Annotated in this window: 92 protein-coding genes, 3 tRNA genes and 3 pseudogenes (1 of these 98 only partly in view); 53 read left to right on the top strand and 45 right to left on the bottom strand. The window is 73.0% G+C overall.

The genetic code is table 11. The annotated features are described in order from the left end of the window. From cydB to ACFVFQ_RS14915, 3 genes are all read left to right on the top strand, one after another. Positions 1–401, top strand: the end of a protein-coding gene (cydB, locus tag ACFVFQ_RS14925) for a cytochrome d ubiquinol oxidase subunit II (protein ID WP_383414666.1). Its footprint begins 601 nt before the window's first position; only the last 401 of its 1,002 coding nucleotides appear in the window; its start codon lies off the left edge, out of view; its stop codon occupies positions 399–401. Positions 402–450: 49 nt separating this feature from the next. Further along, a complete protein-coding gene (cydD, locus tag ACFVFQ_RS14920; protein WP_383414663.1) occupies positions 451–4,080 on the top strand; it encodes a thiol reductant ABC exporter subunit CydD in 3,630 nt (1,209 codons plus the stop codon). Positions 4,081–4,263: 183 nt separating this feature from the next. After that, on the top strand, positions 4,264–5,940 hold the full coding sequence (locus ACFVFQ_RS14915; RefSeq protein ID WP_383415031.1) for a GAF domain-containing protein: 1,677 nt from the start codon (positions 4,264–4,266) through the stop codon (positions 5,938–5,940). A 210-nt stretch (positions 5,941–6,150) separates the two neighbouring features. Here the strand turns inward: ACFVFQ_RS14915 and ACFVFQ_RS14910 are convergent, their stop codons facing one another. Beyond that, complete coding sequence (locus ACFVFQ_RS14910; protein ID WP_383414658.1) at positions 6,151–7,086, bottom strand: HAD-IIB family hydrolase; 936 nt, start codon at positions 7,084–7,086, stop codon at positions 6,151–6,153. Positions 7,087–7,197: 111 nt separating this feature from the next. Between ACFVFQ_RS14910 and ACFVFQ_RS14905 the strand changes: the two genes are divergently transcribed. The 3 genes from ACFVFQ_RS14905 to ACFVFQ_RS14895 all read left to right on the top strand — a co-directional run bounded on the left by ACFVFQ_RS14905 (position 7,198) and on the right by ACFVFQ_RS14895 (position 9,848). Then, a complete protein-coding gene (locus ACFVFQ_RS14905; protein WP_383414653.1) occupies positions 7,198–8,094 on the top strand; it encodes an LLM class flavin-dependent oxidoreductase in 897 nt (298 codons plus the stop codon). A 188-nt stretch (positions 8,095–8,282) separates the two neighbouring features. Then, the gene (gene htpX, locus ACFVFQ_RS14900; protein WP_274914585.1) at positions 8,283–9,182 is read left to right on the top strand and encodes a zinc metalloprotease HtpX; all 900 of its coding nucleotides are present in this window, start codon (positions 8,283–8,285) and stop codon (positions 9,180–9,182) included. A 102-nt stretch (positions 9,183–9,284) separates the two neighbouring features. Then, a complete protein-coding gene (locus ACFVFQ_RS14895; RefSeq protein WP_383414649.1) occupies positions 9,285–9,848 on the top strand; it encodes a hypothetical protein in 564 nt (187 codons plus the stop codon). A 224-nt stretch (positions 9,849–10,072) separates the two neighbouring features. Here ACFVFQ_RS14895 and ACFVFQ_RS14890 read toward each other — a convergent pair whose 3' ends face one another. Further along, the gene (locus tag ACFVFQ_RS14890) at positions 10,073–10,687 is read right to left on the bottom strand and encodes a PadR family transcriptional regulator (RefSeq protein WP_383414646.1); all 615 of its coding nucleotides are present in this window, start codon (positions 10,685–10,687) and stop codon (positions 10,073–10,075) included. Positions 10,688–10,873: 186 nt separating this feature from the next. On the opposite strand from ACFVFQ_RS14890, the gene ACFVFQ_RS14885 reads away from it, so the two are divergent. Together ACFVFQ_RS14885 and ACFVFQ_RS14880 are read left to right on the top strand one after the other, a co-directional pair. Continuing rightward, positions 10,874–11,464, top strand: coding sequence for a hypothetical protein (locus ACFVFQ_RS14885; protein ID WP_383414643.1), 591 nt, complete (start codon positions 10,874–10,876; stop codon positions 11,462–11,464). Continuing rightward, positions 11,461–12,804, top strand: a complete 1,344-nt coding sequence (locus tag ACFVFQ_RS14880) for a carotenoid oxygenase family protein (RefSeq protein WP_383414640.1) — start codon at positions 11,461–11,463, stop codon at positions 12,802–12,804. Before ACFVFQ_RS14885 ends, ACFVFQ_RS14880 begins: the two co-directional genes overlap by 4 nt. A 145-nt stretch (positions 12,805–12,949) precedes the next feature. On the opposite strand, the gene ACFVFQ_RS14875 is transcribed toward ACFVFQ_RS14880, so the two are convergent. The 4 genes from ACFVFQ_RS14875 to ACFVFQ_RS14860 form a co-directional block, all read right to left on the bottom strand. Next, the gene (locus ACFVFQ_RS14875) at positions 12,950–14,146 is read right to left on the bottom strand and encodes a MerR family transcriptional regulator (RefSeq protein WP_383414637.1); all 1,197 of its coding nucleotides are present in this window, start codon (positions 14,144–14,146) and stop codon (positions 12,950–12,952) included. Between the two features lie 387 nt (positions 14,147–14,533). After that, complete coding sequence (locus ACFVFQ_RS14870; protein ID WP_383414634.1) at positions 14,534–15,451, bottom strand: metal-dependent hydrolase; 918 nt, start codon at positions 15,449–15,451, stop codon at positions 14,534–14,536. A gap of 119 nt (positions 15,452–15,570) precedes the next feature. After that, the gene (locus tag ACFVFQ_RS14865; RefSeq protein ID WP_383415028.1) at positions 15,571–17,301 is read right to left on the bottom strand and encodes an SDR family oxidoreductase; all 1,731 of its coding nucleotides are present in this window, start codon (positions 17,299–17,301) and stop codon (positions 15,571–15,573) included. A 95-nt stretch (positions 17,302–17,396) separates the two neighbouring features. Then, the gene (locus tag ACFVFQ_RS14860; RefSeq protein ID WP_383414631.1) at positions 17,397–18,263 is read right to left on the bottom strand and encodes a M24 family metallopeptidase; all 867 of its coding nucleotides are present in this window, start codon (positions 18,261–18,263) and stop codon (positions 17,397–17,399) included. A gap of 220 nt (positions 18,264–18,483) precedes the next feature. Here ACFVFQ_RS14860 and ACFVFQ_RS14855 point away from each other — a divergent pair, with 220 nt between their 5' ends. The 4 genes from ACFVFQ_RS14855 (at position 18,484) to ACFVFQ_RS14840 (ending at position 22,284) form a co-directional block, all read left to right on the top strand. Next, complete coding sequence (locus ACFVFQ_RS14855; RefSeq protein WP_383415025.1) at positions 18,484–19,569, top strand: ABC transporter ATP-binding protein; 1,086 nt, start codon at positions 18,484–18,486, stop codon at positions 19,567–19,569. Then, on the top strand, positions 19,566–20,459 hold the full coding sequence (locus ACFVFQ_RS14850) for an ABC transporter permease subunit (protein WP_383414626.1): 894 nt from the start codon (positions 19,566–19,568) through the stop codon (positions 20,457–20,459). The genes ACFVFQ_RS14855 and ACFVFQ_RS14850 overlap by 4 nt, the downstream gene beginning before the upstream one ends. A gap of 112 nt (positions 20,460–20,571) precedes the next feature. Then, the gene (locus ACFVFQ_RS14845; protein ID WP_383414623.1) at positions 20,572–21,483 is read left to right on the top strand and encodes an ABC transporter ATP-binding protein; all 912 of its coding nucleotides are present in this window, start codon (positions 20,572–20,574) and stop codon (positions 21,481–21,483) included. A gap of 24 nt (positions 21,484–21,507) precedes the next feature. Continuing rightward, positions 21,508–22,284, top strand: a complete 777-nt coding sequence (locus ACFVFQ_RS14840; protein WP_383414620.1) for an ABC transporter permease — start codon at positions 21,508–21,510, stop codon at positions 22,282–22,284. A gap of 94 nt (positions 22,285–22,378) precedes the next feature. Here ACFVFQ_RS14840 and mltG read toward each other — a convergent pair whose 3' ends face one another. The 3 genes from mltG to ACFVFQ_RS14825 form a co-directional block, all read right to left on the bottom strand. Then, positions 22,379–23,215: an endolytic transglycosylase MltG gene (gene mltG, locus ACFVFQ_RS14835; protein WP_383414614.1), complete on the bottom strand. Its 837-nt coding sequence runs from the start codon at positions 23,213–23,215 to the stop codon at positions 22,379–22,381. A 621-nt stretch (positions 23,216–23,836) separates the two neighbouring features. Continuing rightward, positions 23,837–25,123 (bottom strand): CynX/NimT family MFS transporter, encoded by a 1,287-nt coding sequence (locus ACFVFQ_RS14830; RefSeq protein ID WP_383414612.1) that lies wholly within the window; start codon positions 25,121–25,123, stop codon positions 23,837–23,839. 132 nt (positions 25,124–25,255) lie between these two features. Further along, a complete protein-coding gene (locus ACFVFQ_RS14825; RefSeq protein WP_383414609.1) occupies positions 25,256–25,972 on the bottom strand; it encodes a FadR/GntR family transcriptional regulator in 717 nt (238 codons plus the stop codon). A gap of 401 nt (positions 25,973–26,373) precedes the next feature. Here ACFVFQ_RS14825 and ACFVFQ_RS14820 point away from each other — a divergent pair, with 401 nt between their 5' ends. Further along, on the top strand, positions 26,374–26,871 hold the full coding sequence (locus tag ACFVFQ_RS14820; RefSeq protein ID WP_383414606.1) for a VOC family protein: 498 nt from the start codon (positions 26,374–26,376) through the stop codon (positions 26,869–26,871). A 163-nt stretch (positions 26,872–27,034) separates the two neighbouring features. On the opposite strand, the gene lysA is transcribed toward ACFVFQ_RS14820, so the two are convergent. From lysA to ACFVFQ_RS14800, 4 genes are all read right to left on the bottom strand, one after another. Next, positions 27,035–28,423, bottom strand: coding sequence for a diaminopimelate decarboxylase (lysA, locus tag ACFVFQ_RS14815; protein WP_383414603.1), 1,389 nt, complete (start codon positions 28,421–28,423; stop codon positions 27,035–27,037). 18 nt (positions 28,424–28,441) lie between these two features. Next, on the bottom strand, positions 28,442–28,879 hold the full coding sequence (locus ACFVFQ_RS14810; RefSeq protein ID WP_383414600.1) for an SAV_915 family protein: 438 nt from the start codon (positions 28,877–28,879) through the stop codon (positions 28,442–28,444). Between the two features lie 364 nt (positions 28,880–29,243). Beyond that, positions 29,244–30,194, bottom strand: coding sequence for a LysR family transcriptional regulator (locus ACFVFQ_RS14805; RefSeq protein WP_383414597.1), 951 nt, complete (start codon positions 30,192–30,194; stop codon positions 29,244–29,246). 271 nt (positions 30,195–30,465) lie between these two features. Further along, positions 30,466–32,004 carry an MFS transporter gene (locus ACFVFQ_RS14800; protein WP_383415021.1) on the bottom strand — a complete coding sequence of 513 codons (1,539 nt, stop codon included), beginning with the start codon at positions 32,002–32,004 and terminating at the stop codon, positions 30,466–30,468. 139 nt (positions 32,005–32,143) lie between these two features. Here ACFVFQ_RS14800 and ACFVFQ_RS14795 point away from each other — a divergent pair, with 139 nt between their 5' ends. Together ACFVFQ_RS14795 and ACFVFQ_RS14790 are read left to right on the top strand one after the other, a co-directional pair. Then, complete coding sequence (locus ACFVFQ_RS14795; RefSeq protein WP_383414594.1) at positions 32,144–33,160, top strand: Lrp/AsnC family transcriptional regulator; 1,017 nt, start codon at positions 32,144–32,146, stop codon at positions 33,158–33,160. Then, complete coding sequence (locus ACFVFQ_RS14790) at positions 33,157–33,891, top strand: rhomboid-like protein (RefSeq protein WP_383414591.1); 735 nt, start codon at positions 33,157–33,159, stop codon at positions 33,889–33,891. Before ACFVFQ_RS14795 ends, ACFVFQ_RS14790 begins: the two co-directional genes overlap by 4 nt. Here the strand turns inward: ACFVFQ_RS14790 and ACFVFQ_RS14785 are convergent. From ACFVFQ_RS14785 to ACFVFQ_RS14745, 9 genes are all read right to left on the bottom strand, one after another. Continuing rightward, entirely contained in the window at positions 33,882–34,706 is an 825-nt protein-coding gene (locus ACFVFQ_RS14785; RefSeq protein ID WP_383414588.1) for an HAD family hydrolase, read from the bottom strand. The two genes, ACFVFQ_RS14790 and ACFVFQ_RS14785, sit on opposite strands and share 10 nt — an antisense overlap. After that, positions 34,703–35,992 (bottom strand): serine--tRNA ligase, encoded by a 1,290-nt coding sequence (serS, locus tag ACFVFQ_RS14780; protein WP_383414583.1) that lies wholly within the window; start codon positions 35,990–35,992, stop codon positions 34,703–34,705. Before serS ends, ACFVFQ_RS14785 begins: the two co-directional genes overlap by 4 nt. Positions 35,993–36,728: 736 nt before the next feature. After that, positions 36,729–37,655 carry a prephenate dehydratase gene (pheA, locus tag ACFVFQ_RS14775; RefSeq protein WP_383414576.1) on the bottom strand — a complete coding sequence of 309 codons (927 nt, stop codon included), beginning with the start codon at positions 37,653–37,655 and terminating at the stop codon, positions 36,729–36,731. Positions 37,656–37,804: 149 nt separating this feature from the next. Next, complete coding sequence (gene efeB, locus ACFVFQ_RS14770; protein WP_383414573.1) at positions 37,805–39,127, bottom strand: iron uptake transporter deferrochelatase/peroxidase subunit; 1,323 nt, start codon at positions 39,125–39,127, stop codon at positions 37,805–37,807. Continuing rightward, positions 39,127–41,127, bottom strand: a complete 2,001-nt coding sequence (locus ACFVFQ_RS14765) for a copper resistance protein CopC (RefSeq protein ID WP_383415018.1) — start codon at positions 41,125–41,127, stop codon at positions 39,127–39,129. The genes efeB and ACFVFQ_RS14765 overlap by 1 nt, the downstream gene beginning before the upstream one ends. Before the next feature lie 100 nt (positions 41,128–41,227). Continuing rightward, the gene (locus tag ACFVFQ_RS14760) at positions 41,228–41,707 is read right to left on the bottom strand and encodes a copper chaperone PCu(A)C (RefSeq protein WP_383414570.1); all 480 of its coding nucleotides are present in this window, start codon (positions 41,705–41,707) and stop codon (positions 41,228–41,230) included. Then, a complete protein-coding gene (locus tag ACFVFQ_RS14755; RefSeq protein ID WP_383414568.1) occupies positions 41,704–42,357 on the bottom strand; it encodes an SCO family protein in 654 nt (217 codons plus the stop codon). The genes ACFVFQ_RS14760 and ACFVFQ_RS14755 overlap by 4 nt, the downstream gene beginning before the upstream one ends. A gap of 138 nt (positions 42,358–42,495) precedes the next feature. Further along, complete coding sequence (locus tag ACFVFQ_RS14750) at positions 42,496–43,251, bottom strand: YcnI family protein (RefSeq protein ID WP_383414566.1); 756 nt, start codon at positions 43,249–43,251, stop codon at positions 42,496–42,498. A gap of 162 nt (positions 43,252–43,413) precedes the next feature. Next, on the bottom strand, positions 43,414–44,253 hold the full coding sequence (locus ACFVFQ_RS14745; RefSeq protein WP_383414564.1) for a hypothetical protein: 840 nt from the start codon (positions 44,251–44,253) through the stop codon (positions 43,414–43,416). A 269-nt stretch (positions 44,254–44,522) separates the two neighbouring features. Between ACFVFQ_RS14745 and ACFVFQ_RS14740 the strand changes: the two genes are divergently transcribed. After that, positions 44,523–45,008 carry an ATP-binding protein gene (locus ACFVFQ_RS14740; protein ID WP_383414562.1) on the top strand — a complete coding sequence of 162 codons (486 nt, stop codon included), beginning with the start codon at positions 44,523–44,525 and terminating at the stop codon, positions 45,006–45,008. Positions 45,009–45,079: 71 nt separating this feature from the next. Here ACFVFQ_RS14740 and ACFVFQ_RS14735 read toward each other — a convergent pair whose 3' ends face one another. After that, a complete protein-coding gene (locus ACFVFQ_RS14735; RefSeq protein ID WP_383414559.1) occupies positions 45,080–45,949 on the bottom strand; it encodes a helix-turn-helix transcriptional regulator in 870 nt (289 codons plus the stop codon). Between the two features lie 185 nt (positions 45,950–46,134). Here ACFVFQ_RS14735 and ACFVFQ_RS14730 point away from each other — a divergent pair, with 185 nt between their 5' ends. Next, the gene (locus ACFVFQ_RS14730; RefSeq protein ID WP_383414556.1) at positions 46,135–47,190 is read left to right on the top strand and encodes an aldo/keto reductase; all 1,056 of its coding nucleotides are present in this window, start codon (positions 46,135–46,137) and stop codon (positions 47,188–47,190) included. 49 nt (positions 47,191–47,239) lie between these two features. Continuing rightward, positions 47,240–47,536, top strand: a complete 297-nt coding sequence (locus tag ACFVFQ_RS14725) for a putative quinol monooxygenase (RefSeq protein WP_383414553.1) — start codon at positions 47,240–47,242, stop codon at positions 47,534–47,536. A gap of 52 nt (positions 47,537–47,588) precedes the next feature. On the opposite strand, the gene ACFVFQ_RS14720 is transcribed toward ACFVFQ_RS14725, so the two are convergent. Together ACFVFQ_RS14720 and ACFVFQ_RS14715 are read right to left on the bottom strand one after the other, a co-directional pair. Then, positions 47,589–48,821, bottom strand: coding sequence for a hypothetical protein (locus ACFVFQ_RS14720; protein WP_383414550.1), 1,233 nt, complete (start codon positions 48,819–48,821; stop codon positions 47,589–47,591). Positions 48,822–48,844: 23 nt separating this feature from the next. Further along, positions 48,845–49,984, bottom strand: coding sequence for an SPFH domain-containing protein (locus ACFVFQ_RS14715; protein WP_383414547.1), 1,140 nt, complete (start codon positions 49,982–49,984; stop codon positions 48,845–48,847). Between the two features lie 279 nt (positions 49,985–50,263). Between ACFVFQ_RS14715 and ACFVFQ_RS14710 the strand changes: the two genes are divergently transcribed. The 3 genes from ACFVFQ_RS14710 to ACFVFQ_RS14700 all read left to right on the top strand — a co-directional run bounded on the left by ACFVFQ_RS14710 (position 50,264) and on the right by ACFVFQ_RS14700 (position 53,826). Then, a complete protein-coding gene (locus ACFVFQ_RS14710) occupies positions 50,264–51,925 on the top strand; it encodes an FAD-binding dehydrogenase (protein WP_383414542.1) in 1,662 nt (553 codons plus the stop codon). Further along, positions 51,922–52,743 (top strand): SDR family oxidoreductase, encoded by an 822-nt coding sequence (locus ACFVFQ_RS14705; protein WP_383414535.1) that lies wholly within the window; start codon positions 51,922–51,924, stop codon positions 52,741–52,743. Before ACFVFQ_RS14710 ends, ACFVFQ_RS14705 begins: the two co-directional genes overlap by 4 nt. A gap of 351 nt (positions 52,744–53,094) precedes the next feature. Next, positions 53,095–53,826 (top strand): TetR/AcrR family transcriptional regulator, encoded by a 732-nt coding sequence (locus ACFVFQ_RS14700; protein WP_383414531.1) that lies wholly within the window; start codon positions 53,095–53,097, stop codon positions 53,824–53,826. A gap of 40 nt (positions 53,827–53,866) precedes the next feature. On the opposite strand, the gene ACFVFQ_RS14695 is transcribed toward ACFVFQ_RS14700, so the two are convergent. Beyond that, positions 53,867–55,336, bottom strand: a complete 1,470-nt coding sequence (locus tag ACFVFQ_RS14695; RefSeq protein WP_383415015.1) for an aminopeptidase P family protein — start codon at positions 55,334–55,336, stop codon at positions 53,867–53,869. Positions 55,337–55,492: 156 nt separating this feature from the next. Next, positions 55,493–57,052 carry a PP2C family protein-serine/threonine phosphatase gene (locus tag ACFVFQ_RS14690; RefSeq protein ID WP_383414528.1) on the bottom strand — a complete coding sequence of 520 codons (1,560 nt, stop codon included), beginning with the start codon at positions 57,050–57,052 and terminating at the stop codon, positions 55,493–55,495. Positions 57,053–57,786: 734 nt separating this feature from the next. Here ACFVFQ_RS14690 and ACFVFQ_RS14685 point away from each other — a divergent pair. Beyond that, a complete protein-coding gene (locus ACFVFQ_RS14685) occupies positions 57,787–58,497 on the top strand; it encodes a bifunctional DNA primase/polymerase (RefSeq protein ID WP_383414526.1) in 711 nt (236 codons plus the stop codon). 1,002 nt (positions 58,498–59,499) lie between these two features. On the opposite strand, the gene ACFVFQ_RS14680 is transcribed toward ACFVFQ_RS14685, so the two are convergent. Both ACFVFQ_RS14680 and ACFVFQ_RS14675 read right to left on the bottom strand, forming a co-directional pair. Beyond that, positions 59,500–60,468 carry a DUF5926 family protein gene (locus tag ACFVFQ_RS14680; RefSeq protein ID WP_383414523.1) on the bottom strand — a complete coding sequence of 323 codons (969 nt, stop codon included), beginning with the start codon at positions 60,466–60,468 and terminating at the stop codon, positions 59,500–59,502. A 171-nt stretch (positions 60,469–60,639) separates the two neighbouring features. Continuing rightward, the gene (locus tag ACFVFQ_RS14675; protein ID WP_383414520.1) at positions 60,640–61,341 is read right to left on the bottom strand and encodes an ATP-binding protein; all 702 of its coding nucleotides are present in this window, start codon (positions 61,339–61,341) and stop codon (positions 60,640–60,642) included. Here ACFVFQ_RS14675 and ACFVFQ_RS14670 point away from each other — a divergent pair. Continuing rightward, positions 61,298–61,423 (top strand): hypothetical protein, encoded by a 126-nt coding sequence (locus tag ACFVFQ_RS14670; protein WP_274919408.1) that lies wholly within the window; start codon positions 61,298–61,300, stop codon positions 61,421–61,423. The genes ACFVFQ_RS14675 and ACFVFQ_RS14670 overlap by 44 nt on opposite strands. 58 nt (positions 61,424–61,481) lie before the next feature. Here ACFVFQ_RS14670 and ACFVFQ_RS14665 read toward each other — a convergent pair whose 3' ends face one another. Continuing rightward, positions 61,482–62,375 (bottom strand): glycerophosphodiester phosphodiesterase family protein, encoded by an 894-nt coding sequence (locus ACFVFQ_RS14665; protein ID WP_383414517.1) that lies wholly within the window; start codon positions 62,373–62,375, stop codon positions 61,482–61,484. A 379-nt stretch (positions 62,376–62,754) separates the two neighbouring features. On the opposite strand from ACFVFQ_RS14665, the gene ACFVFQ_RS14660 reads away from it, so the two are divergent. Together ACFVFQ_RS14660 and ACFVFQ_RS14655 are read left to right on the top strand one after the other, a co-directional pair. Continuing rightward, complete coding sequence (locus ACFVFQ_RS14660) at positions 62,755–64,251, top strand: S1C family serine protease (RefSeq protein WP_383414514.1); 1,497 nt, start codon at positions 62,755–62,757, stop codon at positions 64,249–64,251. A 43-nt stretch (positions 64,252–64,294) separates the two neighbouring features. Beyond that, positions 64,295–64,381, top strand: a tRNA-Ser gene (locus tag ACFVFQ_RS14655). 68 nt (positions 64,382–64,449) lie between these two features. Here ACFVFQ_RS14655 and ACFVFQ_RS14650 read toward each other — a convergent pair. The 4 genes and pseudogenes from ACFVFQ_RS14650 to ACFVFQ_RS14635 all read right to left on the bottom strand — a co-directional run bounded on the left by ACFVFQ_RS14650 (position 64,450) and on the right by ACFVFQ_RS14635 (position 66,543). Further along, a complete protein-coding gene (locus ACFVFQ_RS14650) occupies positions 64,450–65,025 on the bottom strand; it encodes a class I SAM-dependent methyltransferase (RefSeq protein WP_383414511.1) in 576 nt (191 codons plus the stop codon). Positions 65,026–65,147: 122 nt separating this feature from the next. After that, positions 65,148–65,471, bottom strand: a pseudogene (locus tag ACFVFQ_RS14645) (class I SAM-dependent methyltransferase); the annotation flags it as partial. Positions 65,472–65,528: 57 nt separating this feature from the next. Further along, positions 65,529–65,903: a hypothetical protein gene (locus ACFVFQ_RS14640; RefSeq protein WP_383414508.1), complete on the bottom strand. Its 375-nt coding sequence runs from the start codon at positions 65,901–65,903 to the stop codon at positions 65,529–65,531. 61 nt (positions 65,904–65,964) lie between these two features. Continuing rightward, positions 65,965–66,543: a MarR family winged helix-turn-helix transcriptional regulator gene (locus tag ACFVFQ_RS14635; protein ID WP_383414505.1), complete on the bottom strand. Its 579-nt coding sequence runs from the start codon at positions 66,541–66,543 to the stop codon at positions 65,965–65,967. Between the two features lie 48 nt (positions 66,544–66,591). On the opposite strand from ACFVFQ_RS14635, the gene ACFVFQ_RS14630 reads away from it, so the two are divergent. Beyond that, positions 66,592–67,539, top strand: a complete 948-nt coding sequence (locus ACFVFQ_RS14630) for a DMT family transporter (RefSeq protein ID WP_383415012.1) — start codon at positions 66,592–66,594, stop codon at positions 67,537–67,539. 11 nt (positions 67,540–67,550) lie between these two features. Continuing rightward, positions 67,551–68,315: a methyltransferase domain-containing protein gene (locus tag ACFVFQ_RS14625; RefSeq protein ID WP_383414501.1), complete on the top strand. Its 765-nt coding sequence runs from the start codon at positions 67,551–67,553 to the stop codon at positions 68,313–68,315. 119 nt (positions 68,316–68,434) lie between these two features. On the opposite strand, the gene ACFVFQ_RS14620 is transcribed toward ACFVFQ_RS14625, so the two are convergent. Then, on the bottom strand, positions 68,435–69,478 hold the full coding sequence (locus tag ACFVFQ_RS14620; RefSeq protein WP_383414498.1) for a bifunctional DNA primase/polymerase: 1,044 nt from the start codon (positions 69,476–69,478) through the stop codon (positions 68,435–68,437). A gap of 478 nt (positions 69,479–69,956) precedes the next feature. Between ACFVFQ_RS14620 and ACFVFQ_RS14615 the strand changes: the two genes are divergently transcribed. From ACFVFQ_RS14615 to ACFVFQ_RS14590, 6 genes and pseudogenes are all read left to right on the top strand, one after another. Beyond that, positions 69,957–70,262: a hypothetical protein gene (locus tag ACFVFQ_RS14615; protein ID WP_383414496.1), complete on the top strand. Its 306-nt coding sequence runs from the start codon at positions 69,957–69,959 to the stop codon at positions 70,260–70,262. 185 nt (positions 70,263–70,447) lie between these two features. Then, positions 70,448–70,702: pseudogene (locus ACFVFQ_RS14610) on the top strand (acyl-CoA dehydrogenase family protein); the annotation flags it as partial. A 71-nt stretch (positions 70,703–70,773) separates the two neighbouring features. Continuing rightward, the gene (locus tag ACFVFQ_RS14605) at positions 70,774–71,790 is read left to right on the top strand and encodes a bifunctional MaoC family dehydratase N-terminal/OB-fold nucleic acid binding domain-containing protein (RefSeq protein WP_383414493.1); all 1,017 of its coding nucleotides are present in this window, start codon (positions 70,774–70,776) and stop codon (positions 71,788–71,790) included. A gap of 1 nt (position 71,791) precedes the next feature. Further along, entirely contained in the window at positions 71,792–72,880 is a 1,089-nt protein-coding gene (locus ACFVFQ_RS14600) for an acyl-CoA dehydrogenase family protein (RefSeq protein ID WP_383414490.1), read from the top strand. Continuing rightward, entirely contained in the window at positions 72,877–73,317 is a 441-nt protein-coding gene (locus ACFVFQ_RS14595) for a MaoC family dehydratase (RefSeq protein WP_383414487.1), read from the top strand. The genes ACFVFQ_RS14600 and ACFVFQ_RS14595 overlap by 4 nt, the downstream gene beginning before the upstream one ends. Then, a complete protein-coding gene (locus ACFVFQ_RS14590; protein ID WP_383414484.1) occupies positions 73,314–74,480 on the top strand; it encodes a lipid-transfer protein in 1,167 nt (388 codons plus the stop codon). The genes ACFVFQ_RS14595 and ACFVFQ_RS14590 overlap by 4 nt, the downstream gene beginning before the upstream one ends. Positions 74,481–74,525: 45 nt before the next feature. Here ACFVFQ_RS14590 and ACFVFQ_RS14585 read toward each other — a convergent pair whose 3' ends face one another. After that, entirely contained in the window at positions 74,526–75,488 is a 963-nt protein-coding gene (locus ACFVFQ_RS14585; protein WP_383414481.1) for a GlxA family transcriptional regulator, read from the bottom strand. Positions 75,489–75,559: 71 nt separating this feature from the next. Here ACFVFQ_RS14585 and ACFVFQ_RS14580 point away from each other — a divergent pair, with 71 nt between their 5' ends. From ACFVFQ_RS14580 to ACFVFQ_RS14570, 3 genes are all read left to right on the top strand, one after another. Continuing rightward, the gene (locus ACFVFQ_RS14580) at positions 75,560–76,234 is read left to right on the top strand and encodes an HD domain-containing protein (RefSeq protein WP_383414478.1); all 675 of its coding nucleotides are present in this window, start codon (positions 75,560–75,562) and stop codon (positions 76,232–76,234) included. A gap of 66 nt (positions 76,235–76,300) precedes the next feature. Then, complete coding sequence (locus ACFVFQ_RS14575; RefSeq protein ID WP_383414475.1) at positions 76,301–76,720, top strand: RidA family protein; 420 nt, start codon at positions 76,301–76,303, stop codon at positions 76,718–76,720. Positions 76,721–76,886: 166 nt separating this feature from the next. Next, complete coding sequence (locus tag ACFVFQ_RS14570) at positions 76,887–77,438, top strand: SigE family RNA polymerase sigma factor (RefSeq protein ID WP_383414472.1); 552 nt, start codon at positions 76,887–76,889, stop codon at positions 77,436–77,438. Positions 77,439–77,462: 24 nt separating this feature from the next. Here ACFVFQ_RS14570 and ACFVFQ_RS14565 read toward each other — a convergent pair whose 3' ends face one another. Together ACFVFQ_RS14565 and ACFVFQ_RS14560 are read right to left on the bottom strand one after the other, a co-directional pair. Continuing rightward, positions 77,463–78,152 (bottom strand): two-component system response regulator, encoded by a 690-nt coding sequence (locus tag ACFVFQ_RS14565; protein WP_383414469.1) that lies wholly within the window; start codon positions 78,150–78,152, stop codon positions 77,463–77,465. After that, positions 78,149–82,405 (bottom strand): HAMP domain-containing protein, encoded by a 4,257-nt coding sequence (locus ACFVFQ_RS14560; RefSeq protein ID WP_383414466.1) that lies wholly within the window; start codon positions 82,403–82,405, stop codon positions 78,149–78,151. The genes ACFVFQ_RS14565 and ACFVFQ_RS14560 overlap by 4 nt, the downstream gene beginning before the upstream one ends. Positions 82,406–82,629: 224 nt before the next feature. Here ACFVFQ_RS14560 and ACFVFQ_RS14555 point away from each other — a divergent pair, with 224 nt between their 5' ends. Next, positions 82,630–84,477: a SpoIIE family protein phosphatase gene (locus ACFVFQ_RS14555; protein ID WP_383414464.1), complete on the top strand. Its 1,848-nt coding sequence runs from the start codon at positions 82,630–82,632 to the stop codon at positions 84,475–84,477. 27 nt (positions 84,478–84,504) lie between these two features. Here the strand turns inward: ACFVFQ_RS14555 and ACFVFQ_RS14550 are convergent, their stop codons facing one another. Continuing rightward, positions 84,505–84,756 carry a hypothetical protein gene (locus ACFVFQ_RS14550; RefSeq protein WP_383414461.1) on the bottom strand — a complete coding sequence of 84 codons (252 nt, stop codon included), beginning with the start codon at positions 84,754–84,756 and terminating at the stop codon, positions 84,505–84,507. Between the two features lie 262 nt (positions 84,757–85,018). Here ACFVFQ_RS14550 and ACFVFQ_RS14545 point away from each other — a divergent pair, with 262 nt between their 5' ends. Beyond that, the gene (locus tag ACFVFQ_RS14545) at positions 85,019–86,671 is read left to right on the top strand and encodes a long-chain fatty acid--CoA ligase (protein WP_383414458.1); all 1,653 of its coding nucleotides are present in this window, start codon (positions 85,019–85,021) and stop codon (positions 86,669–86,671) included. A 30-nt stretch (positions 86,672–86,701) separates the two neighbouring features. On the opposite strand, the gene ACFVFQ_RS14540 is transcribed toward ACFVFQ_RS14545, so the two are convergent. Both ACFVFQ_RS14540 and ACFVFQ_RS14535 read right to left on the bottom strand, forming a co-directional pair. Beyond that, complete coding sequence (locus ACFVFQ_RS14540) at positions 86,702–90,622, bottom strand: PAS domain-containing protein (RefSeq protein WP_383414455.1); 3,921 nt, start codon at positions 90,620–90,622, stop codon at positions 86,702–86,704. Between the two features lie 192 nt (positions 90,623–90,814). Then, positions 90,815–91,321, bottom strand: a complete 507-nt coding sequence (locus ACFVFQ_RS14535; RefSeq protein ID WP_383414452.1) for an SSI family serine proteinase inhibitor — start codon at positions 91,319–91,321, stop codon at positions 90,815–90,817. Positions 91,322–91,598: 277 nt separating this feature from the next. Here ACFVFQ_RS14535 and ACFVFQ_RS14530 point away from each other — a divergent pair. From ACFVFQ_RS14530 to ACFVFQ_RS14515, 4 genes are all read left to right on the top strand, one after another. Beyond that, a tRNA-Ser gene (locus ACFVFQ_RS14530) sits at positions 91,599–91,689 on the top strand. Between the two features lie 126 nt (positions 91,690–91,815). Beyond that, complete coding sequence (locus ACFVFQ_RS14525) at positions 91,816–92,832, top strand: GlxA family transcriptional regulator (RefSeq protein WP_383414449.1); 1,017 nt, start codon at positions 91,816–91,818, stop codon at positions 92,830–92,832. A gap of 82 nt (positions 92,833–92,914) precedes the next feature. Then, a complete protein-coding gene (locus ACFVFQ_RS14520; protein WP_383414446.1) occupies positions 92,915–93,634 on the top strand; it encodes an HD domain-containing protein in 720 nt (239 codons plus the stop codon). 151 nt (positions 93,635–93,785) lie between these two features. Next, positions 93,786–93,858, top strand: a tRNA-Arg gene (locus ACFVFQ_RS14515). Positions 93,859–93,882: 24 nt separating this feature from the next. Here the strand turns inward: ACFVFQ_RS14515 and ACFVFQ_RS14510 are convergent. Next, positions 93,883–94,626: pseudogene (locus tag ACFVFQ_RS14510) on the bottom strand (site-specific integrase); the annotation flags it as partial. Here ACFVFQ_RS14510 and ACFVFQ_RS14505 point away from each other — a divergent pair. Further along, positions 94,576–94,788, top strand: coding sequence for a hypothetical protein (locus tag ACFVFQ_RS14505; protein ID WP_383415044.1), 213 nt, complete (start codon positions 94,576–94,578; stop codon positions 94,786–94,788). The pseudogene ACFVFQ_RS14510 and the gene ACFVFQ_RS14505 sit on opposite strands and share 51 nt — an antisense overlap. A 538-nt stretch (positions 94,789–95,326) precedes the next feature. Next, positions 95,327–95,758, top strand: a complete 432-nt coding sequence (locus tag ACFVFQ_RS14500) for a hypothetical protein (RefSeq protein ID WP_383414443.1) — start codon at positions 95,327–95,329, stop codon at positions 95,756–95,758. A 2,126-nt stretch (positions 95,759–97,884) separates the two neighbouring features. Here the strand turns inward: ACFVFQ_RS14500 and ACFVFQ_RS14495 are convergent. Together ACFVFQ_RS14495 and ACFVFQ_RS14490 are read right to left on the bottom strand one after the other, a co-directional pair. Beyond that, entirely contained in the window at positions 97,885–98,586 is a 702-nt protein-coding gene (locus ACFVFQ_RS14495; RefSeq protein ID WP_383414440.1) for a hypothetical protein, read from the bottom strand. Positions 98,587–98,614: 28 nt separating this feature from the next. Then, complete coding sequence (locus ACFVFQ_RS14490) at positions 98,615–99,409, bottom strand: NAD(P)H-dependent oxidoreductase (RefSeq protein WP_383414437.1); 795 nt, start codon at positions 99,407–99,409, stop codon at positions 98,615–98,617. A 43-nt stretch (positions 99,410–99,452) separates the two neighbouring features. Here ACFVFQ_RS14490 and ACFVFQ_RS14485 point away from each other — a divergent pair, with 43 nt between their 5' ends. Then, entirely contained in the window at positions 99,453–100,514 is a 1,062-nt protein-coding gene (locus ACFVFQ_RS14485; protein ID WP_383414434.1) for a GlxA family transcriptional regulator, read from the top strand. A gap of 168 nt (positions 100,515–100,682) precedes the next feature. Then, complete coding sequence (locus tag ACFVFQ_RS14480) at positions 100,683–101,534, top strand: DUF2797 domain-containing protein (protein ID WP_383415009.1); 852 nt, start codon at positions 100,683–100,685, stop codon at positions 101,532–101,534. 21 nt (positions 101,535–101,555) lie between these two features. On the opposite strand, the gene ACFVFQ_RS14475 is transcribed toward ACFVFQ_RS14480, so the two are convergent. Then, positions 101,556–102,260: an NADPH-dependent FMN reductase gene (locus ACFVFQ_RS14475; protein ID WP_383414431.1), complete on the bottom strand. Its 705-nt coding sequence runs from the start codon at positions 102,258–102,260 to the stop codon at positions 101,556–101,558. Positions 102,261–102,825: 565 nt separating this feature from the next. Between ACFVFQ_RS14475 and ACFVFQ_RS14470 the strand changes: the two genes are divergently transcribed. The 7 genes from ACFVFQ_RS14470 to ACFVFQ_RS14440 all read left to right on the top strand — a co-directional run bounded on the left by ACFVFQ_RS14470 (position 102,826) and on the right by ACFVFQ_RS14440 (position 113,173). Then, a complete protein-coding gene (locus tag ACFVFQ_RS14470; RefSeq protein ID WP_383415006.1) occupies positions 102,826–103,527 on the top strand; it encodes a response regulator transcription factor in 702 nt (233 codons plus the stop codon). A gap of 140 nt (positions 103,528–103,667) precedes the next feature. Further along, on the top strand, positions 103,668–105,314 hold the full coding sequence (locus ACFVFQ_RS14465; protein ID WP_383414428.1) for a sensor histidine kinase: 1,647 nt from the start codon (positions 103,668–103,670) through the stop codon (positions 105,312–105,314). Then, a complete protein-coding gene (locus ACFVFQ_RS14460; RefSeq protein WP_383414425.1) occupies positions 105,262–106,620 on the top strand; it encodes a glycosyltransferase in 1,359 nt (452 codons plus the stop codon). Before ACFVFQ_RS14465 ends, ACFVFQ_RS14460 begins: the two co-directional genes overlap by 53 nt. 35 nt (positions 106,621–106,655) lie before the next feature. Then, positions 106,656–108,887 carry an ArnT family glycosyltransferase gene (locus tag ACFVFQ_RS14455; RefSeq protein ID WP_383414422.1) on the top strand — a complete coding sequence of 744 codons (2,232 nt, stop codon included), beginning with the start codon at positions 106,656–106,658 and terminating at the stop codon, positions 108,885–108,887. Between the two features lie 127 nt (positions 108,888–109,014). Further along, complete coding sequence (locus ACFVFQ_RS14450; RefSeq protein WP_383414419.1) at positions 109,015–110,610, top strand: MFS transporter; 1,596 nt, start codon at positions 109,015–109,017, stop codon at positions 110,608–110,610. 109 nt (positions 110,611–110,719) lie between these two features. Further along, on the top strand, positions 110,720–111,505 hold the full coding sequence (locus ACFVFQ_RS14445) for a TetR/AcrR family transcriptional regulator (protein WP_383414416.1): 786 nt from the start codon (positions 110,720–110,722) through the stop codon (positions 111,503–111,505). Between the two features lie 267 nt (positions 111,506–111,772). Then, a complete protein-coding gene (locus ACFVFQ_RS14440) occupies positions 111,773–113,173 on the top strand; it encodes a M14 family zinc carboxypeptidase (RefSeq protein ID WP_383414413.1) in 1,401 nt (466 codons plus the stop codon). Positions 113,174–113,316: the final 143 nt, after the last annotated feature.

Here is a 113,316-nt window from a genome sequence, read left to right as displayed (position 1 = left end):
TGATCACCGCCGTGCTCGCGGTCGGATTCCTGGGCTGGACCCAGGCCGACAAGGGCGACGGCACCAGCCTGATCGCCATGATCGTCGCGGTGGTGGCGCTGGTCGCCGCGCTCGGGGCCAACCGGCTCGGGCGCGAGGGCTGGGCGTTCGCCTTCTCCGGGATCACCATCGTGGCCGCCGTCGCCATGCTGTTCCTGACGCTCTTCCCGAACGTCATGCCGTCGACGCTGAACGAGAGTTGGAGCCTCACGGTCGCCAACGCCTCGTCCACGCCCTACACCCTGAAGATCATGACGTGGTGCGCCGGCATCGCCGCGCCGCTCGTGATGCTCTACCAGGGGTGGACCTATTGGGTGTTCCGCAAGCGGATCGGCACCCAGCACATCGCCGAAGCCCACTAGTCGCGTCCCGCCCCGCCAGGGCGGGACCGGGAGAGAGGGAAGGTTTCACGTGAAACCGATCGACCCGCGCCTGCTCCGATACGCCCGCGCCACCCGTGGATTCCTCGTCGCGGTGGTGGTGCTCGGGCTTGCCGGAGCGGGCCTGGTCATCGGACAGGCCATGCTCATCGCGGAGATCGTGGTCGGGGCCTTCCAACACGGCCGTCCGCTCGGCGCGTTGGCCACGCCGGTGGCGCTGCTCGCCGCGGTTTCCGTGGGTCGGGGGCTGGTCTCCTGGCTCACGGAGCTGGCCGCGCACCGCGCCAGCGCCTCGGTCAAGTCCGAGCTGCGGATGCGACTGCTCGCGCGGGCCGCGGAGTTGGGCCCGGGGGTGGCGGTCCGCCGTGCCGAGGGCACCGCGGACGCCGTCAACCTGGAGCTGCGGACCGGGGAGTTGACGACCCTGGCCACCCGTGGCATCGACGCCCTGGACGACTACTTCGCCCGCTATCTCCCGCAGTTGGGGCTGGCGGTCGTGGTGCCGGTCGCGGTGTTGGCCCGGATCGTCACGGGCGACTGGATCTCCGCGCTGACCATCGTCATCACCCTGCCGCTGATCCCGCTGTTCATGGTCCTGATCGGCTGGGCCACCCAGTCGCGGATGGATCGCCAATGGCGGCTGCTGTCCCGGTTGTCCGGGCACTTCCTCGACGTGGTCGAGGGGCTGCCGACGCTGAAGGTCTTCGGCCGGGCCAAGGCCCAGGCCGCCGCCATCCGCGCGATCACCAGCCAGTACCGTCGGGCGACGTTGCGCACCCTGCGGATCGCCTTCCTCTCGTCCTTCGCCCTCGAACTCCTCGCCACGCTCTCCGTGGCCCTGGTCGCGGTCGGCATCGGCATGCGCCTGGTGTACGGCGAACTCGACCTCTACACGGGGCTGCTGGTGCTGGTGCTGGCGCCCGAGGCGTATCTGCCGCTGCGGCAGGTGGGGGCGCAGTACCACGCCGCGGCCGAGGGGCTCTCGGCGGCGGAGGAGATCTTCGCCGTGCTGGAGACCCGGCCGCGGACGCCCGGCACCGCGCCCGCGCCCGAGGGCACCGGGCTGACCGTTGAGGGGCTGGTGGTCCGTCACCCCGGCCGCACCGCCGCCTCGTTGCCCGCGACCTCCTTCGAGGTCCGGCCCGGCGAGACCGTCGCCCTGGTCGGGCCCTCCGGCGCCGGCAAGTCCACGCTGCTGAGCGTGGTGCTCGGCTTCACCGAGCCGTCCGAGGGGCGGGTCACCGTCGACGGGCGGGACCTCGCCGACCTCTCCCCCGACGACTGGCGCCGCCGGATCGCCTGGGTGCCGCAGCATCCGCACCTCTTCGCCGGCTCCATCGCCGAGAACGTCCGACTGGCGCGGCCGGACGCCGATGACGCGGCGGTCCGCGCCGCCCTGGACGAGGCCGGGGCGCTGGACTTCGTCGACGCCCTGCCCGACGGCGCAAACGCCCGGCTCGGGGAGTCCGGCGCCGGGCTCTCCGCCGGCCAGCGGCAGCGCATCGCGCTCGCCCGGGCCTTCCTCGCCGACCGCCCGATCGTGCTGCTGGACGAGCCCACCGCCAATCTGGACGGCGAGACCGAGCAGGCACTGGTCGAGGCCGTCGGCCGACTCGCGGTCGGGCGGACGGTGTTGCTGGTGGTCCACCGGCCGGCGCTGCTGGCGGTGGCCGACCGGACGGTGCGGCTGGTGGCGCCGGAGGAGGGCGTCGGGGCGGCGGAACCGGTGACCGCTGAGGCGCCGGCGGCCGTTGCCCCGGCGGCTTCGAGCGAGCCCGGCCCGACGGTGGACTCCGGGTCGGTGCCGGCCGGCGACGCCGCGCCCGTATCCGCGCCGGTTTCCGCCCCGCGCTCCGCGTTGCGGCGGCTGCGCGGCCTGGCCCGGGCCCGGCGGGCGCGCTTCGGGCTGGCGCTGCTGCTCGGCAGCCTGGCGCTGGGCAGCGCGGTCGGGCTGATGGCGACCTCCGGCTGGCTGATCTCGCGGGCCTCGCAGGAACCGCCGGTGCTGTATCTGATGGTGGCGGTGACCGCGACCAGGGCGTTTGGCATCGGCCGGGCGGTGTTCCGGTACGCGGAGCGGCTGGTGGCGCACGATGCGGTGTTCCGGATGCTGGCCGATGTCCGGGTCGCCGTCTTCCGGCGGCTGGAGCACCTGGCGCCGGCCGGACTCAAGGAGCGCCGCCGCGGCGATCTGCTGTCGCGTTTGGTGGCCGACGTCGACGCGGTGCAGGACTACTTCCTGCGCTGGCTGCTGCCCGTCGGGGCGGCGGTGGTGGTCGGCGCGGGCACCGTCGCCTTCACCGGCTGGCTGCTGCCGGAGGCCGGTGCGATCCTCGCCGTCGGGCTGCTGCTCGCCGGTGCCGCGGTGCCGGCGCTTTCGAGCGCGCTGGCGTGGCGCGCGGAGCGCCGGCTGGCGCCGGCCCGCGGGACGCTCGCCACCCGCGTCGTCGATCTCCTCACCGGGACCGCAGAGTTGACGGTCGCCGGTGCCCTCGGGGCCCGCACGGAGGCGGTGCGCCGCGCCGACCGGGACCTGACCCGGATCGCGTCCCGTTCGGCCGCCGCGGCCGGTGCTGGCGCCGGGCTGTCGGCGCTGCTGTGTGGGCTGACCGTGGCCGCCGCCGCGGTGGTGGGCATCCAGGGGGTGCACGCGGGCCGGCTGGCGGGCGTGGAGCTGGCCGTCATCGTGCTGGTCCCGCTCGCCGCGTTCGAGGCGGTGGCCGGTCTGCCGTTGGCCGCGCAGTACCGCCGGCGCACCCGGCACGCCGCCGAGCGGGTCTTCGAGGTGCTGGACGCCCCGGCACCGGTCCGCGAGCCGGACGCTCCCGCTCCCGCGCCCGCGGCACCGTTCCCGCTGGTGCTGAACGGACTGACCGCACGTCACCCCGGCCAGGAGGCCCCGGCGTTGGACGGCGTCGACCTCACGCTCGCCCCGGGCCGCCGGCTCGCCGTCGTCGGGCCGTCCGGCTCCGGCAAGACCACGCTCGCGCAGGTGCTGCTGCGCTTCCTGGACCGGGAGTCGGGGGCGTACACGCTGGCCGGGACGGACGCCGAGGAACTGGCCGGCGACGCGGTCCGGCAGTTGGTCGGGCTGTGCGCGCAGGACGCGCACCTCTTCGACAGCTCGCTGCGGGAGAACCTCCGGCTGGCCCGCCGGGACCGTAGCGGCGGCCCAAGCACCGCGGACGACCAGGACCTCTGGGAGGCGCTCGGCCGGGCGCGGCTGGCGGACTGGGTGCGCGGGCTGCCCGACGGGCTGGACACCATGGTCGGGGAGCACGGCGCGCGGCTCTCCGGCGGCCAGCGGCAGCGGTTGGCACTGGCCCGCGCGCTGCTCGCGGACTTCCCGGTGCTGGTGCTGGACGAGCCCGCGGAACACCTCGACCTGGCCACCGCCGACGCGCTGACCGCCGATCTGCTGGCCGCCACCGAGGGCCGGACGACGCTGCTGATCACGCATCGGCTCGCCGGTCTGGACGCGGTCGACGAGGTGCTCGTCCTGGACCGGGGGCGGGTGGCACAGCGCGGCACCTACGCGGAACTGGCCGCGGCCGACGGCCCGTTCCGGCGGATGTGGGAGCGCGAGCGGGCGGTCGATGCGGCGTACCCGCGGATGGTCTCCGCGGGCGACCGGGAGCCCGCCGGGGTGCCCGCGTCATGAGGCAGGGGCGGCGGCATCGGCACCCGCCGCCTCGCCCGCCGCACGACCGGGCGATGTCGCATAACTGAACTTTCCCCGGAAATGAGCCCTTATTAGGCTCAAGGCATGGCAGCCACGGCAGGATCGCCTCCAGACCCCGCGGATCCCGCGGACCCCGCGCTCACCGGCGAGCGCCCGGACCCCATGGACGCCGCCACCGAGGCCACCCGCAGCCTCCAGGGACTGTCGTCCAAGCTGACCGCGCGGGTGCCGCGGCTGCTGGAGGCGATGCGCACCATCGGCGCGGGGTTGGACCTGCACATCACGCTGGACCGGATCGTGGAGACCGCCGCCGAGCTCGCCAATGCGCGGTACGCGGCGATCGGGATCATCGACGACGCCCGGGAGGGCCTGTCGGACTTCGTGACCTACGGCGTGACCGGGGAGCAGCACGAGCGGATCGGTGCGCTGCCCGACGGGCACAAGGGCCTGCTCGGCGCGCTGATCCACGATCCGAAGCCGGTGCGGCTGGCCGATCTCGCCAAGGACCCCCGCTCGGCCGGGTTCCCGCCGGGCCACCCGCCGATGCGCTCGTTCCTGGGTGTGCCGATCCGCGTCCGGGGCGAGATCTTCGGCAACCTCTATCTGACCGAGAAGCGCGGCGGGGAGTTCAGCGAAGAGGATCTGCACATGGTGCGGGTGCTGGCGACCGAGGCCGGTATCGCGATCGGCAACGCCCGGCTGTACGCGGCGGCTCGGCACCGGGAGCGGTGGATCGACGGCTCAGTGGCAGTGACCACCGAGCTCCTCGCCGGCAGCGACGTCGACGACGCGCTCGCGGTGGTCGCCGAACAGGCCCGGAAGCTGGCGGACTCGGCGGCCGGCATCGTGCTGCTGCCCGACGAGGACGGCGGGTTGGAGATCGTCGCGGTGTCGGCCGACGACCCGACCGGGATCATCGGCACCCAGATCCCGCGCGACAGCCCGGTGACTGAGCAACTCCTCGCCGGGGAACCGGTGTTCGTGGACGACTCGGCCAGTGATCCGCGGATGGTCACCGACCTCGCGCCGCGCTACGGGCCGAGCATGATGCTGCCGCTCAAGAGCGGGGGACGGGTGCTGGGAACCCTCGCCACGCCACGGGCCCGCGGCGCCCGTCCGTTCTCCGCCGCTGAGCGGACCCTGGCCACGCAGTTCGCCGCGCAGGCCGCGCTGGCGCTGGTGCTGGCCGATGCCCAGCGCGACCGGGAGCGGCTGGCGGTCTTCGAGGACCGCGACCGGATCGCCCGCGACCTGCACGACCTCGTGATCCAGCGGCTGTTCGCGACGGGGATGGTGCTGGAGAGCGCCCAGCGCAGAACAGCGGTGCCGGAGGTGGCGCGCCGCGTTGGCAAGGCCATCGACGAGCTCGACATCACCATCCAGGAGATCAGGACCGCGATCTTCGCCCTTCAACAGAGCCCCGCCGAGGCGCCGTCGGGGCTGCGGACCCGGGTCCTGCGGGAGATCGGCACCGCCGCCGTGCCGCTCGGTTTCCAGCCCTCGGCGAAGTTCCTCGGTCCGGTCGATGCCAAGGTCAGCGAACTGGCCGGGAAGAACCTGATCGCCGCGCTGCGCGAGGCACTGTCGAACGCCTTCCGGCACGCCGGGGCGACCCGGATCGAGGTGGTGGTCGACGCGACGATCAGCTTGCCGGACGGCACCCCCGGAGTCCGGTTGACCGTCGCGGACGACGGGGTGGGGATCACGGAGGGCGGTCGTCGCAGCGGTCTGAAGAACCTCGCCAAGCGGGCGGAGTCGCTGGGCGGTTCGAGCACCTACGGGCCCGGGCTGGGCGAGGACGGCGGCGGGACGACGGTGATGTGGGAGGCGCCGCGGTGAGGGAGCGGTACGCGGACCGGCCCGGCGCGGTTTCACGTGAAACCCTCGCCCTTTTCCGGGAGTTGACGCGTTTCACGTGAAACAAGGCCGTCGGAGAACAACGCACCGTTTCACGTGAAACAGCCCAACTCGCCTTATCCAACCGTGGTTTCACGTGAAACCGCGACTGTCGTCTCTCCCGGCGAACCCCCGGTCGTTTCCGGCGGCGCCTCAACGACCCTGAAGAATCAGCTCGATGGCGAGGGCCACGCCGTCGTCGTTGTTGGACTCCGTGCGGTGGGTGGTGACCGCCAGCACGTCGGGGTGGGCGTTGGCCATGGCGTACGAGGTGCCGGCCCAGGTGAGCATCTCGATGTCGTTCGGCATGTCTCCGAAGGCGACGACCTCGTCCGGCGCGATCCCGCGCTCCGCGCAACAGCGGGCGAGGGTGCCGGCCTTGCTGACGCCCAGGCCGCTGATCTCCAGGAGGGCGGTGGGGCTGGACCGGGTGAAGGACGCCAGGTGGCCCGCGGCGGCCCGGGCCAGCGTGAGGAAGGCGTCGGGGTCGAGGTCGGGGTGGTGCGCCAGCAGTTTGAGCACGGGCTGCTCGGCGCCGTCGGCCGCCGCGTCCGATCCGGTTGCCCCGGTGTCGGCCGAGAAGGGGCCGTCCGTGCCGGCGCCGTCCTCCGGAGCGGGGCACGACGGCGCGGTGAAGCTCTCGGAGAGCAGCTTCTCGGCCGGTGCTATCACCGCGGCCGGGTCGAGGAGGAAGGGCGGGTACTGCGGCTCGTAGTGGATGCCGCCGGTGCGCTCGACGGCGAAGGTGGAGCCGGGGGCCGCCGCGCGCAGGGCGTGGACGACGTCGAGCGCCACCTTGTCGTCGAGCGGGCTGACCTCCACGATCCGGTTGCCCCGGTGCAGATCGACGACGGCGGCGCCGTTCGCGCAGATCGCCAGGCCGTGGCCGTGCACATGGTCGCTGACCACGTCCATCCAGCGGGCCGGTCGCCCGGTGACGAAGAACACCTCGATGCCCGCCTCCTCCGCGGCGGCCAGCGCGGCGATGGTCCGGTCGGAGACCCTCTTGTCGTCGTGCAGCAGCGTGCCGTCGAGGTCGGTGGCGATCAGCCGGATGGGCCGGGGCGGCGTGGCAGAGGCATCAGTCACGGGGTCATCCTCGCGTACCGGTGCGTAGGGGCATGCGGTGGGTGGCCCGCACGAGCCCGGCGGAGAGGCGGCCGGACGGGGTTCTTGTGGGAGCCCCGTACGCTCGGGGACATGCGACTGAGCACTGTGATCCTGCCCGTCCGCCGTTGGTCCGAGGGTGGGAAGGAGGCGTGGCAGCGCGCCGAGGAACTGGGTTTCCACGCTGCGTACACCTACGACCACCTGTCCTGGCGGAGCTTTCGCGACCTCACGTGGTTCGGCGCCCTCCCGACGCTGACCGCGGCCGCCGCCGCGACCTCCCGGATACGCCTGGGCACCCTCGTCACCTCGCCGAACTTCCGGCACCCGGTCACCCTCGCCAAGGAACTGATCTCGCTGGACGACATCAGCCAGGGCCGGGTCACGCTGGGCATCGGCGCCGGCGGCAACGGCTTCGACGCCACGGCGCTCGGCCAGGAGCCCTGGTCGCCGCGTGAACGGGCCGACCGCTTCGCCGAGTTCACCGCCCTGCTGGACCGGTTGCTGACCGAGGACGCCGTCACGCACGAGGGCACGCACTACTCCGCCGACGAGGCGCGCAACATCCCCGGCTGTGTGCAGCGGCCGCGGCTGCCGTTCGCGGTGGCGGCCACCGGCCCCCGCGGGCTGAAGCTGGCGGCCCGCCACGGCCAGGCGTGGGTGACGACCGGCGACCCCAAGGTCTCGAACGCGGGCGGCACGTCGGACGAGTCCCGCGACGCCGTCCGCCGGCAGATCGAGGGGCTGGCGAAGGCGTGCGCCGACCAGGGCCGGGACCCCGGCGAACTGCGGAAGATCATGCTGACCGGCTTCACCCCGGACCGGCCGTTGGAGTCCCTGGACGCCTTCGTGGACTTCGCCGGCCGGCACGCCGAGTTGGGCATCGACGAGCTGGTGATCCACTGGCCGATCGCCGATTCGGTCTTCGCCGCCGACCCGGCGGTCTTCGAGCGGATCGCCACCGAGGGGCTGGCGCAGCTCGGCGCCTAGCGGTACACCCACGACACCTGTCCGTGCGCCCTGGTTCACCTCGGTATCCGGCCGAGGCTTTACCCGGTATATAGCCATCAAGAGGGAGAATTGGGGCAGCGGCGCAGTGTGTGGGGCCCGGGGCGCGTGAGGACGGCGTGTGACCGGGCCGGGGCACTGCGCAAAGTGCGGTGCGTTGTGGAGGAGCCATGGCACAGACCCGATTCGCCCCGGACCGCGGGCTGACCTCGCGCATGGTCATGACGATGTTCTTCATCGGACTGCTCTACGTCGTGGTCGTCAGCGCGCTGGTGGTGCTGCTCAAGGGCGCCTGGGTGGTGGTGCTGTTGATCGCGGGGGCCATGTTCATCGCGCAGTTCTGGTACAGCGACCGGATCGCGGCCTTCAGCATGGGCGCGCGCGAGGTCACGCCGGAGCAGGCGCCCGAACTGCACGGCGCGGTGGACCGGCTGTGCGCGCTGGCCGACATGCCCAAGCCGCGGGTGGCGATCGCCGAGTCGGACGTGCCGAACGCCTTCGCCACCGGCCGCAACCAGAAGAACTCCATGGTCTGCGCCACGACCGGGCTGCTCAGGCGGCTGGAGCCGGAGGAGCTGGAGGGCGTGCTGGCCCATGAGCTCTCCCATGTCGCCCACCGCGACGTTGCGGTGATGACCATCGCCTCGTTCCTCGGCGTCCTGGCCGGCATCATCACCCGCGCTGCCCTGTGGAGCGGCGTGGGCCGCAACAACCGGGACCAGAACGCCGCCATCGCCGTGCTGGTCGTCACCGCCGTCAGCGTCGTCGTCTACGCCATCAGCTTCCTGCTCACCAGGCTGCTCTCGCGCTATCGCGAGCTGTCCGCGGACCGGGCCGCCGCGCTGCTGACCGGCCGCCCCTCGGCGCTGGCCTCCGCTTTGACGAAGGTCACCGGTCAGATCGCACGGATTCCGACCGAGGACCTTCGCAAGGCGCAGCCGTTCAACGCCTTCTACTTCGCCCCGGCGTTCAACAAGGAGAGCTTCAACCAACTGCTGTCCTCCCACCCCACGTTGGAGCAGCGGCTCGATCAGCTCGGCCGGATAGCGGCGGAGTTGGGGCGGCCGTGAGCGGCAGCGCCCGGCGGGACGGCGGAGGCCGGCGCGTGGCGATGTTTCCCGTGAAACATCCCAACGCGTCATCGCAGCAAGGGATCAAGGAGTAAGCCGCGCATGGGATTTCTGGACACCATCCTTGGACGCAGCAAGCCGGTACGCCCCGATCTGGACCAGCTCTTCGCGCTGCCGTCGGCCGCGGTCACCCTCCAGGCCGCCGCCGCATTCACCCCCACCGGTCTCGGGTCGGTCTGCTTCGCGAGCGTGGAGGGCGGCGCCTTCTCGCGGATCCAGGAGGAGGCGCGTGCGCTCCTGGACGGTGCGGTGGAGTTCACGCAGGACGCCTACGGCTATACGTGGCTGCTGGTGCGGCACGCGCCGGAGGACGTGGCGGGCGTCGTCAACGACCTCCACGCGGTCAACACCTCCCTGGAAGAGGCGGGGTTCGGGCCGCAGTTGCTGTGCTCGCTGCTCGGCTTCCGCGATGCGCGGCAGCGGTCGCTGGCGCTGGTCTACCTCTACAAGCGCGGCACGTTCTACCCGTTCGCGCCCCGGCCCGGTGGTGACGAGAAGCGCGACAACCCGCTCGAACTCCAGGTGCGGGCGATGCTCGGGAACGATCTGACCGTCGAGCAGGACCTCGCCCGGTGGTTCCCCGTGTGGGGGGCGCCGGGGCTCTGACCCGCTTGTCGTTGTCGGCGACCGTTTCCGCCAACCCCGCCAACCCCGCCAACCCCGCCAACCCCGCCAACCCCGCCAACCCCGCCAACTCCGCCAACTCCGCCAGGGAGAAGGGGAATCCGCGCCGTGCGGACGCTTCGAGCAGCCCGGCCACCGGCACCGGCACCGTGCGTCGCGGGTGAGGCCGATCCGTTCCGGCGCGTGGCGGCGCGCGTCCGCGGGCCTCACTGGGTGGAGGACTGCTCCGCCTCCGGCTTGCCGTCCCGCTCCCGCCGTCCCTCGCCGTGCCGTGCGCGGGCCAGCTCGCTGGCCTTCTCGGCCTTGGCGCTGGTCACCTCGTCGGCGGCCCAGCGGGCCCACTCCTCCATCGTCGCGGTCATCCGCAGGCCGTATTCGAGCGCGATCCGCCCGTAGACGGAGATCATCTCGTCGTCCCACTGCGCGGTGCGGTCGATCTCCTCGTACGCGGCGCGCGCCCGGGCGGCGTTCTCGGCCTGCGTGAGCAGATACGTCTGGGCCTCCAACGGCGTGAGGATGCCGAGGAAGAACACCCGCAAGAGGCCGTCGTGGCGCTGGACGCCGGTGGGGGTGACGTCGGTGAGCCAGTGGCGCAGCTCGGCCAGGCCGTCGTCGGTGATCGCGTATTCCTTGCGGCCGCGCGGGCCGTGGGCGGTGACCTCCACCAGGCCGGCGGTCGTCAGCTTGTTGAGCTCGCCGTACACCTGGCTCTGGGTTGCCGGCCAGACGCTGCTGAGCGAGGCGTTGAACAGCTTCATCAAGTCGTAGCCGCTCGCCGGGGATTCGGAGAGCAGACCCAGCACCGCGTGTCTCAGACTCATGATGCGCACACTACCTTCCACAAGTGACACGTCAAAGCTGGACTTTCCAATCTCGACATGTCACAGTTGGAATGTCGCTGGGTGGGGAGGTTCAAGCCCGGGGCTCGCGTTGCGGTCGCGTTCGCGGTCCGGCGCATCGATGAACGGCCGTCGACCGTGGCCGGTCGCGAGAAAAAGGGGGGAATCATGAACTACCTGCGGGGCTTTGTGCCGTGGCTGGTCCTGGCGGGAGCGTCCACGATCGGCTGGCAATGGGGAGCGCTCGCCGGGCTGTTGACCTGTGTGGTGCTGCTGATAGCGGACCGCGCCGTGGGGTTCTCGCTGGAAGCCCGGCTGCTGGAGTACGGCACGCTCCTCTACTTCGCCGGCCTCTCCGTCCTGGCCTTCACCCATCCCGATAGCGCCCTCAAGGCATACAGCGGCGCGCTCTCGATGGGCTGGCTGGCGCTCGTCTCCTGGGTGTCGATCGCCGCCCGGCTCCCCTTCACCGTGGCGATAGCCCGCCGCATGGCCCCGCCCGAGGTCTGGCACACCCCACTGTTCCGCCGCGTCAACGTCGTGATCACCGCGGTCTGGTCGCTGTCCTTCACCCTGTCCGCGATCGCCCAGGCGGTCATAGTCGCCGATGGCCTGGGTTCCGTCTTCTCGATCCTCGTGCAGCTCGCCGGGTTCGCCCTTCCGGCCCGCTTCACCGCCGCATACCCGGAGCGCGCCCGGGCCCGCTTTCTTCAACGGACCGGCGCGCGGCTCGACGTCCGGGGAGGTATCGCAGCATGACCACCACACCCGCCGCTCCCGAACGCCCCACCCCACCACCGCACTTGGCCGGCAACTTCGCCCCGGTCACCGACGAACTGACCGCCCACGACCTCCCGGTCACCGGTGCCATCCCGCCGGAGCTCACGGGGTGGTACCTGCGCAACGGCCCCAACCCGCGGGACGCCGCCAGCCCCCACTGGTTCTTCGGGGACGGCATGGTCCACGGCGTGCGCCTGGAGGCCGGCCGGGCCCTCTCCTACCGCAACCGCTGGGTCCGCACCTCGACGTTCACTGATGGCATCCGCCTCGTCGACGCCCAGGGACACCGCAATCTGGCGGCCGGCGTGGCCAACACCCATGTCGTCCGGCACGCCGGGCGCACCCTGGCGCTGGTCGAGTCGTCCTTCCCCTACGAAATCGACTGCCGGCCGGGGCACGAGCTGGAGACCCTCGGTCCCCACGATTTCGGCGGCCGGCTCACCACCGCCATGACCGCCCACCCCAAGACCTGCCCCGCCACCGGTGAGCTGCACTTCTTCGGCTACGGCAGTGGCGCGCCCCCCTATCTGACCTATCACCGGGCGGACGCCGCGGGGGAGTTGACGGTCAGCCGCCCCATCGAGGTGCCCGCCGCCACGATGATGCATGACTTCCATCTGACGGCCCGCCATGTCGTCTTCATGGACCTGCCGATGGTCCATGACCGCGGCCACCCCGGCATGCCGTACGCCTGGGATCCCGAGTACGGGGCCCGTCTGGGGGTGTTGCGCCGGGACGACCCCTACGGCGAGGTCCGCTGGCTGGCCATCGACCCCTGCTATGTCTTCCACTCGCTGAACGCCCATGACGACGGCGACCAGCGGATCGTCCTCTACGTATCCCGGTACGCCACGCTTGCCGCCCCGGCGCCGCCCTGCCTGTGGCGCTGGACGATCGATCTCGCGGCCGGCACCGTGACCGAGGATCAAATCGACGACCAGGTGGGCGAGTTCCCCCGGATAGATGACCGGCTCGCGGGCCTGCCCGCTCGCTTCGGCCACGTCACGGCCGCCGAGGCACCGGGAACCGGCGCGATACCCGGGGCCCTGATCCGCTACGACCTGAGGACCGGCGCGATGGCCCGCCATGACTTCGGCCCGGGCCGCACCCCGGGCGAGGCGGCGTTCGCCCCGGCCGACGACCGGCCGGGCGGACCGGGTTGGTTGATCACCTACGTCTATGACGCGACCACCGACACCAGCGATCTGGTGATCCTCGACGCGGAGGACCTCACCGCCGGCCCGGTCGCCACGGTGTCCCTTCCCCGCCGGGTGCCTTACGGATTCCACGGCAACTGGCTCCCGGACCCGGTCGCTTGAGAGAACCCGTCGGGGTGGCCGGGCGGGCGCGGCGTCCGGCTCGATCCTTGACAACTGGAGAGGGAAGCACGCGAGGCACGGCTGGCGGCCGTGGACGGAGGCGTGGCCGGGTGCCGGCGGTTGGCGGTGGGCCGCCTGGGGCGGCTCAGCGTCCCGGGGCGTCCTCCGCCGAGGCGCCGGGGCGGCCCGCTTCGGTGGCCAGGGCGTCCATGGCGCGGGCGTGTACCTCGCGCTGTGCGGCGGCGGCGATGAAGGCGGCGGCGTTCTCCGGGCCCACCAGAGCGCGTACTGCCCGAACCGCCTCGACGGGTAGCAGCACGGCCTCCGAGCCGGTCGCGGGACGGGGGTCCGCGACCGGACCGGAGGCCACGGCCTCCACGGGGCGGGCCGCCGGGAGGGGGCTGCCCGCTGCCTCGGCCGCCCAGGAGGTGCGCGCGGCCTCGGTCCGCCTACCGGACCGTGCGCCGTCGCCCGGCTCGGGCGGCGCCGGCTCGTGGGACGTCGGCGCGGCGGGGCATCGGGCGTTCGTGGTGACGCGGTCGTCATCCGCTTCGTTCGACGCGGTGGCGAGCGGATCCTGTTGGTCGGTGGGCAGGGCCTCCGTCAGGTGGTGGCGGATGTACCGGCTGGCCAGTGTGCGCATGGCGCGGGCGAGTTCGGCGTCGACGGTCTGCTGGGCCAGCGGGCGTAGCCGTCGCACCAGCGTGGTGGCCTCGGCCGCCTCGGCCTCGGTGGGTGGGTGGTCCAGGAACGTCTGGAAGACGTGCTTGGTGGTGAAGTCCAGGAAACGGGAGGCGATGTGCTCGACCTGGCCGCGCAGCTCTCGCAGATGCCCGGAGATCGCCAACAGCGGGACGCCCGCCGAGTACAACTCGACGGCGACGGCGAGCTCCTGTGGGCTGGGAACCAGGAACTCGTCGTCCCGCCCGGGCACGGGTACGAGAACGCTCAACTCGACGGCCTCGGCGACCGCCTGTTCGTTCGGGGCGCCACCGAAGGCGGCGTCCAGGTCGGTTCGGCTGATGCGGGTCGGTTTCTCGTCCGTCCACGGCCCGTCGATCTCGGCGACCAGGCCCAGGACCCCGTCGAGTCCGCGCCCGGCGTCCCAGGCTTCGAGGAGCTCCTTGATGCTGGCGAGGGTGTAACCGCGGTCGAGCAGGTCGGCGATCTGGCGCAGCCGGGCCAGATGGGCGTCGCCGTAGACGTTGGCGCGGCCGCGCCGTTCGGGGCGGGGCAGCAGCCCCCGGTCCTGGTAGGCGCGGATGGTGCGGACCGTGGCGCCGCTGAGATGGGCCAGGTCCTCGATGCGGTACTCGGCCGTCGGCGGCGGCTCGGTCGTCACTGCGGTGCTCCTTACGGGGCGGCCACCTCGTCGAGGCGGCCGTGGGCCGGTCAGCCATCCCCGGGTGGTGGCGGCAGGGCGGCTGCCTACGGGGTGGCCGCGCCGAGGGACGAATGGGTCACGGGCGGTGGGCCCGCCATGGGCGGCCTCGGCATGGGCCGGGTCTGGCGGTGCCACGATACGGCCGCCAGGGGACCCGGGCGGGGGTGGCCGTGGCTGCCTTGCCGGTGGCCGGCCACGGTGTAACCCCGCCCGCCACGGCCCGGCCTGCCCGTCACGGCTCCGGTCCACCCGCCGTAGCCCCGCCCCGGCGAGCCCACCCTCCCCGTCCGCCCACGCCCCGGTCCGGCCCGGCAGGCCGCCGTATCGGACCGGAGCGTGCACGCATCACGGCAGAGTCGCGCGTCCCACCGCGCCCGCTGCGGTGCGGGCGGCCGGGGAGGAGGCCAGGTAGGCGACGGCGGCTCGGAGCGAGCCTTCCTGGGAGGGGTGGTAGGAGCGACGCAGGTAGCGGGGGATCGCCGCGCCCAGTTCCCGCCAGGTGGGCAGCAGGCCCTTGCGGACGGCGCGGTTGTGCTGGCGCAGTGAGTAGCGGGCGGGGGCGGCCAGTTGGGGATCGTGGCGCAGGAGGTAGGCCGCGCCCCAGGCCCAGAGGTAGAGCAGGACCGGCGCCGTCACGGCCATCGCCAGGGCCCGGCGGGCGTAGCGGGCGGGTTCCTCGCCGCCGGTGTGCTGGTACATGTCGAAGGCGACCGCCCGGTGTTCGACCTCCTCGGCGCCGTGCCAGCGGAGCAGGTCGAGCATCACCGGGTCGGGGTCGGCGCGGTCCAGGCCGTCGGCGGCCAGTACCCAGTTGCCCAGCACGGCGGTGAACTGCTCGATGGCGGCGATCAGGGCGAGCCGGAAGCGCAGCCACTCCCGCTCGGGCACCGGGGTGCCGAAGGGAGGCCGCTCCCCCAGGAGGTACTCGAAGAGGAAGTCGACGTGCCGGGTGTAGGGGGCGGTGTCGAGGCCCTGGTGGGCCAGGTGGTCCAGGACGTAGGAGTGCTGGACGCTGTGGGTGGCCTCCTGGCCCATGAACCCCTTGACGTCCTTGAGGAGTTGCTCGTCCCGGACCAGGGGGAGGGCCTCCTTGAAGACCTTGACGAACCACCGTTCTCCGGCGGGGAGCAGCAGGTGCAGCACATTGATCACATGGGTGGCGGTGGGTTCGTCCGGTATCCAGTGCAGCGGCGTCTCGCGCCAGTCGAAGGCGACCCGGCGGGGCGCGATGGGGTGGTGCTCCTGGGGGCGGGGCGTGCTCATCAGCGGCTCCTGACGTGCGGGTTCTCCTGATCGTGGGGCGCGGGGTGTGCGGCGGGCGTTCGGTTCGTGGTGGCCCAAACGCCCGCCTGGTGTGGGCTGTTGGCCGGGGCGCGGGCCGGCTACATGGGCGGTTCGATGCGGGCGAGGGCCCGTAGCGCCCGAGGCGTGAAGCGGGACAGCAGTCGGGCGCCGTGCGCCTCGGGCGTGACCGGGACCACCGCCTGGTTGCGGACGACCGCGCGCAGGATGGCGTCGGCGACCTTCTCCGGCGGGTAGTTGCGCTTCCCGTACATCCGCGCGGCTTTGTCCTGGCGGCGCTTCTCCTCCTGGGCGGAGACGCCGGTGAAGCGGGCGGTGCCGGTGATGCCGGTGTTGACCAGCCCGGGGCAGATGGCGGTGACGCCGATGCCTCGCCCGGCGAGTTCGGCGCGCAGGCACTCGCTGAGCATCAGGACCGCCGCCTTGGAGGTGCTGTAGGCGGGCAGGATCCGGGACGGCTGGTAGGCGGCGGCGGAGGCGGTGTTGACGATGTGGCCGCCCTGGCCGCGGTCCGCCATCCGACCGCCGAAGATCCGGCAGCCGTGGATGACGCCCCACAGGTTGACGTCCAGGACCTTCTTCCAGTCCTCGGTCGTGGTGTCCAGGAAGGAGCCGGACAGGCCGATGCCGGCGTTGTTGACCAGCACGTCCACGGGGCCGTACTCGGCGTCGACCTTGTCGGCCAGCTTCTCCATCGCCGCCTCGTCGGAGACGTCGACGGCCTCGCCCCACGCCTCCGGGGCGCCGATCAGCCGCGCCAGGTCGGCGGTCCGGGACGCCCCCTCCGCGTCCCGGTCGACGGCGATGACCCGCGCGCCGGCCTCCGCGAAAGCGAACGCGGTGGCCCGTCCGATTCCGCTGGCCGCGCCGGTCACCAACACCAGCTGCCCGCCGAAGCGATCGGCGTACGGGCCGGTGGCCACGACGTCCCTCGCCGGATCGCCCTCCTCCCTGGCGGTGATGAACTCGCCGATCCAGGAGACGAGTTGGTCGGGGCGGGTGCGGGGCACCCAGTGCTTGGCCGGGAGGGTGCGGCGCACCAACTGGGGCGCCCACTGGTCGAGATCGTCGTAGAGCCGCTGGGAGAGGAACGCGTCGCCGGTCGGAACGATGAGCTGGACCGGGCAGTGGGCGTAGGCGTCGGCGCGGGGGCGGCGCAGCCGGGCGCGGACGTTGTCGCGGTACAGCCAGGCGCCGTGCGCCGCGTCGGTGGGCAGCGACGCGGTGGGGTAGTCGCCGTCGGGCACCTTCTCCACCCGCTGGAGGATGCCCGACCAGCGCTTGCCGAGCGGGCCCTTCCAGGCAAGTTCGGGGAGCGCGGGCGTGTGCAGCAGGTAGACGTACCAGGACTTGGCGCCCTGGCCCAGGAGTTGGGCCGCCCGCCCGGGGGTGGGACGGGCCATCCGCTTCTTGATCCAGTGGCCGAAGTGGTCGAGGGACGGCCCGGACATCGAGGTGAAGGAGGCGATCCGACCCTCCGTGCGCCGCACGGTGGCGAACTCCCAGGACTGGACGGAGCCCCAGTCGTGGCCCACGAGGTGGACCGGCCGCTCGGGGCTGACCGCGTCCGCCACGGCCAGGAAGTCGTCGGTCAGCTTCTCCAGGGTGAAGCCCCCGCGCAGCGGCCGCGGTGCGGTGGACCGGCCGCAGCCCCGGACGTCGTAGAGCACCACGTGGAAGCGTTCGGCCAGGCCGCGGGCGACCTCGGACCACACCTCCTTGCTGTCTGGATAGCCGTGCACCAGCACCACGGTGGGCCGGTCCGGATCGCCGAGTTCGGCGACGCACAGTTCGATCCCGCCGGTGCGCACCCGGCGCTCCCGGGCCTCCGGGAGCGCGGCGGTCGCCGCCGGCCCCCCGCCCGCCCGTTCGCGGCCCTGCTGCGCGCCCCGTCCACGTCCCGTCTTCACGCGGCCTTCTCCTCCTGCCAGCGCCGCACGTGCGGCAGATCGTCGTCCAGCCAAAAGGCGCTCTCCTGCGGGTCCTTGGAGTCCGTCACGACCAGGATCTCCTCGAACTTCGCCCCGGTGCCCCGGAAGCCGAGGTGGGGTTCGACCGCCCACAGGCCGGGCCGCGGCGGGTGGTCGGAGAAGCGGTACGGGCTCCACAGCGGGGACCAGCCCTCCCGGTGGCCGTGCAGCGCGTCCGAGGCGAGGCCCTTGAGGGACTGGGAGCCGAACCCGAAGAGGGTGGGGGACCAACGGCGTTGCCGGACCCGGTCGACCTTGTGCGCGATGACGCCGAAGGGGTAGGCGCGGTGGCGGTTGGCGTACCCCTGCCGGATCATCAACCGGTCGACGTCCTGGTAGATCTCGCGCAGCGGGCGCCGTTCGCGCACCTCGCGCAGGATCAGTTCGCGGTGGGCCTCCAGGTCGGCGAGGAGCCGGTCGTGCAGGGGGTTGAGGCCCAGGCAGCCGGAGTAGCCGATGTCGGCGGTGAAGCCGTTGTGCACCGGCGCCATGTCGAGGATGAACGGCATCCCCGGTTCCAGTTGCCGGTTGGTCGGGAAGAACTGAAGCGGCACGCGGAAGTTGACGAACGCGGTGCGGTCGCCGAACCACGCGAACGGCAGGTGGAACCAGTCCTGCACTCCGCGCTCGCGCAGCCACTCGCGCTGCATCCGTGCCGCGGCGCGCTCGGTGATCCCGGGCTTGAGCTGGGCGGCCACCGCTTCCGCGCAGGCGTAGGCGAGCCGTTGGACCTCCCGGAATCCCCTGAGCTCGGTGGTGAGTCCTCCCGTTGCTGCTGCGGTCGCTGAGGTGACTGAGGCCATCGCCTACCGTCCGTCCGTGAGCGGTCCATTGCGGTACGTGCCCGTAACTTGCCACTGATGAATGTGACAATGACCGGCGGCTGCGTCAAGAGGTGTGCGCCGACGAGGGCCGATGGCACGGCGCGCCCCTGAGCCCGACTGCCGCTGAAGCATGAGAACCCCTACGGGTTCGTCGTACCGGAGGGGTAGGCGAAGACCATCGCTGGGGTTGACGACGGGTGTGGCGGGCGCCACTACCTTCGAACATGTGACTGTGATCGTGACCGAAAGCCTGACCAAGCGGTACCCGAGGGTGACCGCACTGGACCGGCTCTCCGTGGACATCGCCCCCGGCGTGACGGGCCTGGTGGGTGCCAACGGTGCCGGCAAGTCGACCCTGATCAAGATCCTGCTCGGTCTGGCCCCGGCCACCGAAGGGACCGCCCGCGTCCTCGGATTGGACGTGACCAAGGACGGCAGCACCATCCGTGAGCGGGTCGGCTATATGCCCGAGCACGACTGCCTGCCGCCGGACGTCTCGGCCACCGAGTTCGTGGTGCACATGGCGCGGATGTCCGGCCTGCCGCCGACCGCCGCCCGGGAGCGCACCGCCGACACCCTGCGCCACGTCGGCCTCTACGAGGAGCGGTACCGCCCCATCGGCGGCTACTCCACGGGCATGAAGCAGCGGGTGAAGCTGGCCCAAGCGCTGGTGCACGACCCGCAGTTGGTGTTCCTGGACGAGCCGACCAACGGCCTGGACCCGGTGGGTCGGGACGAGATGCTCGGCCTCATCCGGCGGGTCCACACCGACTTCGGGATCTCGGTCCTGGTCACCTCCCACCTCCTGGGCGAGCTGGAGCGCACCTGCGATCACGTCGTCGTGGTCGATGGCGGCAAGCTGTTGCGCTCCTCCTCCACCACGGAGTTCACCAAGGTCACCACCTCGCTGGCGGTGGAGGTCACGGACACCGACGCCCACCCGGACGGCACCGGCGCGCTGCGCGCGGCGCTGACCGCGGCCGGCGCCGCGGTGACCACCGGCGCCCCCGGGGCGGAGGGGCTCGCCTCCCCCGGGCACGTCCTCTTCGTCGAGGCGTCCGGCGACGGGACGTACGACCTGGTGCGGGACACCGTCGCCGGGCTCGGGCTGGGCCTGGTGCGGATGGAGCAGCGCCGGCACCAGATCGCCGAGGTGTTCCGCGACGCGGACGCCCAGGCGGCGGCAGGGGCGCGGGCGCAGGCCGGTGCCGCGCAGGAGAGCAACGCGACGGCGGGGCGGGGCACCGATCGCCCCACCACCGTGGGCGGAGGGAACGCAGGATGAGTACGGAAACCACGCCGGGCGGCGCCTACATCCACAACATCGGCTACCGGCACTACGACGGCCCCCGGTTGGGCCGCGGTTACGCCCGGCGGTCGCTGTTCTCGCAGAGCCTGCGCGGCGCCTACGGCATCGGGCGGTCGGCGAAGAGCAAGGTGCTGCCGATGCTGCTCTTCGCGGTGATGTGCCTGCCGGCCGGCATCCTGGTCGCGGTGACGATGTTCACCAAGGCCCGCAGCCTGCCGCTGGGTTACGGCGAATACGCCGTCTACCTCCAGGCCGTCATCGGCCTCTACCTGGCGTCCCAGGCCCCCCAGTCCGTCTCCCGCGACCTGCGCTTCAAGACCACACCGCTCTACTTCTCCCGGCCGATCGAGCGGGCCGACTACGTCATGGCGAAGTTCGCGGCGATGGCGAGCGCGCTGTTCCTGCTCACCGCCACGCCGCTGGTGATCCTCTATGTGGGGGCGCTGCTGGGGAAGTTGGACTTCCTCGACCAGACCAAGGGGTTCGGGCAGGGGCTGGTCAGCGTGGCGCTGCTGTCGCTGCTGTTCGCCGGCATAGGGCTGGTCGTCTCGGCGCTCACGCCCCGGCGCGGGTTCGGTGTCGTCGCCGTGATCGCCGTGCTCACCATCCCGTACGGCGCGGTCAGCGCGATCCAGGGGATCGCCACCCTCCAGGGCAGCGACGCCGCCGTCGGCTTGCTGGGGCTGTTCTCGCCCATCACCCTCGTCGACGGCGTGCAGGCCACGTTCCTGGGCGGCAGCAGCTCCTTCCCCAACGGGCTGACGCCGTCCACCGCCGCCGGGTTCGTCTATCTCCTCGTCTCGCTGCTCGTCATAGCCGGCTGCTACGGCCTGCTGATGCGCCGCTACCGGAAGGCCGGACTGTGACCGCCCGCCCTGCCCGCCCGTCACCCGCCACCACCCCGGCACGAAGCGCTTCGCGCTGCCCCGTTTTGTCGCCGTCGCCCGACCGCCACCCCTCAAGGAATGGGCTGCGCCCATGAGTTCTCTCAGCATCGACCACGTCTCGCGCTGGTTCGGCAACGTCGTTGCCGTCAACGACATCACGATGACGATCGCCCCCGGCGTCACCGGCCTGCTCGGCCCCAACGGCGCTGGCAAGTCCACCCTCATCAACATGATGGGCGGCTTCCTCGCTCCCTCCAGCGGCACCGTCACCCTCGACGGCACGACGGTCTGGCGCAATGCCGCCAGCTACCGCCACATCGGCCTCGTCCCGGAGCGGGAGGCGATGTACGACTTCCTCACCGGCCGCGAATTCGTCCTCGCCAACGCCGAGTTGCACGGCCTCGGCCGGGCCGCGGCGGCCCGGGCGCTGGCCACGGTCGAGATGGAGCACGCCCAGGACCGCAAGATCTCCACGTACAGCAAGGGCATGCGGCAGCGGGTGAAGATGGCCTCCGCGCTGGTCCACGACCCGTCGGTGCTGCTGCTCGACGAGCCGTTCAACGGCATGGACCCGCGGCAGCGGATGCAACTGATGGAGCTGCTGCGGCGGATGGGCGACGAGGGCCGCACGGTCCTGTTCTCCTCGCACATCCTCGAAGAGGTCGAGCAACTGGCCTCGCACATCGAGGTGGTGGTGGCCGGCCGGCATGCCGCCTCCGGCGACTTCCGCAAGATCCGCCGGCTGATGACCGACCGCCCGCACCGCTACCTCGTCCGGTCCGACAACGACCGGGCGCTGGCCGGAGCCCTGATAGCCGACCCCTCGACGGCCGGCATCGAGGTGGACGTGGTGGAGGGTGCCCTGCGCGTCCAGGCCGTCGACTTCGGCCGGTTCACCGAACTCCTGCCGAGGGTCGCCCGCGACCACGGCATCCGGTTGCTGACCGTCTCGCCCTCAGACGAGTCGCTGGAATCGGTCTTCTCCTACCTCGTAGCGGCCTGAGGCCAGAAAGGAGCCCTGAGGCACATGTCCACGACCTCTCCCGCGGCCCCGCCGGCGCCCGCCGCCGCGCCCAAGGCCGCGCTCTTCCACCCGACCGTCGCCCGGCTCACCTACCGGGCGCTGCTCGGCCGGCGCCGCGCCCTGATCCTCTTTGCGCTGCCCGCCCTCCTGGTGGCGATCGCGGTGGTCGTCCGGGCGCTGACCGGCGCCGACGACGCCACCGCCGGCGGCATCCTGGGCGGCTTCGCGCTGGGCACGATGGTCCCGCTGATCGGCGTGATCGCGGGCACGGGAGCGATCGGCCCGGAGATCGACGACGGCTCGGTGATCTACCTCCTGGCAAAGCCGCTCCGCCGCTCGACGATCATCGTGACCAAGTTGCTGGTCGCGGTCGGGGTGACCGTCGTGTTCTCGGCGATACCGGTGCTCGTCGCCGGCTTCGTGCTGAACGGCAACAGCCAGCAGATAGCCGTGGCGTACGCGGTGGCGGCGGCCATCGCCTCGGTCGCCTACAGCGCGCTGTTCCTGCTGTTCGGCACCATCACCCGGCACGCCGTGGTCTTCGGCCTGGTCTATGCCCTGGTCTGGGAGGCGTTCGTGGGCAACGTCGTGCCCGGGGCGCGGACCCTCAGCATCCAGCAGTGGGCGCTCGCGGTGGGCCAGAAGGTCGGCGCCGACGGCGCGTTGAGCTCCGCGGTCCAACTCCCGCTCGCGGTCTGCCTGCTGGTGGCCGTCACCGGCGCCGCGACCTGGTACGCGGCACGCCGGCTGAAAGCCCTGACGCTGGCCGGGGAGGAGTAGCCACCCTCGCCCCGCCCGGGCGGGTAATCGTCCGGGCGGGGGCCGGGTGTGGGCCGGGCGCGCGGCGTCGGGCGGGCCCGTGGGCGGCCGGCGGCTATTCGCCGGCGGTGGTGGCGTCGCCGGAGCCGCCGGTGGCGCCGTTCTTCTGGCCGTTGTTGAACTCCCGCACGTTCCGCAGGTGTTCCTGGTAGTTGGCGGTGAAGCGGGTGTCGCCCGGTTTGACGGTGACGAAGTAGAGCCAGTCACCGGTGGGCGGAGCGGCCGCCGCCTTCAGCGCGTCGGCCCCGGGGTTGGCGATCGGGGTCGGCGGCAGGCCCGCGAACTTGTAGGTGTTGTAGGGGCTGTTGGTGCGGGTGTCGGCGTGACTGGTGTGCAGCGTGCTGCGGCCGAGCGCGTAGTTGATCGTCGAGTCCATCTGTAGTGGCATGTTCCTCGCGAGCCGGTTGTCTATGACCCGGGCGACCTTGCCCATGTCGGCCGGCCGGTCCGCCTCGGCCTGCACGATGCTGGCGATCACCACGGTGCGGTACTGGGTGATGCCGTCGGCGGTGAGTCGCTGGCCGGCGGTCTTGACCATGTAGGAGAGCAGCGACTGCGGGGTGGTGTCCTTGCGGATCGGGTACGTCGCGGGGAAGAGGTAGCCCTCGGGGTTGCCCTTCGCCTCGGCGGGCAGGTCGAGGTGCGCGGTCTTGGCGGCCCGTGCGGTGGTGCCCTGGGGCACGTGCAGGGCCTGGTCGGCGGACGCGTAGATCTGCGAGGCCCGCTGGCCCTCCGGGACGGTGAGCTGACCGTACTGCCGCTCGCGCAGCAGTCGCGGCACGATCAGCACGGCGAGGATGACCACGACACACAGAACGGCGACGAGAAGGAGCCAGCCGGCGCGGGAGAGCCGCGGTCCGGGCCGGCGACCGGCGCGCTGAACATCGCTCATGGGGGCACGGTAGGACAGCCGGCTGTGAAGCGGGACGGTCACGTCGCGCGAGAGCGCGGCCGGCACGCCGGCCCGGCCGTCCGCCGGCCGAACCCCGGCCCGGGCTCCGCCACCACGCAGGGTCGTGCGGTGCTCACGGCCCGCCGCTAGACCGTTGGTGGGGCGGAGGGGAGAGGGGCGCCAGCGTGGGGGCGGCGGGGTCAGTGGGAACGGTGCGGGACGAGCGGGGCGGCCTCCCCTCGGGGCGCTTCGGGATCGCCCGCTCTGCCCGGTCTCCGGCGCGGGCTCGCCTCGCTGCGTTCGCCCGCGGCGGTGGTCAGCCGGCGACGCGGGTCGGGCCGGCCTGGGCCGGCCCGGACCTGGTCAGATCTGGTCAGACCGCGAGGCCGGCCCGGGGCGGCCCGCCTTACCCATCCGGACCGGCTCGCCGTCGGCACGGGGAGACGCCGGCAGGCCCCTTGGGACGGGAGCGGTCAGCTGACCTCGCCGAGTCGGTGGTCGTGGCCCCGCCCAGGCCCGCCTTCGTGAGGAGCACAAACGGCGAGCAGGGCGTGCGCGGCCGGCAGGGCGGGCTGCAAATGCCGCGGAGTCGGCCAGGCCCCGCGGCACCGCGCGCGTTGCTCAGTTCACCCCGCCGATGCGGCGGTCGCGGCCCGCGCCCAGGGCCAGGAGGGCGAGGCCGGCGCAGACGGCGAGCAGGAGGAGGAGCGGGACGGTCCAGCCGCCGGTGGCCTGGTGGACGGCGCCGAGGGCCAGAGGGCCGACGGCGGCCAGGAGATAACCGCCGGTCTGGGACATGCCGGAGAGCCGGGCGGCGGTGTGCGCGTCACCGGACCGCAGCACCATCATCGTCAGGGCCAGGCCGAGCGCGCCGCCCTGGCCGACGCCGAGGATCGCCGCCCACAGCCAGGCGCCGGCCACCGGCGCGATCAACAGCCCCGTGACACCGCAGGCCATCAGTGCGGAGACCGCCACGCCCAGCAGCCGCTGGCGGCGCATCCGGCCGGCGAGCGTCGGGACCACGAACGAACCGACCATCTGCACCAGCGTGCTGAAGGCGAAGACCAGCCCGGCCTCGCTCTTGCCCATGCCGTGGTCGGTGAAGATCGTCGGCATCCAGGCGATGATCACGTACGCGATCAGCGACTGCGAGCCCATGAAGACCGTCACCTGCCAGGCGAGCGGCGAGCGGGTCAGCTTCGGGCCGGACGCGACGGCGTGGGCGGGCGTCGCCGCGGCCTCGCCGTGGTGCGTGCCCCGGCGGGCGAGCACGGCCTGCGGGAGCCAGACGAGGGCGGCGACGGCGGCGAGCAGCGCCCAGGAGACGAGGGAACCCTGCCAACTGCCGAGCGCGTTCTCCAACGGGACGGCCGAGGCGGCCGAGACGGTCGCGCCGAGGATCATCGCGGTCGAGTAGAGCGCCGTCATGCCCGCCGCGCGGTCCGGGAAGTCCCGCTTGATCAGGCCCGGCATCAACACGTTGAGCAGGGCTATCGACGCGCCCACCACCGCGCAGCCGGCGAACAGCGCGGCGACCGGCGGCGCGATCCGCAGCACGATGCCGCCGCACAGCGCGACCAGCGCGCCGCACAGGGCCGCCTCGGCGCCCCAACGGCGCGCCACCCGCGGCGCGATGAGCGAGCCCAGGCCCATGAAGGCGAGCGGAATGGTGGTCACCAGGCTGGTGGCGGTGGCGGCCAGGTGGAAGTGCTGCGCCATCTCGTTGAGCAGTGGCGAGACGCCGGCGAGCGCCGCCCGCATGTTCACCGCGGCGAGGACGATGCCGGCGAGGAGGAGGGCGGGGTGAGCCCGCAGTCGGCGCCGGGCCGCGGCCACTTGCGGGGCCGGGATCAGGTCTTCCTCGGCGTCGATGAGATCGACCGGAGCGGTCGAGTCGGTCCCTGACATGCGTGCGTACCTAGCCAATCGTGCACTCGTAATGGGGAGGGGAAGGGAGAGAAGAGAGGGGTGGGGAGGGGGGAAGGCAGGGGGAAATAAAGGGAGTTGGGGAAGTAGAGGGGAAGGGGGAAGCGCCGCGGGTCAGTTGTCGGTGGCGGCGAGGAGGGCCTCTACGGCGCGTTTGGGCTTGTCCAGGAGGGCGCGGGTGGCGCGTTCGGCGGCGTCCGGGTCGCCGTGGGCGATCGCGTCCAGGACGGCGCGGTGGTCGCCGTGCACGATCTTCGGCATCGCCTGGTCGTCGAGGGCGGTGACCAGCGCCTCCCGAACGGAGCTGCTGAACCAGCCGTAGGTCGCCGTCAACGCGGTGTTGTGCGCGGCCTCGACGACGGCCTTGTGGAAGGCGATGTCGTGGTCGGCGTAGAGCTCCAGGCTGCCGGAGTGGGGCTGGCCCTCGGCGTCCTCCAGCTCGACCTGGGCGTCCAGGGCCGCCCGCATCCGGTCCAGGTCGGCGGGCTCGTGGCGGAGCGCGGCCAGCCGGGCGGCCTCCGCCTCCAGGGCGATGCGCAGCTCCAAGACGTCGCGGATGCCGGCCCGTTGGACGCCGCGCATGATCTCCGCCGGGTCCGCGGTGGAGACGACGAAGGTGCCCTCGCCCTGGCGCGAGCGGAGCATCCCGGCGTGGACGAGCACGCGCACCGCCTCTCGGACGGTGTTGCGGCCGACCTGGAGCTGTTCGGCGAGGGCGTGCTCGGTGGGGATGCGGGTGCCGACCTGCCACTCGCCGGCGGTGAGCTGGGAGCGGAGGGCCTCGACGACCGTGTCGACGAGGGATTGCCGTCCTGCTGCCTTGAGTGCCATCGCCTGTTCCCGTGCCTGTCCTGTGCGTAGCGTCGCGACGCGTCGTGCCACGTCACGTCTGTCGCGTCGCGTCGCGTCGTTGTCGTGTCACGTCACGTCGTGTGGTGTCTGTGAGCCCGTGACCGTTGAGTCGTGTGTGGCGTGTGGCCACAGTTGCCCAGTCATCCTACAACTGACTGTTTCATGGGCCAGCTAAATGTTCTGCGGGTGGGATGGCGGCCTGGTGTCCCGCGGGAAGCCCCACGCACCCGCGGGACCGGACGCGAGACTGCGACGGTAGACCGGACAAGCCCCAGAGAAAGAATCTGAGAAAGATCAGAGAAAGACCAGAGAAGACCAGATCGGGGACCAGGGTCCAGGGTCCAGATCCCAGGGACCAAGAACCACGAAGCGGGGAAAAGATGGCCGGCAGTTTCTATCACGTGTGCTTCGTCGTGCCCGATATGGCCGCGGCGATACGGGACTTGGGGGCGGCGGCCGGCGTCGAGTTCAGCGCCCCGCGGGCGGACCGGATCGGGGAGTGGGACTTCCGGATCGCCTTCACGCGGGGCACCCCGCCGTACATCGAGCTGATCGAGCCGGCGGCGCCGGGCGGCCCGTGGGACGTGTCCGAGGGGGCGCGCTTCGACCACCTGGGGTTCTGGACGCGGTCGATCGAGGACGGCGGACGGCGGCTGGCGGCGGCGGGGCTCCCGGAGGAGTTCAGCGGGTGCCCCTACGGGCGGCCGTTCGCGTACCACCGGGTGGGGAGCATCGGCGCCCGGGTCGAACTGGTCGATCTGGCCCGCCAGTCGGCCTTCCTGGCGGCCTGGAACCCGGGCGGGGAGCCGATGCCCCCGGTGGAGGCCGATGCCCCTGGTGGAGGCCGGGACACCTCCCGGGGACCGCTCACGCGGTGATGCCCCCGGTGGAGGGGCCTTGAACAGGCGCGCCTCCACCGGGGGGTTGGGGGTCAGGGCCGCTGCGGGTGGGCCCTGAACGCATGGCGCATGAGCCCCCGCTTCAGACTCCGCAGCGGAGCCCGCAACAGAGCCCGGAACGGAGCCCGCAACAGGGCTCGCATCAGAGCCCGATGTCCCGTTCCTGGATGTCCGCCAGGGACTCCCGGCGGACCAGGAGCCGGGCGTGGCCCGAGGTGACCGCGACGACCGGCGGGCGGCCGACGAGGTTGTAGCCGGAGGCCATCGACAGGTGGTAGGCGCCGGCCACGGGGACCGCGAGCAGGTCGCCGGGGCGGACGTCGGAGGGCAGCTGGACGTCGGAGGCGAGCACGTCGCCGGCCTCGCAGTGCCGGCCGACGACGGTGACCGGCTCGGTCGCCGCGGCCGAGTGGCGGCCGACCAGCCGGGGCGCGTAGCGGACCCCGTAGAGCGCGGGCCGCGGGTTGTCGCTCATCCCGCCGTCCACCGCGACGAAGGTGGTGGAGCCGGTGCGCTTGACGGCGAGCACCCGGTAGAGGACGACGCCCGCGGGGCCGACGATGGCCCGGCCCGGCTCGATGGCCAGCCGCGGCACCGGGAGGCCGGCCGCCGCGCAGCCGCCGGCCAGTTCGGCCCGGACCTTGGTGGCGAGGCTGGCCACGTCGAGGGTGGGCTCGCCCGGGCGGTACGCGACGCCGTGGCCGCCGCCGAGGTCTAGCTCGGGCAGGACCACGCCGTGCTGCTCGTGGACCCGGGCCAGCAGGCCGACCAGCCGGCGCACGGCCGACAGATAGGGCTTGACGGCGGTGATCTGGGAGCCCAAGTGGCAGTGCAGGCCGACGAGTTCGAGGCGCGGCTGGCCCAGGACGCGGGTGATGGCGTGCTGGGCGGAGCCGTCGGCGAGGGAGAGCCCGAACTTCTGGTCCTCGGTGCCGGTGCGGATCTTGGCGTGGCCGCCGGCGGCGATGCCCGGGACGACCCGGATCAGCACCTTCTGCCGGCTGCCCACCGGGACCGCGGCGGCCAGCCGGGCGATCTCGGAGGTGCTGTCGATGACGATCCGGCCGACGCCGAGCCGCAGCGCGGCCCGTAGGTCGGTGGGGCTCTTGGCGTTGCCGTGCAGCACGATGCGCTCGGGCGGGAAACCGGTGGTGACGGCGAGTTCCAGTTCGCCGGCGGAGCAGACGTCCAGGCCCAGGCCCTCCTCCGCGACCCAGTGCGCCATGGCGCGGCACAGGAACGCCTTGGCCGCGTAGTAGACGTCGGCGTCGGGGAAGGCGCGGAGGTAGGCGCGGCAGCGGTTGCGTACCTCGTCCTCGTCCAGGATGTAGGCGGGGGTGCCGAAGTGGTCGGCGAGTTCGGTGAGCGCGACGCCGCCGAGGGAGAGGTCCGCGTCGGCGAGGGGCACGGTGGAGGCGGGCCAGATGGCGAGCGCGTCGGCGTCCGGGGAAGCGGACGGGCGCGGGGCCGGTGTGCGCGGTGCGGGCGTTGCCGGGGTGCCGGCCGTCCGGGGCAGGGTGGTGTGGCTCATGGTGGGGGTGCCGCTTCCTCAGACGGCCCGTAGACGACTGCTACGGGGGATGCGGGGTGCCGGGGTGAGGCGGGGGGCGCGCAGGACGTCGGTGGTCAGGCGCGGGTCGCGGGCGACGTCGCGGACCGGCCGCGGGTCGCGGGCGTCGGGGAAGGCCCGGCCGTCGCGGGCGAGGTCGGGGGCGAAGCGCGGGTCGACGGTCACGGTGGTCGCGCCGACGGGCTCGGCCAGCGCACGCAGCGCGGGCTCGGAGAGCCGCACCCAGGGCTGGCCGCCGCCGAGAACCTCGGTCAGTCGCTGGAGTGAGGTGAAGCCGACGGCCGTGCGGCCGCCGAGCGGCGTACGGAACAGGCGGGCGGTGCAGCCCGCGGGTCCCGACCGGACGGGTACGAAGAGAGGCCCGGCCGGGACGCGATCAGCAGGCTCGGGGTCTTCCGCGGGGTGATGGTGGGACACGTCGTTGCTCCTCGACGGGACGGCGGCCCCGGACCGTTGGTGGACTGCGCGTATGCCGGGGCTCGGGCACTGACGCTATGCCCGCTGCGGGGGTCCTTCGGCCGCTCCATGACGCTTCGTTGACGCTTTGCGGACCGGACTTGACGCGATGCTGCCATCGCCGGCCGGAGCGTGCGGCCGGAAGTGCGCGTGCCGGTCGCTCCGTGCTGCCGGGATGCCGGCGGACGGTGACCGGACCTCGGCGTTGCGCTGCGGTTGCGCCGGCCCTGAGGGTGTGCGTGCGCCGGCCCGTACCGACCCCGTCACCGGCTATCGCTGCTCCGCGGCCGGCCAGCTCGCCCGGCTCTCAACCGCATCACCGCGCTCAAGGACCTGCGGTTCGGCCTCCGTCAGTCGAAGTCCCGCCCGTCAGCCACCGGTTCACCGTCTCGGCGAACTCCACCGCCGCCGGGCCGAGCGCCGCCCACTGCCGCACCGCCCACCCGGTCGTCAGCGGCGGCAGCGCCGGTATCGGCACCAGGCGCAGGCCCGGGTGCCCGGCGGTGGCCCGGTGGCCGGGGAGGCGGGGGACGACGGCGGGGCCGACGCCGAGCTCGGCGAGCAGCAGCGCGGTGTCCCAGTCGGCGACGCTGGTGGCGCTGGGTCCCGGCAGCTCGTCCCCGGGCGCCAACGCGCCGTCCCGGTGGCCGAGATGGCCGTCCAGGCGCATCCGGGAGGTGGAGTTCTCCGGCAGCCGGATGAGGCGGAGGCCGGCGAGCTCGTCCGGTTCGATGCGGTCGCGGGCGGCGAGCGGATCGTCGGCGGGCACCGCGAGCACCCACGGCAGGCCGATCACCGGGTGTTGCTCGATGCCCCGTACGGGCGGGCCGATGGTGATCCAGGCGAGGTCACAGTCGCCGTCCGCGACCGCCTCGAAGCAGCGGCGGCTGGAACTCTCGGTGTGGAACTCCAAGTTGACGTGCGGCTGCCGGTCCCGGAAGGCCACCACCGCGTCGGACATGAAGTGCCGGACGGTGGTGGCGCCGGTGGTGACCCGGACCGTCCCGCCGTCGCCCCGGCGCATGTCGGCGAGCCGGCGCAGCGCCAGGTCCAGCGCGCCCAGGCCGTCGAGGGCCGCGCGGTGCAGGATGCGGCCCGCGGCGGTCGGCGCCACCCCGCGCGGTCGGCGCTCCAACAGGCCGATGCCCGCCTCCCGTTCGAGGCGCTTGACGCGCTGGCTGACGGCGGACTGGGTACAGCCCAGGTCGCGGGCGACGGCGCTGAGGCTGCCCGCCTCGCAGACGGCCACGAAGGCCCGCAGATCGTCGAGGGTCACCGGGCCACGCTAGGCCCTGTCGTCAAACTCCTGTCTGCCGTCCGGCGCCCGGCCCGCCCTTCGGGCGGACGACGGGAGTTTGACGACAGGACCTAGCCCGCGGTCCGATGCCAACCCAAGCCCTGGCTAAGGGATTTGAAAGGAAACCCGAGGATTGACTTGCAAGTGGCGCCCCGGGACGATCGTTCACAGGGCCCAGGGCGGCAACCCGGAACCGCGGACGGCCGTGCGGTTCCGGGTGCCGACCCGCCCGCCCGGCCGTCCTACGGGGTCATGCCTCGGCTGGTGCCCGCTCGCCCGTGGGCGCGCCCTGCGCGCGGTGGCCGCCCGTACGGGAGCCGGGTGCGGACCCGTTGTCCGCGCGCGGCGCGCGCCGGACCACCGCGAGGACCAACAGGCCGGTGACGACCGCCACCAGGCCGGAGATCAGCGTGATGTCCCGCAGCCCGGAGAGGTAGCCGGCGGCGAGCGCGCCCCGGCCGCCCGTCGCGGCCCCGGAGTCGCTCAGCGCGTTGCCGAAGACCGTCCCCAGGACCGCGATGCCGAACGCGAACCCGAGCTGGCGGAAGGTGTTCACCGCACCGCTCGCCATCCCGGCCCGCTGCGGCGGGGCCGCGCCCAGCGCCGCCGACACCAACACCGGCATCGCCGCGCCGACGCCGAGCCCGCTCACCGCCAGGCCGGGGATCAGGGTCGCCCAGTCGGACCCGGTGCCGAGCAGCGCGGCGTGCAGCAGGCCGCCCGCGCCGATCAGCAGCACGCCGATGCCGAGCGGGAGTTGGGGCGCCAGGCGCTGCAGCCACCGGCCGCCGAAGGCGCCGACCAACAGGGACATCAGCGCCATCGGGGTCACCGCCAGCCCCGCCCCGATCGGGCTGAGGCCGAGCAGGTTCTGCGCCCACAGGCCCACGAACGTCAGGTACGGGAAGGCCGCCGCCTGCATCAGCAGCGCCGCCGCCATCAGCACCGCGAACGACGGGCGGCGCAGCAGCCGAAGGTCCAGCAGCGGGGCGGCGGTGCGCCGTTCCGCCACCACGAACACCAGCAGCGCCAGGACGGCGAGCGCCAGCGCGGCCAGCGTCCAGCTCTCCGTCCAACCGTGCTCGCCGCCGCGCATCAGCCCGTACGTCAGCGCGCCCGCGCAGAGCGTGAAGGAGAGGGCGCCCGGCCAGTCGATGCGGGCCAGGGCGGAGGGGCCGCCGGCGCCGCCGCGCGCGCGGTCGGGGTCGCCGTAGGACTCGTTCAGGTGCCGCAGGGACAGCCAGACGGCGACGGCGGTCAGCGGCAGGTTGACCAGGAAGATCGCCCGCCAGTCGGTCCACTCGGTGAGCATCCCGCCCAGCACGGGGCCGACCGCGGCCGCCGCCCCGCTGGTGCCGCCCCAGATGCCGAACGCCACGCCGCGGTCCCGGCCCTGGTAGGCGGCCATCAGCAGCGGGGTGTTGCTGGCGAACATCGCCGCCGCGCCGACGCCCTGCACGACCCGGGCCGCGACCAACAGGTCCGGGCCGGGCGCCAGTCCGCAGGCCAGCGAGGCGAGGGCGAACAGCACCAGCCCGCCGACGTAGACGCGGCGCCGCCCGAAGAGGTCGGCCGCCGAGCCCGCCACCATCAACAGCGCGGCCAGCGCCAGCGCATAGGCGTCCAGCACCCACTGGAGGGAGGTGAAGGAGGCGCCCAGGCCGTCGGCGATCTTGGGCAGCGCGGTGTTCACGATCGTCACGTCGACGAGCAGCATGAAGTTGCCGAGGGTGATGGCCACCAGGGGCCACCATTTGCCGCGCGCCCCAGGGGCGTACCGCATGATCATTTCCTCCGTTGGGTGGTGCATGTCGTTCCGACGGCCGGGCAGGGCGCCCGGCCGGTGGTCCACTCTCCGTCGGGCCCGGCCCGCTCCCCCAGCCACGGCGCTGCCGGCGGCGCAATCCGACACGGGTTAGCCTCCAACGGTGAAAACCGACGGTTCCGCCCCCCGGACTTCGCCGTTCGACGACCTCGACCGCCGGCTCATCCAGGCCCTCCAGACCGACGGCCGGGCCTCCTTCAGCCGGATCGCCGCGGTGCTGGGCGTCTCCGACCAGACCATCGCCCGGCGCTACACCCGGCACCGGAGCTCCGGCGCGTTCCGGGTGCTGGGACTGGCCGAGCCGCGGGCGCTGGGCGAGGTGGAGTGGATGGTGCGGGTGCAGTGCGCGCCGGACGCCGCGCTGCCGGTCGCCGAGGCGCTGGCCCGCCGCTCGGACACCTCCTGGGTCAGCCTGATGTCCGGCGGCACCGAGATCGCCGCGGTGTGCCGGGCGTCCAGCAGCGAGCACAGCGACGCGCTGCTGCTCCAGAAGCTGCCGCGCACCCCCAGCGTGGTCGGGGTGACCGCGCACTGCCTGCTGCACGAGTTCTACGGCGGCCCACAGAGCGCGGTCAGCAAGTCCGGCGCGCTGACCGAGGAGGAGGTCGCCCGGCTGAGCCCGCCGCCGCCCCGGCCGCCCGACGAGCCGGTGGCGCTCTCGGACGCCGACCGCCGGCTGTTCGAGGCGCTCGGCCGGGACGGTCGCGCCCCGCTCGCCGAACTGGCCGCGATCACCGGCTGGTCGCCCACCACCGTCCGCCGCCGCCTTGCGTCCCTCCGGTCGGACGGCGTCCTGTACTACGACGTCGACTACGCTCAACACGAGTACGGGTACGGGGTGATGGTCGCCCTGTGGCTGTCGGTCGCGCCCGCCGAACTCGCCGCCACCGGCGAGGCGTTGGCGGCGCATCCGGAGGTCGCGTTCGCCGGCGCCACCACCGGGCCGCACAACCTCTTCGCGTCCATCCTGTGCCGGGACACCGGCGCGCTCTACACCTACCTGACGACCCGGATCGCGGCCCTCCCCGGCGTGCGGACGATGGAGAGCGCGCCCCGCATCCGGCACCTCAAGGGACCGGGCCCCTACCTCGCCCCCGTCACGACGAGGAGCCGCCGATGAAGCCACCGCCGCCCCGGGACCTGGTGGTCCGGGCGAGGGACCTGGTGTGGGACTGGGTGCGTTCGGCGCCCGGGACCCACATCTGGCTGCTGATCATCGGGGTCACCAGCCTGGTGATCGCCTCGGCCTCCGAGGGCCTTGAGCAGTTCCTCCTGCACCGCAACAGCAGCAACATCCACGAGCTGAACGAGCACCCGGTGCCGGCCCTGCTGATCAGCGGGTTCTGGATCGAGCGGCCGGGCTCGTTCCTGCTGTACGCGGTGATGTTCGAGCTGGTGCACGCCAACGTCGAGCGCTGGATGGGGAGTTGGCGCTGGCTGCTGACGGTCGGCGCGGCGCACATCGCGGCCACCCTGGCCAGTCAGGAGCTGGTGCTGCTGGCCATCGAGGGCCACCGGCTGCCGCGCTCGATGACCCACGTCGTCGACATCGGCGTCTCCTACGGGCTGGCCGCCGCGGCCGGCGTGCTGACCTACCGGCTGCCGTCGCCCTGGCGCTACGCCTACCTCGTCGGGGTGCTGGCCTTCTTCGGGGTGCCGTTGGTGACCGGCGCGACCTTCACCGACTTCGGGCATGCCATCGCCCTGGCGATGGGCTTTGCCTGCTGGCCGCTGACCCCGGCGGCGCGGGTCGGGCCCCAGGACGAGGGTCCCTGCTCGATCGAGGGCGGGACCTCGGGGAAGGCGGGGCCGGGCGGCGGCGCACCGCCGCCCGGGGGCCGTCAGGAGTAGAGCCGCTCCAGGACCACGGCGATGCCGTCGTCCTCGTTGGAGGCGGTGATCTCGTCGGCGACGGCCTTGAGTTCGTCGTGGGCGTCGGCCATCGCCACGCCGTGCGCGGCCCAGCCGAACATCGGGACGTCGTTGGGCATGTCGCCGAAGGCGATGGTGTCCCTCGCCGTGAGGCCCAGGCGGCGGGCGGCCAGCGAGAGGCCGGTGGCCTTGGTCAGGCCCAGCGGCAGCAGTTCGACGATCCGGGGCCCGGCGACCATGATGCCGACCAGGTCGCCGGCGACCTGCCGGGCGGCGTCGGCCAGTGCGTCGTCGTCCAGCGTCGGGTGCTGGAGGTAGACCTTGTTGAGCGGCGCGGCCCACAGCTCGCCCGGGTCGTCGACCGGGAGGTGCGGCAGCGGGCCCTCCTGGACCTCGTAGCCGGGGGTGACCAGCACCTCGCCGGCCAGGCCGTCCCGGCTCGCGGCCAGGTGGAGCGGGCCGACCTCGGCCTCGATCTTGGACAGCGCGAGGCCAGCGAGCTGGCGGTCCAGGGTCACCGAGGTCAACAGCCGCTGTTCGCCGGCGTGGTAGACCTGCGCGCCCTGCCCGCACACCGCCAGGCCCCGGTAGTCCAGGGCGTCGAGGATGTGCCGGGTCCAGGGCACCGCCCGGCCGGTGACGACGATGTGCGCCGCGCCCGCCGCGGTGGCCGCGGCGAGCGCCGCACGGGTGCGCTCGGAGACGGTCTCGTCGTGACGCAGCAGCGTCCCGTCGAGGTCCGTCGCGATGAGCTTGTACGGCAGCGGCGACCCCGCCGGGGCTGAGGAATTCACTTGGCGACGGGCTCCAGGACCTCACGGCCGCCCAGGTAGGGGCGGAGCACCTCGGGGACGCGGACCGAACCGTCGGGCTGCTGGTGGTTCTCGAAGAGCGCCACGATGGTCCGCGGGACGGCGCAGAGCGTGCCGTTGAGCGTGGCCAGCGGGCGGACCTTCGGCTTGCCGTCGGCGGTCTCCCGCATCCGCACCGACAGGCGGCGGGCCTGGAACTCGTTGCAGTTGGACGCCGAGGTCAGCTCGCGGTACTTGCCCTGGGTCGGGATCCACGCCTCGCAGTCGAACTTGCGGGAGGCGGAGGCCCCCAGGTCGCCGGTGGCGACGTCGATCACCTGGAACGGCAGCTCCAGGGAGGTCAGCCACTGCTTCTCCCACTCCAGCAGCCGCCGGTGCTCGGCCTCGGCGTCCTCCGGCGCGACGTAGGAGAACATCTCCACCTTGTCGAACTGGTGGACCCGGAAGATGCCGCGGGTGTCCTTGCCGTAGGTGCCGGCCTCGCGGCGGTAGCACGGCGAGAAACCGGCGTAGCGCAGCGGCAGTTGCTCGGCCTCGACGATCTCGTCCATGTGGTACGCGGCGAGCGGGACCTCGGAGGTGCCGACGAGGTAGTAGTCGTCGCGCTCCAGGTGGTAGACGTTCTCGGCGGCCTGGCCGAGGAAGCCGGTGCCCTCCATGGCGCGCGGGCGGACCAGGGCGGGCGTCAGCATCGGCGTGAAGCCGGCCTCGGTGGCCTGTGCGATGGCGGCGTTGACCAGCGCGAGCTCCAGCAGGGCGCCGACGCCGGTGAGGTAGTAGAAGCGCGAGCCCGAGACCTTGGCGCCGCGCTCGACGTCGATGGCGCTGAGCAGTTCGCCGATCTCCAGGTGGTCCTTGGGCGTGAAGCCCTCGGCGGCGAAGTCGCGGATGGTGCCGTGCGTCTCCAGGACCGTGAAGTCCTCCTCGCCGCCCACCGGGACGTCGGGGTGGACGATGTTGCCCAGCTTCCGCAGCAGCGCCTGGGTCTCTTCCTTGGCCTCGTCCTGCTCGGCGTCGGCGGCCTTGACGGCGGCGGCGAGCTCGCCGGCCTTCTTCAGCAGCTCGGCCTTCTCCTCGCCGGCGGCCTTGGGGATGAGCTTGCCGAGCGCCTTCTGCTCGGAGCGCAGCTCGTCGAAGCGGACGCCGGACGACCTGCGCCGCTCGTCGGCGGAGAGGAGCGCGTCGACGAGCTCGACGTCCTCTCCACGGGCGCGCTGGGAGGCGCGCACACGGTCGGGGTCCTCACGGAGCAGGCGAAGGTCAATCACCCCACCAGGCTACCGGGGACGCGGACGCCCCTCGACGCGCTCTTCACCGGCGCGGCATTTTGCCCGTTTTGCGGTTATTTATTCCGTGACGGGGAAGCGAGGGGGAAGTGCGGTGGCGGCGAGGAGGAAAGGGCTCGACGGAACGTTCGCGGGCGGCGGTCGGGGCGGTTGTCGCGGCGGTTGTCCCGACGGTTGCCGTGACGCTTCGTGAGGCCCTGCGGAATTCCCGGTTCATGCCGCGAAAAGGGCATTCGCGGCATGCATTCTCTTGCGGTCGGCGCCCCGTCGCCGCGGTTGTGCCCAGGTTATCCCCCGAGTTGTCCACAGGAGGGCAGGGCTGGCGGATTCTTATCCACAGGCTGTGTGTGAGATCTGTGGAAGCCGGAATTGATCATTCTGCACCCGAAATGCTCGCTATGGATTCTTCGTCCAAACCCCGTTCACGCACTCTTTCGTGTGGGATTACCTCGCCCTAAAGGATTGATCGCGGGAATTGTGCTGACGCGCGCACCAGTGGTCCACTGTGGGTGACTGTGGACGCATCTGGGGTCACTAGGGGGATATGTCGACTCCGTCCGACCCTCATGTCGACTTACCCACAGGTCGAGAAGCGAGCCTGTGGATAACTTTGTGGACAACCGCAGGGGCGGTCGGAGGGCACCCCGGAACGGCGCCTCCGGTCCCACCGAAGGCGCAGGTCACAGCCCGTAACGCGGGCGGTAGGGGGCGGACCGGCTCAGCCTCGGCCGTCCAGGCAGCGCGCCAGCCAGTCCGACGCCTCGGTGAACGCGGTGTCGGTCACCTGCGGCCGGACGCTCGCGCTGACCTCGTCGGCCCGCGGGTACGAGCCGAGGAACCGCACCTCGCGGCAGACCCGCTTGAGGCCCATCAGCACCTCGCCCACCCGGCGGTCGGTGACGTGCCCCTCGCAGTCGACCGAGAAGCAGTAGCGGCCGATGCCCTCGCCGGTCGGCCGGGACTCGATCCGCATCATGTTCACGCCGCGGACCGCGTACTCCTGGAGCAGCTCCAGCAGCGCGCCGGGGTGGTCGGCGGCCAGCCACAGCACCACCGAGGTCTTGTCCGCGCCGGTGGGCGCCGCGGGCCGGGCCGGGCGGCCGACCAGGACGAAGCGGGTGGTGGCGTTCTGCGCGTCGTGGATGTCGGTGACCAGCGGCGTCAGCCCGTACGTCGCGGCCGCGAACTCCCCGGCGAACGCGCCGTCGTAGCGGCCCTCCTGCACCAGCCGCGCGCCGTCGGCGTTGGAGGCCGCCGACTCCCAGACCGCGTCCGGGAGTTGGGCCGCCAGCCACCTGCGGACCTGGGGCTGGGCGACCGGGTGCCCGGTCACCGTCTTCACGTCGGCCAGCTCGGTGCCCGGGCGGACCAGGAGGGCGAAGGCGATCGGCAGCAGCACCTCGCGGTAGATCATCAGCGGTTCGCCGGAGGCCAGTTCGTCGAGGGTGGTGGTCACCCCGCCCTCGACGGAGTTCTCGATCGGCACCAGGGCGGCGGCGGCCTCGCCGGCGCGCACCGCGTCCAGCGCGGCCGAGACCGACACCATCGGCACCAGTTCCCGGGTCGCCGCCTCGGGGAGGGTGCGCAGCGCCGCCTCCGTGAAGGTGCCCGCGGGACCGAGATAGGTATAGCGACTGGCCGACATGGAAGTGGACTCCCTCACGTGCCTGCGGGAGCGCCCCGCCGTCTTCCGCCCTGCCCTGTCACGATACCGAGCCGACGGGGGGCCGGCGGACGCGTCCCACCAAGCGGTCATCCGGCCCCGCGCCGGTCACCCGACGCCGGGGCCGGTGGTCAGCCCTCCAGCAGCGGCTGGGCCACGTAGTCGCCCTCCGACGGGGCCGGCGGCACCGCGTACAGGCCGCTGGCCTCGTGCCGCAGGAACGGCGAGAGGGCGTCACCGCGGTCCAGCTTCCGCTGGATCTGGGTGAAGGCGCGCAGCGGATCGGCCTGCCAGCAGACGAAGAGCAGCCCGGCGTCCGGGGCGCCGTCGTCGCGGAAGCCGTCGTGGAAGGAGAACGGGCGGCGCAGCATCGCCGAGCCCTGGTTGGCCTCGGGGGCGGCGATCCGGGCGTGCGCGTTGGCGGGGATCACCGGGAGCCCGTCGGGGCCGGTGGCGTCCAGCTTCATCGGGGTGGTCTCGGTGCCGCCGGTCAGCGGGGCGCCGTTGTCCTTGCGCCGGCCTATGACCCGCTCCTGCTCGGTGCGGGAGCGCTTCTCCCAGTCGTCCAGCAGCATCCGGATGCGGCGCACCACCGCGTACGAACCGCCGAGCATCCACTCCTGCTGGGTGTCCGCGCCGACGAAGATCCGCCGGTCGAAGTCGGGTTGGGACGGCTTGGGGTTGTTGGTGCCGTCGATCTGGCCCATGAGGTTGCGGGCCGTCATCGGGTGCGCGGTGGCGCCCGGGGTGCGGTTGAAGCCGTTCATCTGCCACCGCAGCCGGGCGGTGTCCGCCGCCTCCTTCTGGAGCGCGCGCAGCGCGTGGAAGGCGACCAGCGCGTCGTCGGCGCCGATCTGGATCCAGAGGTCGCCGTCGCTGCGCTTGGGGTCGAGGGCGTCGGCGGAGAAGCCCGGCAGCGGGTCGAGCTGGACCGGGCGGCGCCCGGCCAGTCCGGTCCGGTCGAAGAAGCTGTGGCCCAGGCCGAAGGTGACGGTCAGCGAGGACGGGCCGGCGTCCAGCGCCACATCGGTGTCGGCGGCCGGGGTGCGCCCGGCCATCAACTCCTGCGCGGTGCGCGTCCAGCGGCGCAGCAGCGCGGCCGCCTCCTTGCGGCCGGCGCCGGCCGCAAGGTCGAAGGCGACGAGATGGCCGCGGGCCTGGAGCGGGGTGGTGATGCCCGCCTGATGCTTGGCGCCCGAGGCCCGAAACGGCACCGCGGTCGCCCCGATCGAGGTCAGCGCCTGCGGGTCATCGCCCATGGCCCGCGCGGCCGAGACGCCGAGGGCGCCGCCGGCCCCGCCGAGGACCAGCCCGGTCGCGCCGGCCGCGCCGACGGTCCCCAAGAGGCGGCGGCGGGAGAGCTCCACGGTGCTGCCGTCCGCGGTGGACGGCCCGTCGGGGGTGCGGGCGGCGTCGTCCTGCGGGGTGTCCTTGACGTCCTGCTGCTTGCTCATCAGTTGATTGTCACGTTTCTGGTCTCGGTCACCTGGTCGATGTCGGAGGTCCGGACGAGCAGCGAGAGCTCCCACCGCCCGGGGACCGGGAGTTGGACGCCGCTGGCGGTCCAGTGGCCGGTCCCGCTGTGCCGGAGCGCGACCGGCAGCGGCCCCAGCTTCTTGGCGGCGAGCGTGAAGGAGACCTTCACCTCGGGGACGTCCCGGACCTTCCCCGACGGGTCGGCGATCCGCAGCCGCAGCTCGTTGCCGCCGCCGCTGCGCCCGGGGTCGAGGTCGAGGCGGGCGGTGCCCTTGCCGCCCGGGCCGCCGGTGTCGAACGGGACGGTCAGCACCCGCGGTTGGTTGGCGTCGGGGGACTGCCCGGCCTGCGCGGCCTGCACGGCCGCCTCGGTGCGGGCCGGTTCGGTGGTGGTCAGGGCGGTGGTCACGCCGAGCAGCAGCACCGCGATGCCGGCCTCGGCCAGAACGGAGCGGCGCAGCCCGTGCCGCACCGGGTCGGCGTCCCGGACCCGCTTCTTGCGGGCGGTGGCCAACGCGTCCCGTTGGCGGGCCAGTTGGGCGGCGCGTACCGGGTCGACGGCGGCGCCGTCGGAGTCCTCGGGAGCGGCGCCGCCGACGGGGACGGTGGCGGGCTCGGGCGCCGGGGCCGCGGAATCCGCCGCCTGCGCCGAGCCGTTCTCCCCCGCCGCCTCCGCCAGGCGCCCCGTCCACCGTCGGGACAGCCCGGCGACGGCCACCATGACCACCACCAGCCCCACCTTGACCAACAGCAACTGCCCGTAGGAGGTGTCGACCAGCGCGCGCCAGGTGCCGACCTGCCGCCAGGACTGGTAGAGGCCGGTGGCGACCAGGGTCAGGACGGAGCCGAAGGCGATCCGGGAGAACCGGCGGACGGCGGCCCGCTCGATCGCCGGGCCCCAGTAGAGGGACACCAACAGGGCCGCCAGCCCGCCGAGCCAGCCGGCGACCGCGAGCAGGTGCAGCACGTCGACGGGCATCGCCACGAAGGGCTGGAGCCCGGTCGAGGCGTGCTCGGCGATCGCCCAGGTGGTGGCGAGCCCGACGGCGACCACCGCCCCGCCGATACCGAGCCCCAGGGTCAGGTCCGCGCGCCGCTCGGCGCCGTCCTCGGGGCCGTCGGAGTCCTCGGAACCGCCGGGGCCGTCGGCGCCGTTGGGCGGCTCCGGCCCGTCGGCGGCCGGTGCGTGCGCCCGGGCGTAGGAGCCGAAGAGCACCGCCACGAACAGCGCCGCCGCGGCGAGCAACAGCAGCCGGCAGAGCAGTGCCGCGCCCGGCTTGGTCAGCAACGCCCCCTGGAGGCCGCCGAGGTCGAGGACGTCGGCCAGCTTCCCGGACCCGGTGTACGGGGCGCGCAGCAACAGCAGCGCCAGCGTGGCGCCGGTCAGCAGCGCCCACCCCCGGACGACCAGCCGCTGCACCGACCGCACCCGGGAGGCGGTCGGACGGCAGGCCAGCACGAACGCCGAGCCGCCGACCAGCAGCACGAAACCGGCGTAGGAGAGGTAGCGGCCGACCTGGTAGAGCGCGCCCACCAGGCCGCCGCCGACCTGCTCTTGGGGAAGGGCGGCGGCGGTCTTGGACGGCGCCCCGATGGAGAAGGTGAAGGCGCCGGAGACCGGGTGGCTGTCCCCCGAGATCGCCTGCCACGCGACGGTGTACGTCCCGTTGGGCAGCCCCGGCGGCAGCCCGGCCCCGTACTTGACGGTGCTGCCGCTACACAGGTCGCGCAGCTTGCCGCGGTCCACCCGCTTGCCCTGCGGATCCAGCACGCGCAGCGAGTCGTTGCCCATCGCCACGCCCTCGGAGAAGGTGAGCGCGACCTGCTCGGGGGCGTGTGCCACCACCGATCCCGACGCGGGGTCGCTGCCGGTCAGCGCGGCGTGCGCGCTGGCCGGGGCGACGCCCGCGACCAGCGCGCAGAGCAGCGCCGCCACGACGACCAGCAGCCGCCGCGGTCGGAAGCCGGTGAGGGCCATGGTGCGCGCTCCCCTTCCCGTTGGCATGAGTGTCCGTCTCCTTCACTGGGGCCGTCGTCCGGCCCGCTGCGTCACGGCGTCCGCGGCGGTGCCGCGGCCGTCACTTCCCCGGCCGGTAGTCGGCCGGCTTCACCGGCACCTCGACCTTCACCGGGGAGGCGGTGGCGAAGTGCAGCTCGATGGTGACCTTCTGGCCGGCGGTGGGCTTGTGCGTCAGCCCCATGAACATCACGTGGTTGCCGCCGGAGCTGAGCTTGAGCTCCCCGTTGGCGGGCACCGGCAGGGAGTTGACGTGCTCCATCTTGTTGCCGTCGGTGGTGTGGAGGCTGATGTCCTTGGCCAGGTCGCTGGTGACCGAGGTCAGCTTGTCGGCGGTGCCACCGTCGTTCTTGACGGTGAAGTAGGCGCCGGCCATCTGGTCGGTGACCGGCTGCGGCATGTACGCGCCGCTGACCGAGAGCTTCGGGGCGCTGTCCTTGCCGCCACAGCCCGCGAGGGCGAGACCGGTGGTGAGGACGAGCGCGGAGGCCATGGCTATCCGGCGGCTGACGGGGGCGAGGGGGGTGGTGCGGCGGGTCACGGGTTCTGTCCCTTAATGATCTTCGGAAGTGCGGTGGTGTAGTTGTCGGCGGTGGCCTCCTGCATGCCCATCCAGTGGACCTTGTCGTCCTTGGGCGAGCTGAGCAGGACCTGGGCGCCGTGGGTGGAGACCACGTCGCCGTTCTTCTTCTTGACCGGCGCCTCGATGCCGATGTTCACGCTGCGGGCGGCCTGCTGGATCTTGTTGAACGGGCCGGTGAGCCCGATGAAGTCCTTGTTGATGCCGCCGAGCCACTTCTTGAGCTGGGCCGGGGTGTCCCGCTCGGGGTCGGAGGTCACGAAGACCACCCGCAGGTCGTTCCGCTCGGCCTGCGGCAACTGCTTCACGGCCACCGCGATGTTGGCCATCGTCGTCGGGCAGACGTCCGGGCAGTTGGTGTAGCCGAAGTAGATCAGGGTCGGATGGCCCTTGGTCTTCTCCAGCAGGTCGTAGGACTTGCCCTCGGAGTCGGTGAGGGTGAGGTCCGGCTTCTCCATCGGGCTGTCGAGGGTGACGATCGGCTTGGCCGCCGTCCCCCCGGAAACGTCGGCGGCGGGCTTGTCGGCGTCGCCGCTGCCGCAGGCGGTCAGGGTGAGGCCGAGGGCGGCGGTCGCGCCGAGCGCGGACACCAGCAGTTTTCTTCTACGCATGACGGATATGTCCCGTTGTATCGGTTGCTTGGGGCCGGTTCGTGTCAAGAGTCTTCTCGTATCGGGCTGTTCGTACCGAAGGGTGCCGGACCGGCGCGGTGGGCACCGGTCCGGCCGCGGTGCGCGGTGCGGTGCGGGTCAGGCGTTGCGGCGCCGGCCGGCGAGCACGCCGAAGGCGACGCCGACGATGCCCACGACGATCCCGCCGACGGCCAGCACGCGGGCCGTGGTGTCGCTGGTGGGCGTCGGGGCGGCCGCGGCGGTGCCCTTGGTGCCGTTCTTGCCGTCACCCTGGTCGCCGCCCTGGGCGTCGGCCGCGGTGAGCTTGAGCACCGGAGCCGGGTTCTCCGGTTCCGGGCCGCCCGGCTTGGCCGGCTCGATCCAGCGCACGACCTCCTTGTCGGAGTACGTCTGGAGGGCCTTGAAGGCGATCTGGTCGGCGTCGGTCGGCAGTTGGCCCACGGAGAGCGGGAACTGCTGGAACTGGCCGGGCTCGATGCCCTTGCCGTCCGCGGTCCAAGTGATCTTCGAGGGCGCCTCGTTGATCTTCTCGCCCTCCATCTCGACCGGCTTGGGCAGCTTGGACTTGGTGACCTCCACCGTCCAGCCCGGCACCGGCTGCGGCATGACGGACGCCAGCGGGTGGTCGGTCGGCAGGGCGACCTCGACCTTCACGGTCGAGGCGTTGTCGCGCTCGTTGGGCACCTTGATGTCGACGGTGGCGAAGCCGCCCTTGGGGGCCGTGCCGGGCTGCACGGTGACGTGCGCGAAGGCCGGACCGGCCAACAGCAGCACGCTGCCGGCCGCGACCCCGCCGACGACGGGCAGCCGGCGGACCAGCCGCCGCGCCGAGGGCGCCGGAGCCGGCGCCGCGCTGCCCGAAAACGCTGACATACCGAACTTCTTGGCCGTGCTGAAACGCTTCATGAACGCTCCACGAGGAGAAGGAAAAACGACGGATGACGGGTGGGCGGAGCCCGGCCCGGCGCGCGACGGGAACGCCCGCGCGCACGCGTCGATCCCCGGGAGTCCTCCGGGAGCGTGGGGTGCGGGGCGTCAGGCAGCGAGGGCCAGGTGACCGTGGGCCGGCGGTCCGCGCCGTACGACGCTGTGGTGCAGCGCCGGATCCCGCGGCGCGGGCACGTCCCTGTAGGCGGAGGGGGCGCGCCGCCCCTGCTCCTGCGCTGCGCCGAGGGCCGCGAGCAGGACATGGACCAGCGCGAGCGACCGGCGCACCACGCCGATCAGCGCCCGCGTCGCAACCTCGTGCGCCGCCGGGGCGGACAGCCGCACCAGCCGCCACAGCGCGACCTCGCCCCGCCGCAACAGCCAGCCGAGGCCGAGCGCGGCGAGCAGGTGCCCGAGCACCATGGGGACCGACGGCGCCAGGCAGTGCGCCATCATCGGGGCCATCGGGGCGCCGGCACCGCTCATCGCGTGCCCACCGACCCCGGTCAGCCCGGCCTCCTTGGCCATCTCCAGCCCGCCGGGGCCGAGCAGTTGGCGCGCCGCGCCGCCGTCGAGGTCGACGCCGCCCAGCCCGCACGTCAGGTGCCGGGCCAGCGCCACCGCCGCCTCGTCGGAGAGGCCGGAGGCCCGCCCGGAAGGAACCGCCGCCGGGTGCTGGCCCAGCGCGAACAGCGAGTGCAGCGCCGTCTGTCCGAGCGCCAGCGCGGCCGCGATCCCCGGGAGCGAGCGCTCCCGGCCGGCCAACGGGGCCGCCACCGCGAACACCGCGACCGCGGCGAGCCCCAGCGTCCACAGCGGAACGGCCGCCAACGACGCGGCCATGTGCCCGGCCGCGGACAGCGTCACACAGACCGCGGTGAACACCGCGGCCCGTAGCAGCCGCAGATCGGCGGCCGCGCGCGCTGTGGGGACGGCAGGGGCTCTCATGGCGGCCGCCATCATCCCACTGCCCCGATCCGTGGCCTACGGCAGGGTTTCGCCGTGTCCCGCGTGAGCGCTTGACGGGGGCGCCCGCCAGGGGCGTCCGGGATCCCGGGCCGGGCGCGCAGTGGCGCACACCCGGCACCCCGCCTACACCCGTGCGCTCACTTTCCGCATCCGCCGAATGAGCGGTATCACGTTCCCGAGAGGCTTACGGACCTTGCGGCGAGGCAATACGTATCGGTATGTCGAGCCGTGGCCAGGAGGCAGGAGCGATGAGCATCTGGTGGTCCCTCCATCTGCGGCGTGAGCCCGCGAGCGTGCCGCTCGCCCGACGCCTGCTGCTGGGCGCGATGGAGACCGCCGGCGTCGACCCCGACATCTGTTACGACCTCTCGGTCGCCCTCTCCGAAGCCTGTGCCAACGCCGTCGAGCACGGCGGCGACGCCACCGACGACTACCGCGTCACCGCCTACCTCGACGGCGACACCTGCCGCATCGAGGTCACCGACTCCGGCCCCGGCTTCCGCCGCCCCGCCCCGCCGCATACCGCCGCGGACCGGTCGCTGCCGACGCCGACCCCCGTCCCCACCCCCGCGCAGGCCCCCGGTTACGCCGAGGACGGCCGGGGGCTCTTTCTGATCGAGGCGCTCACCGACCACGTCCAGTACCGCAACCGCACCGGCCGGCGCGGTGCGGTGGTCAGCTTCGACAAGATCCTCAAGTGGCGCGAGGGCGCGCCGCTGCCGATGGCGTCCTGAGCCGTCCGACCCGTCTGGTCCGGTCGTCACGGGTGGATGGGGACGGTGTGGTGTGACGGTGGCGCGGTCGTTCAGCCGGCCGGTGCGTGTTCGCTGGTCCAGGCGGCCAGCAGTCGCAGCGCGGTGTGGGAGGGCGAGCCCTCCTCGACGGTGTGGGCGATCAGGGCCTGGTCCGGGTCGTCCGGCAGGCGCAGGGTCTCGAAGCTGAGGTCCAGCTCGCCCACCACGGGGTGCCGGTAGAGGTAGCGGCCGTGGGTCTTGTCCTTGAGGCGGTGTTCCGCCCAGACCTCCCGGAACTCCGGGCTGGCGGCGGTGAGTTCGTCGACCAGCTCCGCGGTGTGCGGATCGTCGGGGTGGCGGGAGGCGTCGAGGCGGAGGTAGGCGGCCACGTCGCCGGCCTTGCCCCGCCAGTCCGCGTACAGGCTGCGCATCCCCTCGTCCAGGAAGACCAGACGGGCCAGGTTCCGCTGTCGGGGAGGGAGCGCGCCGAAGTCGGTGATCAGGGCCGCTGCCAGCTGGTTCCAGGCCAGGACGTCGGTGTTGCGGCCGACGATGTACGCCGGGACGTCGGGGGTCGAGTCCAGGAGCCGGCGCAGGCCCGGCCGCACCTGCTGCGGGCCGGGTGCGTCCGCGCCGTGCCCCGCTTCGGGCCGCGGTGCCGGGCGTGCCAGCCGGTACAGGTGCTCGCGCTCCGCGGTGTCCAGGCGCAGGGCGCGGGCGACGGCGTCCAGCACCTCCGCGGAGAAGTGCAGGGTGCGGCCCTGTTCCAGCCGGACGTAGTGATCCACGCTCACCCCGGCCAGTTGGGCCAGCTCCTCGCGGCGCAGTCCGGGTACCCGGCGGCGTCCCCCGTAGTCCGGCAGCCCCAGTTCCGTTGGCCGCAGCCGGGCCCGGCGGGAGCGCAGGAACTCGCCCAGTTCTGTACGTCGGTCCAGTGCCATGCGGTCAGTATTCCCGGCGCGGTGCCGTGCGTGGTGGTCGTTGCCTGGTCATGCCGTGCCCAGGCACGGGCTGGCACTGGGTGGGCCCGGCGCCCGGCGCCACAGTGGTGGACGCCGGAACGGTTCCGGCAGACCGGAGGCCCACGCGGCCCCGGTCTCCCCAACTGCACTGGGAGTTCCGCGACATGAGCGCAACCGACCTGCCGACGCTGCCGCTCGGCACCACCGGCATGGACATCACCCGCGTCGGCTTCGGGTCCTGGGCGGTGTCCGGCTCGGGATGGCTCTTCGGCTGGGGCGCCACCGACGACGAGGAGTCCGTCGCCGCCATCCGGCACGCGGTCGCCTCGGGTGTCAACTGGATCGACACCGCGGCCGTTTACGGGCTGGGGCACTCCGAGGAGCTGGTCGGCAAGGCCCTCGCCGCTCTGCCCGAGGCCGAGCGTCCCTACGTCTTCACCAAGGCCGGGCTGGTCTGGGACCCGGACAACCCGCAGGCCGCACCCCGCCGGACCATGGAGCCGGCCAGCGTCCGCCGCGAGATCGACGCCTCCCTGCGGCGCCTGGGCGTCGACCGCATCGACCTGTACCAGGTGCACTGGCCGGACACCGGCGAGTCCCTGGAGTACGCGGGAGACGGCTCCGGGCCCGTCTCCCCGAACGCCACGCCGCTGGAGGAGTACTGGCAGGTCATGGCCGACCTGAAGGCCGAGGGGAAGGTCCGCGCGATCGGGCTGTCCAACCACGCGCCCGAACTGCTCGACGCCGCCGAGCGGATCGCCCATGTCGACGTCATCCAGCCCCCGTTCTCGGCCATCAACCGCTCTGCCGCGGCCGAGGTCGCCTGGGCCCGCGCCCACGACACCGGCGTGATCGTCTACTCCCCGCTCCAGTCCGGCCTGCTCACCGGCACCTTCTCCGCCGCACGCGTCGCCGGCCTGCCCGCCGACGATTGGCGCACCGGCCATCACGACTTCACCACCGGGCTGACCGCCAACCTCCGCCTGGCCGAAGGGCTGCGGCCGGTCGCCGAGCGGCACGGCGCCTCGGTCGCCGAGGTCGCCATCGCCTGGGCCCTGGCCTGGCCGGGCATCACCGGCGCCATCGTCGGCGCCCGCACGCCCCGTCAGGTCGACGGCTGGATCGCGGCGGGCGCGGTGCGGTTGACCAGGGCCGACCTCGACGAGATCACCGCCGCCATCACCTCGTCCGGCGCGGGCACCGGGCCGGCTCGCCCGTGACCGCCGTGCTGCCGAAGAACCGCCGTACCCCACAAGGAGATCGCCGCCCATGACCCTCGTCGTCCTTGCCGAATGCCTGGCCGCCCCGGGCCAGGAGGACCGTCTGCGCACCGCCCTGGAGGCGATGATCGAACCCTCTCTGGAGGAACCCGGCTGTCTCGCGTACAGCCCGTACGCCGACCCCAACCGCCCGGCCCGCATGGTGGTCGTCGAGGAGTGGGCCGACCCGGAGGCGCTGCGGGGCCATTGCGCAACTGCCCATTTCCGGCACGCCAGTCAGGTCCTGGACCAGGTCCTGGCCGAGCCCATGACCCTGCGGACACTGGTGGCCGCCCCCGCCGGGTGACGGCGCTGCCGGGCGCGCTCCGGGCGGCCTCGACCCGCGCCGTCGCCCGTGGTCAGTGGTGGTGGCGGTTGAAGACGAGCACGAGGGTTGTGACCACGATGGCCAGGAGGATGACCGCGAAGGCGATCTTCCAGGGGCTGTAGGGGCGGTCGCCGGTCACCTCGCCGGTCTCGGCGTTGACCATGACCTGCCACTGCTTGCCGTTGTAGACGTACGAGGCGAACCACACGGGCAGCATCAGGAGCTTGTAGGTCACCGCCGCGTAGTCGGTGTTGATCTCGTGCACCCGCTGCCGGTCGCCACCGATGTCCCGCTTGACGTCCTTCTCGATGACCTCGGCCATCTTCTGCTGGGCGGTCTGGAAGCCGGCCTCCGGCTCGACCTCGTACCGCAGGGTCCGAAAGCCCGCCAGGTACTCCTCCTGGTACGCCACCGCCTGCTTGAGCGGCCAGGGCTCCAGGGCCTGGAGGCGCTCGGCCGGGATGTTCCCGACGCCGGGGACGAGGACGTCGTCGAAGACGCGCTGGACCGAGCCGTTGACGCGGTACCAGCGGACCTTGGTCTCCTTGTCGTCGCCGCTGCCCACGGTGTACTCCTCGCCGCGCTGCCCGCGGTACGTGGAGGAGGTCTCGGCGTCGTACGTCCAGTGCGGCACGTAGGTGCCGTGCAGGGTCTCGGCCGCGCTGACCTTCTTGAGGTTGTTCGGCGCGAACCAGCGGGAGCGGGCCCACTTGCGCAGGTTGTCGTGCACCTCCCGCTTCGCCACCCGGAACGGCACCAGGCCCTCGGGCGCGATGCGGTCCCCGGCGGCCGACGCGACCAGCGGCGTGGAGCAGAACTGGCAGCGGCCGGAGAGCGCGGTGGTCTCGTTGACCGCGCCGCAGCCGGGGCACTTCAGGGCCTGCCCGCCGGGTGACAGCGGCTTGGCCGGCAGGCTCGCCAACTCCTCCCAGGCGTGCTCCTGCACCTCGCGGTTGACGGGGGCGATGGGCTGCTCGAAGCGGCAGTTGGGGCAGCGCAGGACGCTGGTGCCGGGGGCGTACTCGGTGGTGGAGCCGCAGCTGGGGCAGGCGTAGGTCTGCGGCTGCTGCTGCCCGTCGGGCTGTTGGGGCTGGGGCGGCGCGGGAGGCTGCGGCTGCTGGTACTGCTGTTGCTGCTGCGGGGGCTGCTGTGGGTAAGGCTGCGGGGGCTGTTGCTGGTACGGCTGTTGCTGGTACGGCGGTTGGGGCGGGTACGGCTGCTGTGGTTGCTGCGGCTGCTGCGGCTGGTAAGGCTGGTAGCTCATGGGTTACGGCCTCCTGGCGGTGGTCACGCCTGCGGCGGCAGCGGGGGCGGGGTGGCACGGAAGTGCTGGGCGAGCTCCGGCACGTTCTCCACCGGCTGCCAGGAAGCCATGCCCTCCCGCCAGGCGAGCATGCCCGGCCGGATCGCGCCCGAGCCGATGTGCCCGGTGAACGTCGCGTGGTCGTAGGGGCCTTGCTGCTGCCCGTCCACGGCCACGTACCACTGGTGCTGCTGCTGACCGGGCAGCGGCGGCGGAACGGCCGCGCCACCGGGGGCCGGTGCGGCCGGCTGCGGCTGGCCCTGCGGCTGGTTCTGCTGGGGCGCGAACGCCTGCGCCATCTGCTGGCCGGCGGCCATGCCGAGGCCCAGGCCGATGCCCTCGCCGGCGCCGCCGGGGTTGTTCGCCGCGTCCCGGATCGCGTCCGCGGCCTGGAGGCGCGCGTAGTTGTCGACGTTGCCGATGATGCCCATCCGGCTGCGGGCGTCGATGGCCTGCTCGACCTCGGGCGGCAGCGAGATGTTCTCGATGATGAACTTCGGGATGGACAGGCCGTGCGAGGTGGCCAGTTCGTCGGTGAGCGCCTTGGCCAGCCGGTCGCCGAGTTCGCCCTGGCGCGCGGAGAGGTCGAGCATCGGGATGCCGGAGCCGGCCAGCAGCGTGCCCAGCCGCCCCACGATCAGCTGCCGGAGGTACTCCTCGACCTCCTCGGTGCGGAACTGCGGGTCGGTACCGGCGAGTTCCGTGATCAGCTTGGCGGGGTCGCTGACCCGCGCCGCGTAGCCGCCGAAGGCCCGCAGTCGCACCATGCCGAACTCCGGGTCCCGGACCGTGACCGGGTTCTGGGTGCCCCACTTCAGGTCCGTGAACTGCCGGGTGGTGACGAAGTAGACCTCCGCCTTGAACGGCGAGTGGAAGCCGTACTTCCAGCCCTGGAGGGTCGCCAGGATCGGCAGGTTCCCCGTCTGGAGCTCGTACATGCCCGGTGCGAAGACGTCCGCGATCCGGCCCTGGTTGACGAAGACGGCAGCCTGCGACTCGCGCACGATGAGCTTGGCGCCCATCTTGATCTCGTTCTCGTAGCGCGGGAAGCGCCAGACGATCGTGTCCCGACTGTCGTCGGTCCACTCGATGATGTCGATGAATTCGCCGCGTACGCGGTCCATGAAGCCCACGACAGGTCCCCCAGTTCGCTCCGCCCGCCCCGGCCGGGCCGGTGCCGGCGGCGACGGGGACGGAGTTCGTCCGCTCAGATGTCCCGCTCATAGTAGAAGCCGGGCCTGGGGGCGGGGGGTGGCGGCTCCCGGTGGCCGGTGCCCCGACGGTCCTTGTTGCGGCACCGGCACATCGGATACGTTCCCGTATCGGTTTGTTACGGACATGGACGCGACAAGGCTGTCGGCCGGTGCGCGGGCGGCCGGCGCGGGACCGTAGAGGAGCCCTTCATGAGTGAGGACGCCGACGTCATCGTCGTCGGGGCCGGGCTGGCCGGACTGGTTGCCACCCACGAACTCGCCCGCGCGGGACGGCGGGTGATCGTCGTCGACCAGGAGAGCGGGGCCAACCTCGGCGGCCAGGCGTTCTGGTCGCTGGGCGGGCTGTTCCTGGTGGACAGCCCCGAGCAGCGGCGGGCCGGCATCAGGGACTCGCCCGAACTGGCGCTGTCCGACTGGCTGGACTCGGCTGGCTTCGACCGCGAGCGGGAGGACCACTGGCCGCGGCAGTGGGCGCAGGCGTACGTGGACTTCGCCGCCGGCGAGAAGCGCCGCTACCTCTACGACCTGGGGCTGCGGCTGACCCCCACCGTCGGCTGGGCCGAGCGCGGCGCCGGCATGGCGACCGGACACGGCAACTCGGTGCCCCGTTTCCACCTCACCTGGGGCACCGGCCCCGAGGTCGTCCGGGTCTTCGCCGAGCCGGTGCGGGCCGCGGCCGAGCGCGGGCTGGTGGAGTTCCGACACCGGCACCGGGTCGACGAGTTGCTCGTGGAGGACGGGGCGGTGGTCGGGGTGCGCGGCAGCACGCTGGTGCCGTCAGAGCTGCCGCGCGGCGTGGCCTCCTCGCGCGAGACCGAGGGCGAGTTCACGCTCCGGGCGCAGGCGGTGGTGGTGACCTCCGGCGGCATCGGCGGCAACCACGAACTGGTCCGCAAGAACTGGCCGGTTGACCGGGTCGGCCCGGCCCCCACGTCGATGATCACCGGCGTGCCCGCCTACGTGGACGGGCGGATGCTCCAGATCACCGAGCGGGCCGGCGGCTCGCTGGTCAACCGCGACCGGATGTGGCACTACACCGAGGGCATCAGGAACTGGAACCCGATCTGGCCCGACCACGCGATCCGGATCATCCCCGGCCCGTCCTCGCTGTGGCTGGACGCCACCGGACGGCGGCTGCCCGCGCCGCTCTTCCCCGGCCACGACACCCTCGGCACCCTGCGCCACATCCTGCACACCGGCCACGACCACACCTGGTTCCTGCTCACCCGCTCCATCGTGGAGAAGGAGTTCGCCCTCTCCGGCTCCGAGCAGAACCCGGACATCACGGGAAAGGACCTCAAACTCGCCCTGGCGCGGGTGAAGAAGGGCGCACCCGGCCCGATCCAGGCGTTCCTGGACCGCGGCGAGGACTTCGTCGTCCGGCGTACCCTGCGCGAACTGGTCGCCGGGATGAACGCCCTGGAGCCGTCGACTCCCCTGGACTACGCGCAGGTTGAGCGGGAGGTGCTGGCCCGGGACCGGGCGGTGGCCCACCCCTACTCCAAGGACCTCCAGTTGATGGCGGTGCGCAACGCGCGGGAGTACTGGCCGGACAAGCTCACCCGGGTCGCCAAGCCACACCGGCTGCTCGACCCGGCGCACGGCCCGTTGATCGCGGTCCGGCTGCACGTGCTGACCCGTAAGACGCTGGGCGGGTTGGAGACCACCCTGGAGTCGCAGGTGGTCCGGCCGGACGGGGCGCCCTTCGACGGGCTCTACGCGGCCGGCGAGGCCGCCGGCTTCGGCGGCGGCGGGGTGCACGGCTACAACGCGCTGGAGGGCACCTTCCTGGGCGGCTGCATCTTCTCCGGCCGGGCGGCGGGCCGGGCGTTGGCCCGGAGGCTGGCGTGAGCGGCCGCGCGGGCGGCGAGGGGAGCGGGCGTACCGCGCTGGTGACCGGGGCGTCCTCCGGCATCGGCGCCGCGGTGGCGGCGGCGCTGGTCGCCCGCGGCCACCGCGTCCTGGGGACCAGCCGCGCCCCGGAGGCCGTCGCGGCGCCGCTGCCCGGCGTCCGCTACCTCCCGCTCGACCTCGACGACGAGGCGTCCATCGAGGCGTGTGCGGCCGCCGCCGGCCCGGTCGACGTGTTGGTCAACAACGCCGGCGAGAGCCAGAGCGGCCCCTTCGAAGAGCTCCCGATGGCCGCCGTCCGCCGGCTGTTCCAGCTCAACGTCTTCGGCGCCGTCCGCCTCAGCCAACTCCTGCTGCCCGGAATGCGGGAGCGCGGCCACGGCCGGGTGGTGATGGTCGGCTCCATGCTCGCCAGCTTCCCGCTCGCCTACCGCTCCTCCTACGTCGCCTCCAAGGCCGCGCTCAAGGGCTTCGCGGACGCCGCCCGGCGCGAACTGGCGCCCTACGGCGTGGCGTTGACCACCGTCGAACCGGGCTCGATCGCCACCGGTATCAGCGCCCGGCGCACCGACTACCTCGCCGACGGCTCGCCGTTCGGGGACGGGTACCGCACGATGCGGGCCGCCCTCGACGCCAACGAGGCGCGCGGCACCGCCCCGGAGCGCGTCGCCGCCACCGTCCTCAAGGCGATCGAGGCGCCCCGCCCCCGGCCGCACTACGCGGTCGGCAGCAACGCCCCCGCGGTCTTCCTGCTGCGGCGGCTGCTGCCCGATGCGGCGGTGGAACGGATGGTGGCCCGCCGGCACGGGCTGCGCTGAGCGCGCCACGCCAACTCCGGCGAAGCGCACCGGAGTACGCCGGACCGGGCGACTCCGGAAGGGGAGAATCCGGGAATGAGTGGGACCCGGAACGGGTAGATCCGGGAACAGGCAAGTCGGAGAACGCACAACTCCCGGGAAAATGACGGGAATTCGTCGCTGAGGAGAGGCTGCCTGCGCGGTCTCGCGGGAGGAGGACCTCCCCCGCGGCGTCCCCTGTCCCGGCGAGACCAGCGCGGCACCAGGACTAACGCGAAGTTGCTCGCGTTAATCTGTGTCGGACAATACTTGGCCAGAACCCGCACTGCAATCCGCGCTGCGATCCGTACCACGACCCGCAACGGAGCCGCCGTGACGACCACGCCTCAGGCCCCGGGCGAGAGCCGCCCCGGAGGGCGTACGGCCCGCACCCGCCGCGCCGTACTGGCCGCCGTCTCCGAGGAGTTGGCCGAGGGCGGCTTCGCCCGGCTCACCATGGAGCGGGTGGCCCAGCGCTCCGGGGTCCACCTCGCGACGCTCTACCGCCGCTGGCGCAGCGTGGACAAGCTGGTCTGCGAGCTGCTGGTCGAGGCGAGCCACGAGGTGCCGCTGCCGGACACCGGCGGCCTCCGGGGCGATCTGCGGGCGCTGGCCCGTGCGATAGGGCGGTTCTACGGGGCGTCCCGGACCCGCTGCCTGATCGAGGCGGTGGTCGCCGCGGCGGCCCGCGACCCCCAGGCGGCGGGCGCGTTGCGCAGCTTCTTCGACGAACGGCTGGGGCTGGCCGGGGCGATGGTCCGGCGCGCCATCGAGCGCGGCGAACTGCCCGCGGAGACCGACCCCAAGGCGGTGATGGCGGCGCTCGGCGCGCCCTTCTACTACCGGATCCTGATCGCCCGCACTCCGGTGGACCCGGCCCTCGCCGAGTCCACCGCCACCGCCGTCTGGGCCGCGGCCCGCGCGGGCGCGTACGCCACCGCCGGGGGTGGCGAAGGAGCCACCGGAGAAGGGGACTTGGGCGAAACCGGCCCCGACCCCGCCATCGCCACCGCCACCGCCACCGCCACCGACAACGACGACGGCGCGCCGGGGCGGACGGCCTGAGCCGCCCGCCCCGGCGCGCCGTTTCCGTCGCGCGCGGGGCTCACTTGCCGAGCAGGTCCGCCATCCACGCCTCGACCTCGTCCGACCGGCGCGGCAGCGCCGCCGACAGATTGCGGTTGCCGTCCTCGGTCACCAGGATGTCGTCCTCGATCCGGATGCCGATGCCGCGGTACTCCTCGGGCACCGTCAGGTCGTCCGCCTGGAAGTACAGGCCGGGCTCGACGGTCAGCACCATGCCCGGCTCCAGCGTGCCGTTGACGTAGCTCTCGGTGCGGGCCGCGGCGCAGTCGTGGACGTCCAGGCCGAGCATGTGGCCGGTGCCGTGCAGGGTCCAGCGGCGCTGGAGGCCCAGCTCCAGGACCCGCTCGACGGGGCCCTCCACCAGGCCCCACTCCACCAGCTTCTCGGCGAGCACCCGCTGGGACGCGTCGTGGAAGTCGCGGAACGAGGCGCCCGGCTTCACCGCCGCGATGCCGGCCTCCTGGGCCTCGTAGACCGCGTCGTAGAGCTTGCGCTGGAAGTCGGTGTAGCGGCCGTTGATCGGCAGGGTGCGGGTGACGTCCGCGGTGTAGAGGGTGGTGGTCTCCACGCCCGCGTCCAGCAGCAGCAGTTCGCCGGAGCGGACCGCGCCGTCGTTGCGGACCCAGTGCAGGGTGGTGGCGTGCGGCCCGGCGGCGCAGATGGAGCCGTAGCCGACGTCGTTGCCCTCGACCCGGGCGCGCAGGAAGAAGGTGCCCTCGATGTAGCGCTCGCTGGTCGCCTCGGCCTTGTCCAGGACCTTGACGACGTCCTCGAAGCCGCGCGCGGTGGAGTCCACGGCCTTCTGGAGCTCGCCGATCTCGAACGCGTCCTTCACCAGCCGCGCCTCGGAGAGGTACACCCGCAGCTCTTCGTCCCGCTCCGCGGTGACCTTGTCGTGCAGCGCCTGCTCCAGCGGGGCGTCGTACCCGCGCACCACGCGGACCGGGCCGGTGGCCTCCTTGAGCTGCTCGGGCAGCTCGCGGACGTCCTTGCAGGCGAGGCCGAGCAGCGCCGCGGACTCGTCGAGGCTGTGCCGGCGGCCGACCCACAGCTCGCCCATGCCGTTGAGCCAGAACTCGCCGTTCTCGCGGTCGGAGCGCGGCAGGCGGTAGAGCGTCTCCTCGTGGCCCTCGGCGCCGTCGGCGCGCGGCTCCAGGACGAGCACGCTGCCGTCGGTCTGGTCGCCGGTGAGGTAGACGTACTCGGTCGCGGCGCGGAAGGCGTACTCGGTGTCGTTGGCGCGGGTCTTGAGCAGGCCCGCGGGGATCACCAGGCGCTCGCCGGGGAAGCGCGCGGAGAGCGCGGCGCGGCGGTCGGCGGCGTGCCCGGCCTGCGCGATCGGCGCGAGGTCGCGCAGCTCGGTGTCGGCCCAGCCGCTCTTCATGTTCTCCGCGAGCTCGTCCGAGACGCCCGGGTACAGGCCGTTCTTGCGCTGCTTGATCGGCTGCTCTTCCTCGTCCGGGGTCTCCGGAGTGAGCTCGTCGGTCACCATGCCTCCTTTTAAGGCGTTTAAGACTGAACCGGATTCCATCGTAAGTGTGAGCGGAAAACGGTCCAGGGGCCGGAAGCCATGAGCTGTCCGACGCCGCGCGCACAAGGGGTGGGCGCCGCCGCGCCCACCCCTGTGACCTGCGTTTTCTCCGCTCTACTCGGCGAAATACGCCGCGAGCAGAACCACGTCCTCCTCCGAGGAGGGGTCGTTGAGCCCCTGCGGCAGCACGGCCTTGACGATGTGGTCGACCACCGCCTCCGGGTCGTGCCGGCTGGCCCGGGGGACGCCGGCGGCCGCGGAGTGCAGACGGGCGAAGGCCCGGTCCATCGGCTCGCCGGTGCGGTGCAGCAGCCCGTCGCTGTAGAGCAGCACGGTCTCGCCGGCGGCCGGTTCGATCTCCACGCTGGGCGCCTCCCAGCAGGCCAGCATGCCGAGCGGCGCGGAGAGCGAGGTCTCCACGAACTCCGCCCGCAGGTCGCCGAGGACCAGCGGTGGGCAGTGACCGGCCCCGGCCAGCACCATCTTGCGCGGCGCCGGGCCGTCGAGCCCCGCCGGCAGTACCGGCGCACCGGGCCCGCCCGCAGCCCCCGGTGGCGGCTCGGTGAAGGCGAACAGCGCGGTGGCGCTGCGGGCCGGCTCGGTCAGCCGCATCAGCAGCTCCAGGTCGGAGAGGACCGCGACCGGGTCCTCGCCCTCCATCACGGCGTACGCCCGCAGCGAGGCCCGCAGCCGCCCCATGGCCGCCACCGCGCTCGGCCCGGCCCCGGTGACCGAGCCCACCGCCAGCCCCAGCGCGCCGTCCGGCAGCGCCAGCGCGTCGTACCAATCACCGCCGCCGCGCGGCCCGGTGGAGTGCCGCACGGCGAGCCGGACGCCGGGGATCCGCGGCAGCCTGCTGGGCAGCAACTCCGCCTGCAGGGTGCGGGCGGTCTGCCGGCTGCGGTGGAGTTCGAGGAGCCGGGCGAGGTGCTCGGAGGCGTGCGCCCGGTAGAGGCCGACGAGATGGCGCCGGCGGTCGCCGGGCTCGGCGGGCTCGTCGTAGAGCCAGACCGCGGCGCCGATCCGGCCGTTGGGGTCGGCGGTCAGCGGTACGGCGTAGCTGGCGGCGTAGCCGAGGCGGGCGGCGACCTCGCGGAGCCGGGGGTCGAGGTCCTGCTCCCCGGGGATGTCCGGTTCGGCGATCTCGGTCTGGGCCTCGGGGTCGGCGTCGTCGGCCGCGCCGGGCTCGGGCAGGCCGTCCACTATCCGCGCGAACGACAGGGCGCGGCGCGGCACGGTCTCGATGTGGCCGATCTCGGCGTGGCCGAGGCCCAGGCCCACGGTGGTGCGCGGGCCGAGCCCGTCCTGCGGGTCCAGGACGACCAGTCCGCGGCGGGCGCCGACGAGGAAGGCGCCGGCCCGCAGGAGTTCGCGCAGCGCGTCCTCCAACGTCCGGGTGCGGGCGAGTCGTTCGGTGAGGTCGTGGAGGGTGCTGAGGTCGGAGATCCAGCCGGCCAACCGGTCCTGGATGGCGGCGATCCGCTCCACGGGGGAGGGTGCGGCGGGGGCGTGAGATGCGCCGGAGTGGGCGCCGTCCTGGGGAGCGTCGGTGTCGGACGGGCCGTCAGTGGAGCCGCCGGCGGAGGCAGGCGTCACATGAGGATCGGTAGTGTGCGCGGGAGAGGGGAGAGCTGGTTCGATTCCAGCCACTTTCGGAACGTGTGGGGCGCTCATGGCCGGCGACCCACGTCGCGCCCGGAAAATCCCCAGGTCAGGCCGCGATGTGGCAGGGAGTGCGGCGTTTGTTTGAGTGATGTTGTGCGGTACTGTCGCCCGCTCAATTTCCTCAATAGCATCGCAAACCCCCATGTCATGCTGCTCCGCTATCAATGCCTCCACATGTACACGCACCGGCGATGTGATGTCCAGCACTGTCCCTATGGGGTTTGTGGTGTCAACGAGGTCTGTAGATTGGCCTGAAAACAGCCCCCCGAGCGTCAATTTGCGGTCTGCTGGCGGCGATCAGCAGCGCGTCATATCCACCGTGGCGGGTACGTACTCGGATAGGTGCGGGGGCAGTTGGGGCCGCACCGGAACTCTCCGGCGGGCACCGGCGTCCTATACGGCGACACCGCGACGCACTCCACAAGTGGCGGGATGGCACACCGGAAGCGCAAGCGCCATGCGCGCGCCACCCTTCGCCACGTTCCACGCCCGGTGTACGGCGTGATGCGCTGCCTCGTACACGCGGTGACCAGAGCGCCACGTGTGGTGATCGAGCGCCAACGACCCTCGGGTCGCACAACCCGGCCGGCCGGCCGAACCGCACGACCGGGCCCAAAGCACCAGCTCGTATTGGCCCGGAGCACCACAACGGTAATTGCGAACGGCATGCACCAACGGTGTCAGCTCACCGACGTGCAGTGCGAAGGACCAGCCCTCGGCGTAACGGAAAGGAACGAGCGCTCATGCGCGAGATCCTCGGAAGGCGACGCAAGCCCCTGTTCCGGCGCGGCGGGAGGTCGGCGCTGCTCGGTGCGGCGCTCCACTGCGCCACCGAGTGGCAGTGGCCCGTCCTCCCGGGTGTCGGACTGCGGCCCGCCGGCCGGCAGCAGGCGGGCGGGCGGCTCGGCCTCGGCGAGCGGGCGCCCCGCCGCTGCAACTGCCCCGACCCCGACTGCGTGGTGCCGGGCGCGCACCCCTTCGACCCGGGGCTGTTGGCGGCCACCACCGACGCGAAGATGGTGCGGTGGTGGTGGACCAACCGCCCGGACGCGCCGATCATCCTGGCGACCGGCGGCCGGGCCCCGTGCGCGGTGAGCCTGCCCGCGGTCGCCGGGGCCCGCGCGCTGGCCGCGCTGGACCACTTCGGCGTCCGCACCGGCCCCGTGGTGGCCACCCCGACCCGTTGGTCGCTGCTCGTATCGCCTTACGGGCTACCGGAGTTGGGTGAGCTGCTGAGCTCCCAGGAGTGGGTGCCCAGCTCGCTGCGGTTCCACGGCGAGGGCGGCTATCTGGTGCTGCCGCCGTCCCCGACCGGTGCCGGCAAGGTCCGTTGGGAGCGCCCGCCGGCGGCCTCTCGGGTCGCGCCCCAGTTGCCGAAGGTCGCCACGATCGTCGACGCGCTGGTCACGGCGAGCACCGCCACCCCCGACGGCGGCAGCCGACTCGCGTACTGAAGGCCCCTTCGGTGCGACGGCGGCCGCGCCGGGGAGGTGGCCGGAAAACGCGCCTCTCCGGTTCACCCGTAAGGGTGTGAGCGGTCGTTGGGGGCCGTGGGATTCCCGGGGTTGGGCATTCGGTGCCACGCCGGTGGGCCGGTAGGTTCGGCGCACCGTCCGCCGGTCGCGGACGGCACTGCCCCCGCATCCCCGCCCCGTCGTACCTCTCGCAAGTGGGTCCCATGCAGCGTGCGCGGATTCTCCGCCTGACCGGGCTCGCCGGCCTCGCCGTGCTCGCCCTCACCGCCCCCCCTGGCCGCCGCGACGGCCGGCCCGGCGGACCGGGCTCGCCCGTCGACCGCCCGCACGGCCGTCGGCGCCCCCGCCGAGCCGCTCGCCGACCTCGTCGGCGCCCTCCTCGCGAGCGCCCGCACCGCCCACTGCGGGCCCGAACTCCCCGACCAGCACGGGCTCACGGCCCGGACCTGCCTCCTCACCGGGGGTGGCCGCACCTGGGCGCGCACCGCGTTCCGTAATTCCACGGGTGAGCCGCTGCGGGCCGCGTTGACGCTGCTGCGCCCGGACGGCCGGAACGTCCAGGCGGATTGCGCGGTTCCGGCGGGCGGGGCGCCGGGCATCTGCGAGACCCCGGGCGGCCCGACGGCGCGCGGGACGCGGGGACCCTACGGGGCGGTGGCGGAGTTCTCCGACGCGGCGGGGGAGCGGCTGCGGCTGCGCTCGGGCGCCAACTGGACGCCGGGCGGCGGGAATTCAGGGCGTTGAGGGCCCGGCCTGAGCGGGCGAGTGGTCCGTGACCGTGCGGGGCGCGGCCGGACATGGAAGCGCCCGGTCGCTGGCGACGGGGGATGCACCAGCGACCGGGCTCTTAGAACCGTAACAAGAGATCGGCGGTTCGCAAATTCGATCGTGGAATTCCGGACGCGGATTTACCGGTGGGCACGGGGGAGTTGCCGCAGTGCTGTGACCGGTTTCACGCCCACGTGCGTGCCGTCGGGCCGGTCAGCTCAGCGTGACCTGACGGTTGGTGAGCCCGCCGCGGGCCCGGCGCTCCTCGGCGGTCAGCGGCGCGTCCGTGGCGAGCGCCTTGGCCAGCCGCTCCTGGAAGGCGGCGGCCGGACCGGCGACGTCGTCGGCGCTCATCGAGGACGGCAGGTCCCACACCGGGACGACCAGGCCGTGCGCCCGGAACGAGCCGACCAGCCGGGTGCCTTCGCCGAGCGCGGAGGTGCCGGCGGCGTGCAGCCGGGCGAGCGCGTCGAGCAGTTGCTCCTCGGGGTGCTCGGTGACCCAACGCAGGTGGTTCTTCTCCGGGGCCTCGCACCAGTACGCGCCCTCCAGGCCCGGGATGCGGGCGGTGGGGATGGCCGCGGCGTTGGCCCGCTCCAGGGAGGCGGCGACCTCGCCGGTGGCGTTCTCGGCGTTCTCCACCCAGAACTCGAAGCCGGTGTGGACGGTCGGCTCAAAAGGAGCGTCCAGGTCCAACAGGTCCTGCAACCGCGGCCCGTCGGCGGGGGCCCGGCCGGCGGCGACCGGGTGGCCGGGCTCGGTGGTCAGCGCCCGCTGGAGGGTGTCGGCGAGGTCCCGGCTGATGTCGCCGGACGAGGTGTCGTTCTGGAGGCCGAGCAGCACCGCGCCGTTGTCCCGGCGCAGCGCCGGCCAGGCCATCGGCAGCACGGTGGCCAGCGTCACCGAGGGCACGCCCTCGGGCAGCCCGCCCTTGAGCGTCAACGGGGCGGTGGCGGCGGGCACCAGCTCGCGCAGCGCGACCCAGTCGCACTCGCCGGGCAGCCCCTCGAACGGGCGCCGCACCAGCTCGGTGACGGCGTGCGCGGCCTGCCGGCCGTGGCACGCCTTGTAGCGGCGGCCGGAACCGCACGGGCAGGGCTCGCGGGCGCCGACCACCGGCACCTCGCCGTCCTCGATCTGTACTGCTGCGGCCCGGGGCTGGGGGCGGCGCTTCTTGGCCATGGCGACGGTGCTCCTGGTGGTTCCTGGTCGTACGGACGCGTTGTGGCGCGAGCCTAAAGGAGAGCGGTGCCCGCGGCGCCGGCAACATCGCCGGGAGCGTCGGGAGCGCGTCGTCGCGCGGGCGGGCCGCCGCGTGCGGGGCGGCTCGTCGGTGCCCACCGGGGGCGCCCGCTAGGGGAGTTCGTCGAACTCCGCGAAGGCCAGGCCGGTCGCGCCCCGGCCGCTTCGCGACCGGCGGGACGCGCCCTCGCGCGGGGCTTTCCGCAGCGAGAGCGGCAGCCCGACGGCCATGTCGGTGGTCAGGTCGGCGGTGAGGTCCGCCCCCAGATCCACGCGCGTAGCGAACGCGCCCTGAAGCGAGAGGGCGGCCCAGACCGTGACCTCCCCCGGGGCGGAGTCGCGCACGCCCCAGTCCTTGGCGAGCGAGCGGATGATCGCCAGCCCCCGGCCGCCGCGGGCGGTGACCGACGGCGTGGCCGGAACCGGACGGGTCGGCCCGCCGCCGTCGGTCACCGCGACCACCAGCCGCCCCTGCCCGTCGATCCGCCAGGCCGCGCGGACCGAGGCGCCGGGAGCGGAAGCGGAATCCGATCTCGCCGACCTCGCATCCGACGCGGCGCCGCAGTTGTCCGCGGACACTCGCGCCGATGCGGAATCCGGTACATGGGCTTCGTGTATCGGACGCGCATGGCGACACGCATTGCTCAGCAGTTCCGAAAGGACCAGGACCGCATCATCAACGACTGTGTCCTGAACTCCACTTGCCAACAGCTCTTCTCGCATGCGCCGCCTGGCCATGCCGACACCCGCTGGACCATGGGGTACGGCCATGATCGACGACGTCGGCACCTCTTGTGCCACCACCAACGCCACCCCCGAGACCTCCTTTGCCCCACGCCACGGGATGGATGCCCCAATGGACTGGACCGGAAACCGGCCAACCGACACGCAGTGACGCACTCGACACCGTCGAATACGGGCCGAGTGCGCCGGGGCACACCCCGTAAGGGGCCCTACCCCAGGCCGAGTTGCTTACGTACCTGTTTGGGGCGGTTCGTAATGATTGCGTCCACTCCCAATTCGCGGCACATCTCCACGTCTGACGCCTCGTTGACCGTCCAGACGTGCACCTGGTGGCCCGCCCGGTGGGCCCTGGCGACGTAGTCCGGGTGCGCGCGCAGGATGCGTACGCCGGGGCCGGCGATGCGAACGCCGGGCGGCAGCCGGCCGTCCCGGTGGCGGGGGGTGAGGAACTGCATCAGATAGACGCCCGGGATGTCCGGGGCCGCGGCCCGTACGCGGTGCAGGGAGCGCGCCGAGAAGCTCATGACGCGCACCGGCGGCGCCCAGTCGGAGGTGGCCGGTTTCGTATGGCCGAAGCGCGCCAGCAGTTCGACCAGTCGCTGCTCCACCTGTCCGGCCCAGCGGGTCGGATGCTTCGTCTCGATGGCCAGCTCGACCCGCCGGTCCGCGTCCGCGACCAGCTCCAGCAGCCGCTCCAGGGTCAGTACGGAGGTCCGCTCGGCGTCCCCCTCCTGCTGCCAGTCCGGCTCCTCGTTCGCGTTCACCGGCCGCCCGGTGGCGCGCGCCAGCCGCTCCACGAGGCCCTTGTGCCCCAGCCCCTTCCAGGACCCGAAGTCCAGCGCGGCGAGATCGGCCAGCTCCAGCGCGGAGACCGCCCCGCGCCCGTTGGACGTGCGGTTCACCCGCCGGTCGTGGACGCAGACCAGATGGCCGTCGGCGGTGAGCCGGACGTCGCACTCCAGCGCGTCCGCCCCGTCCTCGATCGCCCTGCGGTACGCGGCCAGGGTGTGCTCGGGGATGTCCTCGGACGCCCCGCGGTGGGCCACGACGGCAAGGGTGGGACGGGAAGGACGGGCGTCCTTGGCGGGGCGCGGGTAGGTCACTGCGTCATCGTGCCATCCGTCGCCCCGCCCCCGCCCAGCAGAAGATCACCGGCCCTCGGCGCCCCTGTCGCCACGGGCGGCGGCTATGCACCCCTCTGGCCCGACTCGTCCGCATTAAGTCACAGGTTCGGCTTACGGTGCCCTGACGGGCCATAGGGAAAGCTGGGGAAGGCTGGGCGGTGTCCGGGGCGGTTTCCGGGACAGGGGGGCCTCGTCGACGGCCGCCGGCGGATCCCCGGGCGACCACCGGGACGGTCGGGACTCGCCCGGAGCGGCGAGATCCCGGATGCTGGAGTACCGCGGGATCCCGGATGCTGGAATACCGGGGCGGTCCCTTGGGCCGGCACCGCCGTGAAGCACGCTGACTGAGGAGAGAGCTGTGAGCACCGAGAACGAGGGAGCCGGAGTCCCGTCGGAGGCCAAGCCGCCGACCGGGCCGCAGCCGGACAGCGCCCCCGCGCCCGTCTCCGGCGACCAGACTCAGGACGCCCCGCCCGCGCCGGCCACGCCCCCCGCCGCGCCCCCGCCGCCGGACTACGCCCCCCGGGCCGCCGGCCCGGCCGACGAGGACCGCACCCAGCAGCTCCCCCCGACCCCGGCCGCCGCCCATCCGGAGCAGCCGCCCGGCCCGCCCACGGGCCCCCAGGTCCCGTACGCCGCGGCCGGGCACGGTCCGGCCGGCGGTTGGGGCGCGCCCCCGCCCGGCGGTGGCAACCCCTGGGCCGCGCCCGACCAGCACCCGGCCCCCCAGCGGCGCAACGGCGGGCTGATCGCCGCGGTGCTCGTCGCCGCGCTGGTCGCGGGCGGCGTCGGCGGCGGCATCGGCTACTGGGCCGCGGGCCGCAACGACAACGCCTCGACCACGGTCTCCGCCTCCGGCGACGCCGGCGCACTGAACCGCAAGCCCACCTCCGTCTCGGGGATAGCGCAGCGGGCGCTGCCCAGCGTCGTCACGATCGAGGCGCAGGGCGCCAGCGGCGACGGCGGCACCGGCACCGGCTTCGTCTACGACAAGCAGGGCCACATCCTCACCAACAACCACGTGGTCGCCAGCGCCGCCGACGGCGGCCGGCTCACCGCGACGTTCTCCAACGGCAAGAAGTACGACGCCGAGGTCATCGGCCACGCCCAGGGCTACGACGTCGCCGTGATCAAGCTCAAGAACGCCTCCGGCGCCACGCTCAACCCGCTCCCGCTCGGCAAGTCCGCCAACGTCCAGGTCGGCGACGCCACCATCGCCATCGGCGCCCCGTTCGGCCTGTCCGGCACGGTCACCACCGGCATCATCAGCGCCAAGGACCGCCCGGTGGCCTCCAGCGACGGCGGCGGCAGCAGCGCCTCGTACATGTCCGCCCTGCAGACGGACGCGTCGATAAACCCGGGCAACTCCGGCGGCCCGCTGCTGGACGCCGGCGGCAATGTCATCGGCATCAACTCCGCGATCCAGTCGGCCGGCAACGGCGGCGGCGGGTTCGGCGGCGAGTCGGGCCAGGCCGGCAGCATCGGCCTGGGCTTCGCGATCCCGATCGACCAGGCGAAGCGGGTGGCGCAGGACCTGATCAAGACCGGGCAGCCGGTCTATCCGCAGATAGGGGTCCAGGTCGGCATGCGGGAGTCCGGCGACGGCGCGACCATCGCGCAGACCGGCAACAACGGCAGCGACCCGGTCACCCCGGGCGGCCCGGCCGACAAGGCGGGCCTGAAGCCCGGCGACACCATCACCAAGCTGGACAACACCATTGTCGACAGTGGCCCGACGCTCATCAGCGAGATCTGGCAGCACAAGCCCGGCGACCGCGTCACCCTCACCTTCAAGCGCGGTGGCAAGGAGCACACCACCCAAGTCACCCTGGGACAGCGCACGGGCGACAAGTGACGCGCTAGTCTGATCCCCGCGGCACCGCACCCCGGCGCCGCGGGGAGGCTTGCCCGAGCGGCCTAAGGGAACAGTCTTGAAAACTGTCGTGGCGGCAACGCCACCGTGGGTTCAAATCCCACAGCCTCCGCAGGTGAAGTAGGGAGAGCGGCCCCCGTCCGGGAGTTACCGGGCGGGGGTTGTTTGTGTGTGGGTGGGTCAGGTGGTGGCGAGGAGGAAGTCCTCGCCGGGGGTGGGGCGGAGGGCGTCGGGGCGGTGGGAGAAGTAGCGGTCGGCGAGGGTGGTGGCGGGGATGTGCCGGGCGTCGGCGAGGCCGGAACGGCGGGCGAGGGTGAGCATTTCCTGCGGGGTGTAGAAGCTGAGGAACGGGGTGCCGTTGGCTCGGGCGCCCTTGGTGGCCCGGTCCAGGGCGGGGCGGTCGGCGGGGGCGAGGAGTTCGGCGGGGAGGGGGAAGGACAGGGCGAGCGTGGAGCCCGGGGCGAGGCGGGCGATGTGGCGCAGGGTGGCCGCGGTGGTGTCCTTGGAGAGGTAGAGGGTGACGCCGGTGGAGACGATGAGGGTGGGGCGGTCGGCGTCGAAGCCGGCGGCCGAAAGCCGGTCCGGCCAGGAGTCGTTGGCCTCGAAGTCGACCGGTACGAGGCGGAGCCAGTCGGGGATGCCGTAGCCGAGCTCGATCAGGCGGCGGCGTTTCCAGGACTGGGTGGCGGGTTGGTCGATCTCGAACACCCTTAGGGCGCTTCTGACGGATCTCCGCGGCGTCGCGGCGTCTGGCACGCACGCTCGCGGCGTTGCCGAAATGCCCCCATAGCTCCGCTATGAAGCCATCCCGGCGCCTTGCGATCGCACGCACCAGACGCCGCTCCTTCCTCCACGGAGATCCGTCAGAAGCGCCCTAGCCGGCCGGCGACTTCGGGGTGGCGTTGGGCGAACGTGTCCAGGCCGGCGCCCAGGATGACGTACTGGGTGAGGCCGCGGGCGGCCTGTTCGAGGGCCAGGTCCTCGACGAAGCGGGCGCGGGCCACGATGGCCGCCCGGAAGCCGGCGGTGGCCTGTGGGTCCATGTCGGGGCGGGCGCGCCAGTCCCCGTCGGGGGCGGCCAGGCGCAGGCCGATCTCGTCGTCGAGGACGTGGGGCGGCGGGTCGCTGTGGACGTGCAGGGCCCGCCACAGGGCGACCCGTACCGCGCTGCTGTCGGGGGCGGGGGAGCGTGCGTCCGTCATGGGGCCCTTTCCTCGCTGCGGTGCGTGGTGCGGTCGGTCCCGGGGCCGGCTAGCCGGCTATTCGCCGAGGGCCTGTTCTTCCTGCGCCTGTTCTTCCCGCTCGTGGAGGTGCTTCAGGGCCGAGCGGGCGGCGGGGGCGTCGTCGCAGCCGGACCAGAAGTCGTGGGTGACGACGCGCTCGGCGAGGGCGAGTTGGCGGGCGCGCAGCTCGGCGACGCGGGCCTGCTCCTCGTCGGTCCAGCCGGGGGAGTCGGCGCGCTCGGTCTCGAAGAAGTGACCGTTCTCCTTGGTGTGGGTCCAGCCGGGGAGCGGTTCGACGGACCATGCCAGGCGTCGGTAGAGGTCCGCGAGGGCGGACTGGACCTGGTGCAGCTCCAGCTGTGCTTCCCGCAGGTCCTGGGGGAAGTCGTAGGTCTTCTGCTTGTCAGCCACAGCGCAAGGATACCGCTCACTCGTTCGATTCTGGCGGAGTGGCGCGGCGGCTGTGGAGGTTTCACCCGGTTGGCCTGGTGGGGCCGGTCGGTGGGGGTGCTACGGGGGTGTCCTGCGGGGGCTCGATGCGGGCCAGCCAGGTGGTGAGGAGGGTCTCCAGCTGGGCGGCCTCGTCGGGGGTGAGGGTGTCGAGGAGGGCGCGTTCGTTGTGCATGTGGTCGGTGAAGGCGCGGTCGAACAGCTCGCGGCCGGCCACGGTGAGGGCGATCACGCGGCCGCGGCCGTCGGTGGTGGAGCGGCGGCGGGTGACCAGGCCGCCGCGTTCGAGCCGGTCGATCCGCTTGGTCATCGCGCCGGTGGTGACCATCGTGTGCGCGGCCAGTTCGCCGGGCGCCCGCTCGTAGGGTGCGCCGGCGCGGCGCAGCGCGGCCAGCACGTCGAACTCGCCCTCGCTCAGGCCGTAGCGGCGGTAGACGAGGCAGAGGCGGTCGGTGAGGAGGGTGCCGAGGCGGTGCAGGCGGCCGATGACGCCCTGGGGGGTGACGTCGAGGTCGGGGCGTTCGCGGGCCCAGGCGGACTGGATGCGGGCGATGCGGTCGGGGAGCGGGGGCGTGTCGGGCTGCGTGTCGGGCTGCGTCATGGGGCGAGCGTATAGCTTCCAGGGAAGGTAGTTGCTAGCTTGGCTTCCGTGGAAGGTATTTTGCGGTGGGTGCTGGTGACGGCCGTCGCGCCGGTGGCGTGGGGGACCAACTACTACGTGACGCACGCGTTTCTGCCGGACGGGCACCCGCTGTACGGGGCGGCGATTCGGGCGCTGCCGGCCGGGTTGCTGCTGTGGGCGGTGCGTCGGACGTGGCCGCGCGGGGCGTGGTGGTGGCGGTCCCTGGTGCTCGGTCTGCTCAACATGGGGGGCTTCTTCGCGCTGGTCTACGTGGCGGCGCAGCGGCTGCCGACGAGTCTGGCCTCGGTGGTGATGGCGCTGTCGCCGCTGGTCATGGCGTTGTGTGCGTGGGGACTGGTGGGCGAGCGGCCGCGGGTGGCGCATCTGGTCGGGGCCGTGGTGGGGGCCGGCGGGGTGGGCCTGATGCTGCTGACCGCGTCGGTGGCGGTGGACGCGGTCGGGGTGCTGGCGTCGGTGGGGGCGATGGGGATGTCGTCGCTGGGCTATGTGCTGGCCAAGCGGTGGAGCGCGGCGGACGGTGCCGGGGTGGATGTGTGGGCGTCCACGGCGTGGCAACTGCTGGCCGGCGGGCTGGTGTTGGTGCCGTGTGCGGTGGTGGTGGAGGGGGCGCCGCCGGCGCTCGACGGGCGGGCGTGGCTGGGGTTTGGCTATGTGACGGTGGTGGCGACGGCGGTGGCGTTCGCCGCGTGGTTCGCCGGGCTGCGGCGCCTGCCGGCGGCGACGGTGGGGCTGGTCGGGCTGCTCAACCCGGTGACCGGGGTGCTGTTGGGGACGGCGCTGTCCGGGGAGGCGCTCGGGTGGCGGGAGTGGTGCGGGCTGGTGTTGGTGTGGGGCGGGGTGTTGCTGGGGCGGCCGGGTGGTGGGGCCGGTCGGGCCGGGGCGATGGCGCGGGGGAGCGCGGTGCGGGTGCGAGGCGGGGAGGAAATGGCTGGCAAGGGCGGGGGTGGGCGGTGAGGCTTGGGGGTATGGAGCGAACTTTTGAGGAACTGGTGGCGGAGGCCGCCGAGGTGTCGGTGGCGGGCTGGGACTTCTCCTGGCTCGACGGGCGGGCCACCGAGCAGCGGCCCTCCTGGGGGTACCAGCGGTTGTTGGGCGAGCGGCTGGGGCGGGCGACGGCGGCACTGGACATCCAGACCGGGGGCGGCGAGGTGCTGGCCGGCGCGGGGGTGTTCCCGCCGGTCATGGCGGCCACCGAGTCCTGGCCGCCGAACGTCGCCAAGGCGACCGCGCTGCTGCACCCGCGGGGCGCGGTGGTGGTGGCGGACGAGGACGAGCCGCCGCTGCCGTTCGGGGACGCCGCGTTCGACCTGGTGACCAGCCGTCATCCGGTGACGGTGTGGTGGGCGGAGATCGCCCGGGTGCTGCGGCCGGGCGGTACCTACCTCTCCCAACAGGTCGGGCCGGCCAGCGTGTTCGAGTTGGTGGAGTTCTTCCTGGGGCCGCAGCCGGAGGAGGTGCGGCGCGCCCGGCACCCCGAGGACGCGCGGCGGGACGCGGAGGCGGCCGGGCTGGAGGTCGTCGAGCTGCGGCAGGAGAGGCTGCGGACGGAGTTCTGCGACATCGGGGCGGTCGTCTACTTCCTGCGGAAGGTGGTCTGGATGGTGCCGGGGTTCACCGTCGAGCAATACCGGGAGCGGCTGCGGGAGTTGGACGGGCTGATCCGGCGCGAGGGGCCGTTCGTGGCGCACACCACGCGGTTCCTGATCGAGGCGCGGAAGCCGGGCGCGTAGGGCCTGCCCGGCGGGCCAGGGTCGGACACCCCCTAGGCCCTGTCGTCAAACTCCCGTCTGCCGGGCGCCGCACGGCAGACGGGAGTTTGACGACAGGGCCTAGGCCCGCCCCCGGGGCGTCAGCGGCGGGCCGCCGAGGCGAGGGTGGCGCGGGCCTCGGCCTCCGGCAGGCCCGTCCGGCGGGCCGCGGCGAGCAGGCGCGCGGCCAGCTCCGGGCCGAGGCCGGCCTCGTGGGCGCGGCAAGCGGCCCAGAAGAGGCGGGAGTTGCGCTGTCCGCGGGGGGAGTCGCGGACGAAGTCGAGGAGGGGGGCGGCGGGCGGCTGGCGGCCGTTGGCGGCGGTGGTCGGGTGCGGGCGGCGGGGCGGGGCGCCGAGCGGGGGCAGCAGGAGCGCCAGCAGGGCGGGCGGGACCGGGGCCGGGTGGCGCGGGGAGTGTGGGGCGAGGACGTACCGGCCGTGGGTGGTGAGCGAGCCGGGGCCGACCAGATAGCCGCCCGCGCCGCGGACGTCGATGCCCGGGGCGAGCCGGCCGGCGGAGTTGGCGACCGGTGGCGCGGGCGGGCCGGCGAACCACAGGTGGCGGCCGCCCGAGGGGGTCAGCACGGTGACCGTCGGCGGCAGCGCGAGGCCGTGGGCCCGGGCGATCAGCCGGAGGGCGGTGGGGCCGTCGGCGCCGTGCTTGGTGTCGAGGTCGAGGCCGATGAGGTGGTGCGGGAGCCGGCCGCAGGCGATGCCGTAGCCGGTGGCCCAGGGGGCGGCGGCGAACATCCGGCGGATCGTGAGCGGGTCGGTGGTGGCGTCGTGGACGCCGTGGCCGAGGCGACCGCAAGTGCCGTGGCAGGGCGGGTCGGTGGGGGCGTCGGGGTCCGCGGGGTCGTGGTGCGGGGAGCGGAGGGCGGGGAGTTTGGTGCGGGTCAGGGGGATGACGGGGTGGCCGCGCTCGGCGGCGGCGAGGGCGTGCGCGAGGGCGGCGTGGTGGGCGTCGGCCGGGGCGAGGGGTGGCCCGTAGGCGGGGAGCGCGGGCGCGGGCTCCCGGGGTGCGTGGGGCGTCGGGCCGGGGATCGGGCGCAGGGTGGGGCGGGCGTCGGCCGGGGCCTCGGGCGGGAGGGCGGCGGCCGTCGGGCGGGCGGTGTGCGGTGCGGTATGGCGGCGGGGCAGGGCCATGACTTCATTTTCGTACGGATGTTCGAGAAAAGAAAGGGTGGGAGGGGCGGCGTGCGGCGAAGATCACGTGTGCGCCGGGTCGGTCGGGGGGCCGGTTGACCCGCTCATCCCTTGGGGCGAACGGGTTGTGGTGGGGTCGCCGTGGAGCGCGGGGAGCGGCGTGGGGGCGCGAGTGGGGGCATCGGGGTTTGACGGCGGTATCTCCCCCTTGCGGGGGAATCAGTCTCCGCCGGTGGATCTGGCCGGGTTCGGTTGGGCAATCCTGAGGTCGCGACGTCGAGGCAGACACCGCGGTGGCCGGCCAACTGCCCGGTGAACAGATGGAGTTAGCGCTCTGCGGACCGTCCGGGGCGTGTCGTCCGGAGCGGGTTTTCGAGAGCTCAAAGCCCCGGTCCGGGGTGGGTTCGCACGGCCGAATCCGCCTACTGAGCCCCGCAGTTCATAAGTCACAAGTTTGCGATTCGTAGGAGGAAGAGACATGGCAAGCACCCGTACCGCCCGCGTCCTGGCGGTCGCCCTCGCGCTGCCGTTCGCGGCGGCGCTCTGCACCGGCGTGGCGCAGGCCGACAACGGCGGGCTCGCGAACAACGGGTCGAGCTCCGCCGCCACCAGTCAGACGGGCACCGGTGTCCGCGGCAGCAACCACGGCAACTCCACCACCGGCCAGCAGGTGGCCAACGGCCCCGGCGCGTCGAACCAGAACAACACCGCCAGCGTGAACGGTCACGGCTTCAGCGTGATCGACCAGGACAACGCCAACGTCGACTTCAACCAGCTCTGGTGAGCCGGTCCGCCGCGCGCCCGCGCGGCGGTGGAACCGGCGGGTGAGGTGATGAGGTGCCGCGCGGCGGACATGTGGGCCGCTCTGGGGTTCACCGCGCGGACCTTGACAGCGAGCGGGTTTCTGACGGACAGTCAGAAACCCGCTCGCTCGTTCGTACGGCCGTCACCGAAGGAAGGCCCGCCGACGTGCACCTCGCCCCCACTGAGCGCCAGCAGCGGCTGCGCGCCGAACTCCGCGCCTATTTCCGGGACCTGCTGCCCGACGGGCCGGTCGACGATCCGGCGGCACAGCGCGCGGTGCTCCGCCGGATCGGCGCCGACGGGCTGCTGGGCCTGGGCTGGCCGACCGCGTACGGGGGCCAAGGGCGCGGCCCCGACGAGCAGTTCGTCTTCTTCGACGAGGCGTACCGCGCGGGCGCCGCGCAGATCAACACCTTCGGGGGCGGGGTCAGCGAGGTGCAGCGGGAGATCGTGGCCACGGTGCGACTGGGGATGCGGAAGGGGCGGCGCGGGTGAGCGGGGACGCAGCGGTGCGGGAGGGGGCGGCCGGGGACACCGCCGGGTACGAGGCGGCGCTCGGGGCGTTCGAGGGGCGCCGGGCGTCGGCCCCGGGCGTCGGGAAGGACCCGGTCAACGAGGCGATGATCCGGCACTGGTGCGAGGCGATGGGCGACGAACACCCCGCCTACCGGGGGCCGGACGGCGTCGCCCCGCCGACCATGCTCCAGGCGTGGACGATGGGCGGGCTCCTGGGCCACAGCGGCCGGAGCGGCGCCTACGAGGAGCTCTCCGCGCTGCTGGACGCCGCGGGCTACACCGCGATCGTCGCCACCGACTGCGAGCAGGAGTACCTGCGGCCGCTGCGCCCCGGCGACGTGGTCACCTTCGACTCGGTGATCGAGTCGGTGTCGCCGCGCAAGACCACCAAGCTGGGCGCCGGCCACTTCATCACGACCCGGATGGACGTCCGGGCGAACGGGGAGCCGGCCGGGACGCACCGCTTCCGGGTGCTCAAGTACGCGCCGGCGGGCCGACACGTCGCCAACGGGAAGTCAGGGAAGGGGACTTCGGGCGGCCGGCGCCCCCGGCCGGTCGTCAATCGGGACAACGCCGGCTTCTGGGCGGGGGTGGCCGCCCACAAGCTGCTCCTCCAGCGCTGCGGTGGCTGCGGGACGCTGCGCTTCCCCTGGCTGCCCGGGTGCAACGGGTGCGGTTCGACGCGGTGGGACACCGTCGAGGCCGGCGGCGCGGGCACGGTCTATTCGTATGTGGTGATGCACCACCCGCCGTTCCCGGCGTTCGCCGCGCCCGAGGGCGGCGGTGCCGCGGGGCCGTACGCGGTCGGGCTGATCGAGCTGGCGGAGGGGGTGCGGATGGTCAGCAACGTGATCGGGGTGGAGCCCGACCGGGTGCGGATCGGGATGCCGGTGCGGCTGGAATTCCGGCGGGTGGACGAGGAGTTGGTCCTGCCGCTCTTCCGGGCCGAGGCGCCCACCGGGGCCGCCGGCGCGGAAGGCGGCGAGGGCTGAGATGGACTTCACGCCCACCCAAGGGCAGCGGGCGGCGGGCGCCCTGGCGGCGGAGATCTTCGGCGACCGGTCCACGCCGGAGCACCTGGCCGACCTGGGCGGCGCCGTCGACGTGGAGCTGTGGAAGGCGCTGTGCGCGGCCGGGCTCCCGGGCGCGGTGGCGGAGACGGGGCTGCTGGGACTGGTGTTGATGCTGGAGGAACAGGGCCGGACCACCGCCCAGGTGCCGTTCGCGGCGAGCTGCGCGTATGGGCTGCTGGCCGTCGAGGCGCACGGCAGCGCGGAGCAACGGGCCCGGCTGCTCCCGGGGTTGGCGGACGGGAGCGAGGTGGCGACCGGCGCCTTCGCGGGGGTGTCCGGCGGGCCGCGGGTCGTCGCCGCAGGGCCGCCCGGCGCCGCCCGGCTGACCGGCACGGTGCCCGTCGTCCCCTGGCTGTGCGGGGCCACCGTGGTGCTCGTCCCGGATGCCGAGCGCCGGCTGTGGCTGGTCCGCGCCGACGCCCCGGGCGTCGGCGTCGAGCCGGTGGCGACGACCGCGCCCTGGTCCGCGGGGCGGCTGACCCTACGGGGCGCCCCGGCCGAGCCGTTGGGCGGTGCCGCGACCGCCCCGCCACCGGCCGCCCACGACGCCTACGGCGCCTACGAGGATGTCCTGGCCACCGCCCGCACCGCCTTCGCCGGCCTCCAGGCGGGCGTCTGCGCGGGCGCGCTGGCCCGCGCGGTGGCGCACACCACCACCCGCGAACAGTTCGGCCGCCCGCTCGCCGCCAACCAAGCGGTCCAACTGCGGGCCGCCGAGGCGTACATGGACACCGAGGCGATCCGGGTCACCGCCTACGAGGCGGCCTGGCGCCGGGACGCGGGCCTGGACGCCGCCCCGCACGCGCTGACCGCCGCCTGGTGGGCCTCCGAGGCCGGCAAGCGGGTGGTGCACACCGGCCAGCACCTGCACGGCGGCCTCGGCGCCGACCTCGACCACCCCGTGCACCGGCACTTCCTCTGGGGCCGACAGCTCGACGCGTACCTGGGCGCGGGCGCCGAACTCCTGGAAGAACTGGGCGCGTTGCTGACGAAGGAGCCGCAAGGATGACCACCGACTCCGCCCGGGACGCCGGCCCGCCGCCCGCGCCCCACGTGGGCTGGGAGCTCCCGCCGCTCACCCTGCCGCTGACCCGCACCCTGATCGTCGCCGGGGCGCTCGCCTCCCGCGACTACCAGGACGTGCACCACGACGCCGAGGCGGCCAGGGAGAAGGGCTCCCCGGACATCTTCATGAACATCCTGACCACCAACGGCCTCGTCGGCCGCTACGTCACCGACCACTTCGGCCCGCGGTCCATGCTGCGGAAGGTCGCCATCCGGCTCGGCGCCCCCAACTACCCCGGGGACACCCTGGTGTTGCGCGGTACCGTCACCGCGGTCGACGGCGACACCAGCGAGGTGCGGATCGTCGGGACCAACGGCCTGGGCCACCACGTCACCGGCACGGTCGCCGTCAGCGTCCCCAGGGAGGCGGAGGGCCGATGACCCGCCACCGCCCCGACACCCTCGGCGGCCGGGCCGCCGTCGTCGGCATCGGCGCCACCGAGTTCTCCAAGGACTCCGGGCGCAGCGAACTCACCCTCGCCGTCGAGGCCGTGCAGGCCGCGCTGGCCGACGCCGGGCTGACCCCGGCCGACGTCGATGGGCTGGTCACCTTCACCATGGACACCAACCCCGAGATCACCGTCGCCCAGGCGGCCGGCATCGGCGAGCTGACCTTCTTCTCCCGCGTCCACTACGGGGGCGGCGCGGCCTGCGCCACCGTCCAGCAGGCCGCCCTCGCGGTCGCCACCGGCCTGGCCGACGTGGTGGTCTGCTACCGCGCCTTCAACGAGCGCTCCGGCCGCCGCTTCGGCGCCGGCGTCCAGCGGCGCGAACCGTCCGCCGAGGGCGCCGCGTTGGGCTGGAACCTCCCCTTCGGCCTGCTCACCCCCGCCTCCTGGGTCGCCATGGCCGCCCAGCGCTATCTGCACGCCTACGGCCTGACCCCGAACGCCTTCGGCCAGGTCGCGGTCACCGACCGCCGGCACGCCGCCACCAACCCGGCCGCGTACTTCCACGGCAAGCCGATCACCCTCGCCGACCACGCCGCCTCCCGTTGGATCGTCGAGCCGCTGCGGCTGTTGGACTGCTGCCAGGAGACCGACGGCGCCCAGGCGTTGGTGGTGACCTCCGTCGAGCGCGCCCGCGAACTGCCGCACCCGCCCGCGGTGATCACCGCCGCGGCCCAGGGCGCCGGCCGCGGCCAGGAGCAGATGACCAGCTTCTACCGCGACGACCTCACCGGCCTGCCCGAGATGCAGGTCGTCGCCGACCAGCTCTGGCGCACCTCCGGTCTGACCCCCACCGACATCGACGTCGCCATCCTCTATGACCACTTCACCCCCTTCGTCCTCATGCAGCTGGAGGAGTTCGGCTTCTGCGGACGGGGCGAGGCCGCGGACTTCGTGGCCGCCGACGGCCTCCCGTTGAACACCCACGGCGGCCAGCTCGGCGAGGCGTATCTGCACGGCATGAACGGGATCGCCGAGGCGGTCCGCCAACTCCGGGGCACCAGCCCCAATCAGGCCCCCGACCCCGCCCATGTCCTGGTCACGGCCGGCACCGGAGTGCCCACGTCGGGGCTGGTGTTGGGGCGGGCGGGGTAGCCGCGGTCGGGGCGCCTGCCGCGCCAGGCGCCCCCGTGGCCGTTCTCAGTCCGAGCGCGGGGCTGCCGGCGCCGTCGCGCGTGCGAAGGTGCGGCGGTAGGCGGTGGGGGTGGTGTCCAGCGCGCGCCGGAAGTGCAGCCGCAGGTTGGCCGCCGTGCCCAACCCGCAGTCCCGCGCCACCTGTTCGACCGAGCGGTCCGTGGTTTCCAGCAGTTCCCGCGCCCTGCCGAGCCGGGCGTTGAGCAGCCACTGCAACGGGGTCGTGCCCGTCTCCTCGCTGAACCGGCGCATGAAGGTGCGCTGCGAGAGGCCGGCGTGCCGGGCCAGCACGCGCAGCGTGAGCGGCTCGCCGAGCCGGTGCAGGGCCCATCCACGGGTTTCGGAGAGCGACGCCTGACCGGCCACCGCGACGGGGGCCGGCACGAACTGGGCCTGCCCACCGTCTCGGTGGGGGGCGGCGACCAGACCGCGGGCGATCTGGTTGGCCACCTCCGCGCCCAGGTCGCGACGGACGATGTGCAGGCACAGGTCGATGCCGCAGCACACCCCGGCCGAGGTGAGCACGTCGCCCTCGTCGACGTAGAGCACGTCGCGGTCGACCGTGACGGCCGGGAAGTCCCGCGCGAACGCGTCGAGGTGCTTCCAGTGGGTCGTGGCGTGCAGCCCGTCCAGCACGCCCGCCGCGGCCAGCGCGAACGCGCCCGTGCAGATCGACACCACGCGCTTGCCTCGTTCGCCGGCTTCGGCCAGTGCATCGAGCACGGCGTCCGGCAACGGAAGGAGCGGCTCGAATCCCGGCACGACCACGGTGTCGGCGGCGCGCAGGTGTTCCAGGCCCGCGTCGGCGACCAGCGCGAAGCCCGCGGTGGTGGCCACCTTCGCCTCCAGCGCGCACAGGGTCATCTCGTAGGGGGTTTCCGGCCGGGTGGTGAAGATCTGCGTCGGGATCGCCAGGTCGAGCGGGGTGACCCCGTCCAGCGCCAGGACCGCGACTCGATGCACTGCCATGGCAAGATTCTAACGAAGTAAGGAAAGATTGCCGCTCGCCGGGCCAGGGCGGTCGCGGCCAGGCTGAAGGCATGACCGGACCTCCTCACGAAGCGACCACCAACCCGATCACGCTGCCCGGCACACCGCTTGCCGACGCCGTCATCAACCTCATCCGACCGGTGGAGACGCCGTCCGTCTTCAACCACAGCATCCGCAGCTACCTGTTCGCCCGGCTGGTTGCCGGCCGCCTCGGCCTCACCGCCGGCCACGACTACGACGACGACCTGTTGTTCGCCGCGTGCGCGATGCACGACGTCGGCCTGGCCTCGGACGGCCCGCACAGCCAGCGGTTCGAGGTCGAAGGCGCCGACCGGGCCGCCGCGTTCCTGATCGACCACGGGGTATCCGCAGCCGACGCCGACCAGGTCTGGCAAGCCATCGCCCTGCACACCTCCCCGGGCATCGCGGAGCGCCGCGGCACGCTGTGCGTACTCGTCCGCGAAGGCGTCGCCCTCGACTTCGGCGGCCCCATGGGCGCCGACCACCTCGACGCCGTCACCGACGAGCAGGCCGACACCGTGCACGCGGCCTATCCGCGGCTGGAGATGATCCGCTCACTCACCGACGCGATCGTCGCGCAGGCCGCGGAGAACCCGAAGAACGCACCCCGGTACACGATCCCCGGCGAGTTCCTCCGCGAACGCGAGACCTACGGCCGGACCCGGATGGAACACGCCTTCCTTTCGTCCCGCTGGGGCAACTGACTCCCCGCACTCCACGACCCGTCACCACCCGTCACCACCCGTCAACAAGGAAAAGGAAGCGCCACCATGACCGTCCACACCGTCGACGTCCCCGAGGGAAACCCGGTCTTCGGGAGCACCACCAGCGCCTTCGACAGCTTCGGCTACTCCGCCGCGGTCCGCGCGCACGGCCTCTTGTTCATCGCCGGAACGATCGGTCGCCGCGCCGACGGAACCATCCCGGACACCATCGAAGAGCAGACCGAGATCGCCCTCGCGAAGATCGAGGAGATCCTGCGGCTGGAGAACCTCGACCCCTCCGCCCTCGTCGACGTCACCAGCTACCACGTCGACATCCGCCAGCACCTGCCCGGCTTCGTCGAGACCAAGCAGCGCCTGGTCAAGGCGCCCTACCCGACCTGGACGATCATCGGGGTCAGCGGCCTCGCCAGCCCCGGACTCCTCGTCGAAATCCGCGCGACCGCCGCGTATCCCGAACTTCGGTAGACGACGGCCGCGTAGACCTCGTCTTACTGATGGCCCTTAGGGGAGTACCTCCCGCGCTCCGCCTTGAGGAGGTGCGGGGGACCCCACCCGTACAACTTGAGGGGGACGTCGCTTCGGCACCCTGGGCCGACGACCTCGCCCCCTGTCCACTTCTAGCGTGGAGCACATGACCACGTCTGTGTGCACAAGCGCCTCGACGCCCGCGACGTTCCCGTCGTTCGCGTCCTACGTACGGGCCCGGGGGCCGGTTCTGCTGCGCGCCGCGCGGTCCCTGTCCACGAACCCCAACGACGCCGAGGACCTCCTCCAGACCGCGCTCACCAAGACCTATGTGGCCTGGGAGCGCATCGAGGACCACCGCGCGCTGGACGGCTATGTGCGCCGGGCGCTGATCAACACCCGCACCTCGCAGTGGCGCAAGCGCAGGGTCGAGGAGTTCGCCTGCGACGAGCTGCCCGAGCCGGACCCGATACCGGCGCCGGACCCGGCCGAACTCCAGGGCCTGCGCGACGCGATGTGGCGCGCGATCATGCGACTGCCGGCGCGGCAGCGCGCGATGGTCGTCCTGCGTTACTACGAGGACCTCAGCGAGGCCCAGACCGCCGAGGTCATGGAGGTCTCGGTCGGCACGGTCAAGAGCGCGGTCTCCCGCGCCCTGGCCAAGCTCCGCGAGGACCCGGAACTGGAGGTCCTGGGCCTCAGCCGGGTCGCGGCCTGACGGGGGCGCTCTGCCGGCCGGACGTCACGCCCCCCGCCCCGCCAACAGCCGTTCCACCGCCTGTTCCAGGGCCGCGATGCGGTCGGCGAGGCCGGCGGATTCGGTGTCGCGGGCGTCGCGGAGCAGGAGTTCGATCTGGGCCAGGCGGCTGGCGATGTCGGCGAGGGAGGCGTCGTCGCCGGGGGGTGGTGTCGGTGTCGGCGTGGGTTCGGAGGGGGGCGGGGTGGCCCTGCCGGGTTCGGCGGGGCTGGTCGGGGTCTCCGACGAGCCGGTGAGCAGGCGTTTCAACTGGGTGGCCTGGGCGGCAAGTTGGTGGTTCTTGCGGTAGAGGTCGAGGAAGACGTTGACCTTGGTGCGCAGCAGCCAGGGGTCGAAGGGCTTGACGAGGAAGTCGGCGGCGCCGACGGTGTAGCCGCGGTAGGCGTAGTCCGGGTCCACGGAGGCGCCGGTGAGCAGGATGACCGGGACGTCCTTCGTCTGGTCCAGCCCCTTGATGTTGGCGGCGGTCTCGAAGCCGCTCATGCCGGGCATCAGGACGTCGATCAGGACGACCGCGAACTCCTCGCGGAGCATGGCCTTGAGCGCCTCCTCGCCGGAGCGGGCCCGGACGACCTTGGTGGCCAGCGAGCCCAGGACCGCTTCGAGGGCGACGAGGTTCTCCTCCATGTCGTCGACGATGAGGATGGGTGCGGTGTCGGGTGGGGGCGGTGTCATGACGGTGGCCCCTCCGTTCCCTCGTCGGTGGTGTCGGGCGGGTCGGTGTCCGGTGGCGGGGCGTCGGGGGCCGGGCGGGCCCGGGCGGGGTCCAGGAGCTGGGAGATGACCGACAACAGGCGGTCCACGTCGACCGGTTTGGGGATGTAGTCGTCGGCGCCGCTCTCGATGGCCTTCTCGCGGTCGCCGGGCATCGCCTTGGCGGTGAGCGCGATGATCGGGAGGTCGGCGAAGCGGGGGGTGCGGCGGATGGCCCGGATCATCTCGTAGCCGTCCATCTCCGGCATCATGATGTCCATCAGGACCAGCGAGACGTCGGGCGCGCGGTCCAGCACCTCCAGGCCCTCGCGGCCGTTCTCGGCGTACTTGACGCGGATGCCGACCCGGCCGAGGACGTGGGTCAGCGCGAAGACGTTGCGGATGTCGTCGTCGACGATCAGGATGCGGCGGCCGGCCAGGACGCGTCCGGCGGGGCCGCTCAGCCAGTCCTTGAGCCGGGTGGCCTCGGGCCAGGTGACGTCGCCGGCCTCGGTGGCGCGGAGCGCGGTGCGGGGGGCGAGGCTCTCCTGGGCGGGGAAGACGTCGGAGGGTGCCACGACCGGTGGCGCGGGGGCGCGTTCGGGGCTCGCCGGGGCGGTGGGTGCGGCCTCGGCGGGGCCGGCGGTGTGTGGGGTGGGGGCGGGGGTGGCCGAGGGGCCGGAGTAGTGGGCGGGGACGTAGAGGGTGAAGGTGGAGCCGACGTTCACCTGGCTCTCGGCCTTGATGCGGCCGCCGAGCAGCGCGGCCATGTCGCGGCTGATCGACAGGCCCAGCCCGGTGCCGCCGTATTTGCGGTTGGTGGTGCCGTCGGACTGCTGGAACGCCTCGAAGATGCCGTCGAGTTTCTCCGGGGGAATGCCTATTCCGGTGTCCTTGACGGAGAGCGCGAGGACGGTGTCGGCGGTGCGCAGGGACGCCTCCTCGAACTGGTCGCGCCGGCTTTCCGGGACGCGTTCGACGCGGAGTTCCACGCCGCCGGTGGAGGTGAACTTCACCGCGTTGGAGAGCAGGTTGCGCAGGATCTGCTGGAGGCGCTGTTCGTCGGAGAACAGCTCCTCGGGGACGCCCTCGCCGACGTGGACGTCGAAGCCGAGGCCGCGGTCGACGGTGAGCGGGCGGAAGGTGGCCCGCACGTAGTCCAGCAGCTTCTTCAGCGGCAGCGCCTTGGGGTGCACGTCCATCCGGCCGGCCTCGATCTTCGACAGGTCGAGGATGTCGTTGATGAGCTGGAGCAGGTCGGAGCCGGCGCGGTGGATGGTGACCGCGAACTCCACCTCCTGCGGGCTGAGATGGCCGTCGGGGTTGTCGGCGAGCAGCCGCGAGAGCACCAGCAGGGAGTTGAGCGGGGTGCGCAGCTCGTGCGACATGTTGGCGAGGAACTCGGACTTGTACTGCGAGGAGGTGGCCAGGAGCGCGGCCTTCTCCTCCAGTTCGGCGTTGGTGAGTTGGAGCTCGTCGGAGCGCTGGCGGAGCTCGGCGGTCAGCCGCTGGGATTCCGAGAGCAGCGATTCGGTACGGGAGTTGGCGATGATGGTGTTGATGGAGACGCCGATGGTGTTGACGAACTGGTCGATGAAGGCCAGGTGCACCTCGCTGAAGCGGCTGAAGGAGGCCAGCTCGATCACGCCGAGGACCTGGTCCTCGAAGAGGATCGGGAAGATGACGACGCTGGCCGGGGCGGCGGCGCCGAGGCCGGAGCTGATGGTGAGGTAGTCGCTGGGGACCGCCTCGACGAGGATGCGCCGCTGCTCCGTGGCGGCCTGGGTGATCAGGCCCCAGGCGGGGGCGCCGCGCCGCATCCGGTTCAGGGCGCCCTCGCCTTCGGGACGACCGGTGCCGTAGCCGGCGATCAGCTCCAGCCCCTCGCCCGGCTCGGCGCCCGCCTCGGCCAGGAAGAACGCGCCGAACTGGGCGTTCACCAACGGTGTCAGCTCGCGCAGGATCAGGTCGGCGACCTCGACCAGATCGCGGTGGCCCTGCATCAGGCCGGCGATCCGGGTGAGGTTGGACTCCAGCCAGTCCTTGGCGCGGGTGGTCTCGCGGAGGTTGGCGACCATGAGGTTGATGTTGTTCTTCAGGGCGGCGACCTCGCCGCGGGCGTCCACGGTGATCGAGCCGGACATGTCGCCCTGGGTGACCGCGCTGGTCACCTCGGCGATCGCGCGCACCTGGGTGGTGAGGTTGAGGGCCAGCTCGTTGACGCTGGTGGTGAGCTGCTTCCAGGTGCCGTAGACGCCCTCGACCCGGGCCTGGCCGCCGAGTTGGCCCTCGCTGCCGACCTCGCGGGCCACCCGGGTCACCTCGGAGGCGAACGAGGAGAGGGTGTCGACCATGGTGTTGAGGGTGGTCTTGAGTTCGAGGATCTCGCCGCGGGCATCGACGTCGATCTTCTTGGAGAGGTCGCCCTGGGCCACCGACGTCGCCACCTCCGCGATGTTGCGGACCTGCGAAGTGAGGTTGTCCGCCATGGAGTTGACGTTGTCGGTGAGGTTCTTCCAGACCCCCGAGACGCCGTGCACCTGGGCGCGGCCGCCGAGCCGGCCCTCGGTGCCGACCTCGCGGGCGACCCGGGTGACCTCGTCGGCGAACGCCCGCAACTGCCCCACCATGGTGTTGACGGTGTCCTTGAGCTCCAGGATCTCGCCGCGGGCGTCCACGTCGATCTTCTTGGTGAGGTCGCCGTTGGCGACCGCGGTGGTGACCTGGGCGATGTTGCGGACCTGCGAAGTGAGGTTCAGCGCCATGGAGTTGACGTTGTCGGTGAGCTCCTTCCAGACCCCCGAGACGCCCCGGACCTGCGCCTGACCGCCGAGGTTGCCCTCGGTGCCGACCTCGCGGGCGACGCGGGTGACCTCGTCGGCGAAGGCGGAGAGCTGGTCGACCATGGTGTTGATGGTCGACTTGAGTTCCAGGATCTCGCCCTTCGCCTCGACGGTGATCTTCTTGCCGAGGTCGCCCTCGGCGACGGCGGTGGCGACCAGCGCGATGTTGCGGACCTGCGTGGTGAGGTTGTCCGCCATGAAGTTGACGCTCTCGGTGAGGTCCTTCCAGACGCCGGAGACGCCGCGTACTTGGGCGCGGCCGCCGAGCTGCCCCTCGGTGCCGACTTCGCGGGCGACGCGGGTGACCTCGTCGGCGAAGGCGGAGAGCTGGTCGACCATGGTGTTGATGGTCGACTTGAGTTCCAGGATCTCGCCGCGGGCGTCCACGGTGATCTTCTGGCTGAGGTCGCCGTTGGCGACGGCGGTGGTGACCTGGGCGATGTTGCGGACCTGCCAGGTCAGGTTGGACGCCATGGAGTTGACGTTGTCGGTGAGGTCCTTCCAGACGCCGGAGACGCCGCGTACTTGGGCGCGGCCGCCGAGCCGGCCCTCGGTGCCGACTTCGCGGGCGACGCGGGTGACCTCGTCGGCGAAGGCGGAGAGCTGGTCGACCATGGTGTTCACGGTGAGCTTCAGCTCCAGCAGCTCGCCGGTGGCCTCGACCGTCACCTGCTGGGTGAGGTCGCCGCGGGCCACCGCCGTGGTCACCACCGCGATGTCCCGCACCTGCGCGGTCAGTCGGGACGCCATGGTGTTGACCGCCTCGGTCACGTGCAGCCAGTCGCCGGAGAGGCCCTGGACCTTGGCGCGGCCGCCGAGCCGGCCCTCGATGCCGACCTCGCGGGAGACCCGGGTGAGCTCGCCGGTGAAGAGCGAGAGCCGGTCGACCACGCGGTTGACGCAGCTTCCCAGGCGGCGCAGATCGCCGCGGAGCTGACGGCTGCCGTCGTGCAGATCGACGTGCCGGGTCAGATCGCCGTCGGCGATCGAGTCCAGCACCCGGGTGGCCTTGGCGACCGGGGTGACCAGCGCTTCCAGGACGGCGTTGGCGGCCTCGACGTTGGTGGTCCAGCCGCCCTGCCCGGGGCTGGCGCGCAGCCGCTCGTCCAGCCGGCCCTCGCGGACGACCTCCCGGCGCAGGCGCTGGAGTTCGGCGGCGAGGTGGGCGTTGCGGGCGACGATCTGGGCGAAGACGTCGGTCATGTCGGCCAGTACGCCGTCGACCGGGGCGCCGTCTTCGGGGCGGTCGACGCGGGCGGTGAAGTCGCCGTCGCGCAGGGCGTTGAGCGCGGCCAGGAGGGGGCGCAGCTCGCTGGTGCGCACCCACTGGCCGTCGTGGCGGGGGTCCGAGGGTGACGCCGCGGACTCGGGCCGGGTCGGGTCGGGCGCCATGGCACACCATCCCCCCAGTGATCGAGACCGAACGTGAACCGGACGTGTGCGGAGCCGTCCGGCCGTTGCGGAGCCGTCGGGCTCGTCCGGGAACGGCCCGGAGCGCGTCCGGTGGCGGACCGGAGGGGTCCCGGAGTCGGTCCGGAACTGATCCAATTGGGCAGATATGTCATAGTATAAAGCGGCCGTAATGAGTTGCTTTTCCGGGCGCATCAGGGGGCGCCGTGACCTCGCTATCGCCGCGGACGACGGCCCCGCAGGAGACCGAAACGGTGTCCCGCACCGGGCTGCCGGCGAACCAGCTGGCCGCCTCCGCGGCCCGCCGTTTCGTGCGCACCCTGCTGACCGAGCGGGCGGCCGCCCCGGACGCCGCCCCCGGCGCCGCCGCGATCAGCTCGGACCTCATCGACCAGGCGGTCCTCCTCGTCAGCGAACTGGTCACCAACGCCGTGATGTACGCGGGCACCGACATCGACGTGACCTGCCGGCTGACGTACGGGCGCGGGCCGGTCGCGGCCGGCGGCGCGGAGCCGGGCCCGGCCACCGTCGCGATCGTCGTGGAGGTCGCCGACCGACACCCGTCGCGGACCGTGCGCGGCGGGGTGGACGCCCGCGGCGGCGCCCCCGGCTACGGCCTCCAGCTCGTCGCCGCGCTCGCCGAGTCCTGGGGCGTGACCTACCGCAGGTCCACCAAGACGGTCTGGTTCCGGCTGACCGCCACCGAGGGCCGGGCGACGGCCGCACCGGCCGGACCCGACCGGCCCGCTGCCGGTGCCGCGGCCCGGGCCCGGGCGCCGCGCGGGTCCCCAACGGCCGCCGAGTGGGTCGACCGCGGCGGCCCCTCGTTCCTCGCCGAGACCAGCGAACTCCTCGCCGGCCAGCTGGACCAGGACATGGTCACCGCGCTCGCCGCCCAACTGCTGGTGCCCCGGCTCGCCGACTGGTGCGCGATCTGGCTGAGCATCGAGGGCGGCGGCATGCAGCTCTCCCGGGTGTGGCACGTCGACGAGCGGCGGATCGGGCCGCTCCGCGTCGACCTGGAGCGCGAGCCGCCCATCGACGTCGTCCGGGTCGGCGGCATCCCCTGGACCTGGCCGGAATGCGCCGGCGCGTCCAGGGAGGGCGGCTCGGCGCTGGCCTTCCCCCTGGTGGCCCGCGACGAGCAGTTGGGCGTCCTGCTGCTGGGCCGGGCCGGCCGGCTGAAGATGACCGACACCGTCGCGCGCATGGTGGAGGACGTCGCCCGGCGGATCGCCCAGGCCGTCCACACCGCCCGCCAGTACACCCGGCAGACCACCATCAGCCTGGCCCTCCAACGCCGCCAACTGCCCGCCACCCTGGCCAGCATCCCCGGCGTGGACACCGCGATCGTCTACGAGCCGCACGGCCAGGGGCAGACCGTCGGCGGCGACTTCTACGACGTCTTCCCGATGGGCGAGAGCCGCTGGTGCTTCCTGCTGGGCGACGTCCAGGGCAAGGACCCCGAGGCGATGTCGGTGACCGGGCTCGCCCGCCACCTGGTGCGGCTGCTGGCCCGGGAGGGCCACGGCGTCGAATCGGTCCTCGGGCGGCTGAATCTGGCCATGGCCGAGGAGAGCGCCGAGGCGGTGGAACTCGGCGGGGAACAGGCCAGTTCGCGCTTCTTGAGCCTGCTCTACGGGGAGTTGACCGTCGATCCCGGGCTCCCCGGGGCCCGTTGCACCGTCGCCAGCGCCGGGCACCCGCCGCCGCTGCACCTGTTCACCGACGGCGCCGTGGAGCCGGCCGCCGACCCGCAGATGCTGCTGGGCATCGACGAGGGCGCCGAGTTCCGCGCCAGCACCTTCCCGCTCGCGCCCGGCGAGACGCTGCTGTGCGTCACCGACGGGGTCACCGAACGCCGCTGCGGGAACTGGCAGTTGGACGACAACGACGGCCTGGTGGGGGTGTTGCGGGACGGCCTCGGCCTGGGCGCCAAGGCGCTCGCCGAACACGTCCGCCGGGCCGCCCACGACTTCGGCACCGGACCGGTCGAGGACGACCTCTCGGTCCTGGTCCTCCAGGCGGTGACGCCGAAGTCGGGGCCCGCGTAACGGCGGGGCCTGTCCTACGGGCCGGCCCTAGCGCCCCTGGAGCCCGCTGCCGTCCGCCGAGGAGTGCTCCCACTCGCCGCCCCCGGAGACCACGCCCCCGCCGTGCCCCTGCACCGGGTCGAACAGGCCGCTCGCCAGCGGCCGTCCGGCCACCGGGCCGCCGCCCGGCCCCGGTTGGGCCGCCCCCTGGGACGGGGCCGCGTGCGCGGCGGTGCAGACCAGGACACCGGCGCCACCCAGGGCGGCGACGGCGAGACAACGAGCGAGACGGGCGCGCATGGAACGCTCCTCACGGGAAGGGAAAAGGGGTCCGGATCCGGCCAATGCCGCCTCCGGGTCCCGCCAGCCTGGTGCGGGCCCGCGGGCCGGCACAAGCAACGTGCCGCGCGGGACCTCCCTGCGGGTGAAGCGGACGTGCGCGGGTTCCCGGCCGAATCCGGCCCGAGGGGAAAAGAACACGCCATGGAGGCGTGACATACCACGCGGTACGCATCGAGAATCGCAGCACCACTACCCGCCCGTAACAAAGCGGAGGCACCCGGTGCTCAGCACGATGCAGGACGTACCGCTCACCGTCTCGCGAATCCTCACCCATGGGTCAACGGTCCACGGTGACGCGCAGGTCATCACGTGGACCGGCGAGGCGGAGCCGCACCGCCGCACCTTCGCCGAGATCGGCCGCCGGGCCGCGCAGCTCGCGCACGCGCTGCGCGACGAGCTCGACGTGGCCCCCGAGGAGCGGGTCGGCACGCTGATGTGGAACAACAGCGAGCACATGGAGGCGTACCTCGGCATCCCGTCCATGGGCGCGGTGTTGCACACGCTGAACCTCCGGCTCGCGCCCGAGCAGCTCGCCTGGATCGTCCACCACGCCGAGGACCGCGTCGTCCTCGTCAACGGCACGCTGATCCCGCTGCTGGCGCCCCTGTTGCCGCAGCTGCCCAAGGTGGCGCACGTGGTCGTCGTCGGCCCCGGCGACCGCGCCCCGTTGGCCGGGGCCGACGTCCAGGTCCACGACTACGAGGAGCTGCTCGCCGGGCGGCCGGAGCGCTACGACTGGCCGGAGATCGACGAGCGGGAGGCGGCCGCGCTCTGCTACACCTCCGGGACCACCGGCGAGCCCAAGGGCGTGCTCTACAGCCACCGTTCGCTGTATCTGCACTCGCTCCAGGTCAACACCGCGGAGGCGTTCGCCCTCGCGTCGCACGACATCGCGCTGCCCGTGGTGCCGATGTTCCACGTCAACGCCTGGGGTCTGCCGCACGCCGCGTTCATGGCCGGCGCCTCGCTGCTGATGCCGGACCGCTTCCTCCAGCCCGCGCCGCTCGCCGAGATGATCGAGACGGTGCGGCCCACGATAGGAGCCGCGGTACCGACGATCTGGCAGGGCCTGCTGGCCGAACTCGACGCCCACAAGCGGGACGTGGCCTGTCTGGCGACGGTCGTCATCGGCGGCTCGGCCTGTCCGCCCGCGCTGATGCGCGGCTTCGAGGAGCGGCACGGGGTCCGCGTGGTGCACGCCTGGGGCATGACCGAGACCTCCCCGCTGGGCTGCGTCTCCCACCCGCCGGCCGGCGCCAGCGGCGAGGAGGCGTGGGCCTACCGCGCCACCCAGGGCCGCTTCCCGGCCTCCGTCGAGGCCCGGCTGATCGGCCCGGCCGGCGAGGAACTGCCGTGGGACGGCGCCGCGGCCGGCGAGCTGGAGGTCCGGGGCCCGTGGATCGCCGGCGCGTACTACGGCGGCGCGCAGGGCGAAGCGCTGCGCCCGGAGGACAAGTTCAGCCCCGACGGCTGGCTGCGCACCGGTGACGTCGGCACCATCACCCCGGACGGCTACCTCACCCTGACCGACCGGGCCAAGGACGTCATCAAGTCCGGCGGCGAGTGGATCTCCTCGGTCGAGCTGGAGAACCACCTGATGGCCCACCCCGGCGTCGCGGAGGCCGCGGTGGTGGCCGTCCCCGACGAGAAGTGGGGCGAGCGGCCGCTGGCCACCGTGGTGTTGACCGACGGCACCGCGCTGACCTATGAGGAGCTGCGGGCCTTCCTCGGCGAGCGGATCGCCCGCTGGCAGCTCCCGGAGCGGTGGGCGGTGATCCCGTCGGTGCCGAAGACGAGCGTCGGCAAGTTCGACAAGAAGGTGCTGCGCCGGCAGTACGCGGACGGCGAGCTGGACGTGACGCGGCTGAGCTGATCTTGGGGGTGGGCCCTTAGGGGCCCACCCTCAGTTGGTGCCGATCTTCGCCAGCAGGTCCACGATCCGGCTCTGCACCTCGGCGCTGGTGGAGCGCTCGGCCAGGAAGAGCACCGTCTCCCCGGAGGCGAGCCGCGGCAGTTGGGCCGGGTCCAGGTCGGCGGAGGTGTAGACGACCAGCGGGGTGCGGTCCAACAGCCCGTTGGCGCGCAGCCAGTCCACGATGCCGGCCCGGCGGCGGCGCACCTGCATCAGGTCCATCACGACGAGGTTGGGCCGCACCTGCGTCGCCAGGGCGGCCGCGTCGGTGTCCGCACCGGCCCGGGCCACCTGCATCCCGCGCCGCTCCAACGAGGCGGTCAGCGCGCCGGCGATGGCGTCGTTCTGCTCGATCAGGAGCACCCGCGCCGGCTGGTCCTCGGCGTCCCGCGGGGCCAGCGCCTTGAGCAGCACGGCCGGGTCGGCGCCGTACGCGGCCTCCCGGGTCGCCTGCCCCAGCCCGGCGGTGACCAGCACGGGCACCTCGGCGGCGCCGGCGGCCTGGCGCAGCGACTGGAGCGCGGTGCGGGTGATCGGCCCGGTCAGCGGGTCCACGAAGAGCGCCGCCGGGTACGCGGCGATCTGCGCGTCCACCTCCTCGCGGGAGTTGACGATCACCGGGCGGTAGCCGCGGTCGCTGAGCGCCTGCTGGGTGGCGACGTCGGGCGCCGGCCAGACCAGCAGCCGGCGCGGATTGTCCAGCGGCTCCGGCGGCAACTCGTCATCCAGCGGCGGCTGTTGACGCTCCATCACCTCGACCGCGCCGTTCGGCCCGTCCAGCGGCTCGGGCCCCTCGCTGCCCTCGTCGGGCGCCGAGATGGCGAACGCGCGGCCCTCGCTGGCGTCCATGAGGTGCCCCTGCGGGCCCGGCTGCTTGGGCCGGGCGGCCGGCTGCGGCTGGGGGCCGGCGGCCTGCGGGGTGCCCGGCGCGGGGGCCTCGGCGGCGCCGGTGCGCTCGCCCTCCGGCGGGGGTGCGGCCAGCTTGCGGCGGCGGCCGGAACCGGTGGCGGTGCCGCCCGGCGGCGTCGCGGTGCCGCCCGGCGGTACGGGCCCCGGCTGCGCCGCCGGACGCTGCGGATCGGCCACCTGCTGGGCGAACGGCACGCCCTGGCCGAGCGTGCGCACGCTGAACGCCCGCCCCGAGGTGTGCCCGGGGTCGTCCTCGACGGGCGGCAGCGGTTGCCGGGCCGCGGCCGACGGCGGGCCCTGCGGCGGCACGGGGGCGGCCTCCTCGGCGGGGCTGGGACGGCCGCGGCGGCGGCCGGTGGGCGCGGACGGCGTGGCGCCGGGGACCCAGGGGGCGGTCCCGGTGCCCGTACCGGTCGGCTCCGCCGGGGCGCCCGGGGCCGCGGCCTCGGACGGCTGCGCGACCAGGCCCTCGGGCCCGGCCACGAACGTGCCGGACGCCTCGGAGTCGGCCATCGCCGCGGCCGCGCGCTCCTCGGCGGCGGCCCGCCGGGCCCGGCGCCGGCCGGTCGGCTCGGCGGCGTCCCAACCGCCTTGTGCGTCGGGGGAGTCGGCGGGGGCGGCCGCCGGTCTCGCGGTCGCCTCGGGGCCGGCCGCCACCGCCCGGCGCGCGCGCCGCCGCCCGGTACCGGTGTCCTGCGGGCCGGCCTCCGCCGGGGCGGCTGCGCCGGCGCGGGCGGGCACCCCGCCGGCGATCGCGGGCAGCGCCGACTGGGGCTGCTGGGGCTGCTGGGTCGAGGAGGGCGCCGACTGCTGCGGCGCCCGGTCCGCCGCGGCCGGCGGCAGCGCGAACGGCGACCGCGGCGCGTCCTGGGCCTGGCCGGCCCGATTGCCGCCCTGCTGCGGCACGTTGGCACCCCGGGCGGCGGGCGCCTGCGGCCCACCGGCCCGCTCGGGCGCCTCGGCCAGCGCCCGCCGGGCCCGACGACCACCGGCGGCCCCCTGAGCGCCCGACACGGGCCGTTCCGCGGCCCCGCCCTGCGGCTGACCCGGCTGCGGCGCCGGCTGCTGTCCCTGGGGCGGCACCGGCCCGAGCGCCGGCGCCACCGCGGGCGTCAGTCCGTGCGCCGGAGCGCCGGCCGGGGCCCCGTCACCGGCCCCGGACGGCAGCGCGGGCAGCGCCGAGCCCTCCGGCGCCGGCCGCGCCCGGCGACGACCGCTCGGCGGCACCGCCTCGGCACCCGCCGACAGCCCGGCACCCTGTGTGCCGTCCGCCGCGGGAGACGTCTCCGTGTCCGGGCGCCGCGCGCGCCGGCGCCCGGTCGGCTGCTGCGCGCCGGTCGCACCGTCCTCCGCCTCGCCGCCCGCGGGCGGCTCCCCGGCGACGCTGCGGCCGCGCCCGTCCGTCCCCGGGACGGCAGCGGCCGGCCTGTCGCCCCCGGTCGCCTGCTCCCCGTCCTCGGCCGGCTCCTCGTCGTCCACCGGCACCGGTTCGTCGATCAGCACCGGCAGTTCCAGCACGTACGCGCTGCCGCCGGCACCGGAACCGCCCGGCACCTTGTGCGTCTGGATCAGCCCGTCGTGCATCCGCACGATGCCGCGGACGATCGGCCCGTGCACCGGATCGCCGCCGCCGAACGGCCCGCGCACCTCGATGCGGACGACCTCGCCGCGCTTGGCCGCCGCCACCACGATCGTCGAGTCGCCGGGCACCGGACGGCCGCCCTGGCCGCCCGCGCCGGCACCGGCCGGGTGCCGGCCCGTGGAGTCCACCCCGGCCACGTCCGCGATCAGATGCGACAGCGCCTGCGCCAGCCGCTCCGCGTCGACCAGCGCCGCTATCGGCGGCGCGTGCACCGCGAACTGCGCCCGGCCCGGCCCGATCAGCTCGATCGCGCCCTCCACGCCGGCCGCGACCACCTTGTCCAGCGACACCTTGGTGCGGTTCAGCTTCGCCGTGCCGGCGTCCAGCTGCTGGTAGCCGAGCACGTTGTCCACCAGCGTCGTCATCCGGGCGTGCCCGGCCGCGAGGTGGTGCAGGATCTGGTTGGCCTCGGGCCACAGTTGGCCCGCCGGGTCGGAGGCGAGGGCGGTCAGCTCGCCGCTGAGCTCTTCGAGCGGCCCGCGCAACGACCGCTCCAGGACGGCCAGTAGCTGGGCGTGGCGGGCCGCCAGCGCGTCGAGCGGCCGCCGGTCGGTGAACGTCATCACCGCGCCCACCAGTTGGTCGCCGTCCCGCACCGGAGCGGTGGTCAGGTCGACGGACACCGCCCGGCCGTCCTTGGCCCACAGCACCTGCCCGCGCACCCGGTGCTTGCGGCCGGACTTGAGGGTGTCGGCGAGCGGGGTGTCCTCCCAGGGCAACGCCGAACCGTCCGGCCGGGAGTGGTGGACCAGCGGGTGCAGCTCCTTGCCGCCCAGCTCGCTGGCCCGGTAGCCGAGGATCTGCGCGGCGGACGGGTTGACGAGGACCACCCGGCCCTCGGAGTCGACGCCGACCACGCCCTCCGCCGCGGCCCGCAGGATCATCTCCGTCTGCCGCTGCTGGCGCGCCAACTCGGTCTCGGTGTCCACCGTCCCGGTCAGGTCGCGCACCACGAGCATCAGCAGCTCGTCGCCGGTGTAGCCGTTGCGGTGGTCGGCGTAGGCGGCCTCGAAGGCGGACTCGTACGGGGTGCGGCCGTCCTCCAAGTTGGCGCTGGTCACCTCGACCAGCAACTCGACGCCGTCGGTGCGCCGCGCGACCATCCGCGTCGGCCTCGTCCGGCCCTCGACCTCCTCGTCCCGGCGCCGCATCGACCCCGGGATCCGCTTCGAGTCGAAGGTCGGCAGCAGGTCCAACAGCCCCCGCCCGACCAGGGCCGTGCCCGGGGCCTCGAACATCTCCAGGGCGATGGCGTTGGCGTTGACGACGGTGCCGTTGCAGTTGACGAGCAGCAGCGCGTCGGGAAGGGCATCCAGTATGGCTGCGAGGCGAGCAGCGCCTCGGGATGGCCTGCTGCTCACGAGACGCTTCCTCCCTGTTACCGCACCTTGCCGACCCACCATGGCGGGTCGCTGGAAGGGAGTCTACGGGCACATGCCGGGGAGGCGGGGGCGGATGACGTCCCCCGCAATGCCGCGCCCCGGCGCGACTCACCGCACGCCCGACATGTGCCCCTCGTCCTGACCTGGCCCGCTACTTGGCCACGAACCGGGTCAGGAAACGGTCGACGGGAGCATGGGTTCGAAACGGCCCCAGCGTTCGATCTCACACCCGTTGGTGCGCCGGAAGTCGGCGTTGACCGGCCGCCCGGCCCACACCCCGGTGACGTGCGCCCGCGCCGGACCGCCGTACATCATCGTGCACTTGGCGCCCTGCGGCACCGGCGCGAACGGGTCCTTGCCCCAGCGCGTCATGCGATCCAGCCGGTCGCAGGCGCGGGCCGCGGCGAAGTGGTTCCCGCCGCGCGGATGGCAGCGCAGCTCGAACGTGCCGTCCGTGCGCGCAGAACCGGACTTGGTGACGGTGATCGTGAGGTGGTCCCCGCGCGGCCCGCCGAGCGCCGGCTGGTCGCCGAAGCGGAGGTCGTCGTGGTGGTAGGGCAGCGGGATCGGGGCGGCGGAGGCGGCCGGCGCGACGGCGAGCGCGGGCAGCGCGCACAAGGCGGCGGCCGCGGCGACCAACAGGGACAGCGACCGGGACGGGATCCGGCGACGGGACATCACGGGCTCCAGAGGGCGAGGGCGGCCGCGCCGGATGCGCGGGCTCGCACGGGGCGGGACGGCGGTACGCGGTCGTACGCGCCGGGGGGCGCACAACACCTGCGGTCGCGCGACCCCGTCTCTCTAACGCCGTTCCGGCCGCGACGTTGCGCCGCAGGAACGTCTTTGCCGGGTGGGTCGCGGGCCTAGTACCGTGGGGGGCGATTGGTGACGGGCCGCTGGGCTGTGTCATCATCTGGTCACGCCACATCGCGCCACACGCGCGATGAGGACGTGTGGAGGCGTCGCCTAGTCCGGTCTATGGCGCCGCACTGCTAATGCGGTTTGGGTTTTACCGCCCATCGAGGGTTCAAATCCCTCCGCCTCCGCTTGTGCATTCAGCTCCGGGCCCGGTCACTCACGACCGGGCCCGGAGCTTTTGCGTGGGCGGCTCCGACTCCCGGGTGGATCTTCCGCCCCACCCCCGTCCCTCCCCTCCGCCTACGCTGCCGCGCATGCCCCAGCCGAGCCCGCCGCCCCCGCCGCGGCCCGCGTCCCGCCGGCGCGACCCCGCCGCCCGCACCGTCGTCATGCTGGCCTTCGAGGGCGCCCGACTGCTCGATGTGACCGGCCCGTTGGAGGTCTTCAGCGTCGCCGCGCGCCTCGGCGGCCGCTACGAGATCCGGCTGTGCTCCCCCGACGGCCGCCCCGTCACCACCGCCTCCGGTGCCCGCCTCGCCGTCGACACGGACGTCCCGGAGCTCTCCGCCCACCCCCTGGACACCGTCCTCGTCCCCGGCGCCGAGGAGCTCGCTCAGGGCCGTTTCCCGCCCGGCCTCCTGGACGCGGTCCGGGCCCTCGCCGCCCGCTCCCGCCGGGTCGCCTCGGTCTGCGCCGGGGCGTTCGCGCTGGCCGGCGCCGGGCTGCTGGACGGGCGGCGGGCCACCACCCACTGGCGCCACACCGCCACCCTCGCCGCCCGCCACCCCACCCTCACCGTCGACCCCGACGCGCTCTACGTCCGCGACGGCGACCTCTTCACCTCCGCCGGTGTCTGTGCCGGCATCGACCTCGCGCTCGCCCTCGTGGAGGCCGACGAGGGCCCCGACCTGGCCCGCGAGGTCGCCCGCGACCTGGTGGTCTTCATGCAGCGCCCGGGCGGCCAGTCCCAGTTCTCGGTGCCCGCCCGCACCCCGCGGCCCCGCCACGACGCGCTGCGCGCCCTCCTGGACGCGATCGCCGCCGACCCGGCCGCCGACCACTCCAACCCCGCGCTGGCCGCCCGCGCCGGCCTCAGCGCCCGCCACCTCACCCGGCTCTTTCGCGCGCACACCGGCACCACCCCCGCCGGCTACGTCGAGGCCGTCCGCCTGGAGGCCGCCCAGACCCTCCTCGCCAACGGCGAGACCGCCACCGCCACCGCCCGCCGCACCGGCATCGGCACCGACGAATCCCTCCGCCGCCTCTTCCTCCGCCGTCTCGGCGTGACCCCCTCCGCCTACCGCGCCCGCTTCCACACCACCATCCGCTGACCGCGGCCCCATGTCCCCATCTGTGGGGCGCTCGTCCCGCACACGCCGGGCGCCCGCACCCCCACGGCGCGACCCTGACCCCATGACCCCCAACAAGCTGCCCAACGAGCCGTCCCACAAGACCGCCGACGAAGGCACCCGCACACGGTCCACGTCGCCCCAGGACCTGCCCACCCTCGCCGGCATCCCCGTCCCGGACAGCCGCCTGGCCCGCGAGGCCACCGAACTCGTCCGCGACCTCACCGACGACCTGCTCTACCACCACTCCCACCGGGTCTACCTCTTCGGCGCCCACCACGGCCTGCGGCACCGCCTGACCTTCGACCCCGAGCTGCTCTACGTGGGCGCCCTCTTCCACGACCTCGGCCTCACCGAGAAGTTCCGCACCTCCCAGCAGCGCTTCGAGATCGACGGCGCCGACGAGGCCCGCGCCTTCCTCACCGCCCGGGGCATCCCCGAAGACCGCGCCCGCCTCGTCTGGGAGGGCATCGCCCTGCACACCACCCCGGAGATCCCGCACCACATGGCCCCCGAAGTGGCCCTCGTCACCGCCGGCGTCGAACTCGACGTCCTCGGCATCGGTTACGCCGACCTGCCCGAGGCAACCCGCGCGGCCGTCGTCGCCGCCCACCCCCGCCCCGACTTCAAGCGCCGCATCCTCCGCGCCTTCCACGCCGGGCTGGCCCACCGCCCCCAGACCACCTTCGGCAACGTCAAGGCCGACGTCCTGGACCGCTTCGAAGCCGACTACGCCCGCCAGAACTTCGTCCAGATCATCGAGAACTCCCCCTGGCCGGCCTGACCCGTCGCCCCCCAACACCCCCTCACAACCGGCCTGATCATCATTTCCGCAGGTCAGAGGGGGTGCGGGCAACGGATTTCGCCTCACGGCCCAGGTCATGTAATGTTGTTCCCGCAACGCCGACCGGCAAGAAAAACCGCCGGAAAGCCAAGCGCTCGTAGCTTAACGGATAGAGCATCTGACTACGGATCAGAAGGTTGCAGGTTCGAATCCTGCCGAGCGCACAGCAGGTCAAAGCCCCCGCCGGGTTATCTGGGCGGGGGCTTTGTCGTGCCGTACAGCAGTGAAGTACAGCAACGGGGCCAGGCGGTGCCACCCAGGGCGGTGGACAGCAGTGCCAGAGCTTCGCGCACGTCTGCGTCGTCCGCCTCGGAGTAGACATCCATCGTGATTTCGATCTGCGAGTGCCGCAGGATGCGCTGTGCGACCTTCGGGTGGACCTTCAGCAGGACCAACAGCGCGGCGGTTGTGTGCCTGGTGTTCCGGAGTGGGATGACCCGGAGTCCGATGCGTCGCACGCGCAGCGCGAACATGCGGGTGAGATTCCCCGGTTCGATCGGAGTGCCGTACTTCGTCGTGAAGATCAGGTCGTGACTGTCCTGCCAGAGGTCGCCGGCCGCCTTCCGATCCCCGGTCTGCTGAGCACGGCGCATCCGGAGCGCCTTGAGGCAGAGAGCCGGCAGGGGAAGGAAGTCGTCCGACTCCTCGGTCTTCGTCTCGCGGTGGAGGATCTGACGGCCCGCCCGTTGGATCTGGTGATCCATGTACAGCTCGCCCGCTTCGAGGTCGACGGACTTCCAGGTGAGGCCCAGCACTTCGCCGCGGCGGAGCCCGAGACACAGGACGAGCGCCCAGGCCGCGAAGAGCGGATCGTCGCGGGTGACGGCGTCGGCGAGGAAACGGCTCGCCTCAGCCGCGGACCAGGGCTTGATGCGACGGCGGTGCGGCTTGGGGACCTTGACCAAGGCGGCGACGTTCTTGCCGATCTCCTCTACACCACGCCCTACGAGATCAACGTCAGCCTCCGAGACACCCGCATCGAGTGGACCGCCGGGCCCGCGCCCTTCCTCGGCCTGGCACACCGCGAGGCGGCCGAACTCCCTGCCTGTGTCGAGAAGTTCACGCCACGGCCGAAGGCCGCCATGCCCCACTGAGTAACAACTTTCTCTACGAGTTCGAGTTCAAGGTGGCTCGCTCCGCTCACCGCGCGCGGCCCGGCCCCCGGCCGGGCCTGCGCTCCTGTCTCCGCCCCGCTCCAGCCCGGCCGGCGCCCGTCCCGCGCGCTCAACGATCAGCCGCCTGGGGCCAGAGAAGGGATACGTCGTGGCTGGGGCGGTCGGCTCCACGGCTTTAGGCAGCCACTTTGGGGCGATCCTCTAAGATCATGGCCCCAACGTCGTGCTTTACCGGGCAGGTCCACAGACTGCCCGACGCGCCATCAGCTTACTGGGCCATGATCACTCGCCCCAATGCAGCTCCAGCCCAAAGCCGCTCCACCGACCTAGTGCAGGCCCTCGGTGGTGACTCTCTACCGCACGCGCAACGGACGCGGCAAAATCTTGATTTATGGATCAGGGGGTCGCTGCGGTCTGGGCTGCTGGCTTAGCAGGATTCGCGAGTGCGGCAGGGGCCGCTACGGGGGCAGGGCTGGCAGCCCGTGGAGCTCGTGCCCAGTTGCTTCAGCAGGGCGAGTTGGACAAGCAGGTCAGAACGGAGGAGAGGCGTCGTCAGCTTGATGAGTGGCGCCGCCAGAACTGCCTCGCCTTCCAGGCGAAGCTCGGAGAGGTCGTCGATGCGCTCGATGAGTTGATGTATGCCCTTCACAACAGGCGGGCGCTAAGAGAGGTGCGCGACAAGCTACGAAAAGCGGAAGGGGCGGTACTCAGAGGGCATTTCGATAATGTAGTGGTATGCGAGGTGGGGGAGCTTGAGGCCATCTCGGGGGCGGCCCTTCAACGGCTTGACGATGCCACCAAAGCCATAGACGCTCTCCGGCAGACTCCTACTCATGTTTCGAACGTTGACTCGACTTTGTACCAGTGTTGGCTTGAGCGTCGGCAAGGTCTGTTGGATGCGTACGAGATGTTCTCCAAAGCGCTTCCCCAAGTCCTATCTGCCTCGTAGGCCAGAAGCGGCATCACGCAGGGCTGCGGACGAAAGCTCGACGCGGCCGTGCACCCCCGATGAAGTTGCCCCAGCTTTAACCGGAAGTCTGGGACGAAGTGGTCGTGCCAGACGCACGTCGGTCGCATCGAGCGTCGTGCCGGGCCGTCTCTGGGTCGTTCGACGGTGGGGGCTGCCCAACTTCCGACCTGCACTCCTGTCTCCCCCCCCCGCTCCAGCCCGGCCGGTGCCCGTCCCGCGCGCTGACCGATCGGCCGCTTGAACTGGTCTCGCTGGATCCGTTCCGGCAAACGGTCCTCCCAACGCGGCCCAGCGCTGTCGTGGCAACGATTCCGCCGTCGCGGCTTGCCCCACGGTCGTTACCGAGCAGCGTGGCTGAGGCCAGTGGGGGGCAGCGAGGCACACGCGTGCCTGATCGGTCGACGCGCCCGCCGCGGTGGCCGGCTGTCGTCGGCTGAGGCGCAGAAGTTTGAAGACTGAGCTTGTAGGTTCTCCGGTGTGTATGGAATGCGTCATTCGCATACCAGAATCCTGCGGGGAGCGGCGGTGTTGGCCACCGGTGGGAGCAGGGGGCCAACACCACCCCACCGTCGGTCAGTTCAATAACCAGCCACAGAGACCCCAAGCTGCCTGGGCCGTAACTATCCCGATTCTGACGGACCAGCACCGCCACGGTTGCGGCTACGGCGAGTGCGGGCGTGCCAGCGGCGTAGGCGTCGCAAGGGTCTGCTCCAAGCATCCAGGAAAGCTTCAAGCTCGCCGGCTAGCTTGGCCCCCATAGCCAAGAACAGGGTGATCAGGCCGAACACCGCGAGGAACCACAATGTGATCTGGTCCAACGTCCGATACCTCTCATTCGAGGGCCGGACAGCGGGCACGCTCAGTCCGGCCACCGTGCGTACAGGTGGGTTAGGACTGAGTTCGTGCCGACGCGACGACTCAGGTCAATTCAATTGTGTCCCTGCGGTTCCGAGTGCGTGTGGTGGCCAGCCCCGCTTGCCAAGCGGTCTGCGTGTCGAGGCGGGTGTGCGTCGACACCACCCAACCATCGACGTGCTGTTGGAAGTCTCCGTACAGCCGCAACTGGGCGGCACCAGGTCGCTGTGACTGGTGCCAATAGCGATGTTAGCGTCCCTTCCACCGGCAGTAGGTCGATTCGTTCAGACGCCGCATCGGTCGTGAGATTCGAGGTAAGCCGGCGAGTCGGGAGTGGCACCGTCAGCTCCGGTTCGTTGCTGTACAGCAACGAAGTACAGCAACCGCAGCAACCGCCCACGAGCGGCGGCGCCTTGAGGGGCAGAACCGCAGCCTCAATGGCCCTAGCTGACCGATATCTCTGTAGAGCTACGGATCAGAAGGTTGCAGGTTCGAATCCTGCCGAGCGCACAGCAAGTCAAAGCCCCCGCCGGGTTCTCCGGCGGGGGCTTTGTCGTGGTGTGCGGTGGTGGAAGTGCGGTAACGCGCTGTGTGGGTGCCGGGTGTTCGGTGATGGGATGGCCCGGGGCCGGAGGGGCGAGTTCGTCGTGCGGAGCGGGTGGTGACTGTCCTTGTCGGAGGTTGCTGGCGGCCTTCCGGCTTTCGGCCTTCGGTTTGCTGGGCGTGGTGGATCCGGAGCGCTGTGAGAGGTGGAGCGCTGGCAGGTCAGGGCAGGGCGCCGAGGCGGCCTGGTTGGCCCCGCTTCAGGGTTGTCGGTTTTCGATCATGCTGCGAATGATTACTGCGAGTGCGTCTGCCTGTTCCGGGCCGAGCTGGTCGAGGAGTGGCGCCAGGTTTATCACCGGGGTGACAGGCCGCCGTTGGGCTCCACGCCGTACCAGTCGGCAGGGATCATTGCCGCGACCTGCTCCTCGGTGGTGCCGAACAGCTTGGCGATGCCGCGGAGTTAGTCGGGCGTCGGCGGCCCGACTCGGGTGTTGCTGGGGCCCTCCCAGGCGCCATGCTCTACCAAGTTCCTCCACCAAGAGTGAGACCGTGCGCGATCGCACTCGACGGACGTGACGTTGTAGTCCTTGTAATCCTTCGTGCTGGCAATGTTTCGAGCGGTATCCCTGAAGGGTGTGCTGGGCATGCTTGGACTTTTGTAGATCTGGGTGTCAACAGCAGTTGTTTGAGGGGGAGTTGGATGGTCAGGGGGCCAGGTTGAGGAGTTTGGAGAGGTGGGTGCGGGTGTGGGTGAAGGTTTGGGGGGCGGTGCGGGTGGTGGTGTGGAGGGGGAGGAGGTTCCAGGGGGTGGTGGCGAGGAGGCGGTGGGTGAGGGCGGTTTCGGTGCGGAGGTGGGCGGCGGCGGAGTCGAGGTCGTGGACGGTGCTGGTGCCGGGGGAGTTGGCGAGTTTGGTGAGGTACCAGTCCTCCCAGGCGGGGCCCTCGCGGTCGATGGCGCGGCGGAGGGCGGCGGCGGGGTCGTCCTGGACGTAGACGACGGTGACCTCGGTGGGGTGGAGGGCGGTGACGAGGTCCTGGAGGAAGCGGGTGAGGGCGGGTTCGTCGTGGCCCCAGGCGACGAGGGAGGGGATGAAGGGGAGGAGGGCGTCGGTGACGAGGAAGTCGGTGCCGGCGGCGCGGGCGTCGGTGACGTAGGTGCGGGTGGCGGCGATCAGGGTTTCAGGGCGGACGGTGTGCGGGGCGGTGGCGAACTCCTCGGCGACGGGGCGGAAGGCGGGGTGGGTGAGGATGTCGGCCTCGGCGAAGTGCTCGACGGTGGCGCCGGTTTCCGTGAGCCAGGTGGCCAGGGAGCGGCAGAGGGTGGATTTGCCGACGCCGGGGCTGTTGCCGATGACGGAGATGAGGTGGGGGTGGGGGTGAGTGTGGGGGTGGTGGGTGGTGGGCATGGGAGGGAGTTTTTCAAGTGGGGGGTGGTTAGGGGGAGTTGGGGGGTGGGGTGGTGGTGTAGTGGGCGGCGGGGCCGGTGGGGGGTGTGGGGGTGAGGTGGGGGTGGAGGAGGAGGTTGTCGTCGTAGTCGCCGGTGTTTTGGTGGCGGAAGGGGAGGGGGTCGGTGGTGGGGAGGGTGAGGAGGCGGTGACGTAGGCAGGTGGCGGCGGTGGCGTAGGCGTCGGGGGTGGTGCGGTCCGCGCTGGGGATGAGGAGGGGCGGGACGACGGCGATGCCGGTGTACCAGAGGGTGCCGTGTTGGAGGGGGAAGAGGAGGTCGTTGAGGTCGCCGTTGACGCCGCGGGGGCCGAGGGTGGCGGCGCGGGCGCCGGCGGTGACGACGACCAGGGCGCGTTTGCCGGCGAGCGGGCCCTCGCCGTAGCGCTGCGGGCGGCCGGTGGCGGGGTCGGTGTGGCCGAAGGCGAAGCCCTTGACGAAGACCCGGTCGAACCAGCCCTTGAGGATGGCGGGCATGCCGTACCACCACAGGGGGAACTGGAGGACGAGGGTGTCGGCCCAGGCGAGTTTCTGCTGTTCGGAGGCGATGTCGGGGCTCAAGTGGCCGGTGGCGTGGGCGCGTTCGGCGGCTTCGCCGACCAGGAGGCGGTCGGTCGGGTCGTGGTCGTAGTCGGCGGCGTCGACCAGCGGGTTCCACTTCATCGCGTAGAGGTCGGAGAGCTGGTGTTGGTGGCCGTGGGCTTCGAGGGTGCGGAGTCCCTCCGTTTTGAGGGCGCCGTTCAGGGAGCGGTGATCGGGGTGGGCGAACAGCCAGAGGATCTTCATGGGTTCACCTTCCGGGGCGGGTGAGGGCGAAACGAGTGGCCGGATGGACAGCATGTGGAAGGATCGGGCCATGGCGATGAGTGAGGCGCAGGGGCGGCGGCATCGGGTGGTGGTGTTGGTGCGGCCGGGGATGTTGCCCATGGAAGTGGGGATCGTGCACCGGATCTTCGGGGAGGCCAGGTCGGCGTCCGGGGAGCCGCTGTACGAGCTGGTGACGTGTGCGCTCCAGCCGGGAGAGGTGCGGACGGACACCGATTTCACGGTCAACGTGGCGCATGGACCGGAGGCGTTGGCGACCGCGGACACGGTCGTGCTGCCGGCGTCCTCGCTGGACTACGACCCGGGGACCGAGCAACGGGACGGGCGGTTGAGCCCGGGGATGGCCGATGCGCTCGCGCGGATCCGGCCGGGCACGCGGATCGCGTCGATCTGTACGGGGGCGTTCGTGCTGGCCGCGGCGGGGCTGCTGGACGGGCGGCGGGCCACCACGCACTGGCGGTCGGTGGACGACTTCCGGCGGTTGTTCCCACAGATCGAGCTGGATGCCGACGTCCTGTACACGGACGAGGGGGACGTGTTGACGGCGGCGGGGGTGGCCTCGGGGGTGGATCTGTGCCTGCACATGGTGCGCTGCGATCACGGGGCGGCGGTCGCCAATGACGTGGCGCGGCGGACGGTGGTGCCGCCGCACCGGGAGGGCGGGCAGGCGCAGTACGTCTGGCGGCCGGTGTCGGAGCCGCGGGTGTCGTCGACGGGCGCGGCGCGGGCCTGGGCGCTGGAGCATCTGGACCGGCCGCTGAGCCTGCGGGAGTTGGCGGCGCGGGAGGCGATGAGCGTGCGGACCTTCACCCGGCGGTTCCGGGAGGAGGTGGGGATGTCGCCGGTGCAGTGGATGACCCAGCAACGGGTCGAGCGGGCGCGGCAGTTGCTGGAGCAGACCGGGCTGACGGTGGACCGGATCGCGGCGGAGGCCGGGTTCGGGACGGCGGCGTCGCTGCGGCAGCACTTCCAGGTGGCGCTGGGGGTGTCGCCGCGGGCCTATCGGGCCACGTTCCGGGGGGAGGGCGAGCGGGAGCCGGAGGGGGAGCGGGCGGCCGTGGGGTGAGGGGGCGGTGGCCGGCGGGCGACGGGCGTTGTCAGTGGGCGGTCGTACGCTGACGATGTGTGGCGATGTACGGGACCGCGGTGGTCGGGCGGCGGGCCGGAGGCCGGGCCGGTGGGGCGGTTCGGTCAGCGGCTCGGTTGGTACTGCGCGGAGCGGGATGCCGAGCGGGTGAGCCCGTTGCCGATGGGGAAGGCGCTGGCGTTCGCGGCGGTGGGGGAGCGGCGGTGCCTGGGGGTGCGGCGGGCCGGGCGGTGGATGGTCTGCCCGTACGGGGCGGTGCTGGAGGGCGAGGGGGTCAGGGACCAGTGCCCGCGGTGCGCGCAGTTGGACCGGTCGCGGTCGGTGGCGGCGGACACCATGGCCGATGATCCGCGCCCGTACGGCGTCTATCTGGCGTACTTCGGGCCCGGGCTGGTCAAGGTGGGGATCACGGCCGCGGAGCGCGGGGCGGCGCGGCTGGTGGAGCAGGGGGCGGTGGCGTACGCGTGGCTGGGGCGCGGGCCGTTGATGGCGGCGCGGCGGGCGGAGGCGCTGTTGGGGAGCGCGCTGGGCATCCCGGACCGGTTGGCGAAGGAGGCGAAGCGGGCGGCCCGCGGGGCGCTGCCGCCGTGGCCGGAGCGGGCCGCCGAGCTGGCGCAACTGCATGGCGTGGCGCGGGGGTTGGCGGGGTGGCCGGAGACGTTGGAGCCGGTGGGGTGCGAGCCGGTGGACCACGGGGAGCTGTTCGGGCTGGCACGGATACCGGCTGCCGGCGAGGTCGGGGAGGTGGGCGGGCTGACGGCCGGGGCGGAGATCGTGGGCGAGGTCGTGGCCGGGGTGGGGGCCGATGTGTATCTGCGGTTGGCGGGGGCCGGTGGGGGCAGTGCGGGCAGTGCGGGCAATGGAGTGGCGGTGTTGGACGCGCGACTGCTCTCGGGGTGGGTGCTCGGCGCCGCCCGGGGGTCGGTGACGACGGCGCCGGTGTGGTGGGCGGCGGAGCGCGGGACGGGGCGGGAAGGGGAGCAGGAGGGGCTGTTTTGAGGCGGGGGTTGGGGATGTGCGTTAGGGGGTGACGGCGGTGTCTGGGGCGGTGGTTGGGCGGGCGGCGTCAGCTGCCGGCGGGGCAGCGGTGGTTGGGGTGGTCCCGGCCGTCGCGGTGGGTTCGGCCGTCGACGAGGGTCCAGCTGTCGACTGAGCCTCGGCCGTCGACTGCGCTTCGGTCGTCGGCATGGCCTCGGTCGTCGCGGTGGCCAAGTGGGACATGGCCGTGCGGAGGTCGGCGAGGGTCGGGGCGTCGGTGACGCGTTCGGTGGCGGGGTCGATCTTCGGGCCGATGGCGGGGATCTCCCGGCAGGCGTCGGCGATGACGTTGCCGGTCATCATCCGCAGGATTTCGCGGAGTTGGGCGTTGGCGTGGTCGCCGCCGGTGGGGAACGGGGAGGCGGTGAGCACCGCGACCGGCTTGTCGACGCATTCGCCGCTGCTGACCAGCCAGTCGAGGGCGTTCTTGAGGACGCCGGGGACGCCGTGCGCGTACTCGGGGCTGACGATGAGCAGCGCGTCGGCGGCGGCCACGGCGGTGCGCAGGGCCGCGACGGGGGCGGGTGGGGTGGCGTCCTCGCCGTCCAGGTCGGGGTTGAAGTGGGGGAGCGCGCCGATGTCCGCGGTGGCGGTGGGGCCGTCGAAGAGGTCCAGGGCGGAGCGCAGCACGGCGCCGTTGGACGAGCGGGCGCGGAGGCTGCCGGAGAGGGCCAGGAGTCGGGGCATGGGGCGACGGTACGGGACGGGGTGGAGCGGGCGGGGAGGGGGCGGAGAGGGAGCGCGGGGGGGGGGGGCTCCTGGGGCGGCGTCGCCGTCGGGTTCGGCGGGTGGGGTCGGTGGGTGGGGTCGGTGGGAGGAACTCCGAATGGTAGTAAAACCGCAGGTCAGGGCGATTGTCAGTGGGGGGTGGGATGCTGAATGCAGGTGATCGGTCCGGGCCGCGCGGGGGGCGGTCCGGGCTGGTTCGTCGGCTCGGGGTGCGCCCTTCGGGGCGTCCGGGGCGGGGTGTTGGGAAGCCGTGGCCGTGGGGCCCTCGTCGTGGGGTGCCCGGCGGCGTGGGCGACGGCTTACGGGGGCTTGACCGAGGGAAGGGGAGATTCTCAGGAGATTCACAGGAACCGGCAAGGGAGCTTTCAGAGGGGCTGGTCAGGCTCCCGTCATGACCCTGACTTCGTCGACGTCCTCAGCTTCGTACAGTGCAGCTTCGTACCGTGCGCCGGTCTCGGGTTCGTCCTCCAGGAGGGCGCCCGGCAAGGCGTCCGGTCAGGCACCCGGCAAGCAGCCGGAGCTGTTGCGGGCCGACGGCAGTCCGGTGCGGGTGCTGGTCGTGGACGACGAGTCCTCGCTCGCGGATCTGCTGTCGCTGGCGCTGCGCTACGAGGGGTGGGACATAAAGGCGGAGGGCGACGGCGCGGGTGCGCTGCGGTGCGCCAGGAGTTGGCGGCCGGACGCGGTGGTGCTGGACGTGATGCTGCCGGACATGGACGGGCTGACCGTCCTCGGCCGGTTGCGGAACGAACTGCCGGACGTACCGGTGCTGTTCCTGACGGCCAAGGACGCGGTCGAGGACCGGATCGCCGGGCTGACGGCGGGCGGCGACGACTACGTCACCAAGCCGTTCAGCCTGGAAGAGGTGGTGGCCCGGCTGCGCGGGTTGCTGCGCCGGGCGGGCGCGGCGGCGATGCGGAGCGAGTCGCTGCTGACCGTGGGCGACCTGGTGCTGGACGAGGACAGCCATGAGGTGTGGCGGGACGGCCAGGACATCCATCTGACCGCCACCGAGTTCGAGTTGCTGCGCTATCTGATGCGGAACCCGCGGCGGGTGCTCAGCAAGACGCAGATCCTGGATCGGGTGTGGAGCTATGACTTCGGGGGGCAGGCCAATGTGGTCGAACTGTATATCTCGTATCTGCGGCGGAAGATCGACGCCGGTCGGGAGCCGATGATCCACACCCGGCGGGGTGCGGGCTATCTGATCAAGCCGGCCGGGTAGCGGTCGTGGGGCCGTCCGGTTCCGTGGGGCGGCCGGGGCGTTCGGGGCGACCGGGGCGGCCGGGGCGTTCGGGTCCCTCGGGGCGTCCGGGGCGTCCGGGGCGTCGGGGGCGGCGGCGCTGGACGCTGCGCACCCGGCTCGTGGTGTCGGCCGTGGCGCTGATCGCCGTCGTGGGGGCGGTGATCAGCACGGTCACCGCGATCGCGCTGCACTCCTATCTCCAGGGGAAGTTGGACGACCAGCTCTTCGACGCCATCGTCCGGGCGGAGCTGCCGCGGCCGCACGATCCGCAGCGGAACGAGGGCCTGGAGTTCGTCGCCATGCCCGGCCAGCCGTTCGGGTCGGTGGGGGCGCGGGTGGCGCCGGACGGCTCGTTGGGCTCCGGTGCGCGGGTGAACCGTTCGCAGAGCCGGACGCCGTCGGAGCGGCTGACCTCGCTGAGCGGGGAGCAGCTCGCGGCGCTGGCCTCGGTGCCCCGGGACGCCAAGCCGCACACCCGGCACCTGCCCCGGCTCGGCTCGTACCGGCTGCAGTACGCCAAGGACGGCGCGCTGGTCTTCGGCATGCCGCTCAACGAAGTGAACGACACCGTGGGGCGGTTGGTGCTCATCGAGTGCTGTGTGACGGGTTCCGGGCTGGTGGCGGCCGGGATCGCGGGCTCGGCGATGGTCGGGATCGCGCTGCGTCCGCTGCGCCGGGTCGCCGCGACCGCGACCCGGGTCTCCGAACTCCCGCTGCACCAGGGCGAGGTGGCGCTGCACGTGCGCGTCCCGTTGGCCGAGGCGGACGCCCGTACGGAGGTGGGGCAGGTCGGCGCGGCGCTCAACCGGATGCTGGGGCACGTCGGTTCGGCGCTCTCGGCGCGGCAGGAGAGCGAGACGCGGGTGCGGCGGTTTGTCGCCGACGCCAGTCATGAGCTGCGGACGCCGCTGGCGTCGATACGGGGCTATGCCGAGCTGACCCGGCGTGGGCAGGAGCGGCCCGGGCCGGAGACCCGCCGCGCGCTGGGCCGGATCGAGTCCGAGGCGGAGCGGATGACCGGCCTGGTGGAGGACCTGTTGCTGCTCGCCCGGCTCGACTCCGGGCGCCCGCTGTCGTACGCCACCGTGGACCTCGCGCCGCTGGTGGTGGACGCGCTCAGCGATGCGCGGGCGGCCGGTCCCGGGCACCGCTGGCGGCTCGAACTGCCGGACGCGGACGCCCCCGCGCTGGTGCGCGGCGACGCCGACCGGCTCCACCAGATCCTGGTCAACCTGCTGGCCAACGCCCGGACGCACACGCCGGAGGGGACGACGGTGACGGCCCGGGTGCGGGCTCGGGCATCCCAACGGGACGGGGGTGCCGTCCAACGGGACGGGGGTGCCGTCCAGTTGGAGGTTCAGGACGACGGGCCCGGTATCCCGGGTGCGCTGCTGCCGCACGTCTTCGAGCGGTTCGCGCGGGGCGACGCGTCCCGTTCGCGGAGCGTGGGCGGTGGGCGCGGCGGCGGTAGCACCGGGCTGGGCCTGGCCATCGTGCAGGCGGTGGTGGCCGCGCACGACGGGACGGTCGAGGTGGCGAGCGTGCCGGGCCGGACGGTGTTCACGGTGACGCTGCCGGCCGCCGGGCAGGGCGTCGGCGGCGGCGCGCGGGGCGGCGGGGACGGTGCCCGGGCGCCCGGTCCGCCGCCGTCTCACAGCCGGCACACAGCCTCACCACACGGCGGTGACAGGCCGATTGGCGAGCGTCGTGGGCATGACGACGCCACCGCAGACCCCGACGCCGCTGGGTTCTCTGCCACCACGTGAGCATCTGCGTCCGGGCCAGATCGAGACCGTCCTCGATGTCGTGATCCCGGTCTACAACGAGGAGAGAGACCTCGAACCCTGTGTGCGCCGGCTGCACGACCATCTGGTCCGCACCTTCCCGTACGGGTTCCGGATCACCATCGCGGACAACGCGAGCACCGACGAAACGCCCCGGATCGCGGCCCGGTTGGACGACGAGTTGGACCGCGTCACCGCCGTGCGGCTGGAGCAGAAGGGGCGCGGCCGGGCGCTGCGCACGGTGTGGTCGCACTCCGGGGCGCCGGTGCTGGCCTATATGGACGTCGATCTGTCCACCGACCTCAATGCGCTGCTGCCGCTGGTCGCGCCGCTGATATCCGGGCACTCGGACCTGGCGATCGGCTCCCGGCTCAGCCGGAGCGCGCGGGTGGTGCGCGGGCCGAAGCGGGAGTTCATCTCGCGCACCTACAACCTCATCCTGCGCGGGTCGTTGGCGGCGCGGTTCTCCGACGCGCAGTGCGGCTTCAAGGCCATCCGGGGCGATGTGGCGGCCCGGTTGCTGCCGATGGTCGAGGACACCGGGTGGTTCTTCGACACCGAGATGCTGGTGCTGGCCGAGCGGGCCGGGCTGCGGATCCACGAGGTCCCGGTGGACTGGGTGGACGACCCCGACAGCACCGTCCACCTGGTCCGCACCGCGACCGACGACCTCAAGGGCGTCTGGCGGGTGGGGCGGGCGCTGGCCACCGGGGCGCTGCCGCTGGACCGGCTCGCCCGGCCGTTCGGCGACGACCCCAGGGACCGGGAGCTGTCCGGAGTGCCGCGCGGGCTGGCCCGGCAGGTCCTCGGGTTCGGCGTCGTGGGGGCGCTGAGCACCCTGCTCTACCTCGGCCTCTACTCCCTCTTCCGGCTCGGGGTGGGCCCCCAACTGGCCAACGCCGCCGCCCTGTTGGTCTCCGCGCTGGTCAACACGTCCGCCAACCGGCGGCTGACGTTCGGGGTGCGGGGCCGGGAGCGGGCCCTCCGCCACCAGGCGCAGGGCCTGGTGGTCTTCGCCATCGGGCTGGCGCTGACCAGCGGGTCGCTGGCGGCCCTGGGCGCCGCCACCCGCCACCCCTCGCACGCCAGCGAACTGACGGTGCTGGTGGCCGCCAACCTCGCGGCCACGGTGCTGCGCTTCCTGCTCCTCCGCGCCTGGGTGTTCCCGGAGCGGGAGCGGCGGGAGGCGGCGGACCGCCCGACCGACGGCGCGGGTGTGGACCCGGCCGCCGGCCCGACCGGCGCCGCCGCGCACGACCGGAACGACCTCAGCAGGAGCGCGCGATGAGCGCCCGCCCCCGCACGACGCACCAGGAGAGAACGATGGCCCCGAGGACGGCCGCGCACGACGCGCCGGACCCCGTATCGCACGCCGCGCCGGAGGGTGGGCCGCGCACCGGTCCGCCCGAGGCCCCCGACCGCACCCCGCCGCGCGGCCTCGCGCTGCGGATCGTGCGGGGCAGGCCCGAGGACCCGGGGTGGGCCCGGCCGGCGCTGCTCGTGCTGCTGGCGGTCACCGCGGTGCTGTACGTGTGGGACCTGTCGGCGTCCCAGTACGCCAACCAGTTCTACTCGGCCGCCGTCCAGGCGGGCAGCGTCAGTTGGAAGGCGTTCTTCTTCGGCTCCTCGGACGCGGCGAACTCCATCACCGTGGACAAGCCGCCGCTCTCGCTGTGGCCGATGGCGCTCTCGGTGCGGCTCTTCGGGCTGAACCCGTGGGCGGTGCTGGTGCCGCAGGCGCTGATGGGCGTCGCCGCGGTCGGGGTGCTGTACGCGACCGTGCGGCGGCGGTTCGGGGCGGCGGCGGGCCTGCTGTCGGCCGGGGCGCTGGCGCTCACCCCGGTCGCGGCGCTGATGTTCCGCTACAACAACCCCGACGCGCTGCTGTGCCTGCTGATGGTCTGCGCGGTCGCCTGCGTGCTGCGCGCCCTGGAGGCGGGACGGACCACGTGGCTGCTGCTGGCCGGGCTCTGCTTCGGGCTGGGCTTCCTCACCAAGACCCTCCAGGCGTGGCTGATCCTGCCGGCGGTGGCCGTGGTCTACGCGTGCTGCGCGCCGGTCGCGCTGCGCAGGCGGCTGGGCCAACTGCTGCTGGCCGGGCTGGTGTTGGTGGTCTCCGGCGGCTGGTGGGTGGCGATCGTCGAGTTGTTGCCGGCGTCCGCGCGCCCCTATGTGGGCAGTTCGCAGACGAACAGCTTCCTGGACCTGACGTTCGGCTACAACGGGCTGGGGCGGCTCTCCGGGAACGAGCGGGCCGGCGCCGCCGGCGGCGGTGGCCATCACGGGTCGGGCGGCTTCGGCGGCCACGGCCAGACCGGGCTCACCCGGCTGTTCTCCTCCGACATGGGCGGCCAGATCTCCTGGCTGCTGCCGGCCGCGCTGATTCTGTTGGTGGTGGCGGTGTGCCTGCTGTGGCGGGCGCGGCGCGCGGTGGCCGCCGAACAGGCCGCCCAGCGGGCGGAGTTCCTGGTGTGGGGCGGCGCGCTGCTGATGACCTTCACGATCTTCAGCTTCATGTCCGGGATCTTCCACCAGTACTACAACATCGCGCTCGCCCCGTACATCGCGGCGCTGGTCGGGATGGGGACGGTGCTGGTGTGGCGGCGCGGCGGCTGGCTGGCGCGGGGCGTGCCGGCGGCGGTCGTCGGGACGACGGCGGTCTGGTCGTACGTCCTGCTGGCGCGGTCGCCGCACTGGCTGCCGTGGCTGAAGTGGGTGGTGCTGGCGGTCGGCCTGGTGGCGGCGCTGGGGCTCCTGTTGGCCGGCGGCGGCGTACGGGAGGGCGCGCCGGAGCGGCGGCGTCCGGCCGGCACGGTGCGGGCGGTCGCGGCCGGACTCGGGCTGGCGGCGGCGCTGGCCGGCCCCCTCGCGTACACCCTGAACACCGTCAACACGGCCAAGGGCGGCGGGATGGTCGTCGCCGGTCCCGCGGTCCAGGGCGCGCGGGACTTCCCCGGCGGCCAGGCGTGGCTGCGCGGGCAGGGCGGCGCCGAGGGCGGGATGCCGGGCGGCGCCGCGGGCCGGCGCGCGGGCGGTGCGGGTGGAGCCGGCGGGCAGGGCTTCCCGGGCGGCTTCCCCGGTGCGAGGGCCGGCGCCGGGCACGGTGGGACGCACAAGGGCGGCAGGGGCGAGGGCGTCACGGTGAGCGCGGCGGCCCGGCGCCTGGTGGAGCAGGACGCCGATCGCTACACCTGGGTCGCGGCCGCCATCGGCTCGCAGAGCGCTGCCGGCTACCAACTGGCCACCCAGAAGCCGGTGATGCCGATCGGCGGCTTCATGGGGAGCGACCCGTCGCCGACCCTCGCCCAGTTCCAGCGGTACGTGGCCGAGGGGAAGATCCACTACTTCCTCGTCAGCGAGCGGGGCTTCGGCGGCTTCGGTGGTGCGCAGGGCGCGGGCCGGGCCGGCGACAAGCGGGCCGGCGGCCCGAAGGCGCCCGGCGGGTTCGCGGAGCAGGGCCCCGCGTCGCAGATCAGTGCCTGGGTGGAGCGGACCTTTACGAAGGTCACCGCCGGCGGCGCCACCTTCTACGACCTGACGCAGCGGAAGGCGTAGCCCCAACGGGGCGGAGGGGACGGTGTCTTGCGTCCTCTCTGCCCGCCCTCCCCACCATCGAGATGTACGGCGTATAAGAGTCCCTGTACGGTGTAAGTCACCCGCTCGCACCGTACAGGGAGCTCGTATGTCCGCCGTGGCCCCGGACGCCACCGCCACCCCCCTCAAGCCACCGGGCCGGCCGGCCACCCGCTGGCTGATCCTGGCCGTCATCTGCGTCGCCCAGCTCACCGTCGTCCTCGACAACACCGTGCTGAACGTCGCCGTCCCGTCCCTCACCGGCGGGCTGGGCGCGTCCACCGCCGACGTCCAGTGGATGCTCAACGCCTATTCGCTGGTGCTCTCCGGGCTGCTGCTGATCGCCGGCAACTCCGCCGACCGCTACGGCCGCAAGAAGATGCTGGTCACCGGCCTGGTGCTGTTCGGCCTCGCCTCGCTCGCCGCCAGCCTCGCCCAGGCCCCCGGCCAACTGATCGCCGCCCGCGCCGCGATGGGCGTCGGCGGCGCGCTGCTGGTGACCACCACCCTCGCCGTGGTGATGCAGGTCTTCGACGACACCGACCGACCCAAGGCCATCGGCATCTGGAGCTCGGTGAACTCCCTCGGCTTCGCCGCCGGGCCGCTGATCGGCGGCGCGCTGCTGGACCACTTCTGGTGGGGGTCGCTGTTCCTGGTCAATCTCCCGGTCGCGGCGATAGCCGTGGTGGCCGTCGTCGCCCTGGTCCCGGAGTCCAGGACCCGCGGCGGCGAACGGCCGGACGTGCTCGGCGCGTTGCTGTCGATGGTCGGCATGGTCGGGGTGGTCTACGCGATCATCTCCGGGCCGTCGGACGGCTGGCTGTCCGGCCGGGTGCTGGCCGCGGTCGCCGTCGGCGTGGTCGGCCTGGGGCTGTTCGCGCTCTGGGAGCTGCGCCACCCGCACCCCATGCTGGACATGCACTTCTTCAGCAACCGCCCGTTCATCGGCGCGGTCTCCGGCGGCATCCTGGTGGCCTTCGGGATGGGCGGCTCGATGTTCCTGCTCACCCAGCACATCCAACTGGTGCTCGGCTTCGGCCCGTTGGACGCCGGCTTGCGGATGGCGCCGCTCGCCCTCACCGTCGTGCTGATCAACTTCACCGGCCTGGGCGCCCGGCTGATGCCGCGCTTCGGCACCCCCGGGATGATCGTCACCGGGATGTCCCTGCTGGCCGGCGGGCTGGCGGCGATCTCGCTGCTGGGCGGCCGCAGTTACGGCGGCATGCTGTTCGGCCTGGTCGTCATGGGCGTCGGGGTGTCCATCGCGATGCCGACGATGGCCAACGCCATCATGTCCGCGATCCCGCCCGCCAAGGCGGGCGTCGGCGCCGGTGTCAACGGCACCCTGATGGAGTTCGGCCAGGGGCTGGGCGTCGCGGTGCTCGGCGCGGTGCTCAACTCCCGCTTCGCCGCGCTGCTCCCGGTGGTCGCCGCCGGCGCCGGCTCGCTGCCGGCGGCGCTGGCCCAAACGCACACGGCGCAGGAGCGCAGCGCCGTGCACGACGCCTTCGCCGCCGGCATCGGCACCAGTCAACTCGTCGGCGCGGCCGCGGTCTTCCTCGGCGGACTGATCGCCGCCGTGCTGCTGCGCCGGGCCGAGCGCGCCGGCGGCGCGGCCGATGGGGACGAGAGCGCCCCCGGGGCGGACGGCGAGGCCGTCGGGCCGGGCGCCGGCCCCAACCCGGCCCCCGCGGTGGCGGAATAGCATCGGTCCCGGGCGGCACGCCGGTCACCGCACCGGCCCCGCCCGGGACCCGTAGGACCTGCACCACCCGCACGACCCGCACCACCCGCACGACCCAAGGAGGGGCGCCATGGCAGCGACGAACGGGCGCGCCAAGCAGCGGCCGCACAGCGTCTGGCTGACCCAACGCCCCCCGCTGCGGCGGAAGGCGGAGCAGCCGGCCGGGCTGGACCTCGACCGGATCGTCGAGGCCACCGTCCGGCTGCTCGACGACGAGGGTCTGGCCAAGTTCTCCATGCGCCGCCTCGCCGCCGAGCTCGGCGTCACCGCGATGTCCCTCTACTGGTACGTAGACACCAAGGACGACCTGCTCGAACTCGCCGTGGACGCGGTCGCCGGCGAGCTGGCGCTGCCCGACGAGTCGGACGGCGCCGACTGGCGCGACCAACTCCGGCTCCTGGCCACCTCCTACCGCGATGTGCTGCTGCGCCACCCCTGGGCGCCCCGGCTGCTCGGCGAGGTGCTCAACATCGGCCCGCACGCCACGGCGTTCTCCAACGCCACCCTGCGCGTGATGGCCCGCAGCGGCCTGGGCCCGGACCAGACCTCGGGGGCGCTGGCCTCGCTCTTCCAGTTCGTCTACGGCTTCGCGACCATCCGGTCCCTGCACGAGGCCCGCTGCCGGGCCGCCGGCATCGATCTGGACGAGCACTTCGCCCAGGTCGTCGACGCGATCTCGGACCGCCCCGAGTTCGCCGAGACGCGGGCGCTCTCCACCCGCGCCGGCTACGCCATGGCCGACGACAGCGCCGTGGAGATGCTCGACCGCGACTTCGCCTTCGCCCTGGATCTCCAGGTCGCGGGCATCGAGGCGATGTGCCGGCAGGCGGCCGGGGGACGCGCCGAGCGCCCCTGACGAGGTCCGGCCCGACACCCCAACTCCCCGCCGCTGGCGGGCGCTTCGACCTTCCGATCGCCCGGAACGCCCCCTATCCAACCTGGCATGGCCATGGCACCATGCCTCATCGATCCATGGATCCATCGGCCCATCGATTCGACGGCACCGCGCAACGCTCCCGGAGCGCCGACCGGTCCGGCCTCCGGGAGCCGTCCCGGGCGGGGCGCACAACGCCGCGCCCCGCCCGCGGGCAGGTGCCCCACACCCCCCACGGAAGGCCATGCCATGCCCGGGAAAACCCTGGTGACCACGGCCGCGGCAGCGGTGGTCGTGGCACTCACGGCCCTCTCCCCGCTCACCCCGTCTGCCCTCGCCCACGCGCCGAGACACACCGCGGCGTCCGGCGAGCGCACCATGGTCGTCTACCGCGTTCCCACCCACGACCGCGGCGACGCCCAGAAGTTGATCTCCGCCGGCTTCGACCTGATCGAGCGCCGCCAGGGCAACGACCTGTTCGTCATGGGCGATCCGGCCACCGCCAACGGGCTGCGCCGGCTCGGCTTCGCCCCCACGGCCGTCGAGACCACCCGGCAGCCGGTGGCCCACGAGCCGCGCCGCACCCACGCCAAGGGCGGCGTGGACGACACCTACGACGGCGGCTACCACACCGTCGACGCGCACTACGCCCACCTCGACCAAGTGGCCTCCGAGCACCCGGACATGGCCAAGGTCGTCACCTACGGCAAGAGCTGGCTGAAGGAGAAGGGCCGCGGCGGCCGCGACCTCAAGGCCATCTGCCTCACCAAGATGCAGAAGGGCGACTGCGCGCTCGACCCGAAGTCCGCCAAGCCGCGGTTCTTCCTGATGAGCCAGATCCACGCGCGCGAGCTCACCACCGGCGAGACGTCCTGGCGCTGGATCGACACCCTGACCAAGGACTACGCCAAGGACCCCAAGATCAAGGCCCTGATGGACTCCACCGAGATGTGGGTCGTCCCGATCACCAACCCGGACGGCGTGGACATCGTCGCCCAGGGCGGCGACCACCCCGTCCTCCAGCGCAAGAACGCCGACGACGCGAAGGGCAAGTGCAGCGGGGACGGCCAGATCGGCGTGGACCTCAACCGCAACGCGGGCACCCACTGGGGCGGCCAGGGCACCTCCACCGAGCCGTGCAGCGAGATCTACCTCGGCTCGGGGGCCGACTCCGAGCCGGAGAACACCGCCTTGGAGGGCCTGTTCCGCAAGCTGTACCCGGCCGTGCGCACCGGCACCGGCGACACCGATCCGGCGCCGGCCACCGCCAAGGGCATGATGATCAGCCTCCACAGCGACGCGAGCATGGTCCTGATGCCCTGGGAGTCCGACCACACCATCCACACCGGCAACGACGCGGCCCTGCGCGCGCTCGCCGGCCAGATGGGCAAGATCACCGGCTACAAGTCCGGCCAGGCCGGCGAGATCCTCTACGACGCCTCCGGCGGCTCCGACGACTGGACCTACGACAAGCTGGGGCTGGCCAGCTTCACCATCGAGATCGGCGACAGCGACGGGCGCGGCTGCGACGGCTTCACCCCGAAGTACGCCTGCCAGGACAGCTACTTCTGGCCGAAGATGAAGCCCGCGCTCCTCTACGCCGCCCAGCACGCGGCGGCCCCGTACAAGACGAAGGCCCGGGGGCACTGACGATGACCCGGGGCGGCTGATTCACGCCGCGCATCCGCGCCGGAGCGCCGGCGCGGATGCGCGGCGCCGAGTGGGGAGCGCCGTCACCCAGTGCCTCCCAGCGCCCGGTGGTGGCCGGGGGCGTCCGGTCGCCCTCCCAACGG

This window comes from Streptomyces sp. NPDC057743 (genome assembly GCF_042798755.1).
Taxonomy (GTDB): Bacteria; Actinomycetota; Actinomycetes; order Streptomycetales; family Streptomycetaceae; genus Streptomyces.
This window is presented reverse-complemented; position numbering and strand designations above follow the sequence as displayed.

Bases quoted from the DNA above. Each gene is read 5' to 3' on its own strand.
- lysA (WP_383414603.1), bottom strand. From the start codon at position 28,423: ATGAGCCACACCACCCTGCCCCGGACGGCCGGCACCCCGGCAACGCCC.
- ACFVFQ_RS14895 (WP_383414649.1), top strand. From the start codon at position 9,285: ATGGGATTTCTGGACACCATCCTTGGACGCAGCAAGCCGGTACGCCCC.
- ACFVFQ_RS14565 (WP_383414469.1), bottom strand. From the start codon at position 78,152: ATGACACCGCCCCCACCCGACACCGCACCCATCCTCATCGTCGACGAC.
- ACFVFQ_RS14495 (WP_383414440.1), bottom strand. From the start codon at position 98,586: ATGCCCACCACCCACCACCCCCACACTCACCCCCACCCCCACCTCATC.
- ACFVFQ_RS14570 (WP_383414472.1), top strand. From the start codon at position 76,887: ATGACCACGTCTGTGTGCACAAGCGCCTCGACGCCCGCGACGTTCCCG.
- ACFVFQ_RS14595 (WP_383414487.1), top strand. From the start codon at position 72,877: ATGACCACCGACTCCGCCCGGGACGCCGGCCCGCCGCCCGCGCCCCAC.
- ACFVFQ_RS14455 (WP_383414422.1), top strand. From the start codon at position 106,656: ATGGCCCCGAGGACGGCCGCGCACGACGCGCCGGACCCCGTATCGCAC.
- ACFVFQ_RS14880 (WP_383414640.1), top strand. From the start codon at position 11,461: ATGACCACCACACCCGCCGCTCCCGAACGCCCCACCCCACCACCGCAC.
- ACFVFQ_RS14750 (WP_383414566.1), bottom strand. From the start codon at position 43,251: ATGTCAGCGTTTTCGGGCAGCGCGGCGCCGGCTCCGGCGCCCTCGGCG.
- ACFVFQ_RS14740 (WP_383414562.1), top strand. From the start codon at position 44,523: ATGAGCATCTGGTGGTCCCTCCATCTGCGGCGTGAGCCCGCGAGCGTG.
- ACFVFQ_RS14720 (WP_383414550.1), bottom strand. From the start codon at position 48,821: ATGAGCTACCAGCCTTACCAGCCGCAGCAGCCGCAGCAACCACAGCAG.
- ACFVFQ_RS14550 (WP_383414461.1), bottom strand. From the start codon at position 84,756: ATGCGCGCCCGTCTCGCTCGTTGTCTCGCCGTCGCCGCCCTGGGTGGC.
- ACFVFQ_RS14915 (WP_383415031.1), top strand. From the start codon at position 4,264: ATGGACGCCGCCACCGAGGCCACCCGCAGCCTCCAGGGACTGTCGTCC.
- ACFVFQ_RS14730 (WP_383414556.1), top strand. From the start codon at position 46,135: ATGAGCGCAACCGACCTGCCGACGCTGCCGCTCGGCACCACCGGCATG.
- ACFVFQ_RS14840 (WP_383414620.1), top strand. From the start codon at position 21,508: ATGTCCACGACCTCTCCCGCGGCCCCGCCGGCGCCCGCCGCCGCGCCC.
- ACFVFQ_RS14755 (WP_383414568.1), bottom strand. From the start codon at position 42,357: ATGCGTAGAAGAAAACTGCTGGTGTCCGCGCTCGGCGCGACCGCCGCC.
- ACFVFQ_RS14535 (WP_383414452.1), bottom strand. From the start codon at position 91,321: ATGTCCCGTCGCCGGATCCCGTCCCGGTCGCTGTCCCTGTTGGTCGCC.
- ACFVFQ_RS14680 (WP_383414523.1), bottom strand. From the start codon at position 60,468: ATGGCCAAGAAGCGCCGCCCCCAGCCCCGGGCCGCAGCAGTACAGATC.
- ACFVFQ_RS14870 (WP_383414634.1), bottom strand. From the start codon at position 15,451: ATGAGCACGCCCCGCCCCCAGGAGCACCACCCCATCGCGCCCCGCCGG.
- ACFVFQ_RS14765 (WP_383415018.1), bottom strand. From the start codon at position 41,127: ATGGCCCTCACCGGCTTCCGACCGCGGCGGCTGCTGGTCGTCGTGGCG.
- ACFVFQ_RS14905 (WP_383414653.1), top strand. From the start codon at position 7,198: ATGCGACTGAGCACTGTGATCCTGCCCGTCCGCCGTTGGTCCGAGGGT.
- ACFVFQ_RS14745 (WP_383414564.1), bottom strand. From the start codon at position 44,253: ATGAGAGCCCCTGCCGTCCCCACAGCGCGCGCGGCCGCCGATCTGCGG.
- ACFVFQ_RS14590 (WP_383414484.1), top strand. From the start codon at position 73,314: ATGACCCGCCACCGCCCCGACACCCTCGGCGGCCGGGCCGCCGTCGTC.
- ACFVFQ_RS14525 (WP_383414449.1), top strand. From the start codon at position 91,816: ATGCCCCAGCCGAGCCCGCCGCCCCCGCCGCGGCCCGCGTCCCGCCGG.
- htpX (WP_274914585.1), top strand. From the start codon at position 8,283: ATGGCACAGACCCGATTCGCCCCGGACCGCGGGCTGACCTCGCGCATG.
- ACFVFQ_RS14445 (WP_383414416.1), top strand. From the start codon at position 110,720: ATGGCAGCGACGAACGGGCGCGCCAAGCAGCGGCCGCACAGCGTCTGG.
- ACFVFQ_RS14800 (WP_383415021.1), bottom strand. From the start codon at position 32,004: ATGATCATGCGGTACGCCCCTGGGGCGCGCGGCAAATGGTGGCCCCTG.
- ACFVFQ_RS14890 (WP_383414646.1), bottom strand. From the start codon at position 10,687: ATGAGTCTGAGACACGCGGTGCTGGGTCTGCTCTCCGAATCCCCGGCG.
- ACFVFQ_RS14625 (WP_383414501.1), top strand. From the start codon at position 67,551: ATGGAGCGAACTTTTGAGGAACTGGTGGCGGAGGCCGCCGAGGTGTCG.
- ACFVFQ_RS14635 (WP_383414505.1), bottom strand. From the start codon at position 66,543: ATGACGCAGCCCGACACGCAGCCCGACACGCCCCCGCTCCCCGACCGC.
- ACFVFQ_RS14520 (WP_383414446.1), top strand. From the start codon at position 92,915: ATGACCCCCAACAAGCTGCCCAACGAGCCGTCCCACAAGACCGCCGAC.
- ACFVFQ_RS14670 (WP_274919408.1), top strand. From the start codon at position 61,298: ATGATCGACGACGTCGGCACCTCTTGTGCCACCACCAACGCCACCCCC.
- ACFVFQ_RS14580 (WP_383414478.1), top strand. From the start codon at position 75,560: ATGACCGGACCTCCTCACGAAGCGACCACCAACCCGATCACGCTGCCC.
- ACFVFQ_RS14715 (WP_383414547.1), bottom strand. From the start codon at position 49,984: ATGGACCGCGTACGCGGCGAATTCATCGACATCATCGAGTGGACCGAC.
- ACFVFQ_RS14860 (WP_383414631.1), bottom strand. From the start codon at position 18,263: ATGGCCTCAGTCACCTCAGCGACCGCAGCAGCAACGGGAGGACTCACC.
- ACFVFQ_RS14850 (WP_383414626.1), top strand. From the start codon at position 19,566: ATGAGTACGGAAACCACGCCGGGCGGCGCCTACATCCACAACATCGGC.
- ACFVFQ_RS14885 (WP_383414643.1), top strand. From the start codon at position 10,874: ATGAACTACCTGCGGGGCTTTGTGCCGTGGCTGGTCCTGGCGGGAGCG.
- ACFVFQ_RS14735 (WP_383414559.1), bottom strand. From the start codon at position 45,949: ATGGCACTGGACCGACGTACAGAACTGGGCGAGTTCCTGCGCTCCCGC.
- ACFVFQ_RS14440 (WP_383414413.1), top strand. From the start codon at position 111,773: ATGCCCGGGAAAACCCTGGTGACCACGGCCGCGGCAGCGGTGGTCGTG.
- ACFVFQ_RS14790 (WP_383414591.1), top strand. From the start codon at position 33,157: ATGAAGCCACCGCCGCCCCGGGACCTGGTGGTCCGGGCGAGGGACCTG.
- ACFVFQ_RS14485 (WP_383414434.1), top strand. From the start codon at position 99,453: ATGGACAGCATGTGGAAGGATCGGGCCATGGCGATGAGTGAGGCGCAG.
- mltG (WP_383414614.1), bottom strand. From the start codon at position 23,215: ATGAGCGATGTTCAGCGCGCCGGTCGCCGGCCCGGACCGCGGCTCTCC.
- ACFVFQ_RS14450 (WP_383414419.1), top strand. From the start codon at position 109,015: ATGTCCGCCGTGGCCCCGGACGCCACCGCCACCCCCCTCAAGCCACCG.
- pheA (WP_383414576.1), bottom strand. From the start codon at position 37,655: ATGTCGGCCAGTCGCTATACCTATCTCGGTCCCGCGGGCACCTTCACG.
- ACFVFQ_RS14460 (WP_383414425.1), top strand. From the start codon at position 105,262: ATGACGACGCCACCGCAGACCCCGACGCCGCTGGGTTCTCTGCCACCA.
- ACFVFQ_RS14475 (WP_383414431.1), bottom strand. From the start codon at position 102,260: ATGCCCCGACTCCTGGCCCTCTCCGGCAGCCTCCGCGCCCGCTCGTCC.
- ACFVFQ_RS14725 (WP_383414553.1), top strand. From the start codon at position 47,240: ATGACCCTCGTCGTCCTTGCCGAATGCCTGGCCGCCCCGGGCCAGGAG.
- ACFVFQ_RS14620 (WP_383414498.1), bottom strand. From the start codon at position 69,478: ATGGCCCTGCCCCGCCGCCATACCGCACCGCACACCGCCCGCCCGACG.
- ACFVFQ_RS14825 (WP_383414609.1), bottom strand. From the start codon at position 25,972: ATGGCACTCAAGGCAGCAGGACGGCAATCCCTCGTCGACACGGTCGTC.
- ACFVFQ_RS14690 (WP_383414528.1), bottom strand. From the start codon at position 57,052: ATGAGCGCCCCACACGTTCCGAAAGTGGCTGGAATCGAACCAGCTCTC.
- efeB (WP_383414573.1), bottom strand. From the start codon at position 39,127: ATGAGCAAGCAGCAGGACGTCAAGGACACCCCGCAGGACGACGCCGCC.
- ACFVFQ_RS14615 (WP_383414496.1), top strand. From the start codon at position 69,957: ATGGCAAGCACCCGTACCGCCCGCGTCCTGGCGGTCGCCCTCGCGCTG.
- ACFVFQ_RS14600 (WP_383414490.1), top strand. From the start codon at position 71,792: ATGGACTTCACGCCCACCCAAGGGCAGCGGGCGGCGGGCGCCCTGGCG.
- ACFVFQ_RS14710 (WP_383414542.1), top strand. From the start codon at position 50,264: ATGAGTGAGGACGCCGACGTCATCGTCGTCGGGGCCGGGCTGGCCGGA.
- ACFVFQ_RS14585 (WP_383414481.1), bottom strand. From the start codon at position 75,488: ATGGCAGTGCATCGAGTCGCGGTCCTGGCGCTGGACGGGGTCACCCCG.
- ACFVFQ_RS14490 (WP_383414437.1), bottom strand. From the start codon at position 99,409: ATGAAGATCCTCTGGCTGTTCGCCCACCCCGATCACCGCTCCCTGAAC.
- ACFVFQ_RS14575 (WP_383414475.1), top strand. From the start codon at position 76,301: ATGACCGTCCACACCGTCGACGTCCCCGAGGGAAACCCGGTCTTCGGG.
- ACFVFQ_RS14560 (WP_383414466.1), bottom strand. From the start codon at position 82,405: ATGGCGCCCGACCCGACCCGGCCCGAGTCCGCGGCGTCACCCTCGGAC.
- ACFVFQ_RS14830 (WP_383414612.1), bottom strand. From the start codon at position 25,123: ATGTCAGGGACCGACTCGACCGCTCCGGTCGATCTCATCGACGCCGAG.
- ACFVFQ_RS14820 (WP_383414606.1), top strand. From the start codon at position 26,374: ATGGCCGGCAGTTTCTATCACGTGTGCTTCGTCGTGCCCGATATGGCC.
- ACFVFQ_RS14845 (WP_383414623.1), top strand. From the start codon at position 20,572: ATGAGTTCTCTCAGCATCGACCACGTCTCGCGCTGGTTCGGCAACGTC.
- ACFVFQ_RS14685 (WP_383414526.1), top strand. From the start codon at position 57,787: ATGCGCGAGATCCTCGGAAGGCGACGCAAGCCCCTGTTCCGGCGCGGC.